The 88,894-nt window shown below is 70.7% G+C and carries 83 protein-coding genes, 5 tRNA genes and 2 pseudogenes; 65 read left to right on the top strand and 25 right to left on the bottom strand.

Translation table 11 applies throughout. From position 1 onward, the window contains the following. A partial coding sequence (locus tag ACFRKB_RS25385) for a sensor histidine kinase (protein ID WP_383108718.1) occupies positions 1-2,521 on the bottom strand: 2,521 nt, incomplete at its 3' end. Positions 2,522-3,097: 576 nt separating this feature from the next. On the opposite strand from ACFRKB_RS25385, the gene ACFRKB_RS25390 reads away from it, so the two are divergent. The 9 genes from ACFRKB_RS25390 to ACFRKB_RS25430 all read left to right on the top strand — a co-directional run bounded on the left by ACFRKB_RS25390 (position 3,098) and on the right by ACFRKB_RS25430 (position 7,007). Next, a complete protein-coding gene (locus ACFRKB_RS25390) occupies positions 3,098-3,274 on the top strand; it encodes a hypothetical protein (RefSeq protein ID WP_365976292.1) in 177 nt (58 codons plus the stop codon). 107 nt (positions 3,275-3,381) lie between these two features. Beyond that, positions 3,382-4,167, top strand: a complete 786-nt coding sequence (locus ACFRKB_RS25395; RefSeq protein WP_383108719.1) for a fumarylacetoacetate hydrolase family protein — start codon at positions 3,382-3,384, stop codon at positions 4,165-4,167. Then, positions 4,160-5,632: a glutamate--tRNA ligase gene (gltX, locus tag ACFRKB_RS25400; protein ID WP_383108721.1), complete on the top strand. Its 1,473-nt coding sequence runs from the start codon at positions 4,160-4,162 to the stop codon at positions 5,630-5,632. Before ACFRKB_RS25395 ends, gltX begins: the two co-directional genes overlap by 8 nt. Positions 5,633-5,724: 92 nt before the next feature. Beyond that, positions 5,725-6,444: an HAD family hydrolase gene (locus tag ACFRKB_RS25405; RefSeq protein WP_383108722.1), complete on the top strand. Its 720-nt coding sequence runs from the start codon at positions 5,725-5,727 to the stop codon at positions 6,442-6,444. Positions 6,445-6,531: 87 nt separating this feature from the next. Beyond that, positions 6,532-6,603: transfer RNA gene (locus ACFRKB_RS25410), tRNA-Gln, on the top strand. A 19-nt stretch (positions 6,604-6,622) separates the two neighbouring features. After that, a tRNA-Glu gene (locus ACFRKB_RS25415) sits at positions 6,623-6,695 on the top strand. A gap of 61 nt (positions 6,696-6,756) precedes the next feature. Continuing rightward, positions 6,757-6,829, top strand: a tRNA-Glu gene (locus ACFRKB_RS25420). A 17-nt stretch (positions 6,830-6,846) separates the two neighbouring features. Next, positions 6,847-6,918, top strand: a tRNA-Gln gene (locus ACFRKB_RS25425). A gap of 16 nt (positions 6,919-6,934) precedes the next feature. Then, positions 6,935-7,007: transfer RNA gene (locus ACFRKB_RS25430), tRNA-Glu, on the top strand. Between the two features lie 230 nt (positions 7,008-7,237). Here the strand turns inward: ACFRKB_RS25430 and ndgR are convergent. Further along, the gene (gene ndgR, locus ACFRKB_RS25435) at positions 7,238-7,954 is read right to left on the bottom strand and encodes an IclR family transcriptional regulator NdgR (RefSeq protein ID WP_030351789.1); all 717 of its coding nucleotides are present in this window, start codon (positions 7,952-7,954) and stop codon (positions 7,238-7,240) included. Positions 7,955-8,135: 181 nt separating this feature from the next. Here ndgR and leuC point away from each other — a divergent pair, with 181 nt between their 5' ends. The 4 genes from leuC to ACFRKB_RS25455 all read left to right on the top strand — a co-directional run bounded on the left by leuC (position 8,136) and on the right by ACFRKB_RS25455 (position 11,309). Continuing rightward, on the top strand, positions 8,136-9,575 hold the full coding sequence (leuC, locus tag ACFRKB_RS25440) for a 3-isopropylmalate dehydratase large subunit (RefSeq protein WP_383108723.1): 1,440 nt from the start codon (positions 8,136-8,138) through the stop codon (positions 9,573-9,575). A 2-nt stretch (positions 9,576-9,577) separates the two neighbouring features. Continuing rightward, the gene (gene leuD, locus ACFRKB_RS25445) at positions 9,578-10,186 is read left to right on the top strand and encodes a 3-isopropylmalate dehydratase small subunit (protein WP_383108724.1); all 609 of its coding nucleotides are present in this window, start codon (positions 9,578-9,580) and stop codon (positions 10,184-10,186) included. Between the two features lie 104 nt (positions 10,187-10,290). Next, positions 10,291-10,518, top strand: a complete 228-nt coding sequence (locus ACFRKB_RS25450; RefSeq protein WP_383108726.1) for an SCO5555 family protein — start codon at positions 10,291-10,293, stop codon at positions 10,516-10,518. Positions 10,519-10,661: 143 nt separating this feature from the next. Next, positions 10,662-11,309: an HU family DNA-binding protein gene (locus ACFRKB_RS25455; protein ID WP_365976286.1), complete on the top strand. Its 648-nt coding sequence runs from the start codon at positions 10,662-10,664 to the stop codon at positions 11,307-11,309. A 99-nt stretch (positions 11,310-11,408) separates the two neighbouring features. Here the strand turns inward: ACFRKB_RS25455 and ACFRKB_RS25460 are convergent, their stop codons facing one another. Together ACFRKB_RS25460 and cofC are read right to left on the bottom strand one after the other, a co-directional pair. Beyond that, entirely contained in the window at positions 11,409-11,612 is a 204-nt protein-coding gene (locus ACFRKB_RS25460; RefSeq protein ID WP_249953755.1) for a hypothetical protein, read from the bottom strand. A 43-nt stretch (positions 11,613-11,655) separates the two neighbouring features. Continuing rightward, complete coding sequence (gene cofC, locus ACFRKB_RS25465; protein WP_383108727.1) at positions 11,656-12,345, bottom strand: 2-phospho-L-lactate guanylyltransferase; 690 nt, start codon at positions 12,343-12,345, stop codon at positions 11,656-11,658. Positions 12,346-12,517: 172 nt separating this feature from the next. Between cofC and ACFRKB_RS25470 the strand changes: the two genes are divergently transcribed. From ACFRKB_RS25470 to ACFRKB_RS25480, 3 genes are all read left to right on the top strand, one after another. Further along, positions 12,518-13,264, top strand: coding sequence for a lysophospholipid acyltransferase family protein (locus ACFRKB_RS25470; protein ID WP_383108728.1), 747 nt, complete (start codon positions 12,518-12,520; stop codon positions 13,262-13,264). After that, positions 13,261-14,262 (top strand): NAD(P)H-dependent glycerol-3-phosphate dehydrogenase, encoded by a 1,002-nt coding sequence (locus tag ACFRKB_RS25475; protein ID WP_383108730.1) that lies wholly within the window; start codon positions 13,261-13,263, stop codon positions 14,260-14,262. Before ACFRKB_RS25470 ends, ACFRKB_RS25475 begins: the two co-directional genes overlap by 4 nt. A gap of 75 nt (positions 14,263-14,337) precedes the next feature. Next, the gene (locus ACFRKB_RS25480) at positions 14,338-15,510 is read left to right on the top strand and encodes a D-alanine--D-alanine ligase family protein (protein WP_383108731.1); all 1,173 of its coding nucleotides are present in this window, start codon (positions 14,338-14,340) and stop codon (positions 15,508-15,510) included. Positions 15,511-15,555: 45 nt separating this feature from the next. On the opposite strand, the gene ACFRKB_RS25485 is transcribed toward ACFRKB_RS25480, so the two are convergent. Beyond that, positions 15,556-16,050, bottom strand: coding sequence for a DUF3515 domain-containing protein (locus ACFRKB_RS25485; protein ID WP_383108797.1), 495 nt, complete (start codon positions 16,048-16,050; stop codon positions 15,556-15,558). Positions 16,051-16,076: 26 nt separating this feature from the next. Further along, complete coding sequence (locus ACFRKB_RS25490) at positions 16,077-16,310, bottom strand: Lrp/AsnC family transcriptional regulator (protein ID WP_030351778.1); 234 nt, start codon at positions 16,308-16,310, stop codon at positions 16,077-16,079. 215 nt (positions 16,311-16,525) lie between these two features. Between ACFRKB_RS25490 and ACFRKB_RS25495 the strand changes: the two genes are divergently transcribed. Beyond that, positions 16,526-17,497 carry a thiamine-phosphate kinase gene (locus tag ACFRKB_RS25495; RefSeq protein ID WP_383108732.1) on the top strand — a complete coding sequence of 324 codons (972 nt, stop codon included), beginning with the start codon at positions 16,526-16,528 and terminating at the stop codon, positions 17,495-17,497. A gap of 10 nt (positions 17,498-17,507) precedes the next feature. After that, positions 17,508-18,332, top strand: coding sequence for a bifunctional hydroxymethylpyrimidine kinase/phosphomethylpyrimidine kinase (thiD, locus tag ACFRKB_RS25500; protein ID WP_383108733.1), 825 nt, complete (start codon positions 17,508-17,510; stop codon positions 18,330-18,332). Between the two features lie 119 nt (positions 18,333-18,451). On the opposite strand, the gene rpmB is transcribed toward thiD, so the two are convergent. Continuing rightward, positions 18,452-18,637 carry a 50S ribosomal protein L28 gene (gene rpmB / locus ACFRKB_RS25505; protein WP_003957616.1) on the bottom strand — a complete coding sequence of 62 codons (186 nt, stop codon included), beginning with the start codon at positions 18,635-18,637 and terminating at the stop codon, positions 18,452-18,454. A gap of 255 nt (positions 18,638-18,892) precedes the next feature. Here rpmB and ACFRKB_RS25510 point away from each other — a divergent pair, with 255 nt between their 5' ends. The 9 genes from ACFRKB_RS25510 to mutM all read left to right on the top strand — a co-directional run bounded on the left by ACFRKB_RS25510 (position 18,893) and on the right by mutM (position 28,247). Then, on the top strand, positions 18,893-20,593 hold the full coding sequence (locus ACFRKB_RS25510) for a DAK2 domain-containing protein (RefSeq protein ID WP_383108734.1): 1,701 nt from the start codon (positions 18,893-18,895) through the stop codon (positions 20,591-20,593). Positions 20,594-20,618: 25 nt separating this feature from the next. Further along, entirely contained in the window at positions 20,619-22,841 is a 2,223-nt protein-coding gene (gene recG / locus ACFRKB_RS25515) for an ATP-dependent DNA helicase RecG (protein ID WP_383108735.1), read from the top strand. A 183-nt stretch (positions 22,842-23,024) separates the two neighbouring features. Then, positions 23,025-23,609, top strand: a complete 585-nt coding sequence (rsmD, locus tag ACFRKB_RS25520; RefSeq protein WP_383108736.1) for a 16S rRNA (guanine(966)-N(2))-methyltransferase RsmD — start codon at positions 23,025-23,027, stop codon at positions 23,607-23,609. 26 nt (positions 23,610-23,635) lie between these two features. After that, positions 23,636-24,115, top strand: coding sequence for a pantetheine-phosphate adenylyltransferase (coaD, locus tag ACFRKB_RS25525; RefSeq protein ID WP_383108798.1), 480 nt, complete (start codon positions 23,636-23,638; stop codon positions 24,113-24,115). 98 nt (positions 24,116-24,213) lie between these two features. Beyond that, the gene (locus ACFRKB_RS25530) at positions 24,214-25,371 is read left to right on the top strand and encodes an ATP synthase F0 subunit B (RefSeq protein WP_383108737.1); all 1,158 of its coding nucleotides are present in this window, start codon (positions 24,214-24,216) and stop codon (positions 25,369-25,371) included. 129 nt (positions 25,372-25,500) lie between these two features. Next, on the top strand, positions 25,501-26,208 hold the full coding sequence (locus ACFRKB_RS25535; RefSeq protein ID WP_383108738.1) for a YceD family protein: 708 nt from the start codon (positions 25,501-25,503) through the stop codon (positions 26,206-26,208). A 2-nt stretch (positions 26,209-26,210) separates the two neighbouring features. Next, positions 26,211-26,384 carry a 50S ribosomal protein L32 gene (gene rpmF, locus ACFRKB_RS25540; RefSeq protein ID WP_003965982.1) on the top strand — a complete coding sequence of 58 codons (174 nt, stop codon included), beginning with the start codon at positions 26,211-26,213 and terminating at the stop codon, positions 26,382-26,384. Between the two features lie 19 nt (positions 26,385-26,403). Beyond that, the gene (gene rnc / locus ACFRKB_RS25545; protein ID WP_383108739.1) at positions 26,404-27,291 is read left to right on the top strand and encodes a ribonuclease III; all 888 of its coding nucleotides are present in this window, start codon (positions 26,404-26,406) and stop codon (positions 27,289-27,291) included. Between the two features lie 95 nt (positions 27,292-27,386). Beyond that, positions 27,387-28,247: a bifunctional DNA-formamidopyrimidine glycosylase/DNA-(apurinic or apyrimidinic site) lyase gene (gene mutM, locus ACFRKB_RS25550; protein ID WP_383108740.1), complete on the top strand. Its 861-nt coding sequence runs from the start codon at positions 27,387-27,389 to the stop codon at positions 28,245-28,247. Here the strand turns inward: mutM and ACFRKB_RS25555 are convergent. Further along, positions 28,220-28,588: a winged helix-turn-helix transcriptional regulator gene (locus ACFRKB_RS25555; RefSeq protein ID WP_383108742.1), complete on the bottom strand. Its 369-nt coding sequence runs from the start codon at positions 28,586-28,588 to the stop codon at positions 28,220-28,222. The genes mutM and ACFRKB_RS25555 overlap by 28 nt on opposite strands. Positions 28,589-28,671: 83 nt before the next feature. Further along, positions 28,672-29,580 carry a CAP domain-containing protein gene (locus ACFRKB_RS25560; protein ID WP_383108743.1) on the bottom strand — a complete coding sequence of 303 codons (909 nt, stop codon included), beginning with the start codon at positions 29,578-29,580 and terminating at the stop codon, positions 28,672-28,674. A gap of 134 nt (positions 29,581-29,714) precedes the next feature. On the opposite strand from ACFRKB_RS25560, the gene ACFRKB_RS25565 reads away from it, so the two are divergent. The 4 genes from ACFRKB_RS25565 (at position 29,715) to ACFRKB_RS25580 (ending at position 35,992) form a co-directional block, all read left to right on the top strand. Beyond that, positions 29,715-29,996, top strand: coding sequence for an acylphosphatase (locus ACFRKB_RS25565; protein WP_365976271.1), 282 nt, complete (start codon positions 29,715-29,717; stop codon positions 29,994-29,996). Between the two features lie 381 nt (positions 29,997-30,377). Further along, on the top strand, positions 30,378-30,596 hold the full coding sequence (locus tag ACFRKB_RS25570) for a hypothetical protein (protein ID WP_030351764.1): 219 nt from the start codon (positions 30,378-30,380) through the stop codon (positions 30,594-30,596). Positions 30,597-30,795: 199 nt separating this feature from the next. Further along, on the top strand, positions 30,796-34,446 hold the full coding sequence (locus ACFRKB_RS25575) for an AAA family ATPase (RefSeq protein ID WP_383108744.1): 3,651 nt from the start codon (positions 30,796-30,798) through the stop codon (positions 34,444-34,446). Between the two features lie 127 nt (positions 34,447-34,573). Then, entirely contained in the window at positions 34,574-35,992 is a 1,419-nt protein-coding gene (locus ACFRKB_RS25580; RefSeq protein WP_383108745.1) for a sugar porter family MFS transporter, read from the top strand. A 14-nt stretch (positions 35,993-36,006) separates the two neighbouring features. Here ACFRKB_RS25580 and ACFRKB_RS25585 read toward each other — a convergent pair whose 3' ends face one another. Continuing rightward, positions 36,007-37,440, bottom strand: coding sequence for a cytosine permease (locus ACFRKB_RS25585; RefSeq protein ID WP_383108747.1), 1,434 nt, complete (start codon positions 37,438-37,440; stop codon positions 36,007-36,009). Between the two features lie 169 nt (positions 37,441-37,609). Here ACFRKB_RS25585 and ftsY point away from each other — a divergent pair, with 169 nt between their 5' ends. Continuing rightward, positions 37,610-38,812 carry a signal recognition particle-docking protein FtsY gene (gene ftsY, locus ACFRKB_RS25590; protein WP_383108748.1) on the top strand — a complete coding sequence of 401 codons (1,203 nt, stop codon included), beginning with the start codon at positions 37,610-37,612 and terminating at the stop codon, positions 38,810-38,812. Positions 38,813-39,303: 491 nt separating this feature from the next. Here ftsY and ACFRKB_RS25595 read toward each other — a convergent pair whose 3' ends face one another. Then, entirely contained in the window at positions 39,304-39,990 is a 687-nt protein-coding gene (locus ACFRKB_RS25595) for a bifunctional DNA primase/polymerase (RefSeq protein ID WP_383108749.1), read from the bottom strand. A gap of 428 nt (positions 39,991-40,418) precedes the next feature. On the opposite strand from ACFRKB_RS25595, the gene nsdA reads away from it, so the two are divergent. The 5 genes from nsdA to ffh all read left to right on the top strand — a co-directional run bounded on the left by nsdA (position 40,419) and on the right by ffh (position 48,034). Beyond that, complete coding sequence (nsdA, locus tag ACFRKB_RS25600; RefSeq protein ID WP_383108750.1) at positions 40,419-41,900, top strand: transcriptional repressor NsdA; 1,482 nt, start codon at positions 40,419-40,421, stop codon at positions 41,898-41,900. Positions 41,901-42,237: 337 nt separating this feature from the next. Continuing rightward, positions 42,238-43,530, top strand: a complete 1,293-nt coding sequence (locus ACFRKB_RS25605) for an ammonium transporter (RefSeq protein ID WP_383108752.1) — start codon at positions 42,238-42,240, stop codon at positions 43,528-43,530. Further along, positions 43,527-43,865, top strand: a complete 339-nt coding sequence (locus ACFRKB_RS25610) for a P-II family nitrogen regulator (RefSeq protein ID WP_030351756.1) — start codon at positions 43,527-43,529, stop codon at positions 43,863-43,865. The genes ACFRKB_RS25605 and ACFRKB_RS25610 overlap by 4 nt, the downstream gene beginning before the upstream one ends. 16 nt (positions 43,866-43,881) lie before the next feature. After that, a complete protein-coding gene (locus tag ACFRKB_RS25615) occupies positions 43,882-46,350 on the top strand; it encodes a [protein-PII] uridylyltransferase (RefSeq protein WP_383108753.1) in 2,469 nt (822 codons plus the stop codon). A 157-nt stretch (positions 46,351-46,507) separates the two neighbouring features. Continuing rightward, positions 46,508-48,034: a signal recognition particle protein gene (gene ffh / locus ACFRKB_RS25620; protein WP_383108754.1), complete on the top strand. Its 1,527-nt coding sequence runs from the start codon at positions 46,508-46,510 to the stop codon at positions 48,032-48,034. A 33-nt stretch (positions 48,035-48,067) separates the two neighbouring features. Here ffh and ACFRKB_RS25625 read toward each other — a convergent pair whose 3' ends face one another. The 9 genes from ACFRKB_RS25625 to ACFRKB_RS25665 all read right to left on the bottom strand — a co-directional run bounded on the left by ACFRKB_RS25625 (position 48,068) and on the right by ACFRKB_RS25665 (position 56,788). Continuing rightward, entirely contained in the window at positions 48,068-49,264 is a 1,197-nt protein-coding gene (locus ACFRKB_RS25625; RefSeq protein WP_383108755.1) for a phosphopentomutase, read from the bottom strand. 12 nt (positions 49,265-49,276) lie between these two features. Continuing rightward, positions 49,277-50,437: an alanine racemase gene (locus ACFRKB_RS25630; protein ID WP_383108757.1), complete on the bottom strand. Its 1,161-nt coding sequence runs from the start codon at positions 50,435-50,437 to the stop codon at positions 49,277-49,279. A gap of 2 nt (positions 50,438-50,439) precedes the next feature. Beyond that, positions 50,440-51,540 carry an aminotransferase class V-fold PLP-dependent enzyme gene (locus tag ACFRKB_RS25635; RefSeq protein WP_383108758.1) on the bottom strand — a complete coding sequence of 367 codons (1,101 nt, stop codon included), beginning with the start codon at positions 51,538-51,540 and terminating at the stop codon, positions 50,440-50,442. 1 nt (position 51,541) lies between these two features. Further along, complete coding sequence (locus tag ACFRKB_RS25640) at positions 51,542-52,549, bottom strand: phosphotriesterase family protein (protein WP_383108759.1); 1,008 nt, start codon at positions 52,547-52,549, stop codon at positions 51,542-51,544. A gap of 35 nt (positions 52,550-52,584) precedes the next feature. Further along, positions 52,585-53,952: a YhfT family protein gene (locus tag ACFRKB_RS25645; protein ID WP_383108760.1), complete on the bottom strand. Its 1,368-nt coding sequence runs from the start codon at positions 53,950-53,952 to the stop codon at positions 52,585-52,587. A 34-nt stretch (positions 53,953-53,986) separates the two neighbouring features. Next, entirely contained in the window at positions 53,987-54,343 is a 357-nt protein-coding gene (locus tag ACFRKB_RS25650; protein ID WP_383108762.1) for a DUF2620 domain-containing protein, read from the bottom strand. A 52-nt stretch (positions 54,344-54,395) separates the two neighbouring features. Next, positions 54,396-54,782: a transcriptional antiterminator gene (locus ACFRKB_RS25655; RefSeq protein WP_383108763.1), complete on the bottom strand. Its 387-nt coding sequence runs from the start codon at positions 54,780-54,782 to the stop codon at positions 54,396-54,398. A 92-nt stretch (positions 54,783-54,874) separates the two neighbouring features. Continuing rightward, positions 54,875-55,813, bottom strand: a complete 939-nt coding sequence (gene yhfZ / locus ACFRKB_RS25660) for a GntR family transcriptional regulator YhfZ (RefSeq protein ID WP_383108765.1) — start codon at positions 55,811-55,813, stop codon at positions 54,875-54,877. 93 nt (positions 55,814-55,906) lie between these two features. After that, positions 55,907-56,788 carry a class I SAM-dependent methyltransferase gene (locus ACFRKB_RS25665; RefSeq protein ID WP_383108766.1) on the bottom strand — a complete coding sequence of 294 codons (882 nt, stop codon included), beginning with the start codon at positions 56,786-56,788 and terminating at the stop codon, positions 55,907-55,909. Between the two features lie 204 nt (positions 56,789-56,992). On the opposite strand from ACFRKB_RS25665, the gene proS reads away from it, so the two are divergent. The 18 genes and pseudogenes from proS to ACFRKB_RS25755 all read left to right on the top strand — a co-directional run bounded on the left by proS (position 56,993) and on the right by ACFRKB_RS25755 (position 71,891). Continuing rightward, positions 56,993-58,408 (top strand): proline--tRNA ligase, encoded by a 1,416-nt coding sequence (gene proS / locus ACFRKB_RS25670; RefSeq protein WP_383108767.1) that lies wholly within the window; start codon positions 56,993-56,995, stop codon positions 58,406-58,408. A 300-nt stretch (positions 58,409-58,708) separates the two neighbouring features. Further along, on the top strand, positions 58,709-59,302 hold the full coding sequence (locus ACFRKB_RS25675) for a hypothetical protein (protein ID WP_030351743.1): 594 nt from the start codon (positions 58,709-58,711) through the stop codon (positions 59,300-59,302). A 209-nt stretch (positions 59,303-59,511) separates the two neighbouring features. After that, positions 59,512-59,958, top strand: coding sequence for a 30S ribosomal protein S16 (gene rpsP, locus ACFRKB_RS25680; protein ID WP_129772198.1), 447 nt, complete (start codon positions 59,512-59,514; stop codon positions 59,956-59,958). Positions 59,959-59,960: 2 nt separating this feature from the next. After that, positions 59,961-60,200, top strand: coding sequence for an RNA-binding protein (locus ACFRKB_RS25685; RefSeq protein ID WP_030351741.1), 240 nt, complete (start codon positions 59,961-59,963; stop codon positions 60,198-60,200). A 110-nt stretch (positions 60,201-60,310) separates the two neighbouring features. After that, on the top strand, positions 60,311-60,940 hold the full coding sequence (gene rimM / locus ACFRKB_RS25690; protein ID WP_383108800.1) for a ribosome maturation factor RimM: 630 nt from the start codon (positions 60,311-60,313) through the stop codon (positions 60,938-60,940). Beyond that, positions 60,940-61,761, top strand: coding sequence for a tRNA (guanosine(37)-N1)-methyltransferase TrmD (gene trmD / locus ACFRKB_RS25695; RefSeq protein ID WP_383108768.1), 822 nt, complete (start codon positions 60,940-60,942; stop codon positions 61,759-61,761). The genes rimM and trmD overlap by 1 nt, the downstream gene beginning before the upstream one ends. Positions 61,762-61,891: 130 nt before the next feature. Continuing rightward, positions 61,892-62,242, top strand: a complete 351-nt coding sequence (rplS, locus tag ACFRKB_RS25700) for a 50S ribosomal protein L19 (RefSeq protein WP_383108770.1) — start codon at positions 61,892-61,894, stop codon at positions 62,240-62,242. A gap of 72 nt (positions 62,243-62,314) precedes the next feature. After that, a complete protein-coding gene (lepB, locus tag ACFRKB_RS25705) occupies positions 62,315-63,127 on the top strand; it encodes a signal peptidase I (RefSeq protein WP_383108771.1) in 813 nt (270 codons plus the stop codon). Then, positions 63,120-64,236, top strand: a pseudogene (gene lepB / locus ACFRKB_RS25710) (signal peptidase I). Before lepB (ACFRKB_RS25705) ends, lepB (ACFRKB_RS25710) begins: the two are co-directional and overlap by 8 nt. Then, complete coding sequence (lepB, locus tag ACFRKB_RS25715; protein ID WP_383108801.1) at positions 64,229-65,053, top strand: signal peptidase I; 825 nt, start codon at positions 64,229-64,231, stop codon at positions 65,051-65,053. The pseudogene lepB (ACFRKB_RS25710) and the gene lepB (ACFRKB_RS25715) overlap by 8 nt, the downstream one beginning before the upstream one ends. 84 nt (positions 65,054-65,137) lie before the next feature. Next, on the top strand, positions 65,138-65,908 hold the full coding sequence (gene lepB / locus ACFRKB_RS25720) for a signal peptidase I (RefSeq protein WP_383108772.1): 771 nt from the start codon (positions 65,138-65,140) through the stop codon (positions 65,906-65,908). Between the two features lie 115 nt (positions 65,909-66,023). Continuing rightward, entirely contained in the window at positions 66,024-66,500 is a 477-nt protein-coding gene (locus ACFRKB_RS25725; protein ID WP_030351734.1) for an NUDIX hydrolase, read from the top strand. Between the two features lie 54 nt (positions 66,501-66,554). Then, positions 66,555-66,863 (top strand): DUF2469 domain-containing protein, encoded by a 309-nt coding sequence (locus ACFRKB_RS25730; RefSeq protein WP_014675276.1) that lies wholly within the window; start codon positions 66,555-66,557, stop codon positions 66,861-66,863. 184 nt (positions 66,864-67,047) lie between these two features. After that, positions 67,048-67,425, top strand: a complete 378-nt coding sequence (locus ACFRKB_RS25735; RefSeq protein WP_383108773.1) for a YraN family protein — start codon at positions 67,048-67,050, stop codon at positions 67,423-67,425. Then, a complete protein-coding gene (locus tag ACFRKB_RS25740; RefSeq protein ID WP_383108774.1) occupies positions 67,425-69,050 on the top strand; it encodes a YifB family Mg chelatase-like AAA ATPase in 1,626 nt (541 codons plus the stop codon). Before ACFRKB_RS25735 ends, ACFRKB_RS25740 begins: the two co-directional genes overlap by 1 nt. Continuing rightward, complete coding sequence (gene dprA, locus ACFRKB_RS25745) at positions 69,047-70,189, top strand: DNA-processing protein DprA (protein WP_383108776.1); 1,143 nt, start codon at positions 69,047-69,049, stop codon at positions 70,187-70,189. Before ACFRKB_RS25740 ends, dprA begins: the two co-directional genes overlap by 4 nt. Positions 70,190-70,434: 245 nt before the next feature. Beyond that, a complete protein-coding gene (gene whiG, locus ACFRKB_RS25750; RefSeq protein WP_383108777.1) occupies positions 70,435-71,271 on the top strand; it encodes an RNA polymerase sigma factor WhiG in 837 nt (278 codons plus the stop codon). A gap of 80 nt (positions 71,272-71,351) precedes the next feature. Next, positions 71,352-71,891 (top strand): TetR/AcrR family transcriptional regulator, encoded by a 540-nt coding sequence (locus ACFRKB_RS25755; protein ID WP_078490686.1) that lies wholly within the window; start codon positions 71,352-71,354, stop codon positions 71,889-71,891. A gap of 207 nt (positions 71,892-72,098) precedes the next feature. On the opposite strand, the pseudogene ACFRKB_RS25760 reads toward ACFRKB_RS25755, so the two are convergent. Then, positions 72,099-72,638: pseudogene (locus tag ACFRKB_RS25760) on the bottom strand (peptidoglycan DD-metalloendopeptidase family protein); the annotation flags it as partial. 242 nt (positions 72,639-72,880) lie between these two features. Here ACFRKB_RS25760 and rpsB point away from each other — a divergent pair. From rpsB to ACFRKB_RS25805, 9 genes are all read left to right on the top strand, one after another. Continuing rightward, positions 72,881-73,786 (top strand): 30S ribosomal protein S2, encoded by a 906-nt coding sequence (rpsB, locus tag ACFRKB_RS25765; protein ID WP_383108778.1) that lies wholly within the window; start codon positions 72,881-72,883, stop codon positions 73,784-73,786. Positions 73,787-73,879: 93 nt separating this feature from the next. After that, positions 73,880-74,716: a translation elongation factor Ts gene (gene tsf / locus ACFRKB_RS25770; protein WP_365976751.1), complete on the top strand. Its 837-nt coding sequence runs from the start codon at positions 73,880-73,882 to the stop codon at positions 74,714-74,716. A gap of 156 nt (positions 74,717-74,872) precedes the next feature. Next, positions 74,873-75,652: a UMP kinase gene (pyrH, locus tag ACFRKB_RS25775; RefSeq protein WP_365976750.1), complete on the top strand. Its 780-nt coding sequence runs from the start codon at positions 74,873-74,875 to the stop codon at positions 75,650-75,652. 127 nt (positions 75,653-75,779) lie between these two features. Next, a complete protein-coding gene (gene frr, locus ACFRKB_RS25780) occupies positions 75,780-76,337 on the top strand; it encodes a ribosome recycling factor (RefSeq protein ID WP_030351725.1) in 558 nt (185 codons plus the stop codon). Beyond that, complete coding sequence (locus ACFRKB_RS25785; protein ID WP_383108780.1) at positions 76,337-77,407, top strand: phosphatidate cytidylyltransferase; 1,071 nt, start codon at positions 76,337-76,339, stop codon at positions 77,405-77,407. Before frr ends, ACFRKB_RS25785 begins: the two co-directional genes overlap by 1 nt. Before the next feature lie 165 nt (positions 77,408-77,572). Next, the gene (gene rlmN, locus ACFRKB_RS25790; RefSeq protein WP_383108781.1) at positions 77,573-78,685 is read left to right on the top strand and encodes a dual-specificity RNA methyltransferase RlmN; all 1,113 of its coding nucleotides are present in this window, start codon (positions 77,573-77,575) and stop codon (positions 78,683-78,685) included. Between the two features lie 256 nt (positions 78,686-78,941). Continuing rightward, the gene (locus tag ACFRKB_RS25795; RefSeq protein WP_383108782.1) at positions 78,942-80,060 is read left to right on the top strand and encodes a thiamine ABC transporter substrate-binding protein; all 1,119 of its coding nucleotides are present in this window, start codon (positions 78,942-78,944) and stop codon (positions 80,058-80,060) included. Between the two features lie 77 nt (positions 80,061-80,137). After that, complete coding sequence (locus ACFRKB_RS25800; protein ID WP_383108783.1) at positions 80,138-81,751, top strand: ABC transporter permease; 1,614 nt, start codon at positions 80,138-80,140, stop codon at positions 81,749-81,751. After that, positions 81,751-82,830 carry an ABC transporter ATP-binding protein gene (locus ACFRKB_RS25805; RefSeq protein ID WP_383108785.1) on the top strand — a complete coding sequence of 360 codons (1,080 nt, stop codon included), beginning with the start codon at positions 81,751-81,753 and terminating at the stop codon, positions 82,828-82,830. The genes ACFRKB_RS25800 and ACFRKB_RS25805 overlap by 1 nt, the downstream gene beginning before the upstream one ends. 208 nt (positions 82,831-83,038) lie before the next feature. On the opposite strand, the gene ACFRKB_RS25810 is transcribed toward ACFRKB_RS25805, so the two are convergent. From ACFRKB_RS25810 to ACFRKB_RS25825, 4 genes are all read right to left on the bottom strand, one after another. Further along, on the bottom strand, positions 83,039-84,394 hold the full coding sequence (locus ACFRKB_RS25810) for a hypothetical protein (protein WP_383108786.1): 1,356 nt from the start codon (positions 84,392-84,394) through the stop codon (positions 83,039-83,041). Next, positions 84,376-85,104, bottom strand: a complete 729-nt coding sequence (locus tag ACFRKB_RS25815; protein ID WP_383108787.1) for an ABC transporter ATP-binding protein — start codon at positions 85,102-85,104, stop codon at positions 84,376-84,378. Before ACFRKB_RS25815 ends, ACFRKB_RS25810 begins: the two co-directional genes overlap by 19 nt. Before the next feature lie 213 nt (positions 85,105-85,317). Beyond that, on the bottom strand, positions 85,318-86,697 hold the full coding sequence (locus ACFRKB_RS25820; RefSeq protein ID WP_383108788.1) for an aspartate aminotransferase family protein: 1,380 nt from the start codon (positions 86,695-86,697) through the stop codon (positions 85,318-85,320). After that, a complete protein-coding gene (locus ACFRKB_RS25825) occupies positions 86,682-87,185 on the bottom strand; it encodes an Lrp/AsnC family transcriptional regulator (protein ID WP_383108790.1) in 504 nt (167 codons plus the stop codon). The genes ACFRKB_RS25820 and ACFRKB_RS25825 overlap by 16 nt, the downstream gene beginning before the upstream one ends. 193 nt (positions 87,186-87,378) lie before the next feature. Here ACFRKB_RS25825 and ACFRKB_RS25830 point away from each other — a divergent pair, with 193 nt between their 5' ends. Next, positions 87,379-88,818 (top strand): gamma-aminobutyraldehyde dehydrogenase, encoded by a 1,440-nt coding sequence (locus tag ACFRKB_RS25830; protein WP_383108791.1) that lies wholly within the window; start codon positions 87,379-87,381, stop codon positions 88,816-88,818. Positions 88,819-88,894: the final 76 nt, after the last annotated feature.

Raw genomic sequence — 88,894 nt, forward strand, 5'->3', positions numbered from 1 at the left:
GGGGCGGTGCGCCCTGGGGTGGGTGCTTCTCGCCCGGGGGCGCCCCGCACCCCTGCCGGGGCGGTCCCCGCCTCCCCCCGCCCTGGGAGCCGCCCTGCGCTCCGCCCGGTGAGCCGTCGCGGGACGGCAGCGCGGCGCGCGGGCCCGTACCGGCGCCCACCTGGCCGCGTGGCGCACCCGCGCCGAGCAGACCGCCGCCCGATCCGGCGCTTCCGGAGCCTCCGGCGCTGACCCCGGGGCGACCGCCACCGGCCGTACCGGGACCACCGGTCAGCTGGCCGCCCGTACCGGCGGGAGCCTGGCCCGCGCCGTTCTGGCCGCCGGGACCGACGCCCGCGCCCGGCCGGCCCATCGGGCCCTTCTTGCCGCCGTGGGCGACATCGACCGGCAGCATGACGAGCGCGGTCGTACCGCCCGAGTCGGAGGGGCGCAGCTGGATCCGGATGCCGTGCCGCAGCGAGAGCCGGCCGACCACGAACAGACCCATGCGGCGCGAGACCGAGACATCCACGGTGGGCGGCGAGGCGAGCCGCTCGTTGATCGCCGCCAGGTCCTCGGGCGAGAGGCCGATACCGGTGTCGTGGATCTCGACGAGCACCCGCCCGTCGGGCAGCGCGTGACCGGTGACCCGGACCTTCGTCTGCGGGCTGGAGAACGACGTGGCGTTCTCCAGCAGCTCGGCGAGGAGGTGTACGAGGTCGTTGACGACCCGGCCCGCGACCTCGGTCGTGGGGACCGAGGCCAGTTCGATGCGCTCGTACTGCTCCACCTCGGAGGCGGCGGCACGGAGCACGTCGACCAGCGGGACGGGGCGGGTCCAGCGGCGGCCCGGCTCCTCGCCCGCGAGGACGAGGAGGTTCTCGCCGTTACGGCGCATACGGGTCGCGAGGTGGTCGAGCTTGAAGAGCGAGGAGAGCTGGTCCGGGTCGGCCTCGCGGGACTCCAGCTCGGAGATGAGGGACAGCTGGCGCTGGATGAGGCCCTGGCTGCGGCGCGAGAGGTTGGTGAACATCGCGTTGACGTTGCCCCGCAGGAGGGCCTGCTCGGCGGCGAGCCTGACCGCCTCGCGGTGCACGTCGTCGAAGGCCGCGGCGACCTTTCCGATCTCGTCCTTGGAGTGCACACCGACCGACTCGACCGAGGTGTCGACGTCCTGCGGGTCCGAGTCGGAGAGCTGCTTGACCAGCTCGGGCAGCCGCTCCTGGGCGACCCGCGTCGCGGTGTCCTGGAGCCGGCGCAGCGAGCGGATCATGGAGCGGGCCACCACGAAGGCGCCGACCAGCGAGACCCCGAGCACGAGCAGGATCACGGCTGCGTTGATGATCGCGTCCTGCTGCGAACTGGTGCGCAGCTCGCGGGCCTTGCCCTCCATCTCGCCCAGCAGCGTGGCCTCGATGGTCTTCATCGCGTCGATCCGCGTAGAAGCCTGGTCGGTCCAGTCCAGATACGAGCGGTTGGGCTGCGTCTGGAGCCCGTCGGTGGTGCCGAGGACGCGGTCCGCGTACTTCTCGGACGCCTGGATCTCCGGGTTGCCCTGGCCGTTGAGCGGAGCCATCAGCTCCTCGGCGTTGCCGCCCATCGACTCGTACAGCCGGCTGAAGGAGGTGAGGGCGTTCTTCTCCTTGGTGGCCGCGGCCAGACCGTAGAGGCGGTCGTTCTCGGTGAGCTTGCCCTTGGTCTTCGGGTCGGCCGGCAGCGCGGCGGCGATGATCGCCCGCTGGATCGACGCGTACTCCTTGGCGGACGAGAACGCGGCCAGCGCGCGGGTCCGCTTGATCATGTCCGGGTTGCTGGTCGCCTGCGCCATGTCCTGCGAGAGGCTCAGCAGCGAGTCGATCAGCCCGCTGTACGCGTCGACCGTCAGCGAGTGCGCGTCCGACGTGTAGGCGCCCTTGCGGATCTCGCTGATCTTGTTGACCTGGGTGGCGATCTGGTTGACGTTGGAGCGGATGCTCTCCAGCGCCTGGTCGCCGTCGGTGTTGCCGATGTCGACCGTGGCGTCGAGGAACGCCCTCTTGGCGCGGTCGGTCGCCGTACGGCGGTCCTGGACCTTGAAGTCCTTGGGATTGACGCCGTTGTTGAGCGGACCCGCCGACTCGTCACGCTCCAGCTGGAGCGCGGCGGCCAGGCTGGTCGCCTCCTTGGTCATCTTGGTGAGCAGCTGCATGTGCTCCAGCTGCTGCATGTCGTTCATCGACTCGTTGATCCGGAGTCCACCCAGAGTGGTGGCCGCGACCACGGGGAGGGTGAGCAGCGCCACCAGGCGCGTGCTGATGCGCCAGTTGCGCAGCGCTATTCGTGACCCCGCGTCAGTGGGCGCCGCTGCCTTGGGCGCTGACTGGGGCGCGGCCGGGGACCCGCTGCCAGGGGCCGCCCCGGGGCGTCCCGCACGGCCGCCGGTCTCGCCCGACGGTGCCGGGCCCGGGTTCTGGGTGTGCTGGGGCGAGGAGCCGCGGTCGGTTCCGCCACGGGACTCCTGCTCCGCCGCAGCGCTGCTATCCCTCTTGAAACGTCCCTGCACTAGCGTCGCAACCTCTGGACCAGGCGTCCCCCCGCGAACGGCGGGACGGTGTCGGCGTCTTGGGGCGCTGAGCGCTCCCCATGGTGGTCGTGAGTGACCGGCGCTTGCTCCCCTTCCCCACCGCCACTCGGCGCTGCGTTGCGCCCTTGCGCGCCGGTACTTGAAACCCGCGGCGGTGGGGGGAATTCCAGCACAGTGCAGGATCTCCAACAAGGGCAGACGGCTCCCCTGTGACCTGAATGACACGGTGTGAGCGGCGCATCACAAGCCGTAGAAAGGGTTCGCGGAGGAAAGGGACTTTTATTGACGAGCCACTTACGGGTGGGGGGTGTCCCAGTCCTCATGATCAGGAGCGGAATGTTACGTTCAGTAGTGCATTGTCCGTTTCCTTGACCGTCGACACCTGTCCGTAATGCGAGAAATGCCCGGCGATTCGTGAGCAAACTCACACGGTGATCGTCGATGGATGCCCGCACCGCCGGGGAATTGGGTGTTTAGCCTGACGCTTTACAGGGATGGCATATCCGACAAGCGGCGCCCCGGCGCCCGTACTACCGACAGGGTCTGACAGCAGAGATGAAGACGACGATGATCTTCCGCACCACCGCCAACCCCCGGCGCACCACGCTGGCGCATCTGAAGGACGCCGAGGAACTGGTCCCCGTGGAGCAGCCGGAGCACCCTGTGGAACTGCCGAACCGCACCGCCAACCCCCGCCGTACGACCCTCATGGACGCGCCCGCGGCCCCGTAGGTTCCCGCCGGGCCCGGATCCGGGTGAGCCGCCTCCGTCCTTCCCTCGTCTAGCCTGGAGTGTCAGTCTCCAGACCAGCCAGCAAGAGTGAGGGGCGACAGCATCCCGTGCGCATCGCCAGATTCTCCATCGACGGCAATGTCGCCTTCGGCGCGGTCGAGGGCGACGGCAGCGGCGACCCCGCCGGCCTCGTCCTCGACATCATCAAGGGCATTCCGTACGCCGACTTCGAGCTCTCCGGCACCAAGGTCCCGCTGAGCAAGGTCCGCCTCCTGCCGCCCGTGATCGGCAACAAGATCCTCGGCATCGGCCGCAACTACGCCGATCACGCGGCCGAACTGGGCAACGCCGTACCGGAAGTCCCCGTCGTCTTCCTCAAGCCGACCACCGCGCTGATCGGCACCGGCGACGCCATCGAGTACCCCTCCTTCTCGCAGGAGGTGCACTACGAGGCCGAACTCGCCGTCGTCATCGGCCGGATGTGCCGCGAGGTCCCGCGCGAGCGCGTGAAGGACGTCATCTTCGGCTACACCTGCGCCAACGACATCACGGCCCGGGACGCCCAGCGCAGCGAGAACCAGTGGTCCCGCGCCAAGGGCTTCGACACCTCGTGCCCGCTCGGCCCCTGGGTGGAGACCGACCTCGACCCCTCCGACCTCACCCTCCAGTGCACGGTCAACGGCGAGCAACGCCAACTGGGCCGGACGAGCGAGATGATCCGCTCCATCGAGGACGTGATCGTCCACATCACCGAGGCCATGACGCTGCTCCCGGGCGATGTCATCCTCACGGGCACCCCCGCCGGGGTCGGCCCCCTCAGCGTCGGCGACGAGGTCGCCGTCACCATCGAAGGCATCGGCACTCTCACCAACAAGGTGATCAAGCGTGGCTAACGGACCCGTCCGTGTACGTTTCTGTCCCTCGCCGACCGGCAACCCCCATGTGGGACTGGTCCGCACCGCCCTGTTCAACTGGGCGTTCGCCCGCCACAGCGGCGGCACCATGGTCTTCCGCATCGAGGACACCGACGCGGCGCGCGACTCCGAGGAGTCGTACGCGCAGCTGCTCGACTCGATGCGCTGGCTGGGGCTCGACTGGGACGAGGGTCCCGAGATCGGCGGGCCGCACGCGCCGTACCGCCAGTCGCAGCGGATGGACCTCTACCGCGACGCCGCGGAGAAGCTGCTCGCCGCGGGCCACGCGTACCACTGCTACTGCACCACCGAGGAGCTGGAAGCGCGCCGCGAGGCGGCCCGCGCGGCCGGCCGGCCCTCGGGGTACGACGGCCAGTGCCGCGATCTGACCGCGGAGCGCAAGGCGGCGTACGAGGCCGAGGGCCGGACCTCCATCGTCCGCTTCCGGATGCCCGACGAGCCGATCACCTTCACGGACCTGGTCCGCGGTGAGCTGACCTTCACCCCGGAGAACGTCCCGGACTACGGCATCGTGCGCGCCAACGGCGCCCCGCTCTACACGCTCGTCAACCCGGTCGACGACGCGCTGATGGAGATCACCCACGTCCTGCGCGGCGAGGACCTGCTCTCCTCCACCCCGCGCCAGATCGCGCTCTACAAGGCGCTGATCGAGCTGGGCATCGCGAAGGAGATCCCGGCGTTCGGGCACCTCCCGTACGTCATGGGCGAGGGCAACAAGAAGCTCTCCAAGCGTGACCCGCAGGCGTCCCTCAACCTCTACCGCGAGCGCGGCTTCCTGCCCGAGGGACTGCTCAACTACCTCTCGCTGCTGGGCTGGTCGCTCGCCGCGGACCGGGACATCTTCTCGATGGAGGAGATGGTCGCCGCGTTCGACATCGCGGACGTCAACGCCAATCCGGCCCGCTTCGACCTGAAGAAGGCCGAGGCGATCAACGCCGACCACATCCGGCAGCTGGACGTGAAGACGTTCATCGAGGCGTGCGGCCCCTGGCTGAAGGCCCCGCACGCGCCCTGGGCGCCGGAGTCCTTCGACGCCACGGCCTTCGAGGCGCTGGCCCCGCTGGCCCAGACCAGGGTCACGGTGCTCTCGGACATCACGGCCAATGTCGACTTCCTCTTCCTCGACGCCCCGGCGGAGGACGAGGTGTCCTGGACGAAGGCGATGAAGCCGGGCGCGGACGCGCTGCTGGCCACGGCCCGTACGAAGATCGCCGAGGCGGAGTGGAACGCCGAAGCGCTCAAGAACGCGGTGCTCGCGGCCGGCGAGGAGCACGGCCTCAAACTGGGCAAGGCCCAGGCCCCGGTCCGCGTCGCGGTCACGGGCCGCACGGTGGGCCTGCCGCTCTTCGAGTCCCTGGAGATCCTGGGCCGTGAGCGCACCCTGTCCCGGATCGACGCGGCACTGGCGAAGCTGACGTCCTGAGGACCGCCGCGGGGTGGCGTCGTTGCCGCGTACACCGGGGGATGACCCCCGAACCCCGAGCCGTGGGGCCGTCGCGGGGTACCGTCGGTGTCATGCCGATACGTGCCGTCCTCTGGGACATCGACGACACCCTCTTCGACTACACCAGCGCGGACCGCGCCGGCATGCGGGATCATCTCGCCGCCGAGGGCCTGGCCGACCGATTTCCCACGGTCGACCGGGCCCTCGGGCGTTGGCGGGAGATCACCGATCTGAACTGGGACCGGTTCGCCGCCGGGGAGACCGACTTCCAGGGGCAGCGACGCGACCGCGTGCGGATGTTCCTCGGGTCCGAACTGAGCGACGCGGAGGCGGACGCCTGGTTCGAGCGGTACATCGTTCACTTCGAGTCCGCCTGGTCGCTGTTTCCCGACAGCCTCGCCGTGCTGGACGGGCTGGCCGCCGACTACCGGCAGGCCGTTCTGTCGAACTCCAGCATCCGCAACCAGGACCGCAAGCTGCGCGTCCTGGGGGTACGGGACCACTTCGAGGCGGTGCTGTGCGCGGCCGAGCTGGGCGTCTCCAAGCCCCACGCCGCCGCCTTCCACGCCGCCTGTGACGCGCTGGCGCTGGACCCCCGGGAGGTGGCGTACGTGGGCAACGAGCCGGACATCGACGCCGGCGGGGCGGTGGCCGCGGGGCTCGCCGGGGTCTGGCTGGACCGGGGCGGGATCGGCGGGCGCCCCGAGCTGGTGCGGATCACCGATCTCGGCCAGCTTCCCGGCCTGCTGCGCGGCGATACCCGTTTTGGAGCGCCGTCCGCGATCGGGTAATGTTCTTCCTGCGCCGCCCAAGAAGACCGAAAGGTCCGGCCGGGAGACGCAAGCCAGACAAACCCCCGCATGGGGGTTCAGTTTTGGTGGGCTATGGTGTAATTGGCAGCACGACGGTTTCTGGTTCCGTTAGTCTAGGTTCGAGTCCTGGTAGCCCAGCGCAGATGTTCTCTGCAACGCCCCCGTTGTGTAGCGGCCTAGCACGCTGCCCTCTCACGGCAGTAGCGCCGGTTCGAATCCGGTCGGGGGTACAGATCCTTCTCTCCGACGTCTTCGGGTCGCACCTGGATACGTCGATGCAGGATCGCTAGGGCCCCCGTTGTGTAGCGGCCTAGCACGCTGCCCTCTCACGGCAGTAGCGCCGGTTCGAATCCGGTCGGGGGTACTGGTCTAAACCACCTATGGGCTATGGTGTAATTGGCAACACGACGGTTTCTGGTTCCGTTGTTCTAGGTTCGAGTCCTGGTAGCCCAGCTGGACTTCGGTCCATGCCCCCGTTGTGTAGCGGCCTAGCACGCTGCCCTCTCACGGCAGTAGCGCCGGTTCGAATCCGGTCGGGGGTACATCGAGCAGTACGAGAAGGCCCTTCCGTTCGCGGGAGGGCCTTTCCGCTGTCCCGGTCCACGGCTACGACGCCAACCACCGCTGTCGAAGGGCCTGTTGGACTCCTCCGCCGATAGCCGATACCGGCCCGGCCGCTGCGGCGCTGGAGCGGCCTGCCGGTGGCAGTGAACGTGACAACGGGGAGCGCGGAGCGTGCGAAGAAAAGCCCCGAGGGCCTGGCGGCGGCGGATCAGCCGCTGCGGCGCAGGGCCTCGCTCAGCCGGCCCGCCGCGTCGATGACGGCCTGCGCGTGCATCCGGCCCGGGTGCCGGGTGAGCCGCTCGATCGGTCCGGATACCGAGACCGCCGCGACCACGCGGTTGGAGGGCCCCCGTACCGGCGCGGAGACCGAGGCCACGCCCGGCTCGCGCTCGCCGATCGACTGGGCCCAGCCCCGGCGCCGTACGCCCGAGAGCGCCGTCGCCGTGAATCTGGCCCCCTGGAGACCGCGGTGCAGCCGCTCGGGCTCCTCCCAGGCCATCAGGATCTGGGCCGAGGAACCCGCCTTCATCGTGAGCGTGGAGCCGACCGGGACCGTGTCCCGCAGTCCGGAGAGCCGCTCCGCCGCCGCCACGCATATCCGCATGTCGCCCTGGCGTCGGTAGAGCTGCGCGCTCTCGCCGGTCATGTCCCGCAGATGTGTGAGTACGGGTCCGGCCGTGGCCAGCAGACGGTCCTCGCCGGCCGCGGCGGCCAGCTCGGCCAGCCGCGGGCCGAGAATGAACCGGCCCTGCATGTCCCTCGCCACCAGCCGGTGATGTTCCAGTGCCACGGCCAGTCTGTGTGCCGTGGGCCGTGCGAGCCCGGTCGCCGCGACCAGTCCGGCGAGGGTGGCCGGACCGGACTCCAGGGCGCTCAATACCAGAGCAGCCTTGTCGAGAACGCCGACGCCGCTAGAGTTGTCCATGAAACGATACTCGCGTCTCACTCTGTGAAACGCAAGTTCAATTTCCCAGGGAACTTGCCAACCTGTATGTACGGGCCCGCGGACCGACGGGTCTCCAGGCGACGTCCCGTACGTGGGGAACGGGCGTGGGCCCACATATCTCTAGGAGCGCCGGCTGTGAGAGCCGGTCGGAGGGAAAGCGATGGGTAGGACACTCGCGGAGAAGGTCTGGGACGATCATGTCGTCCGGCGCGCAGAGGGCGAGCCCGACCTCCTCTTCATCGATCTGCACCTGCTGCACGAGGTGACCAGCCCCCAGGCCTTCGACGGCCTGCGGATGAGCGACCGGAAGGTCCGGCGGCTCGACCTCACCCTCGCGACCGAGGACCACAACACCCCCACCCTCGACATCGACAAGCCCATCGCGGACCCCGTCTCCCGTGTTCAGTTGGAGACGCTCCGTAAGAACTGCGCCGACTTCGGCGTACGGCTGCACCCGCTCGGCGATGTCGAGCAGGGCGTCGTCCATGTCGTGGGCCCGCAGCTGGGGCTGACCCAGCCCGGCACCACCGTGGTCTGCGGTGACAGCCACACCTCCACCCACGGCGCCTTCGGCGCGCTGGCGTTCGGCATCGGCACCAGCCAGGTCGAGCATGTCCTGGCCACTCAGACACTGCCGCTGGCCCGCCCCAGGACCATGGCGATCACGGTCGAGGGCGAACTGCCCGCCGAGGTCACCGCCAAGGACCTGATCCTCGCGATCATCGCCAGGATCGGCACCGGCGGCGGCCAGGGCTACATCCTCGAGTACCGGGGCTCCGCCATCGAGAAGCTCTCGATGGAAGCGCGGATGACCGTCTGCAACATGTCCATCGAGGCCGGGGCCAGGGCGGGCATGATCGCCCCCGACGAGACCACCTTCGCCTATCTCAAGGGCCGTGACCACGCCCCCGAGGGCGCGGACTGGGACGCGGCGGTCGCCTACTGGCAGACCCTGCGCACCGACGACGACGCGGTCTTCGACGCCGAGGTCTTCATCGACGCCGCGGAACTGGCCCCGTTCGTCACCTGGGGCACCAACCCCGGTCAGGGAGCGCCGCTCTCCGCGAACGTCCCCGACCCGGCTTCGTACGAGGACGCCTCGGAGCGCCACGCCGCCGAAAAGGCCCTGGAATACATGGGGTTGACCGCCGGGCAGGCGCTGCGCGACATCAGGGTCGACACCGTCTTCGTAGGCTCCTGCACCAACGGCCGTATCGAGGACCTGCGCTCGGCGGCCTCGCTGCTCGCCGGCCGTAAAGTCGCCGACGGCGTACGGATGCTGGTGGTCCCCGGTTCGGTACGGGTCGCCCTCCAGGCCGTCGAAGAGGGCCTGGACAAGGTCTTCACCGCCGCGGGGGCGGAGTGGCGGCACGCCGGCTGCTCGATGTGTCTGGGTATGAACCCCGACCAACTCGCGCCCGGCGAGCGCTCCGCGTCCACCTCCAACCGCAACTTCGAGGGCCGGCAGGGCAAGGGCGGCCGTACCCACCTGGTCTCTCCCCAGGTCGCCGCCGCCACCGCCGTGCTGGGTCATCTGGCCTCGCCCGCCGATCTGTCCGACACCGATGCCGGCGCCCGTACGCCCGCTGGAGCGCGATAACCATGGAAGCCTTCACCACCCACACCGGCCGGGCCGTACCGCTGCGCCGCAGCAACGTGGACACCGACCAGATCATCCCGGCGCACTGGCTCAAGAAGGTCACCCGCGACGGCTTCGAGGACGGGCTCTTCGAGGCCTGGCGCAAGGACCCCGGGTTCGTCCTCAACCGCCCCGAGTACGCGGGGGCCACCGTGCTGGTCGCGGGACCGGACTTCGGTACCGGATCGTCCCGTGAACACGCCGTCTGGGCCCTGCAGAACTTCGGTTTCAAGGCCGTCATCTCCTCCCGGTTCGCCGATATCTTCCGCGGCAACTCGCTCAAGAACGGTCTGCTGACCGTGGTTCTGGAGCAGCCGGTCGTGGACGCCCTCTGGGCGATCGCGGAGAGCGACCCCACGGCGGAGATCGCCGTGGACCTGGAGCAGCGCCAGGTGCGGGCGACCTCCCCCGACGGAGCAACGCTGACGGCTGATTTCGAGCTTGACGAGAACGCCCGCTGGAGGTTGCTGAACGGGCTCGACGACATCAGTCTCACCCTTCAGAACGAAGCGGAGATCGCCGCGTACGAGGCCGCCAGGCCGTCCTTCAAACCGCGCACAATTACCGCCTGAGCAGCGCTTTTCCCCTGCCGCACCCCCTGCCTCCTGGCAGGGGGTGCAGTTGCTTGTTGAGCCCCTGTCGGGCGACAACTCGCCCCAGATGGCACAATCGGTGCATGGAACGCGACAACCAACTCAAGCTCTACGGGTTAGTCGCCGAACAACTCAAAGAAGCGCACGCGAAGGTGCGTGCACTGCAAGTCCCGGATGGCGTACGGATGGCGCTCTCCCGGAAGCTGCTGGTCATCACGGCCGCGGCGAAACACGATCTCCCGGATGCGGCGCGACGTCTGGACCGCTTGATGAAGGACCTGGACGAGGGTCGATTTCCGGAAGGCGACTGACCTCCGCGGATCTCCGCCAGGTCGACTTCGTTGCGGCACTAGGGTGATTAGCCCGTTTCGTGTTTGATTTGCGGTATATATCTGCCTAACGTGCGAAAAAGCTTGAACACTTTCGTTCTGGCAATGTCTCCGAAGGGGAAGACGTGAACAAGGCGCAGCTCGTAGAAGCGATTGCGGACAAGGTCGGCGGCCGTCAGCAGGCCGCGGACGCGGTCGACGCGGTACTCGACGCGATCGTCCGCGCGGTGGTCGCCGGTGACCGGGTCTCGGTCACCGGATTCGGCTCGTTCGAGAAGGTCGACCGCCCGGCCCGCTACGCCCGTAACCCGCAGACCGGTGAGCGCGTCCGGGTCAAGAAGACCTCGGTGCCGCGATTCCGCGCGGGACAGGGCTTCAAGGACCTGGTCAGCGGCTCGAAGAAGCTCCCCAGGGGCGGCGAGGTGGCCGTCAAGAAGGCCCCCAAGGGCAGCCTCTCGGGCGGCGTTTCCGCCCGTACGACCGTGAAGGCCGCGGCGAAGAAGGCCACCGCCAAGACCGCGGCGGCCCGCAAGACCGCGGTCAAGAAGGCCACGGCCGCCAAGAAGACCGCGGTCAAGAAGACGGCCGCTGCCAAGAAGGCCGCCGCGAAGAAGGCCACGCCGGCGAAGAAGACCGCCAAGACGGCCGCGGCGAAGAAGGCCACCGCGAAGAAGACCGCGCCGGCCAAGAAGGCGACGGCCAAGAAGGCTCCCGCGCGAAAGGCCACCGCGCGCACCACCACCGCGAAGAAGACCGCCGCCAGGAAGAAGTAGGCAGGAAGCGGCACAGGGCCACACGCGCCGGGCCGGGCTCCCCTCGGGGAGCCCGGCCCGCGGCGTTGTACGGGGTACCGGGGGCCCGGACGGGACGCGTCAGAGCGTCTGGAGCGTCACCAGCGTGATCCGGAGGGACGCGCCCTCGCCCTCGGTCTCGATCCGTACGCGCTGCCCGGGCCGGAGCAGCCGCAGCCCGCCCGCGTCGAAGGCGGCCGCGTCGAACTCCACCGGGGTGCCGTCGTCCAGCAGCACACTCCCGGCGCGGGTCTCGGAATCGTATGTGTACGAGGTCGCCTGCATCACCGCAGCGTAGCGGTCCCGTGCCGGCCCGTGGGAGCCGTGCTCAGCTCCCCGGCCGCGGCGCGGGCAGCGGGCCGCCCGGCGCGTACCTGCGGGCCGTGTACGGGCCAAGACCCAGCGCCGCCGCCGCCCGCAGATCATCGCCCGTGTCCACGTCCTGTCGTACGGAATCGACCCCGGTCAGCACAATTTCCACCGCGCCCGAGGACAAATGCCGATGCCGGGAGGGACCGCCGAAAGCCGGATTCAATTCGGCACCGGGCGCGGCCGTCAGCAATGTCGTACCGATTTCGGCGGCATCCGCGAGAAAGGCGCGCGGAAATGCGTCCGCGGCGGAGAGCACCCGGGCCAGTTCGGCGGGCCGCAGCGCCGGCAGATCCGCGTTGAGCGCGGCCACGGCCGCCCGTGGCCTGACCGCCCTGACGGCCCGCGCGCCATGCGCCAGCGCCGCGTTGAGACCGTTCGCCGGGGAGTCGGGCACGATACGCGCCCCCAGTTCCGCCAGTTCCGCGCCCGCCGTCGGGTCGTCCGTGACGACCACCACATCCCGGACGAGCGGGCTGGCCAGCGCGGCTGCCACGGTGTCCTGCGCGAACGCGAGGGCGAGCCGCGGGCGCAGGGCGTCGCCCGCCGTTCCGGCGAGCCTGCTCTTGGCCAGCCGGAGCGGTTTGAGGGGGACGACCAGAGACCAGCGGGCGGTCGGGTCGGTGTTCGTGGCGGACTCTCCGTCCATGCTGTGGCGGCCCAGGTGTATCCGCCCTCTATTGTGGCCCGGCACCGTCCCGGCCCACAGAGGTGGTCCCGGGGGCGGGGCGTACGGTGTTCTCGACAGAGCAGGGGCCCGGGGCCACACTTGACCCCCGGCAGCCGGGCAGTGAGCCGGGCGAGAAGAGGAAGGTGTCCGAGTGTCCCGCCGCAGAATCGGCTTCTGGTACCGCCTTGCGGCGGCCATCGCGAAACCGCCGCTGATCGTGCTGCTCAAGCGGGACTGGAAGGGTGCGGAGCACATTCCGGCCGACGGCGGATTCATCACCGCGGTGAACCACAATTCGCATCTCGACCCGTTCGCCTACGCGCACTTCCAGTACAACACAGGCCGTGTTCCGCGCTTCCTCGCCAAGCACGGCCTATTCACCAAGGGATTCATCGGGGCCGTGATGCGCGGCACCGGCCAGATTCCCGTCTACCGCGAGACCAGCGACGCGCTGAGCGCTTTCCGCGCCGCCATCGAAGCCGTCGAGCGCGGCGAGTGCGTGGCCTTCTACCCCGAGGGCACCCTCACTCGCGACCCCGGCCTGTGGCCCATGACCGCCAAGACGGGCGTCGCCAGGGTCGCCCTGCAGACCAAGTGCCCGGTCATCCCCATCGCGCAGTGGGGCGCCAACCTGCTGCTGCCGCCGTACGCGAAGAAGCCCAACCTCTTCCCGCGCAAGACGCACCATGTGCTCGTCGGACCGCCCGTGGACCTGGCGCGCTACTACGGCCAGGACATCACCCCCGAATTGCTGCGCGAGGTCACCGAGGTCATCATGGCCGCGATCACGGAGCTGCTCTCCGAACTGCGCGGGGAGCCGGTGCCCACAGCCGCGTACGATCACCGCAAGGCCAGGGCGGAACAGCGGCGCAAGGCCGCGGAAGAGGGGTCGAAGTGACGCGGGTCGCCGTCTTCGGAGCGGGTTCGTGGGGTACGGCGTTCGCCATGGTCCTCGCCGACGCGGGGTGCGACGTGACGGTCTGGGGCCGCCGCCCGGAGGTCGTCGAGGCGATCAACACCTCGCGCGCCAACCCGGAGTATCTGCCCGGCTTCGAACTGCCCGCGGGCGTACGGGCCACCACCGACCCCGCGGAGGCCGCACGCGGCGCGGAGTTCACGGTGCTCACCGTGCCCTCGCAGACACTGCGCGGCAATCTCGCCGAGTGGGCGCCCGTACTGCCCGCCGACACCGTGCTCGTCTCGCTGATGAAAGGCGTCGAACTCGGCACGGCCAAGCGGATGAGCGAGGTGATCGAGGAGGTCGCCAAGGCACCGGCCGAGCGCGTCGCCGTGATCACCGGACCCAACCTCGCCAAGGAGATCGCCGGACGGATGCCGGCCGCCGCCGTCGTCGCGTGCCGGGACGAGGCCGTCGCGCGCCGCCTCCAGTCCGCCTGCCACACACCGTACTTCCGCCCGTACACCAACACCGACGTCGTCGGCTGCGAACTCGGCGGCGCGGTCAAGAACGTCATCGGTCTCGCCGTCGGTATCGCCGACGGCATGGGCCTCGGCGACAACACCAAAGCCTCCCTGATGACCCGCGGTCTGGCGGAGACCACCCGGCTCGGCCTCGCCATGGGCGCCGACCCGCACACCTTCTCCGGCCTCGCCGGCATGGGCGATCTGATCGCCACCTGCTCCTCGCCGCTCTCCCGCAACCACACCTTCGGCATCAACCTCGGCCGCGGGATGACCCTCCAGGAGACCATCGCGGTCACCAAGCAGACCGCCGAGGGCGTCAAATCCTGTGAGTCCGTGCTCGATCTCGCCCGCCGCCACGGCGTCGACATGCCGCTCACGGAGACGGTCGTGGACATCGTGCACAACGGCAAGCCGCCGCTCGTCGCGCTCAAGGAACTGATGTCGCGCAGCGCCAAGCCCGAGCGCAGCTGACTCCGCGCGACCGGCGCCGACCCGGCCGCGACCAACGCTGACTCGGGCGCTACCAACAGGTACGCTCATCGCGATATGAGCAGCGAGAACTCCCCCCAGAGCCCTGAGCAGCAGCTCCGCAAGCCGCGCGTGGCCGTCGTCTTCGGCGGCCGGAGCTCCGAGCACGCCATTTCCGTGGTCACGGCCGGGGCCGTACTGCGGTCCATCGACCGGACGAAGTACGACGTCCTGCCCATCGGCATCACCACCGACGGCCGCTGGGCGCTCACCGCCGACGATCCCGAGCGGATGGCCATCGCCGACCGCGCGCTGCCGAGCGTCGACCAGATCGCCGAGTCCACCGACGGCGGCGTCGTACTCTCCATCGACCCGGGCAACCGCGAGGTCGTCTACAGCGAGCCGGGTTCCGTACCCAAGGCGCTGGGCGAGGTCGATGTCGTCTTCCCCGTCCTGCACGGCCCGTACGGAGAGGACGGCACGCTCCAGGGGCTGCTGGAGCTCTCCGGAGTCCCGTACGTCGGCGCGGGCGTCCTCGCCTCCGCCGTCGGGCAGGACAAGGAGTACATGAAGCGGGTGTTCACCTCGTTCGGGCTGCCGGTGGGCCCGTATCTGGTGATCCGCCCCCGCGAATGGGAGCAGGGTCCCGAAGGCGCCAAAGGCGCCGCCGCCCGCGAGAAGATCACCGACTTCGCCGCCGAGCACGGCTGGCCGCTCTTCGTGAAGCCCGCCCGCGCGGGATCCTCCATGGGGATCACCAAGGTCGAGGACGCCTCGGGGCTCGACGAGGCGATCGCCGAGGCCCAGCGCCACGACCCCAAGATCCTTGTGGAGTCGCTGCTGCGGGGCCGCGAGATCGAGTGCGGAGTGCTGGAGTTCGAGGACGGTCCCCGCGCGAGCGTGCCCGCCGAGATCCCGCCGGTCACCTCGCACGACTTCTACGACTTCGAGGCGAAGTACATCGACTCGGCCACCGGTCTGGTGCCCGCGCCCCTCACCGAGGAGCAGACCGCCGAGGTACAGCGGCTCGCCGTCGAGGCGTTCGAGGCCGTCTCCTGCGAGGGTCTGGTCCGCGCGGACTTCTTCCTCACCGAGGACGGCGAGTTCGTCATCAACGAGATCAATACGCTGCCGGGCTTCACGCCCATCTCGATGTTCCCGCGGATGTGGCAGGAGAGCGGCGTCGGTTACCCGGAGCTGATCGACCGGCTGATCCAGGCGGCGCTGCGCCGGCCGACCGGGCTGCGCTGACCCCCGTACCGGGCCCCCGGCACGGGCCGCGCCGTCCGCGTCCGGCTACAGGCTGGACGGGATCGTCTTCTTGACCGGCGCGGCCAGCTCGGCGAGCGGGGTGGAGTCATGGGTGAACCGCTTGTCCATGGTGACCTCCACATAGGTCTCGCGGTACGTGGTGGTGAAGCGGGGCCCCGAGTCCCGTTCCTCCAGCATCCAGTTGACGCCGTTCGCCTCCACCGCGTCCGACCCGGCGTCGTTCATCCCCTCGGGCCGGGGGACACCGCAGCGCAGTACGATCGCGGCGTCCCCCCACCCGGCGGTCAGTTCGGAAGACGGCTCGGGATCAGCCCGGCCGAGGTCGGAGACGGTCTTCGGCAGCTCCTTGTGGAGAGCCCGGCACAGCGCGGCCTCGTCCGCGGGCGGACGGGGAACCGCGACCGTCGCGGACGCGTCGCTGGAGGAGCAGCCCGCCACCGCCGCCAGCAGAACGACGGCGGGCAGGCGGACGAGCGGACGGCCGGATAGCCTGCGGCGGAACGGCGGGCGACGGGAAATGGTCACCGGCCAAGGGTAGACGGGGGCTACAAGTGCACGACCGGGCAGGTCAGGGTGCGGGTGATGCCCTCCACTTGCTGGATCTTCGCGACGACCATGCGACCCAGCTCATCGACGGTGTCCGCCTGAGCCCGCACGATCACGTCATAGGGACCGGTGACGTCCTCGGCCTGGATAACTCCCGGAATCTTGGCGATGGTCTCGGCGACGGTCGTCGCCTTGCCCACCTCGGTCTGGATAAGGATGTACGCCTGTACCACGGAACCTCCAGGGCGGCCACGAGGATCATGTGGGGGAAAGAGACGCCACGGTATCGCGTCGCCGAGTTCCGCGGGGAGACCCGGGTCCCGGTGGCGCCCGCGGGGTGGCGTACGGAAGACGATGTTGACGCGACCGCGACGCACGACGGTACCGACAGCAGTGCAGGACCGCGACCGCGCGTGCGGCCCGGTAAGTGACAGAGAGGGGAGACTCGGTGAAGGGAACCGTGGGCGAGTTGGGGGAGTTCGGTCTCATCAGAGAACTCACCTCCCGGCTCACCACCACCCCGGCGGTCCGGCTCGGGCCGGGCGACGACGCCGCGGTCGTGGCCGCGCCCGACCGCAGGGTCGTGGCGAGTACGGACCTGCTGCTGGAGGGGCGGCACTTCCGCCGTGACTGGTCGACGGCGTACGACGTCGGCCGGAAGGCGGCCGCGCAGAACCTCGCCGATATCGCGGCGATGGGCGCGGTCCCCACCGCGCTGCTCCTCGGGCTCGTCGTTCCGGCCGAACTCCCGGTCACCTGGCCCACCGAGCTGATGGACGGCATCCGCGACGAGTGCCAGGTCGCGGGCGCGGCCGTGGTCGGCGGCGATGTCGTACGCGGCGACACCATCACCATCGCCATCACGGCGCTCGGCGATCTCCGTAACCACGAGCCGGTCACCCGGTCCGGTGCCCGGCCGGGCGATGTCATCGCCTACACCGGCTGGTTGGGCTGGTCGGCGGCCGGGCACGCGGTGCTCTCGCGCGGCTTCCGCTCGCCCCGCGCCTTCGTGGAGGCGCACCGCAGACCGGAGCCGCCGTACCACGCGGGCCCCGCCGCGGCCGGGCTCGGCGCCACCGCCATGACCGACGTCAGCGACGGACTCGTCGCGGATCTCGGCCATCTCGCGGAGGCCAGCAAGGTCCGTATCGATCTGCGCTCCGGTCTGATCGACATCCCCTCGCAGATGAACGACATCGGCCAGGCGGTCGGGATCGATCCGCTCCAGTGGGTGCTGACCGGCGGCGAGGACCACGCGATCGTCGCCACGTTCCCGCAGGACGTGAAGCTGCCGGCCCGCTGGAAGGTGATCGGTGAGGTGCTCAACCCGTCCGCGCTGCCGCAGGTGACGGTCGACGGGGCGCCATGGGCGAGCAAGGGCGGCTGGGACCACTTCGGGGACATCGAGGACGCCCAGTAGATTCGGCACCATGCCGATATCCGAGCGTGTCACGCCACCGCCGCCACCGTCCGTGCCGCCGCGCGTGCTCACCGTCGCCGGATCGGACTCCGGCGGCGGTGCGGGCATCCAGGCGGATCTGAAGACCATGCTGGCGTTCGGTGTGCACGGCATGAGCGTGCTGACGGCGGTCACGGCACAGAACTCCCTGGGCGTGCACGGCGCGTGGGAACTGCCGGTGGAGGCGGTACGGGCCCAGTACCGCGCCGTCGTCGACGACATCGGCGTCCAGGCGGTGAAGACCGGCATGCTCTCCTCCGCCGAACTGGTCGCGGCCGTAGCGGAACTGCTCACCGGGACCGACGCCCCCGTGGTCGTCGACCCCGTCGGGGTCTCCAAGCACGGTGATCCGCTGCTGGCCGCCTCGGCGCTGGACGGCGTACGGACGCGACTGCTGCCGGCCGCGACCGTCGCCACCCCCAATCTGGACGAGGTGGCCCAGCTCACCGGCGTACGGGTGGAGGACGAGACGGGGCTGCGGCGCGCGGCCGGCGCCGTACTCGAATTCGGGCCCCGCTGGGCGCTGATCAAGGGCGGGCATCTGCCGGGGGACGCGGTGGATCTGCTGACCGACGGCGCCGAGGAGCACTGGCTGCGGGCACCGCGCCACGACAACCGGCATACGCACGGGACGGGCTGCACCTACGCGTCGGCGATCGCCTCGGGCCTGGCCCGGGGGCAGGGCGTCGTGGAGGCCGTCCGGGCGGCCAAGGAGTATGTGACGGGCGCGATCGCGCGCGGCTTCGCGCTGGGAGCGGGGATCGGGCCGGTGGATCACGGCTGGCGCTTCCGCTGACGGCGCCCGACGGCGGACGGTGCCGCTTCGACGGCCCGCCCCGGTACGGCAAAAAGCCGGCCCACCGAGGTGGACCGGCTCTTCAAGGCAACCGCAGGGGCTGCGCTACGACGCAGGCGTCAGCGCGAGACCTTGCCGGCCTTGATGCACGATGTGCAGACGTTGAGCCGCTTCGGCGTCCGACCGACCACGGCACGCACGCGCTGGATGTTCGGGTTCCAGCGACGGGACGTACGGCGGTGCGAGTGCGAAATGTTGTTGCCGAAGCCCGGCCCCTTGCCGCAGACGTCGCAGTTGGCAGCCACGGGTCACTCCAAAGACTTCAGATGCTCGTACAGAGAAATCCGGCGTGCCGGAATCAGTGACTGATGTGGCGTTGCCGGGGGATTGGCCCGACTCTCATCGGGCAACCGCAGCAGCATACAACGCCTGCCTCGGTACAAGAAAACTACCATGACGCGCAGTGGCCCCGTTCCGCCAGGTTGGCCCGCTGTTCGCCTCCCGTCCCCGGGCTACCCTGCGTGCAGCCCGCAACCAGGCCGCTCAAGGAGGACCCCCAGGTGCCGCAGACCCTCGACGCAGCAGCGGTACGGAGCTGGTGCTCGCTGGCGCTGGAGGCCCTCGGCCGGGAGCGCGAGGAGATCGACGCGATCAATGTCTATCCGGTCGCGGACGGTGACACGGGCACCAATCTCTATCTGACCGTGGAGTCCGCGGCGCAGGCGGTCGAGGCCGTCTTCGCGGCTCATGAGACCGGCGCTTCCGTGCCCGCGCCCGGCGACGCCGTACGGGCCATGGCGCATGGCGCGCTGATCGGTGCCCGGGGGAATTCCGGGACGATCCTGGCGCAGCTGCTGCGCGGGATGGCGGAGGTACTGGCAAACGCGGCGCCGGCGGATTCCACGGGGGACGGCGGGTCCGAGGGGGACGGCGGGGCGGGGGACTGCGGGGACCGGCTCGCACCGGCGCTGCGGCGGGCCGCCGCGCTGGCCCGCGAGGCCGTCGCGCACCCCGTCGAGGGCACGATCCTCAGCGTGGCCTCCGCCGCGGCGGACGCGGCGGAACGGAGCACGGCGGGGCGGAGCGGGGCGGAGCGGGGCGGAGCCGTGGACGCGGGCGCCACCGTACGCGCGGCGTACGCGGGCGCACGCGCCGCGCTCGCCGCCACCCCCGACCAGCTGCCCGTGCTCGGACGCGCGGGTGTCGTCGACGCCGGCGGGCGTGGGCTGCTCGCCGTCCTCGGCGCTCTGGTGCGCTCCCTCACGGGCGAGACACCGGCCGCCTTCCCGATGCGCCAGCGCCGGTACGAGGACCCGGCCGCGGTCGCGTCGGCCATCGGGTCCTGCGCCCCCGCGGGCGGACCCGCCTTCGAGGTGATCTATCTCCTGGAGGCGGACGACCGCGCCGTGGCCCGGCTCCGGACCCGGCTCGACGGGCTGGGGGACTCGCTGGTCGTCGTCGGCGGCGACGGGCTGTGGAACGTACACATCCATGTCGACGACGCCGGCGCCGCCGTGGAGGCCGGGGTCGAGGCCGGACGCCCGTACCGCATCCGCATCACCCACTTCGGCGCCGCCGCCGAGGAGCCGCCCGAGCGGGTCCAGCGGGCCGTTGTCGCCGTGGTCCCCGGCGAAGGGCTCGCGGGGCTGTGCGCCGAGGCCGGCGCGACGACCGTGCTCGCGCGCCCCGGGGAACCGCCCGCCAGCGGGGAGCTGGTCGAGGCGATCCGGCGGGCCCACGCGCGCGAAGTCGTGCTCCTGCCGAACGACGCGGCGCTGCGGCACACCGCCGCGGCCGCCGCCGAACAGGCCCGCACCGAGGGCGTACGGGTCGCCCTCATCCCGACCAGGGCCGCCGTCCAGGGCATCGCCGCGCTCGCCGTCCACCAGCCGGACCGCCGCTTCGACGAGGACGTGGTCGCCATGACCACCGCGGCCGGCGCCACCCGCTACGCCGAACTGGCCGTCGCCGAACGGCAGTCCTGGACCATGGCGGGCATCTGCCAGGCCGGGGACGTCCTCGGGCTCATCGACGGCGATGTGGCGGTGATCGGCGCCGATCTCGCCGCCACCGCGGAGGCGGTGCTCTCCCGGATGCTGGCGGCCGGCGGCGAACTGGTGACGCTGGTGCTCGGCGACGAGGTGCCCGACGCGCTGGCCGACCGCCTGGAGACCTACGTACGAGACGGCCATCTGGCCGTCGACACCGTGGTCTACCGGGGCGGCAGGCAGTCCGTTCCGCTGCTCATCGGCGTGGAGTAGCAGCCTGTCAGTGGCGTGGTGTGCAATGGATCGCGTGTCCGCGCTGGATGAATCCCTCAAGAAGACGCTCGGCCCCGCCACCGCGAAGGTGATGGCCGAACACCTCGGCCTGCACACGGTCGGCGATCTGCTGCACCACTACCCGAGGCGGTACGAGGAGCGCGGCCAGCTCACGAAACTGGCCGATCTGCCGCTGGACGAGGACGTCACGGTGGTCGCGCAGGTCGCCGACTCCCGGATCCTGACGTTCAACCACGGCCGGGGCCAGCGTCTGGAGATCACGCTCACCGACGGCAGCGGCCGGCTCCAACTGGTCTTCTTCGGCAGGGGAATCCACAAGCCGCACAAGGAGCTGCCGCCGGGCAGCCGCGGGATGTTCGCGGGCAAGGTGTCCGTCTTCAACCGCAAGCTCCAGCTCGCGCACCCCACCTATGTGCCGCTGGGCAGGGCCACCGGCGACGAGGAGTCCACGGAGGACACCGCGCAGGCCGTGGACGCCTTCGCGGGCAAGCTGATCCCGATCTATCCGGCCTGCAAGGGGCTGGAGTCCTGGAAGATCACCAAAGCGGTCGACGCGGTCCTGCCCCGAGCCGCCGAAGCCGTCGACCCGCTGCCGCCCGCGCTGCGCGAGGGCCGTGGGTTCTCCTCCCTGCCCGAGGCGCTCCTCAAGGTCCACCGGCCCGAGAGCCGGGCCGACATCGAGTCGGCCAGGCAGCGGCTGAAGTGGGACGAGGCGTTCGTCCTCCAGGTCGCGCTGGCCCGGCGGCGGCACGCGGACGCCCAGCTGCCCGCCGTGGCCCGCAGGCCCGTGCCGGACGGGCTGCTGGACGCCTTCGACGCCGACCTGCCCTTCACCCTCACCGACGGCCAGCAGAAGGTCACCGGCGAGATCTTCGCGGACCTCGCCACCGAACACCCCATGCACCGGCTGCTCCAGGGCGAGGTCGGCTCCGGCAAGACGCTGGTCGCGCTCCGGGCGATGCTCGCGGTCGTCGACGCCGGCGGTCAGGCCGCCCTGCTGGCGCCCACGGAAGTGCTCGCCCAGCAGCACCACCGTTCGATCACGGACATGATGGGCGAGCTGGCCCAGGGAGGGATGCTCGGCGGCGCCGAGCAGGGCACCAAGGTCGTGCTGCTCACCGGCTCCATGGGGGTGGCCGCGCGGCGTCAGGCGCTGCTCGATCTGGTCACCGGCGAGGCCGGGATCGTGATCGGTACGCACGCGCTGATCGAGGACAAGGTGCGGTTCCACGACCTCGGACTGGTCGTGGTGGACGAGCAGCACCGCTTCGGCGTGGAGCAGCGCGACGCGCTCCGCTCCAAGGGCAAGCAGCCCCCGCATCTGCTGGTCATGACGGCCACGCCCATTCCCCGTACGGTCGCGATGACCGTCTTCGGCGATCTGGAGACCTCCGTCCTGGACCAGCTCCCGGCGGGCCGCTCGCCGATCGCCAGCCATGTCGTCCCGGCCCAGGACAAGCCGCACTTCCTGGCCCGCGCCTGGGAACGGGTGCGGGAGGAGGTCGGGAAGGGACATCAGGCGTATGTCGTCTGCCCCCGGATCGGCGACGACGAGGACGACGAGAAGGCGAAGGGGAAATCCAAGCCGTCCAAGGAGGACGAGGCCGAGAAGCGGCCCCCGCTCGCGGTCGTGGAGGTCGCCGGGCAGCTCACCGCGGGACCGCTCCAGGGGCTGCGCGTCGAGATCCTGCACGGACGGATGCAGCCGGACGACAAGGACGCGGTGATGCGCCGCTTCGCCGCGGGCGAGGTGGACGTGCTCGTCGCGACCACGGTCATCGAGGTCGGTGTGAACGTCCCCAACGCCACCGCCATGGTGATCATGGACGCGGACCGGTTCGGCGTCTCGCAACTGCACCAGCTGCGCGGACGCGTCGGCCGCGGCTCGGCCCCCGGCCTCTGTCTGCTGGTCACGGACATGCCCGAGGCGAGTCCGGCCAGGGCCCGGCTCGGCGCGGTCGCCGCCACGCTCGACGGCTTCGAGCTGTCCCGTATCGACCTCGAACAGCGCCGCGAGGGCGATGTCCTCGGCCAGGCCCAGTCCGGGGTGCGCTCCTCGCTGCGGATGCTCGCGGTCATCGAGGACGAGGAGATCATCGCCGCCGCCCGCGAGGAGGCCGCCGCGGTGGTCGCCGAGGACCCGGAGCTGACGTGCTCCCCGGAGCTGCGTACGGCGCTGGACGCCCTGCTGGACACGGAACGCGAGCAATACCTCGACAAGGGCTGATCCGCAAGGGCTGATCCGCACAGGGCCCGGACAGGGCCCGGGGACACCGGCCCGGGTCCGCTCGGGGCGTGCGCCATCGGGACGTACGGCACCGGGGCGTACGCCATATCGTGGGGTCAGAGCCATTCCGCGAGCCGCACGGCCCCGCGCCCACGACCGAACCGAACCGAGGACCCGACTCCCATGACCCGCGTGATCGCCGGTGCCGCCGGCGGACGCCGTCTCGCCGTACCGCCCGGCACCGGCACCCGCCCCACCTCCGACCGGGCGCGTGAGGGCCTCTTCTCCAGCTGGGAGTCGCTCCTCGGCACCCTCGACGGCATTCGGATCGCCGATCTGTACGCGGGATCCGGCGCCGTGGGCCTGGAAGCGCTCTCCCGCGGCGCCGCGCACGCGCTGCTCGTCGAGGCCGACAGCCGCGCCGCCCGTACCGTCCGCGCGAACGTCACGACGCTTGGTCTTCCCGGCGCGGAGGTCCGTACCGGCAAAGCGGAGCAGATCATCACGGGACCGGCCCCGGACACCCCCTACGACCTGGTCTTCCTCGATCCTCCGTACGCCGTCACCGACGACGATCTTCGGGAGATACTCCTCACACTCCGCACAAGGGGGTGGCTCAGCGGCGATGCCGTCGCCACCGTGGAACGCAGCACCAGGGGCGGGGAATTCGGCTGGCCCGAGGGTTTCGAGCCCTTGCGGTCCCGTCGTTACGGCGAAGGGACGCTTTGGTACGGTCGCGCCGCCTCTATGAGTGAAGACGCACCATGACCGGACCGGAGAGCGAGGGAATCAAGTTGCGCCGCGCCGTCTGTCCGGGGTCCTTCGACCCCATCACCAATGGACATCTCGACATCATCGCCCGCGCCTCCAAGCTGTACGACGTCGTACATGTCGCGGTGATGATCAACCAGTCCAAAAAGGGGCTGTTCACCATCGAGGAGCGGATCGCCCTGATCCGCGAGGTCACCGCCGAGTTCGGCAATGTGGAGGTCGAGGCGTTCCACGGGCTGCTCGTCGACTTCTGCAAGCAGCGCGACATCCCTGCCATCGTCAAGGGCCTGCGCGCCGTCAGCGACTTCGACTACGAGCTGCAGATGGCCCAGATGAACAACGGGCTCTCCGGGGTCGAGACCCTGTTCGTCCCCACCAACCCCACCTACAGCTTCCTCTCCTCCTCCCTGGTCAAAGAGGTCGCGACCTGGGGCGGAGACGTCTCCCACCTGCTGCCCGAGGCCGTTCACGCGGCCCTGATGGCACGCCTCGGCGAGCGCTGAGGAACTGACGGCCCGTCACCCGGTGTCGGACGGGCTCGAACTGGCCGTACAGTCGTTGCGTCCGTCTCCAAACCAGCTGAGAGAGTGGCGAGCACACGGTGGACGTACAGAAGAAGCTCGACGAGATCGTCGACGCGGTGGGCAGCGCCCGCTCCATGCCCATGTCGGCGTCCTGCGTGGTGAACCGCGCCGAGCTGCTCGCGATGCTGGAAGAGGTACGGGAAGCGCTCCCGGGCTCGCTGGCCCAGGCCCAGGAGCTGATCGGCGGCCGGGAGCAGCTGGCCGAGCAGGCGCGCCAGGAGGCCGAGCGCATCATCGAGGCGGCGCACGCCCAGCGCTCCGGGCTGATCTCCGACACCGCCGTCGCCCGGCAGTCCCAGGAGGAGGCCGACCGTATCCTCGCGGAGGCCCGCAGGGACGCCGAGGAGATCCGCGCCGAGGCCGACGACTACGTCGACTCCAAGCTCGCCAACTTCGAGGTCGTCCTCACCAAGACCATCGGCTCCGTCGACCGGGGCCGCGAGAAGCTGCTCGGCCGCGCCCCCGGCGGGGACGACGATGACGCCCCCGAGTACAGCGACGACCCCGGCACGACGATCCGGCGGGCCGACGAGTACATCGACGCCAAGTTCGGAGCCTTCGAGGCCGTCCTGTCCAAGACGCTCGAAGCGGTCGGCCGCGGCAGGCAGAAACTCATCGGCCGCACCGCCTCGGACGATCTCGGCGCGCACATGGCCGCCCAGGACGCGGCGGGCCCGCAGGGGCGCACCAGCGACGCGGACTATCTGGCGGACCTCGCGGGAAGCCCCCGGGAAGGTGCCCAGGAGCCCGTGGCGGCGCAGCCGCCGCCGGTGCCGGTCCAGCCGCCCTACACCGAGCCCGCGTACCCGCAGACGCCGCCCCAGGCCCAGCCGCAGTCCCAGCCCCAGCCCCAGTACGCCGAGGCCGGCTACCAGGACCCGGCGTACGCCACGGAGGCCGGCTACGGCGGCTACCAGCAGCAGGACGCGTACGGCTACCAGCAGGACCCGTACGCGTACCAGCAGCAGGGATACGGCCAGGACCAGAGCCACGGCCAGGGCCAGGCGCAGGCGTACGACCCGAACTACGGCTGGCAGCAGCAGCCCGAGGTCCAGCCCCAGCAGCACGCGCTGCCCCCGGCCCACCAGCCGCAGAGCGCCCTCGACGAGACCAGCCTCTTCGACACCAGCATGATCGACATCGAGCAGCTGCGCCGCTACGAGCAAGGACGCTGAGACCGCGCGGCCGGGGCGCCGGGACCGCGTGCCCGGTCCGGTACCCCCGATACCCCCGAGGGGCCGGATTGGGCCTACGGCGGCCGGTCCAGTACCCTGGCTCTTCGGCCGCGTGTATGTCCGCGACCCATGCCGCCCGCTCGCTTCCGCGACGGTGGCGGCCCCTCTCACGATCCGAAAGCGGGAAGAACCCTGAACGCGCGCCTCGACCACCGCAACCCCCTCGTGTTCGACACACACGAGCTGGGGCGGCGTCCTGGTGCGCTCCAGAAGGTGACCCGCTCGGTGCCCGCCCCCAAGGACTTCGGTATCGCGGGGGTGATCGGGACGCCCGAGGGCGCGCCCGTGGAGCTGGACCTCCGCCTCGAATCCGTCATGGAGGGCGTGCTCGTGACGGGCACCGCCCGTGCGACGGCCGAGGGGGAGTGCGTAAGGTGTCTGGAGCCGCTGGGCCAGGAAGTGGCGGCGGACTTCCAGGAGATGTTCTCGTACCACGACGCCGATGACCGGGGCCGCACCCGTGCGGAGCCGGCCGCTGACGCCGAGTACAGCGAGGACGACGACAGACTCTTCATCGAAGATGGCCTGTTCGACCTCGAACCGGTGCTGCGTGATGCGGTGGTGCTCGCACTGCCGATGCAGCCGGTGTGCCGGGAGACCTGTGCCGGTCTGTGTTCCACATGTGGGATCAGGCTGGACGAGAACCCGGACCACCACCACGACGCCGTCGACATCCGTTGGGCGGCACTGCAGGGACTCGCCGAGACCGTCAAGGACGGCGAGAAGGACAACATGGGCGGCGCCGAAGCGGGCGTCGACGAGAAGCAGGAGAAGTAGCCGTGGCTGTTCCGAAGCGGAAGATGTCGCGCAGCAACACGCGCCACCGCCGGTCGCAGTGGAAGGCTGCGGTCCCCACCCTGGTTTCGTGCGAGCGTTGCCAGGAGCCGAAGCTGCAGCACATCGCGTGCCCGAGCTGCGGCACCTATAACAAGCGCCAGGTCCTCGAGGTCTGAGCGGCTGGTGAGAGGCTCAATGTCTGAACTGTCCCATGCCAAGAAGCAGACAGACAATGTCAGCACAGCCTCGTCCCACACGCTTCTGGAAGGGCGGCTCGGGTATCAGCTCGAGACCGCCCTTCTGGTGCGTGCGCTGACCCATCGTTCGTACGCGTACGAGAACGGCGGTCTGCCCACCAACGAGCGGCTCGAATTCCTCGGGGATTCGGTGCTCGGTCTGGTGGTCACGGACACGCTGTACCGCACCCACCCCGACCTGCCTGAAGGCCAGCTGGCCAAATTGCGGGCCGCGGTGGTCAACTCGCGTGCGCTTGCGGAGGTGGGCCGCGGCCTCGAACTCGGCTCCTTCATCCGGCTCGGCCGGGGCGAAGAGGGCACGGGCGGCCGGGACAAGGCGTCGATTCTCGCCGACACCCTGGAAGCGGTGATCGGCGCTGTCTATCTCGACAAGGGCCTCGACGCGGCGTCCGAGCTGGTGCACCGGCTCTTCGACCCGCTGATCGAGAAGTCCTCGAATCTCGGGGCCGGCCTGGACTGGAAGACCAGTCTCCAGGAGCTCACCGCGGCGGAGAGTCTCGGGGTGCCCGAGTATCTCGTCACGGAAACGGGCCCGGACCACGAGAAGACCTTCACTGCTGCCGCCCGCGTCGGTGGTGTCTCGTACGGCACCGGCACCGGCCGCAGCAAGAAGGAAGCGGAGCAGCAGGCGGCGGAGTCCGCCTGGCGGTCCATCCGGACCGCGGCGGACGAACGGGAGGCGGCGGGGAAGACCGACGCCCACGGCGACGTTGACCGTGACGTGAACGCGGATGTCGAAAAGAACGCCGACACCACGGCTGAAGAGGCCGCCGACACCTCTTCCGCCCCGTCGGAGCCGACCCCCGCGGACACCGCCAACGCCTGAGCGTCCGTGCTCTCTCCTTCCGGGTGTGCCCCTCGCGTCGTCGTACGGCGTGAGGGGCACACCCGTTCCGGCCCCCTCACCCACAGGAGCGTCCCGTGCCCGAGCTGCCCGAGGTCGAAGTCGTCCGGCGTGGACTCGAACGCTGGGTCAGCGGCCGGACCGTCGCCGAGACCGAGGTGCTGCACCCGCGCGCGGTACGGCGGCACACCGCCGGCGCCGAGGACTTCGCAGCCCAGCTCAAGGGGCACACCATCGGTACGGCACGCCGGCGCGGCAAGTACCTCTGGCTGCCCCTGGCCGACACGGACGCCTCGATCCTCGGCCACCTCGGGATGAGCGGCCAGCTGCTGGTCCAGCCGGAGAGCGCCCCGGACGAGAAGCATCTGCGTATCCGGATCCGGTTCGCCGACACCTTCGCGACCGAGCTGCGCTTCGTCGACCAGCGCACTTTCGGCGGGCTCTCGCTCCACGAGAACACCCCCGACGGAGTGCCCGATGTCATCGCGCACATCGCCAGGGACCCGCTGGACCCGGCCTTCGACGACGACGCCTTCCTCACCGCGCTGAGGCTGCGCCGTACGACGGTCAAGCGCGCCCTGCTCGACCAGTCGCTGATCAGCGGCGTCGGCAATATCTACGCGGACGAGGCGCTCTGGCGCAGCCGCCTCCACTACGAACGCCCCACGGCCACCCTGCCCCGGCCACGCGCCAGGGAACTGCTCGGTCATGTACGGGACGTGATGAACGCGGCCCTCGACGCCGGCGGCACCAGCTTCGACAGCCTGTACGTCAATGTGAACGGCGAATCGGGGTACTTCGACCGGTCGCTGGACGCGTACGGACGTGAGGACGAGCCGTGCCGGCGCTGCGGGACACCGATACGCCGACGGCCCTGGATGAACCGCTCCAGCTATTTCTGCCCGCGCTGTCAGCGGGCTCCGCGCGTCGTGTCGTAGCGCTCGCGTGCCGACATCACCTCGGGCATCCGCGCCTCGACCAGCTGGATCAGCCCGAGCAGCCGCTCGGTGACCTCCCGGCCCAGCGGGGTCAGCTCGTAATCGACCCACGGCGGATTGACCGGCCGCGCCTCGCGCAGCACCAGTCCGTCACGCTCCAGCGCGTGCAGGGTCTGGGAGAGCATTTTCTCGCTCACGCCGTCGACGCGCCGCCGCAGTTCGTTGAAGCGGAGGCGGCTCTCGTACAGGGCGCCGAGCGTCAGACCACCCCAGCGGCCCGTCACATGTTCCAGCGTGGTGCGCGAGGGGCACTGCCGGGAGAAGACATCGAAGGCGTCCATAGCGGTGACTTTACAACCGAAAGCGCCACGCGACAGGTGGCGCTTTCGTCTGGTGAGTGCGCTTCGGTGCGTCGGCGCTGGGCTCAGAAGCCGAAGTCCTGAGTCCACCACGGGCCGCCGGAGCCGGTGTGCACACCGACACCCAGCCGCGTGTAGTCGCAGTTCAGTATGTTCGCGCGATGGCCCTCGCTGCTCATCCACGAGTCCATCACGGACTGGGCAGTGGCCTGCCCCCTGGCTATGTTCTCGCCGCCCAGATCCTTGACGCCCGCCTTGCCGGCGCGGTCCCAGGGCGACTTGCCGTCCGGGTCCGTGTGGTCGAAGAACCCGCGCTCCGCCATGTCGTCACTGAAGTTCTGCGCCAGCCTGCCGAGCGAGGCATCGGCCCGCAGCGGGCTGCACCCCACCTTCGCGCGCTCCTTGTTGACCAGCGAGAGCACGGCCGACTCGGAGGCGCTGGAGCCGGGAGCCGCGGGCGCCTCCGCGGCACGCTCGGTGGTCTGCTGGGGCGCCGGGGCCTGGCTGGTGCGGGTCGGTATGTCGGCCTTCGGCTTCGGCGGGGCCGCGGCGGGCTTGGTCGTCTTCTTCTCCGGCTGCGCGGACGGCGAATCCGGCGTGTCCTTCGAAGGAGTGACGGACGGCTTGTGCGGAGTGGGCGAGGCGGACGCCGACGGCGGCTGGGTCCGGTCGGCGGAACGGCTCGGCGAGGCCGAGGCATCCCGCGTCGGCTCGGCGGACGAGCCGCCCTGCTGCTGGAGCTCCGGAGCGCCCTCGGTACGTATCTGCCCGCTGCTGGCGCTGCCGCCGACCGTGAGGTGGTCACCGCCGCCGGGCAGCAGGCCCGAGGCGACGGCTACGGCTCCGACCGCCATGGCGGCGGAGGCGCCCAGCAGGCCGGTACGAACAGGGGTGGCGATCCGCCTCTTCCGGCGCGCACCGTCCACGTGTTCCTCGACGGGCGGGGCGGCGGCTGAGCGGCGGTGGCGTCCCATATGCCTTCCTCATGCTCTCGACGGCAACGTGTCCAGATCTCACCCGTACGAGTGAGGCTATTGCGACGGGACTGTACGGCATGACGTGTGGGGGCGCCGGGTGCGGGAAGCAATTGGCCGGTTAGCTTGCGTGCATGAAAGAAGACGTTCGACTTACGGCCTGGGTACGCGGCAGAGTGCAGGGAGTGGGCTTCCGCTGGTTCACCAGGGCAAACGCCCTGGAGATCGGCGGCCTCACCGGATTCGCCCTCAATCTGGACGACGGCAGGGTGCAGGTCGTCGCCGAGGGTCCACGTGAGAATTGCCACCGTCTGCTGGAATGGCTGCGCTCCGCCGACACACCCGGGCATGTGGACGGAGTCACTGAGATCTGGGACACCCCGCGCGGGGGTTACGAGACCTTCGCCATCCGCTGAGATCGCGTCGTCCGGGGCGGCGCCGGAGGGCTCGGGAATGCCGATGGCACATGCGTAAGTCGGCGATGACCTGGTGGTTGCCAAGAACGGCCAGTCGTGCCAGGCTGCCGGAATAAGGATGATCTCCACGCCCCCGGGGGCCCGTGGAAGAGCCGGCGCCGCACCCCTCGCGGGCGCCCGCCGCCGGGCTGCCCGCCGGTACGGGCTGTGATCGTGTTGACCGTCAAACTTTTTGGTGAGACGCTGGAATCCCCGCGCACCTTAGCTGTTTGGCAGTAAGAACCGCAGTGATGAACAAGCACTGCCAAGCACCGCGGGTGCGATTTCCCTCACGACCCACACCGCATCCGGTCGGTCACTCAGTGTGGAGGACCATTCATCATGGCAAAGGCGCTTCTCGGTTATGTCGGCGGTTCCGACCCGCGACTCCTCGCCGAGATGCGACGGCTCCAGCAGCGCGTCCAGGACCTCGAATCCGAACTCGTACGGATCCAGTCCGAGAACGACGTGCTGAACGCCGCCGTCGCACAGCACCCCGGAGAGTCGCTGCTCAATGGCATCGACATTGATGTACCCCAGGCGGAGCCCGCGCTCACCTGACAACAGCCCCCCTCGGGGTCGGGTGAGAAACACTCTCGCAAGATATGCAAGGGACGCCTCGGCGTCCCTTCTTTCTTTCCATCTTCCGCTGTACGAAGCATTGTTGGCGCTGCCACGCCTTTCTTAACGTCTGATGTGCCCTGCACGTTCGGCGGTGAAACCGGCGAGGGACGATCGGAGCCGGGTAGAGTCCGGCGGCGTGCATCTCAAGGCCATGACCCTGCGCGGGTTCAAATCCTTCGCCTCCGCCACGACGCTGCGCTTCGAGCCGGGTATCACCTGTGTCGTGGGCCCGAACGGCTCGGGTAAGTCCAATGTCGTGGACGCGCTCTCCTGGGTCATGGGGGAGCAGGGGGCGAAGTCACTGCGCGGCGGCAAGATGGAGGACGTGATCTTCGCCGGGACGACCGGGCGCCCGCCGCTCGGCCGCGCGGAGGTCTCCCTGACCATCGACAACTCCGACGGTGCGCTGCCCATCGACTACGCGGAAGTCACCATTACGCGGATCATGTTCCGCAACGGCGGCAGCGAATACCAGCTCAATGGCGACACCTGCCGCCTTCTCGATATCCAGGAGCTGCTGTCCGACAGCGGTATCGGCCGCGAGATGCATGTCATCGTCGGCCAGGGCCAGCTCGACTCCGTGCTGCACGCCGACCCGATGGGGCGCCGGGCGTTCATCGAGGAGGCCGCCGGTGTGCTCAAGCACCGCAAGCGCAAGGAGAAGGCGCTGCGGAAGCTGGACTCGATGCAGGCAAACCTGGCCCGCGTCCAGGACCTCACCGACGAGCTGCGCCGCCAGCTCAAACCCCTCGGACGGCAGGCCGCGGTCGCCCGGCGGGCCGCCGTCATACAGGCCGATCTGCGCGACGCTCGGCTGCGGCTGCTCGCCGACGACCTGGTCAGGCTGCGCGACGCGCTCCGTACGGAGATCGCGGACGAGGCCGAACTGAAGCGGCGCAAGGAGGACGCCGAGACCCGGCTCAAGGCCGCGCTGACCCGGGAAGCGGAGCTGGAGGACGAGGTACGGCGGCTCGCGCCGCGCCTCCAGCGGGCCCAGCAGACCTGGTACGAGCTGTCCCAGCTCGCCGAGCGGGTACGGGGCACGGTCTCGCTCGCCGACGCGCGGGTGAAGAGCGCGACCGCCGCGCCCACGGACGAACGGCGCGGCCGGGACCCCGAGGACATGGAGCGCGAGGCCGCCCGGATCCGGGAGCAGGAGGCGGAGCTGGAGGCCGCGCTGGAGGCGGCCGAACACGCCCGCGAGGACACCGTCGCGCACCGCGCCGAGCTGGAACGGCAACTGGCCGCCGAGGAACGCCGGCTCAAGGACGCCGCCCGCGCGATCGCCGACCGCCGCGAGGGCCTCGCCCGGCTGCACGGCCAGGTCAACGCGGCCCGCGGCCGGGCGGCGTCGGCCCAGGCGGAGATCGGCCGCCTCGCCGCGTCCCGTGACGAGGCGCGCGAGCGCGCGGTCGCCGCCCAGGAGGAGTACGAACAGCTCAAGGCCGAGGTGGACGGCCTGGACGCCGAGGACCATGAACGGGGCGAGCGGTACGAGAACGCCCGCTCCGCCCTGTCCGCCGCGGAGGCCGCGCTGACGGCGGCGCGCGAGGCCGCCACCACGGCCGAACGCGAACGCGCCGCCCTCGCGGCCCGCCATGACGCGCTCGCCCTCGGTCTGCGCCGCAAGGACGGCACCGGCGCGCTGCTCGCCGCCCGCGACAGCCTCTCGGGCCTGCTCGGTCCGGCCGCCGAACTGCTCACCGTCACCCCCGGATACGAGATCCCGGTGGCCGCGGCGCTCGGTGCCGCCGCGGACGCGATCGCCGTCGCCGACCCGACGGCGGCGGCCGAGGCCATCCGGCTGCTGCGCAAACAGGACGCGGGCCGCGCGGCCCTGCTGCCGGCCGGCTCTCCCGGGGAGGACGAGCCCGGCCCGCAGGACCGCCCAGGGACGGCCCCCGGCGTGCCCGGCCAGGCGGCGGCGGAAGGACGCGGTACGGACGCGGCCGGCCGTTCCGTACGTACCGCGACCGCCGTCGGCGCCGCGCCGCACGTCATCGATCTGGTGAGCGGACCCGCCGAATTGCTGGGCGCCGTACGGCGGCTCGTCCGGGACACGGTGGTCGTCGGGACGCTGGAGGACGCCGAGGACCTGGTCGCCGCGCGGCCCGCGATCACCGCCGTGACCGCCGAGGGCGATGTGCTCGGGGCGCACTTCGCGCACGGCGGCTCGGCGGGCGCGCCGAGCCTGCTGGAGGTACAGGCCTCCGTCGACGAGGCCGCCGCCGACCTCGCCGAGCTGGCCGTCCGGTGTGAGGAACTGGCCGGGGCACAGCGCCTGGCCACCGAGCGGCGGGCCGAGTGCGCCGCGCTGGTGGAGGAGCTGGGGGAGCGGCGCCGGGCCGCCGACCGGGAGAAGTCCGCGGTGTCCGGGCGTCTGGGACGGCTCTCCGGGCAGGCGCGCGCGGCCGCCGGCGAGGCCGAGCGTACGACCGCGGCCGCCGCCAAGGCGCAGGAGGCGCTGGAGCGCGCCACCGCCGAGGCGGAGGAACTCGCGGAACGGCTGCTGGTCGCGGAGGAGGCCCCGGTCCAGGAGGAGCCGGACACCTCCGTACGGGACCGGCTCGCGGCCGACGGCGCCAACGCCCGGCAGACCGAGATGGAGGCCCGGCTCCAGGTCCGTACCCACGAGGAGCGGGTGAAGGGGCTGGCCGGCCGGGCCGACGCGCTCGACCGGGGGGCGCGCGCCGAGCGCGAGGCGCGGGCGCGCGCGGAACAGCGTCGCGCGCGGCTGCGCCACGAGGCCCACGTCGCCGGCGCCGTGGCGGCCGGCGCCCGGCAGCTGCTGGCGCATGTGGAGGTGTCGGTCGTACGGGCCGAGGCCGAACGCGTCGCCGCCGAGGCGGCCAAGGCCGAGCGCGAACGGGAGCTGGCCGCCGAGCGCAACCAGGGCCGGGACCTCAAGGCCGAGCTGGACAAGCTCACCGACTCCGTGCACCGAGGCGAGGTGCTCGGCGCCGAGAAGCGGATGCGGATCGAGCAACTGGAGGCCAAGGCCCTGGAGGAGCTGGGGGTGGAGCCGGCCGGGCTGATCGCCGAGTACGGCCCCGGTCAGCTCGTACCGCCGTCCCCGCCCGCGGAGGGCGAGACGCTGCCCGAGGACCCGGCGGATCCGCGCAACCAGCCGAAGCCCTACGTGCGGGCAGAGCAGGAGAAGCGGCTCAAGGCGGCCGAACGGGCGCATCAGCAGCTCGGAAAGGTGAATCCGCTCGCCCTGGAGGAGTTCGCGGCCCTGGAGGAACGCCACAAGTTCCTCTCCGAGCAGCTCGAAGACCTGAAGAAGACCCGGGCGGATCTGCTGCTCGTGGTGAAGGAGGTCGACGAACGCGTCGAGCAGGTCTTCACCGAGGCGTACCGGGACACGGCGGAACAGTTCGAGGGGGTCTTCTCGCGGCTCTTCCCGGGCGGCGAGGGACGGCTCATCCTCACCGATCCCGAGAACATGCTCACCACGGGGGTGGACGTGGAGGCCAGGCCGCCGGGCAAGAAGGTCAAGCGGCTGTCACTGCTCTCCGGCGGCGAACGGTCCCTGACGGCAGTGGCGTTGCTGGTGTCGATCTTCAAGGCGCGGCCGAGCCCGTTCTATGTGATGGACGAGGTCGAGGCGGCGCTCGACGACACCAACCTCCAGCGGCTGATCCGCATCATGCAGGAGCTCCAGGAGAGCTCCCAGCTGATCGTGATCACGCATCAGAAGCGGACGATGGAGGTCGCGGACGCGCTGTACGGGGTCTCCATGCAGGGCGACGGGGTCTCCAAGGTCATCAGCCAGCGGCTGCGCTGACCCCGTATCACCTGGGGATCGCACAGGACACGCGTACAAGTGGTGGCCGGGGGCAAGTTGTGACCCACTGGAAAGGCTCGCCCACCCCACGTCCGGCAACGGCAGCCGGGCGGCACCAGGAGCACACGTGACCGACACAGCGCAGGTACCGCCGTCCGGAGGCCGCGCGGCCCCGCCGGAACACCTCCGCCATGTCATCTTCATCACGGCCGCGGCCGCGATGGGCGGCTTCCTCTTCGGCTACGACAGCTCGGTGATCAACGGGGCCGTCGAAGCCATCAGGAGCAGATACGACATCGGCTCGGCGGCCCTCGCGCAGGTCATCGCCATCGCCCTGATCGGCTGTGCGATCGGTGCCGCCACCGCGGGCCGGATCGCCGACCGGATCGGCCGTATCCGCTGTATGCGGATCTCCGCGGCCCTCTTCACCGTCAGCGCCGTCGGCTCCGCGCTGCCGTTCGACATCTACGACCTGGCGGCCTGGCGGATCATCGGCGGCTTCGCCATCGGCATGGCGTCGGTGATCGGCCCCGCGTACATCGCCGAGGTGTCCCCGGCCGCCTACCGGGGCCGGCTCGGCTCCTTCCAGCAGGCCGCGATCGTCATCGGCATCGCCGTCTCCCAGCTGGTGAACTTCGGCATCCTTCAGCTCGCCAACGGCGACCAGCGCGGCACGCTGCTGGGCCTGGAGGCGTGGCAGTGGATGCTCGGCGTGATGGTCGTACCGGCGCTCCTGTACGGACTGCTCTCCTTCGCGATCCCCGAGTCGCCGCGCTATCTGCTCTCCGTGGGCCGGGTGGAGCGCGCCAGGCAGGTGCTCGCCGAGGTCGAGAGCGAGGACGTCGATCTGGACGCCCGGGTCGCCGAGATCGAACACGCCATGCGCCGCGAGCACAAGTCGACCTTCAAGGACCTGAAAGGCAGCCGCTTCTACTTCCTGCCCATCGTGTGGGTCGGCATCGGGCTGTCGATGTTCCAGCAGCTCGTCGGCATCAATGTCGCCTTCTACTACTCGGCGACGCTCTGGCAGTCGGTCGGCATCAACCCGTCCAGCTCGTTCTTCTACTCGTTCACCACATCGATCGTGAACATCATCGGCACCGTGATCGCGATGGTCCTGGTGGACAAGGTCGGCCGCAAACCCCTCGCGCTCGTCGGCTCGTCGGGCATGGCCATCGCGCTCGCCTTCGAGGCCTGGGCGTTCTCCGCGCCCCTGGTGAACGGCAGACTGCCGGGCACGGAGGGGACCGTCGCCCTGGTCGCGGCCCATGTGTTCGTGCTCTTCTTCGCGCTGTCCTGGGGCGTCATCGTCTGGGTCTTCCTCGGCGAGATGTTCCCGAACAAGATCCGCGCCGCCGCGCTCGGTGTGGCGGCCTCGGCGCAGTGGATCGCGAACTGGGTCATCACCGCGAGCTTCCCGAGCCTGGCCGAGTGGAACCTCTCCGGCACGTACGTCATCTACACCTGCTTCGCCGTGCTCTCCATCCCGTTCGTGCTGCTGTTCGTGAAGGAGACGAAGGGCAAGACGCTCGAAGAGATGGGTTAGCGCCGGACAGGCCCTTAGACGGACAGCGTCTCCTTCTCGGCCCGCGCGGCGGCCGGGGCCGTGACCCGCTCGCGCGGCAGGACCGCGTAGAGAGCCGCCGCCACGACGGTCGTGATGACCCAGCCCAGACCGTTCTCACCGGCCCAGGTCCCGGCGAAGGGTCCCGAGAACCAGTCCACGCGCGTGAACAGCAGCCCCACCACCAGCGCCGTAGCCCAGGCGGCCATCGCCGACCACGCGAAGCCGCCCCGGTACCAGTAGGCGCTGGTCCGTGTGGTGTCCATCAGCGCCGCGCCGTCGTACGTACGCCGCCGCAGCATGTCCACCCCGAAGACACCGATCCAGGCCGAGAACGCCACCGCGAGCAGCGTCAGGAACGAGATGAACGAGCCGATGAAGCTGGTGGCCACCACCATCAGCAGGAAGCCGAGGACGAGACTGATCACCGCGTTCACGCTCACCGCCCAGGCGCGCGGCACCTTGATGCCCAGGGTCTGCGCGGTGAAGCCCGCCGAGTACATCGACATCGAGTTGATCAGCACCATGCCGACCAGCGCGATCAGCAGATACGGCACCGAGATCCAGGCGGGCAGCAGCTCACCGATGAACGACACCGGGTCCTGCGCCGTGGCGAGATCCGGGGTGCCGACCGCCATCACCGCGCCCATCAGCACCATCGGCAGCACCACGATCCCCGCGCCGCCGACGGTCGAGCCGACCATCGCCCGGCCGGAGGCGGACCGGGGCAGATAGCGTGTGAAGTCCGGGGCCGAGGGCACCCAGCTGATCCCGCCCGCCGCGACGGTCCCGATCCCCGCGACCATCATCGCCGTCGACCCCGCGGGCCGGCCGAAGACCGCCGACCAGTCCGTATGGGCCACCAGATACACCAGCACCAGCACGCTGAAGGCGCCGAAGAGATAGGTCGACCAGGTACTGCACACCCGCAGCGCGCCGATGCCGAGGCCCGAGACCAGGAAGGTGCAGGCCACGAAGAGCAGCAGCGTGATCACGATCAGCGGAGTGTTGCGCTTGACGCCGAAGACCAAGTCGAGAACCGTCAGCACGGCATAGGCGCCGGTGACCGCGTTGATCGTCTCCCAGCCCCAGCGGGCGACCCAGATCAGCGTGCCGGGGAAGAGGTTCCCCCGCTGGCCGAAGACAGCCCGGGAGAGCGCCATACCCGGGGAGCCGCCGCGCTTTCCGGCGAGGGAGACCAGCCCCACGATGCCGTACGACACGACGGGCGCCGCGACGGCGACGGTCAGCACCTGCCAGAAGTTCAGACCGTTGAAGACGATCAGACCGGCGCCCATCGTGAGCAGCAGCACGCTGATGTTCGCGGCCACCCAGGTGGGGAAGAGTTGGCGGACATGGCCGGTGCGTTCGTCCTCGGGGACGGGTTCCAGACCGCGGGTCTCTATCGCGCCTTCGGAGGCGTGGGGCATGAAGAGGCTCCGTACAGAGGTGGGGGGCTCCAGAGAGAGGGGAGTCCGGGCGAACCCAGAACCCCCAGCATCGTACGTTCAGCGCAAAAGGTCCAAATCGTAACGAGGATCTCCGTGTGATCCTCTGAAGCCAGGGCCGGTCCCGGCCGTGGCCGATACTGGGAGCGTTATGGAAATCGTCATCCTTGTTGTAGTCATCGCCCTGGTCGCGGTCGGCCTGATCAGCGGGCTCGTGGTCGGCAGCCGCAAGAAGAAGAAGCTGCCGCCCGAGGCGCCGTCGAGCACGCCGACCCTCACAGCTCCCCCTGCCGAGCCACATGTCGGCGACGAGGCGGAGGCACCGCGCGACGAGCCGCGCCGCACGATCGAGGAGGTCGGCCTCCCGGACGGCACGGAGGCGCCGGTCGCCGTCGAGGAGGCCCCGGCCGCACCCGCGATCGAGATCCCCGAGCCGTCCGCGGGCCGGCTGATCCGGCTGCGCGCCAGGCTCGCCCGCTCGCAGAACTCCCTCGGCAAGGGACTGCTCACGCTGCTCTCGCGCGAGCACCTCGACGAGGAGACCTGGGAGGAGATCGAGGAGACCCTCCTCATCGCGGACGTCGGTGTCGCCCCGACCCAGGAACTGGTCGAGCGGCTGCGCGAGCGGGTACGGGTGCTCGGCACGCGGACGCCGGAGGAACTGCGCGCGCTGCTCAAGGAGGAGCTGGTCCACCTCCTCGGCACGGACTTCGACCGCGCGGTGCAGACCGAGAGCGGCCTCGACACCCCGGCCGTGGTGATGGTCGTCGGCGTCAACGGCACCGGCAAGACCACGACCACCGGCAAGCTGGCACGCGTACTGATCGCGGACGGCCGCTCGGTCGTCCTGGGCGCGGCCGACACGTTCCGCGCCGCCGCCGCGGATCAGCTCCAGACCTGGGGCGAGCGGGTCGGCGCCCGTACGGTGCGCGGCCCGGAGGGCGGCGACCCGGCGTCGATCGCGTTCGACGCGGTCAAGGAGGGCATCGCGGAGGGCGCGGACGTCGTCCTCATCGACACGGCGGGCCGGCTGCACACCAAGACCGGGCTGATGGACGAGCTGGGCAAGGTCAAGAGGGTCGTGGAGAAGCACGGTCCGCTGGACGAGGTGCTGCTGGTCCTGGACGCCACGACCGGGCAGAACGGGCTGGTGCAGGCGCGGGTGTTCGCGGAGGTCGTGGACATCACGGGCATCGTCCTCACGAAGCTGGACGGCACGGCCAAGGGGGGCATCGTGATCGCGGTGCAGCGGGAGCTGGGGGTGCCGGTGAAGCTGGTGGGCCTGGGCGAGGGAGCGGATGATCTGGCCCCGTTCGAACCCGAGGCGTTCGTGAGCGCGCTGATCGGCGACTAGGGGTTTGCGCGGCTCCGTGCCGGGGCCCGGGCCCGGTTTCCGGTCCGGTCCGGTGCGGTTGCGGTCTCGCGGCTCCGTGCCGGGGGCCGGGGGCTCCGGAGGTACATGTCCGGACGGCATGATTTACGGCGCATCTGGCCACAGTCGGGATGTGGGCGTCCGCGCGCCACAAATCACGCTTTAGTGTCCGGACACGCACCTCCTCCGCCCCCGACCCCCTTCCCCCGGTGGTCGCCACCAGCCGCCGCCTCGGCTCAGCGTCTGGGGCCGCGCACGGCCGCGTGGGGCGTGGCGGGAGGGGGTCGGGGTCGGAGGAGGTGCGTGTCCGGACGTAAAGCGTCGCAGCTCGCGCGAAGCGCGGTGAGGAAAGCAGTCCGGACACGTACCTCCGGAGGCCCCGGTCCCCGGAACCAGCGACGGCCCGCACCACGACCCCCCGCCGGGAGGCGCACCGCACTCCGGACAACGGCCCCCCGCCGGACGGCGACCCGTCAGGCCAGGCGATGGCAGATGTACGCCAGCGTGCCCAGCAGCAGCCTCGCCGGCGGCGGCTCCGCCGCCGTGTCCAGGGACGGCGGGCGCAGCCACCGCACCGGACCCAGCCCCGCCACCTCCGACGGCGGCGCCAGTACATACGCTCCCGGCCCCAGGCCGTGCAGGTCCAGGTCCGCGTCGTCCCAGCCCATCCGGTACAGCAGCTCCGGCAGCTCCGCCGCCGCGCCCGGCGCCACGAAGAAGTGGGCGCGGCCGGTCGGTGTCGCCAGGACCGGGCCCAGCGGGAGCCCCATCCGTTCGAGCCGTACCAGGGCCCGGCTCCCCGCCGGTTCCGCCACGTCGATGATGTCGAAGCCGCGGCCCACGGGCAGCAGCACCGCCGCGCCCGGCACCTCCGACCACGCCTTGGCGACGTCGTCGAGGGTGGCGCCCGCCGGCACCTCGGGGCTGAATGCCAGCGGATGGGCGCCCGGCGACACGCAGTCGCGTTCGCCGCAGGGGCACCGCCCGCCCGAGGCCCGCGCCGCGGGAACGGCCGCGGGAACCGCCGCCGGAATCGCGCCGGGAACCACGTCCCAGCCCCACAGGCCCGTGTACTCCGCCACCGCGGTGCACTCAGTGGTGCGGCCGCGGCGGCGCGAGCCGGACCGCATTTCCCGGATGCCGCCGATCGTGAAGCCCATGCCCCCTCCAACGGGTCGAACTCACCGGTGGTTACGTCTCGCAGTCTGCCCGTGACACTCCGTCGCCATTGGGGCGGTTAAGGCGGCGCGAAGTGGCATTGGGGGTAGCCGGGCCGGATTCGCGCGCCCCGGCGTGCGGCGCTTCGGCCCGCTCCGATCGAAGTGCGTCAAGTCAATCGCGCCTGGCCGTGGGCGAGTTCATTCGAAGGGGTGGCGAATGGTGGCGTTTGCGGAATCGCCCTCGCTGGGACAGTGATCGTAGGATTACTTTCAGTGCACGAACCCGGGGTAAGGCACTCCCGTGGGTATGCCAAGGGCAACTCGGTTTCCTGTTCGAAGCGGCGCAACCGGCGGACAGGCGCCCCGTGCTCACGGCATTCTGATGGCGATTCGCGCGACAAGTGGCTTCAGCGGATGGGGGCGTTCCAGTGGGCGGCAGTGGCGCAGGCGGTACGAATACCGGCAAGCGCCCGAATGGGCAACTCGGCTCGTGGTTCCTGCGCAGCGGCTGGTCGAAGGGCGAACTGGCGCGGCAGGTCAACCGCCGGGCGCGCCAGATGGGCGCGCACCACATCAGCACGGACACCTCGCGGGTGCGCCGCTGGCTCGACGGTGAGCAGCCGCGCGAGCCGATCCCGCGCATCCTCGCCGAGCTGTTCTCCGAGCGCTTCGGCGCCGTCGTGGCCGTCGAGGAGCTCGGGCTGCGCTCCGCGCATCAGTCGCCCTCGGTGTCCGGGGTCGATCTGCCCTGGGCGGGCCCCCAGACCGTGGCGCTGATCAGCGAGTTCTCCCGCAGCGATCTGATGCTGGCGCGGCGCGGATTCCTCGGAACCTCGCTGGCGCTGGCCGCGGGGCCGGCCCTGGTGGAGCCCATGCAGCGCTGGCTGGTGCCCACCTCGGCGGGCGGCCCGGAGCAGCCCGTCGACGAGCCGGCCGCCACTCCGTCCCGGGCCTCCCGGCTCTCCGGGCCCGAGCTGGATCTGCTGGAGTCGACCACCGCGATGTTCCGGCTCTGGGACGCGCAGTGCGGCGGCGGCCTGCGGCGCAAGGCGGTCGTCGGCCAACTCCACGAGGTCACCGACCTGCTCCAGGAGCCTCAGCCCGGGGCCACCTCGCGGCGGCTCTTCCGGTGCGCGGCCGAACTGGCCGAGCTGGCCGGCTGGATGAGTTACGACGTCGGACTCCAGCCCAACGCCCAGAAGTACTTCGTCCTCGCCCTGCACGCCGCGAAGGAGGCCGGGGACAAGCCGCTCGGCTCGTACATCCTCTCGTCCATGAGCCGTCAGATGATCCATCTCGGCCGGCCCGACGACGCGCTGGAGCTGATCCATCTCGCGCAGTACGGCAGCCGGGACTGCGCCACCGCCCGGACCCAGGCCATGCTGTATGCGATGGAGGCGCGCGCGTACGCCAACATGGGCCAGCCGAGCAAGACGAAGCGGGCCGTCAGGATGGCCGAGGACACCTTCTCCGACGCCGGGGCCGACGGCGAGGCGGAGCCCGACTGGATCCGCTTCTTCTCCGAGGCGGAGCTCAACGGCGAGAACGCCCACTCATACCGCGACCTCGCCTATGTCTCCGGCCGCAGCCCCATCTACGCCTCCCTCGCCGAACCGGTGATGCGGCGCGCCGTCGAGCTGTTCGCCGAGGACCCCGACCACCAGCGGTCGTACGCGCTGAACCTGATCGGCCTGGCCACCGTCCATCTCCTCAAGCGGGAGCCCGAGCAGTCCACGGCCCTTGCGGAGAAGGCCCTGAAGGTGGCGGAGAGCGTGCGTTCCGAGCGGGTCAACACCCGGCTCCGCAAGACGCTCGACACCGCCGCCAGGGAATTCGGCGATGTCTCCGGCGTGGTCGATCTCACCGAGCGGCTCACCGCCCAGCTGCCCGAGTCCGCGGAGGCCGTCTGAGCGGCGGACGCACCCGGCCGCGGGCCGGACCCGTACACCGCCCGCCGAAAGCTCCGGCCGCGGCAGTCACCCCGTACAGCCCGACACGGCTCCCCCGCCGCCAGGACACAGGGTGACCGCCGCGGCCGGTTTCCGATGTCCGCAGAGGGTATCCACGGCCGGCCCCCGAGATCCGCCGGTTCATCGGCACGTAACACACCGGACGTCTTCGTCACTGCGGTGAAACATCGAGCTGCATTGGCCGAAACCGCGCTGCGCCAATCTCCTCAGCACAGTCGGCCCACACCTAGCTTGAGCATCCGCACGGGCCGTTCCGACCCACGAGGAGACGCTGGCCTTGAATGGCGCAGATACCGCATTCGTATTGATCAGTGCCGCGCTCGTCATGCTGATGACGCCCGGCCTGGCCTTCTTCTACGGCGGCATGGTGCGGGTGAAGAGCGCCCTCAACATGCTCATGATGTCCCTGATCTCGCTCGGGATCGTCAGCGTGCTGTGGGTGCTCTACGGGTACTCGCTGACCTTCGGTGACGACATCGGCGCCGGTCTGCTGGGCAACTTCGACCACATCGGCCTCAAGGGCATCACGGTCGACACCCTGACCGGAGGCACGGAAGGCATTCCGGTCTTCGCCTTCGCCCTCTTCCAGCTGATGTTCGCCGTCCTTACCCCCGCCCTGATGAGCGGGGCGCTCGCGGACCGTGTGAAGTTCAGCGCCTGGGCGCTGTTCATCGGGCTCTGGGTCTCCGTCGTGTACTTCCCGATCGCGCACTGGGTCTGGCAGTCCGACGGCTGGCTCTTCAAGCTCGGGGTGATCGACTTCGCCGGTGGTACGGCGGTCCACATCAACGCGGGTGTCGGAGCGCTCGCCGCGGTCCTTGTCGTCGGCAAGCGGATCGGATTCAAGAAGGACCCGATGCGGCCGCACAGCCTGCCGCTCGTCGTCCTCGGCGCCGCGCTGCTGTGGTTCGGCTGGTTCGGGTTCAACGCCGGATCGGCGCTGGCCGCCAACGGCACCGCCGCCCTCATGGCCTTCAACACGCAGATCGCCACCGGCGCCGCGATGCTCGGCTGGCTGATCTACGAGCGCATCCGGCACGGCGCGTTCACCACGCTGGGCGCCGCCTCCGGCGCCGTCGCGGGCCTGGTCGCGATCACCCCGTCCGGCGCGGCCGTCAACCCCTTCGGCGCCCTGCTCATCGGTGTCGTCGCCGGTGCGGTCTGCTCCTGGGCCGTCAGCCTCAAGTTCAAGCTGGGCTACGACGACTCCCTCGACGTGGTCGGCGTCCACCTCGTCGGCGGTGTCATCGGCACGCTCCTCGTGGGTGTCCTCGCCACCGGTGGCGTCGGCGGACTCTCGCAGCTGGGCAAGCAGGCCGTCGGAGCCTTCGCGGTGATGGCCTACTCCTTCGTGGTCTCCTGGATCCTCGCCAAGATCGTCGATGCCACGATCGGCTTCCGGGCCTCCGAGGACGACGAGACGAGCGGCGTCGACATGGCGTACCACGCCGAGTCCGCCTACGACTACAGCGCGGTCGGGGGTTCGCCGTCGGGCCGTAGTAGCGTCGCCGCCGCCAGCCAGGACGAGACCGTCGCCGTCGCGGCGAAGACCAAGAAGGTGGACGCATGAAGCTCATCACCGCAGTCGTGAAGCCGCACCGGCTGGACGAGATCAAGGAGGCCCTCCAGGCCTTCGGCGTCCAGGGGCTCACGGTCACGGAGGCCAGTGGCTACGGCCGTCAGCGCGGCCACACCGAGGTCTACCGCGGTGCGGAGTACACCGTCGACCTCGTACCGAAGATCCGTATCGAGGTACTGGTCGAGGACGGCGACGCCGAACAGCTCATCGATGTGGTGGTCAAAGCCGCCCGTACCGGCAAGATCGGTGACGGGAAGGTATGGAGCGTGCCGGTCGACACGGCGGTCCGGGTACGGACCGGCGAGCGCGGGCCGGACGCACTCTAGAGACGGGAACGACTGGGTGACGAGCCTCGAAGAGACGACCGAACAGGCAGACTCGGGACCCAGCGGCTACGCGGCGGCCCGGCTGCGCCTCCTCCAGGAGAAGGCGCGGTACGGGCCGCCGCGCCGTGCCGCGCTGGCGGGGCTGACCGACGACTGGCTGAACGCGCTGTTCACCACCGCCGCGCTGGAGGCCGGGGTACGCGGCGCCGCGCTCGTCGCCGTTGGCGGCTACGGCCGCGGTGAACTGTCACCGCGCAGCGACCTCGATCTGCTGCTCCTGCACGACGGGAAGTCCGGTCCCGCCGCGATCGCGGCCCTCGCCGACCGCGTCTGGTACCCGGTGTGGGACCTCGGGCTCGCCCTCGACCACTCCGTACGCACCCCCGCCGAGGCGCGCAAGACCGCCGCCGAGGACCTCAAGGCGCAGCTCGGACTCCTCGACGCCCGGCATGTCGCCGGGGATCTCGGCCTGGTCAGCGGCGTACGGACCGCGATCCTGGCCGACTGGCGCAACAACGCCCCCAAACGCCTCCCCGAACTGGACGAACTCTGCCGGGAGCGCGCCGAGCGCCAGGGCGAGCTCCAGTTCCTGCTGGAACCCGACCTCAAGGAGGCCAGGGGCGGGCTGCGCGACGCCACCGCGCTGCGCGCCGTCGCCGCCTCCTGGCTCGCCGACGCACCCCGCGAAGGGCTCTACGAGGCGCGGCGCCGGCTGCTCGACGCCCGCGACGCCCTGCATCTGACCACCGGCCGCGCCACCGACCGGCTCGCCCTCCAGGAACAGGACCCGGTCGCCGCGGAACTCGGCCTGCTCGACGCGGACGCGCTGCTGCGCCAGGTGTACGAGGCGGCGCGCACCGTCTCGTACGCCTCCGACGTCACCTGGCGCGAGGTCAACCGCGTCCTGCGCTCCCGGGCCGTACGCCCCCGGCTGCGGGCCATGCTCGGCGCCAAGCCCGCCACGGACCGCAGCCCGCTCGCCGAAGGCGTGGTCGAGCAGGACGGCGAGGTCGTCCTCGCCCGTACCGCCCGCCCGGAGCGCGACCTCGTCCTGCCCCTGCGGGCCGCCGCTGCCGCCGCCCAGGCCGGTCTGCCGATCTCGCTGCACGCCGTACGCCGGCTGGCCGCCGCCTCGAAGCCGCTGCCGGTGCCCTGGCCCGCCGAGGCCCGCCAGGAACTGATCACCCTGCTCGGCGCCGGCGAGTCGACCGTCCCCGTCTGGGAGGCGCTGGAGGCCGAGGGCCTGATCAGCCGGTTCCTGCCCGACTGGGAGCGGGTCCGCTGCCGGCCCCAGCGCAACCCCGTACACACCTGGACCGTCGACCGCCACCTCGTGGAGACCGCCGTCCAGGCATCCTCGCTGACCCGCCGCGTGGGCCGGCCCGACCTGCTGCTGATCTGCGCCCTGCTGCACGACATCGGCAAGGGCTGGCCCGGCGACCACTCCGTGGCCGGTGAGGTCATCGCCCGCGATGTCGCCTCCCGGATCGGCTTCGACCGCGAGGACATGGCCGTCGTCGCCACGGTCGTACGCCACCATCTGCTGCTCATCGACACCGCGACCCGGCGGGACCTGGACGACCCCGCGACCGTCAGCGCGGTCGCCACCCGGGTCGGCTCGCTCGCCACCCTGGAGCTGCTGCACGCGCTCACCGAGGCCGACGCGCTCGCCACCGGACCGGCGGCCTGGTCGTCCTGGCGGGCCTCGCTCGTCAACGAACTCGTCGCGCGTGTGGCCGCCGTCCTCGCGGGCGACGCCGTCGCCGAACCGGAACCGGCCGCGCCGAGCGCCGAACAGGAACGGCTCGCCGTCGAGGCGCTGCGCACCGGAAGTCCCGTACTGGCCCTGCACGCCCAGACCGAGCCCCCGCAGGACGACGGCGAACCGGAACCCGTCGGCGTCGAACTGCTCATCGCCCTGCCCGACCAGCCGGGTGTGCTGCCGGCCGCGGCCGGGGTCCTCGCCCTGCACCGGCTGACCGTACGCGCGGCCGACCTGCGCGCCGTCGAGCTGCCCGCGGAGCTCGGCGAGGACACCGGACAGGGGAAGAGGACCACCGAGGTCCTGCTGCTCAGCTGGCGGGTGGCAGCGGAGTACGGCTCCCTGCCGCAGGCCGCCCGGCTGCGCGCCGATCTCGTACGGGCCCTCGACGGCTCGCTCGACATCCCGTCCAGGCTCGCCGAGCGGGAGGCCGCGTATCCGCGCCGCCGGGGGGTCACGGCCCCGCCGCCCCGCGTGACCGTCGCGCCGACCGCCTCCCAGCTCGCGACGGTCATCGAGGTACGCGCCCAGGACGCACCGGGGCTGCTGCACCGCATCGGCCGCGCCCTGGAGGAGGCGAAGGTACGGGTGCGCAGCGCGCATGTGTCCACGCTGGGCGCGAACGCGGTCGACGCGTTCTATGTGACGAACGAGCGGGGCCGGCCGCTGCCCGGGAAGGCCGCCGCCGAGCTGGCCCGCGCGGTGGAGGAGGCGCTGCGCTGACGGTCCGCCCCGTCCGCGCTTCGTACGCTCCGGTTATCCACAGGGCAGACCGCACCGGGCGCGGCCGGATACCCTGGGGGACGGTCTGTCCTACGCAGCGCGCAGCTGTAGGGGCCAGCCCCCTCATCCGCTCCCGACCTGAGGATCCGCGACCACCGTGTTCGACACTCTCTCCGACCGCCTCGCAGCCACATTCAAGAGCCTCCGGGGCAAAGGGCGCCTCAGCCCGGAGGACATCGACGCCACGGCCCGTGAGATCCGTATCGCCCTGCTCGAAGCCGACGTCGCGCTGCCCGTCGTCCGCGCCTTCATCGCCAAGGTCAAGGAGCGCGCGGCGGGCGCCGAGGTCTCCCAGGCGCTGAACCCGGCGCAGCAGGTCATCAAGATCGTCAACGAGGAGCTCATCGGCATCCTCGGCGGCGAGACCCGCGTCCTGCGCTTCGCCAAGCAGCCGCCCACCGTGATCATGCTCGCGGGTCTCCAGGGCGCCGGTAAGACCACCCTCGCCGGAAAGCTCGGCCTCTGGCTCAAGGGCCAGGGCCACACCCCCCTGCTCGTCGCCTGTGACCTCCAGCGCCCGAACGCGGTGACCCAGCTCTCCGTGGTCGCCGACCGCGCGGGCGTCTCGGTGTACGCGCCCGAGCCGGGCAACGGGGTCGGCGACCCGGTCAAGGTCGCCAAGGACTCCATCGAGTACGCGAAGACCAAGCAGCACGACGTGGTCATCGTCGATACCGCGGGCCGCCTCGGTATCGACGAGGAGCTGATGAAGCAGGCCGCGGACATCCGCGACGCCGTCAGCCCGGACGAGGTCCTCTTCGTCGTCGACGCGATGATCGGCCAGGACGCGGTCAACACCGCGGAGGCCTTCCGCGACGGTGTCGGCTTCGACGGCGTGGTCCTCTCCAAGCTCGACGGCGACGCCCGCGGCGGCGCGGCGCTCTCCATCGCGCATGTCACCGGCAAGCAGATCATGTTCGCCTCGAACGGCGAGAAGCTGGACGAGTTCGACGCGTTCCACCCGGACCGCATGGCGTCCCGCATTCTCGACATGGGTGACCTGCTCACCCTCATCGAGCAGGCGGAGAAGACGTTCAGCCAGGCCGAGGCCGAGAAGATGGCCTCCAAGCTGGCGAGCAGCAAGGGCAAGGACTTCACGCTCGACGACTTCCTGGCGCAGATGGAGCAGGTCAGGAAGATGGGCAGCATCAGCAAGCTGCTCGGCATGCTCCCGGGCATGGGGCAGATCAAGGACCAGATCAACAACATCGACGAGAAGGACGTGGACCGCACCGCCGCGATCATCAAGTCGATGACCCCGGGGGAGCGTCAGGACCCGGTCATCATCAACGGCTCACGCCGGGCCCGGATCGCGCGGGGCTCCGGCGTCGAGGTCAGCGCGGTGAAGAACCTGGTGGAGCGGTTCTTCGAGGCCCGCAAGATGATGTCGAAGATGGCGCAGGGCGGCGGGATGCCGGGTATGCCGGGCATCCCGGGGATGGGCGGCGGACCCGGCCGTACGAAGAAGAAGACGAAGCAGGCGAAGGGCAAGCAGCGGTCGGGCAACCCGATGAAGCGCAAGGCGGAGGAGCAGGCGGCGCTGGCGCGCCGGGAGGGGGCGCCGGCCGGGGGGCAGAACGAGCCGTTCGAACTCCCGGACGAGTTCAAGAAGTTCATGGGCTAGTCCCTGGGGCGGTCTCCCGGCGGGGGCGGTGCGTCAGCGACAGACCACCCGGCCCCCGCACAGGCGAAGCCACTCCTCCGCGCCCACCTCCGCCAGCGTCCCCGCCTCCCCCCGTACCTCGGGCCCCGCGCCGTCCGGCGCGTACGTCAGAACCGGGACGTATTCGCGCGTGTGGTACGCGTGGCCGATCGTCGGGTCGTTGCCGTGGTCGCCCGTCACCGTCAGCCTGTCGCCCGCGCCGGACAGCAGCCCGAGCAGCGCCGAGAGCCCCGCGTCGGTCTGCTCCAGGATCCGCCCGTAGCGGTCGGTGTCCTGCTGGTGTCCGGCGAGGTCCGTCTCCTGGACGTTGGTGACGATGAGCCCGTCGCCGGGGGCGCGTACCGCCTCCAGCGTGTGGGCGAGGACCTCCGCCGTGCCGACGGCCGGCCGCCGCACGGCGGCATCGCACGCGAGGATGTCCGCCGCCTTGCCGACGAGCGTGACCGGGATGCCCGCGCGGGCCGCCAGGTCCGGGAGTTGGCGGGTGTGGTCGATGTCCGCGCCCAGGTGCTGGACTTGAAGTCCGCCGTTGCGGTAGAAGCCGCTCGCCGGGGTGTCCAGGCCGACCGTGCCGCCGTCCCCGCCGCGTACGTACGCGCCGAGGGGTCCGTCCGCGTGGCCGCCGACCGCGATGACGCGGGCGACGGGCGCCACGGTCCGTACCGTACGGGCGATCGCGAGGATCCGGTCGAAGGGCAGGTCGTCCAGCCGGCCCGAGACGTTCCAGTTGATGCCCGGGTCGGCCTCCAGGTTGTCGTGGACGAGTACCGCGCCGTCGACGAGGAGCAGCGGCCGGCCGTCGAACGGTTCGGCGCGGTGGCCGGCCGAGGAGAGGGCGGCGACCACCTCGGGGAGGTGGTCGGCGAGCCGGGCCACCGTGACGCGGCTGAAGTCCGCGCCCATCATGGTCTGGTGGCCCGCGTAGGTGTCCGCGCCCGGGTAGCCGAGCGCCGCGCGGCCCGCCGTGACCGGCAGCCGGGTGGACCGGGCCAGGTCGGGGTGCGGATGGACCAGACCGAGGCCCAGGTGTCCCAGCGTGGGCAGCCGCAGCGGTCGGCCCAGGGACGCGCGGCAGTGGTCCAGTACGTGCCCGCAGGTGTCGGCGGCGGTGTCGCCCGGCCGCAGCGCCCCCGCGTCCGGCATCGCGCCGATCCCGAATCCGTCGATGACGAGGATGACCGTCTTGCTCATGGCGGTGGCTCCTTACAGGGCCCGGCCCCGCGCGTCGTACAGCCCGGTCAGCCGGGGTTTCCCGGTGGAGAGGCCGGTGACGACCGCGACGGTCGAGCGGGTGACGAAGATCTGCGTACGGAAGGCGAGTACGGCGGTGTCGCCGGCCCGCACCCGGCCGGAGGGGGGCGCGTCCAGCAGGCGGTAGTAGTCGATGTTCTCGGCGGGGGCGCCCTGGACCGGAAGCCGCAGACCCGTGTCCGGCAGCAGGGCGGTGCCGATGCCGGCGCGGCCGTAGAACCCGCCGCCGTACAGCGCGGGCCGGCCGTCCGCCAGGGTGTGGGCGACCTCGCTGACGTAGACGTAGGCGGGCCGCTCCGGCTGGTGCGGATCGATCGCGTGGAGCGGGGTGGTGCCGGTGAGGGAGTGGCCGGGCTCGCCGTGCGTGGCGCCCAGTCCGGCCAGCAGCGCCAGCGTCGCCATGGAGGTGGCGCTCGGGGCGCTGAGCGCGACCGGCTGGTGGCCGCGGGCGGTGAGCAGTTCCCTTGCCTTGAGGGCGAGTTCGACGTTGGGGGTGGGGGCGGGCAGACCGGTCACCGGGTCGCACAGGACGCAGGGGAACGCGGTGACCCCCGCGATACGGATCGACGGCAGCTGTTCGGCGGCGGACGCGAACGCGTCGAGCGCGTCCAGGGGTACGCCCCCTTCCTGGCCCGGGTAGACGGAGCCGGGGACGCCTTCGAGGCGTACGAACACGTCCTGGACGAAGCCCAGTTCAGCGGCGGCCTCCGAGACGGCCCGCGCGTTGGCGAGATCGAAGACGGTCACCGCCTCGGGCCGCCAGGCGAGCATCTCGGGGAGGTCGCGGCGGGGGATCTGTACGAGATGGCCGAGGTTGCCGGCCCGCGCCCCGGCGGTGTGCAGGGTGCGGGCCTCGGAGGGGTCGATCGCGGCGAACCGGGGGATGTGCCGGGCGACCGCCCGGATCAGCGCGGGGTTGCGGCCGAACTGTTTGACCACGAACCACAGCGAGAGCCCGAGCCGCTCGGCCTCGGCCGCCAGCAGCGCGGCATTGCCCTCGACGGCGTCCGCGTCCATGACGTATGTGTCGGGCGGGATGGCACCGGAGCGGTGCAGCGCGGTCGCCGTGTCGACGAGCGCGGGGTTGCGGGTGAGGACGGTGTCCAGGAACACGATCAGCCCTTCAGGTCGTGCAGCGAACGGCGGAGGATCTCGATCACGAGATCGGCTCCGGCCCGCATGGGGTTGATCCGTACGGTCCAGTCGGCGAGTCCGGGGGCGTCGTCGAGCGACGAGCCGGACAGCCGGTAGACGAGCGGGGCGATCTCGTAGCGGGAGTTGGAGCCCACGGGATAGGGCGCGGCGCCGTGCCGCGCGGCGACGGCGGGCAGTTCACGGGCGACCGGGCGGTCGAGCCGTACCAGCAGACAGCGGTCCTGGGCGTTGGCGATCCGTACCTCGGCGACGCCCGGCACCTCACCGGCGGCCAGCCGCTCGGCGATCTCCGCGCCCACTCGGGACTGGAGCGCCCACAGGACGGGGACGTGGGTGAGGGCGCGCAGCGCGTCGAGCGCCTGGTGGCCCTGGACCTGGCCGCCGCCCGAGTAGTTGTCGGCGCGGACGCGCTCGATGAGATCGCGGGCGCCGACGGCCACGCCGACGCCTTCGGGGCCGTGCAGTTTGAAGAGGGAGAAGCAGGAGGCGTCCGCGCCCAGTTCCACCCCGGAGGCGGGGACGCGCATCACCGCGTAGTTGTCGTCGACGACCGTACGGACCCCGGCGGCCCGGCAGGCCGCGAGGACCTCGCCCGGATCGTAGGAGTCGGCGAGCCGCTGCCGGCTGTGCTGGACGTACGCCCACGAGAAGGCGCCGGACTCCAGGGCCCGCCGGAGCGCCGTACGGTCGTTGAAGTCGGCCTCGGTGGTGCGGACCCCGAGGCCGCGCAGGGTGACGGCGGTCGTCCGGTAGACCGGGGCCCGGTGGATCAGCAGCGGGTCGCCGGGGGAGAGGGCCGCCGCGAGCGCGGCGCGGATCGCGCCCGTACCCGCGCCCTGGACGAGCGCCGCGTCCTCGGCGCCGAAGTAGTCGGCGAGTACGGCCTCGACGCGCGCGGTCGTACGGGGGCGGCCGAGACCCGGTACGACACCGGCGTCCGCCTCGAAGAGCCGCGGTCCCTCGAAGTGCGCGGCGGTGCACTCCAGGAGCCGGAACTGCCGCTGGGCCGCGTCCTCCAGGGTGACGGTCGCCAGTGGGAAGGTCCGCGGGAGCACGGGCATCTCAGATCTCCTCGGTGCCGGGGTCGGCGTCCGGGTCGGGGTCGCCGTCGATGTGGGTGTCGGTGTCGGCGGCGGTGTCCGTCTCGGCGCCGGTCAGGAAGCGCAGCGGATTGCGCCGGGTCATCAGGTCGATCAGCTCGTCGTCCACGCCCGCCGCGCGCGCCATGGGCAGGAAGGACCGGAAGAGATGCCCGTACCCCTGGCCGCCCTCCGACTCCAGATAGGCGTGGCGCGAGATGTCGCAGCTGAGCAGGACACGGTCCGCGTGACCGGCGTCCAGCAGGGCGAGCAGCAGCCGGAGCCGGGTGCCGTCGCTCTGGTAGGACTCCTTGCCGACGGTGTCGAAGGCGACATACGCGCCGCTCGCGGCCAGTTCGCGGTGGACGGCGGGATCGTCCAGCAGGTCCTGGTGGCCGAGGCAGATCCGGTGCGGCGCCAGGCCCGTACCGGTGAGCAGTCCGAGCTGGGCGAGTCCGCCGCGGCCGAGTTGGGCATGGGTGGCGACCGACAGACCGGTGGCGACGGCGGCGTGCGCGGCGGCGAGCAGCGCGCGGCTCTCCGGCTCGCTGGGCCGCTCGCCGTGGCTGCCGATCTCGCCGAGGACGCCGGGGCGGATCCCGGTGGAGTCGAGCCCGTCGGTGATCTCCTGGACGAGGGTCGCGGTGAGCTGTCCGACGGGCGTGCCGCCGATCTCGTCCGGGTGGAACGGCTCGTAGTACCAGCCGGTCGACGCGACCACCGCGACCCCGGACTCCTCGGCGATCCGGGCCAGGGCGCGCGGATCGCGGCCCATGCCCCGGCAGGTCAGGTCGATGACCAGGGAGAGCCCGAACCCGGCGCGCAGGGCGGCCAGTTCGGATGTGACGGCGCTCAGATGGCGCTTGGGGTCGAGGACGGCGGCGCCGTCGCCCGTACGGTCGAGATCGAGGACGAGATGTTCATGGGAGAGCGCCGGGCCGCGGACGGCGGAGACGGGCAGCGGCCCGGCGACGGTGGTGAGATGAGGCATGGGTGGGGGTGCCTTCCTGGCGGGCCCGGCCCGGGTCAGCCCTTGACCGGGGTGAACAGGTCCAGCCAGTAGAGGATGTTGAGGAGAACGCCGCCGACGATGACCGCCGCGGGCGCCGCCGCCATCCGCACCACGGGCCGGCCCATCGCCTCGTTGAGGAGATAGAGCCCGCCGACGATGAGGATCGCGAGTCCGCCGCCCATGACATGGGCCGCCAGCAGTGAGCCGAAGAGGATGGCCAGTTGCAGGGTCTCGCCGATGGCGCCGCGCAGATGCTCGGAGGAGTCACGCACGCTCGGCAGCTTGCCCAGGACCCTGCCGATGGAGGACAGGGCCAGCACTTCGAGGGCGAAGACCACGGCGCCGACGACGGCCGCCAGGACCGGGTTCGGCATGAGATAGCCGATGGGGTAGACGAGCGTGAAACCGGCGATGCCGTACGCGCCCGAGGCGAGCGCGGTCGTCGCGATCAGCGGGACGAAGCCGAAGACCCGGTAGAAGTCGACCTGGGCCGCCTCGCTGTACTGGCCCTTGGCGATCAGGAAGCTGGTCGCCTCGCCGCCGCCGAAGACATGCATCTGCGCCAGTACGCAGACTCCGGCGCCCAGCACCATGAACAGCGGCAGATACCGGCGCAGCCGCAGCGCGCTGGCGCTGAAGAGCGAGACCATCGGATCGTCCCCGGCCGTCGCCCGCTGCCCGGTGCCCGAGGTCTCCTCGCCGGCCGCGAGCGCGGCGGCCCGGTCCGCCGTGCGCCGGCGGAGGTCCTTCCGTACGGCGAAGCCGATGAGCAGCAGCACACCGGCCGCCATCGCCAGGGAGCCGGCGAAGACATTCGGCCAGAGCTTCATCGTCATGATCACGAGCGCCAGTTCCAGTACGGCGGCCAGGCCGCCGCGCAGCCGGCCGAACTGCTTGGTGATGGCGAGCACCGGGAAGAGCGTGAAGAGGAAGAGGATCGGCGTCGACATCTGCTGCATGGCCGTCAGGAAGTCGACGGGCAGATCGTGCGCCACGTCATTGGCCCCGCTGAGGCCGAAGACGACCACCGCGCCCCAGGCGCCGCCGAGCAGCGGCGCGAGCCACTTCCTCGGCGCGAGGATGCCCAGGATGTCGGTGGGGAGGAAGAGCAGCCAGGGGTTGAGCACCCCGCTGGACAGCGCCATCGGGGCGCCCAGGCCGAAGATGAATCCCGCCGAGAGGCCGAAGGAGACCGCGCTGGTGGCGGTCCGCTTCGCGCGTCCCTGGATGAAGTCGAGCATGAAGGGGCGTACGCCGTCGTTGAACACGGCCAGCGCCATGTGGGAGACGAAGGCGGTCAGCGCACACAGGGCTATGACAAAAAGCTTCTGCGTCAGCGAGAAGTCCAGACTGGTACTCGCTGCGAGGACGGTGCTGCTCACGAGGTCTCTCCTCCGGTCCCTGGCGGGTCTTCGGTCAGCCGCGCGCGGCGATCGCGCGGGCCATGAGCGGGGCGATCACATCGATCTGGTCGATGGCGAAGCCGAAGACCTTCTTGCCGTCCGCCAGCAGGGCCGCGACCTCGTGCTCGGCGGGGACATGGCGGCCGAAGGTGTGGCAGAGCGGCCGGCCCAGAAGCCCGACCAGGATGCCGAGGGAAGCGCCGGCGCCGGTGTGACAGGTGCCGAGGTAGTAGTCGGCCTGCCCGGCGCGGAGCTTCATCGCGGCGTCCATGTCGTTGGAGACCGTGATCTCCACGCCGTCGAGGGAGAGTCCGGAGACGGTGTCCGCGACCTCGGTCTTGCCGACGCCGCCGGTGAGGATCTTCGTCATGGCTGGGTCCTTCGCGCTACGAGTGGGGTGAGACCTATGAGTGGTGGGGGACCTACGAGTGGTGTGAGGAGGGGGAGTTCTGGGCCAGCACGGCGAGATGCAGGCCCAGGAAGTTGATCTCGGAGCCGGGGAGCGCGGCGCCCAACTCCCGTTCGGCGCGCAGGGAGACCGCGCGGGCCCGCGCCACGGCCCCGGGATGTCCGGCGAGTTCGGCCGCCACCAGCTCGTCGGTCCTGAACTCCTCGATCGGCGCGCCGTCGAGCAGCCGGTCGAGGGCCATCATCAGATGGCTGGTGAGCAGGCCGGCCGTGGCTTCGGTGACGGTGTGGCCCTCGGCGGCCAGGGAGTCCAGCTCCTCGGTCACGAACGCGGCGACCTCCGGCCGGACCTGACCGCTCTCGCGGAACAACTGGACGCGCAGGGCGAGCTGGTCGTCCACGGTTCTCCTTCCGACAGTAACCAGGATTTTGTATTTTGAGCCGACATGCCGGCTACGGGGGTGTCCTTTCGCGCGGGCCGGCGGGGCGGCGGTCAGTACGAGGGCGTGCGCTCACCGCGCAACACCTCGGCCTGGAGGGTGGTGACGACCGACAGATCGAGCGAGTCCCGTACGGCCCCGAGCGCCTTCGCCCCCTCCGTCCTGCCGATGATCGCGGCGCTGGAGTTGCGCAGCGACAGCTCGCGGGTGACCTCGTCGCCCAGCGGCAGGACGTCCACGCTCGTCCCGAGCAGTCCCTGCACCTCATCGAGGTTCCAGACGGTGGCGTCGGCCAGGTCGTGCTCGAACAGGTCGCGCAGCTGCATGTACGACGCCTCGATCCACTCGATGTCCGGGCGCCCGGCGAACGCGCGCTCGGCGAGGATCCGCTGGTCCTCGGAGGCATGGTCGACGGCGACGCGCAGCCCCGGGGTCTCCGGGTCCGCGCCGCGTCGCAGCAGCAGACCGTGCGCCCCGACATAGGTCGCCGGGCCCAGATCCGCGACCAGCTCGACCGGATGGTCCTCGATCAGCCGGTCGGCGGCGAAGCGCGAGAGGACGACGAGATCGACCTTGCCTTCGAGGAGCGCGGTCGTACGGGCGCCGGCGCCCCGCATGAAGGTGATCGCGAACGGCGCGCCGGCCTCCTCGAAGGCGGCGCGCAGCCCCGTCGCCAGCCCCTCGTACCGGCGGGAGTACGGCAGCGGCATCGCGGCGAGGAGCGTGCCGAGCCCGGAGAGCCGCCACAGTATGGAGCGGTCCGAGCGGACGAGGAAGGTGCCGAGATGGCCCCGGGCCGTCGTCTCGATCGCCTCGGCGTTCTCCAGCAGCTGGAGCGCGGCCTGGACGGTGCCGTTCCCGACGCCCAGCTCCACGGCGAAGTCCCGGACGCGCGGCAGCCGGGTCTCCGGCTCGTGGTTCAGCAGGAGGACCGCCAGCTGCCGGGCCGCGAGGCCGTTGCGGGTCAGGAAACGTTCGTCGAAGCCAGTCACGGACGAGACAGTAAACAGAATTCCGGATACTGTCCAGGGTTCCGTAACGGTCCGTTTCCGCCGCGGGGCTCAGGGCGTACGGGCGACGAGATATCAGGGCGTACGGGCGATCAGATACCGGAAGACGTTCGGCATCCAGACCGTGCCGTCACGGCGCAGATGCGGATGCAGCGCCTCGCCGATCTCCTTCTCCACCAGCCGGCGGTTCGTCGTCCGTATCGCGCCGTCGAACACCCCCGTCGACAACAGGCCGCGGACCGCGCTCTCCTGGTCCGCGTATCCGAACGGGCAGGCCACCCGCCCCGAGCCGTCCGGTTCCAGACCGGCCCGCGCCGCGACCTCCTCCAGATCGTCGCGGTGCCCCGGCCGCCGGGCGCCCTCGCGCGGACGGTCGCTCAGCCGGCCCGCGACCCGCAGCACCCCGTCGGTGGCGCAGCGCTCAGGCGGACCCCAGCCCGCGAGCACCACGGGCGTGCCGCGCCCGGCCAGCGGTATCGCCTCGTCGAGCGCCGGTCCGAGCCCCTTCGCGTCGCCCGCCACGCAGCCGATCGGCTCGAAGGCGGTGATCAGGTCGTACGGTGAACGCCCCGGCCCCGGCGCCGCGTCGGCCATCCGGTCCACCTGCAGCAGCGTGCCCGTATCGGCCGCCAGGCCCGCCCCGCCGCTGCGCGCGGGATCGGCGCGCAGCCGCTCGCGGGCCAGCGCCAGCCGCGCACGGTCGGAGTCGACGCCGGTCACGCGCGCACCCCGCGCCGCCGCGAGCAGCAGGGCCAGCCCCGAGCCGCAGCCGAGGCCGAGCACCCGGGTCCCGCCGCGTACCTCCAGGCGTTCGTACACCGCTTCGTAGAGCGGCACCAGCATCCGTTCCTGGATCTCGGCCCAGTCGCGGGCGCGTGCCCCCGCGTCGGCGGAATCCGCCGCCGCCGTGCCCGCGTGCGCGAGCCGCTGGTGGTGCCCGCCGAGCGTACGTGTCATGGAATGCGCCCCAATCCGCCGAGAGGTCGGTCGTGCCCTGAAGGACAGCCCCCCGTGTACGTGCGCGCGTTCTTCCCCCTTGAGCCAGAGAACTCCGCATCCGTGCCCGCGTCCAGTGGGCGGCGGGCAAAGCGTCCATGCCCCGGGCGTGCGCCCCCGCGCGCATGGCCGGTTCCTTTTGTCCGAGCCCGTACGATGCCCGCCATGGCGAAGGCACCTGTACTCACGCCCCGGGCCGACGACTTCCCCCGTTGGTACCAGGATCTGATCAACAAGGCCGAACTGGCCGACAACGGGCCGGTGCGCGGCACGATGGTGATGAGGCCATATGGGTACGGTCTGTGGGAGCGGATGCAGCAGGAGCTGGACACCCGCATCAAGGCCGCCGGCGCCTCGAACGCGTACTTCCCGCTCTTCATCCCCCAGTCGTATCTGACCCGGGAGGCGGCGCACGTCGAGGGTTTCGCGCCCGAACTGGCGGTCGTCACGCACGGCGGCGGCAAGGACCTGGAGGAGCCGGTCGTCGTACGGCCCACCTCCGAGACGATCGTCAACGAGTACTTCGCCAAGTGGGTGCGCAGCTACCGCGATCTTCCGCTGCTGATCAACCAGTGGGCCAATGTCGTCCGCTGGGAGATGCGCCCCCGTGTCTTCCTGCGCACCACCGAATTCCTCTGGCAGGAGGGCCACACCGCCCATGCCACCTACGAGGACGCCAGGGACTACGCCGCGCACATCCACCGGAACGTCTACGCGGACTTCATGACCGAGGTCCTCGGGATCGATGTCGTCCTCGGCCGCAAAACCGCGCGCGAGCGCTTCGCCGGGGCCGTCAACACCCTCACGCTCGAAGGGATGATGGGCGACGGCAAGGCCCTCCAGCTGGGCACGAGCCATGAGCTGGGGCAGAACTTCGCGAGGGCCTTCCACACCCGGTATCTGTCGAAGGAGGGCACCGAGGAACTGGTCTGGCAGACCTCCTGGGGTGCCTCGACCCGGATGGTCGGCGGACTGATCATGTCGCACGGCGACGACGACGGGCTGCGCGTCCCGCCGCGCCTCGCCGCCGTCCAGGCCGTCGTGCTGGCCATCAAGGACGACGAGCCGGTCCTGGCCGCCGTCCGCGAGACCGCCGACCGGCTCCGGCTCGCGGGCGTCCGCGTCCAGATCGACGACCGCACCGACATCCCCTTCGGCCGCCGGGCCGTCGACTGGGAGCTGAAGGGCGTGCCCGTACGGATCGAGATCGGCCCGCGCGACCTGGAGAACGGCACCGCGATGCTCGTACGCCGGATCCCGGGCGGCAAGGAGCCGGTGGCCGTCGGGGCCCTCGCCGGACTGCTGCCCACGGTCCTGGAGGACGACCAGGCGCTGCTGCTGACGGAGTCCAGGGCGCGCCGCGAGGCCCGTACCGCCGATGTCTCCACCGTCGAGGAGGCCGCCGAAGCCGCCGGCGCGGGCGGCTGGGCACGCATCCCCTGGGCGACGCTGGGTACCCGGGGGGAGGCGGCTCTCGCCGAGCGCGGGGTCTCCGTACGGTGTCTGGTCGCCGAGGACGGGGCGGTGCCGGAAACGGATGATGAGGCGGGTAGTGTCGCCATTGTGGCCCGCGCGTATTGAGCGGATCCGTCACCAGGAGTCCATCGAGTCCCCTGCCGGAGCCACCGCGCCGGAGCCCCCCTCGAAGCGGAGCGCCTCTTGAGGAGCCCCCTCAAGAGGAAGCGCCGGTGTACGTAGATCGTCTACGCGTCGAAGCGTACGTGGCGCTACGTACCACCTTGGTAGGAGCTGTGAGACTTCTCCGCAGATCAGCGCACCCGCCCTCGTCCGGACACATCAACGGCAACTGACGGGTACGTGCAAATTATTTGGGATGCCCCGTAATGGAACCCGGGAGGGCTCCGGCTCGTTGTTCACGACGTGAGCACGACACCACCTGTCCTCGCCGCAGAGCTGGCGCAGGCGTGGGCCGATATTCAGCGGTCCCACCCCGAGCTGCCGGATCTTGCCGCGCCAGAGTCCCTGATCGGAGAGTCGTCGTCCGCCTGTGGCGCCGAGCTCTCTTTCGAACGACTGCTTCACGAAGCGGTCCACGGCATCGCCGCGGCCAGAGGTGTCCGTGACACCTCGCGGGCGGGCCGCTATCACAACCGCCGATTCCTCGCGATCGCCGAGGAGATGGGCCTCGACCATCCCGAGGAGCCGCATCCCAGCAGCGGCTTCTCCCTGGTCTCGCTCAGCCCCGAGGCGAAGCGGCGGTACCGGCCCACCATCGAGCGATTGCAGCGCGCTCTCAAGGCGCACACGGTCGCGACGGCCGCCGACACCAAGCGCAGCTTCCGCGGTCCGGCCGCCAGACACGGCTCGTCCGGCGGCGGGGTGCGCGTCAAGGCGGTCTGCGACTGCGGGCGGAACGTCCGGGTCGTACCGTCGGTCCTCGCCCAGGCCCCGATCGTCTGCGGCGGCTGCGGCAAGCCCTTCCGTATCCCCGAAGTGGTCGGCGCCGCGGGCTGAGTGGCCGGCCGCCCGGCCGCCGCCTGCCGCTGCCCGCCGCCGGGTCATGCCCGGTCGCGGTCGTATGGCAGAATGACCAGCTGTACTCGACAGTCGCACAGGACCCCTCTCTCCTCCGGCTGACGCGTCCATCGGGCGGATCGGGTACCGCAACCCCACGCGGCATCCCGTTGTGCCCAACCACGTCAAGACCAGGAGACACCACTCCAGTGGCAGTCAAGATCAAGCTGAAGCGTCTGGGCAAGATCCGTTCGCCTCACTACCGCATCATCGTCGCCGACTCCCGTACCCGCCGTGACGGCCGGGCCATCGAGGAGATCGGTCTGTACCACCCGGTGCAGAACCCCTCGCGCATCGAGGTCGACTCGGAGCGCGCGCGTTACTGGCTGTCCGTCGGCGCCCAGCCGACCGAGCCGGTTCTCGCGATCCTCAAGCTCACCGGTGACTGGCAGGCGCACAAGGGCCTGCCGGCCCCCGCGCCGCTGCTCCAGCCGGAGCCGAAGGCCGACAAGCGCGCCCTCTTCGAGGCCGCCGCGAAGGACGCCGGCGACGAGCCCAAGGGTGAGGCGATCACTCAGAAGGCCAAGAAGTCCGACAAGAAGGCCGACGAAGCCGGGACCGAGTCCTCGGCCGCCGCCGAGTCGACCGAGGCCTGAGCATGCTCGAGGAGGCTCTCGAGCACCTCGTGAAGGGCATCGTCGACAACCCGGACGAAGTGCAGGTGGCCTCGCGCAACCTGCGCCGCGGCCGTGTGCTGGAGGTCCGGGTGCACCCGGACGACCTCGGCAAGGTGATCGGCCGCAACGGCCGCACCGCACGTGCTCTGCGGACCGTCGTGGGCGCCATCGGCGGCCGTGGCATCCGCGTCGATCTCATCGACGTGGACCAGGTTCGCTGAGACAGCAGAACACCGGCAGGGGCCGGGAGGGCCACGGCCTTCCCGGCCTTCGCTGTTTCCGGTGCGTGATCGTTTCCGGTGCGTGATCGTGACAAGAAGGTGGAGTGTCAGTGCAGTTGGTGGTCGGGCGGGTGGGCCGCGCCCATGGGATCAAGGGTGAGGTCACCGTCGAGGTACGTACGGACGAGCCCGAACTGCGGCTCGGCCCCGGTGCCGTACTCGCCACGGAACCGGCCCAGGCCGGACCGCTGAGGATCGAGACGGGCCGGGTGCACAGCGGCAGGCTGCTGCTGCGCTTCGAGGGCGTACGCGACCGTACGGGCGCCGAGGCGCTGCGCAATGTCCTGCTGATCGCGGAGGTCGACCCCGAGGAACTCCCGGAGGATCCCGAGGAGTTCTACGACCATCAGCTGATGGACCTGGATGTGGTGCTGGCCGACGGCACGGAGGTCGGGCGGATCACCGAGATCTCCCATCTGCCGTCGCAGGACCTGTTCATCGTGGAGCGGCCGGACGGCAGCGAGGTGATGATCCCCTTCGTGGCGGAGATCGTCACCGAGATCGACCTGGAGGAGCAGCGGGCCGTCATCGACCCGCCGCCGGGTCTGATCGACGACAGGGCGGAGATCGCCTCCAGCCGCGACGATTCCGCCGGCGAGGACGCGTCCGGTGGCGAAGGCGCGTCCGGTGACGGAGGCACGTCCGGTGGGGACCACGCGTCCGGTAAGGACGGCGGCTGATGCGGCTCGATGTGGTCACGATCTTCCCGGAGTATCTGGAGCCGCTGAACGTCTCGCTCGTCGGCAAGGCCCGCGCGCGCGGACGGCTCGACGTCCACGTACACGACCTCCGGCGCTGGACGTACGACCGGCACAACACGGTGGACGACACCCCGTACGGCGGCGGTCCCGGCATGGTCATGAAGACCGAGCCCTGGGGCGACGCGCTGGACGACGTCCTGGCGAGCGGCTACGAGTCGGGCGCCCATGGCCCGGTCCTGGTCGTCCCCACGCCCAGTGGGCGCCCCTTCACCCAGGAACTGGCAGTCGAACTGTCCGAGCGGCCCTGGCTGGTCTTCACCCCCGCGCGCTACGAGGGCATCGACCGCCGGGTCATCGACGAGTACGCGACCCGGATACCGGTGGTCGAGGTCTCCATCGGTGACTATGTGCTCGCCGGCGGCGAGGCCGCCGTACTGGTGATCACCGAGGCCGTGGCCCGGCTGCTGCCCGGTGTCCTCGGCAACGCGGAGTCGCACCGCGACGACTCCTTCGCCCCCGGCGCGATGGCGAATCTGCTGGAGGGCCCCGTCTATACGAAGCCGCCGGAGTGGCGCGGGCGCGGGATCCCGGATGTGCTGCTCAGCGGCCACCACGGCAGGATCGCGCGCTGGCGGCGGGACGAGGCGTTCCGGCGTACGGCCCTCAACCGGCCCGATCTGATCGAGCGTTGCGACCCCGCGTCCTTCGACAAGAAGGACCGCGAGATGCTCTCCATCCTGGGCTGGGCGCCTGAGCCCGGTGGCCGATTTTGGCGCAGGCCCGAGGCCATGGAAGAATAGGCCGCTGCCGTACGTCCGATGTGCGCCCCTGCCACAGGGGGAACGACGCCCGCCCGACGCGAACGGCACCTCGGAACTCCCTCTCGATATCCGCTGATGACCTGTGGCATCAGCGAGGAAGCAGACCTTCATGGCCAGCCTGCTCGACGTCGTCGACGCATCGTCGCTCCGCAGCGACCTCCCCGCTTTCCGTCCCGGCGACACCGTGAACGTTCACGTGCGTGTCATCGAGGGCAACCGCTCCCGTATCCAGCAGTTCAAGGGCGTGGTCATCCGCCGCCAGGGCTCCGGTGTCCGTGAGACCTTCACGGTCCGCAAGGTCTCCTTCTCCGTCGGCGTCGAGCGCACCTTCCCGGTGCACAGCCCGATCTTCGAGAAGATCGAGCTCGTCAGCCGCGGTGACGTCCGTCGCGCCAAGCTGTACTACCTCCGTGAGCTGCGCGGCAAGGCCGCGAAGATCAAGGAGAAGCGCGACAAGTAGGCCCCGCGTCGTCCGGGGCCCCCTCGGACGCGCACCCGGGTCCACAGGGCCGCCGGATAGGATCTGGCCCCGATGGACACCGAAGCAGTGCAGACGGAGCGCGATCGCTCTTCCGTATCCCAGGAGGGGACGGAGGAGGGGTCGCGCTCCGCGCGTTCCTCCCGGCGGCTCCGGGGGCCGCGCGAGGTCTCCTGGGGCAGGACGGGGGCGCTCGGGCTCGTCTGCGCCGTCTTCGCGCTGCTCCTCAGCAGCTTCGTGGTACAGCCGTTCCTGATCCCCAGCGGCTCGATGGAGCCCACGCTCCAGGTCGGGGACCGCGTGCTCGTCAACAAGTTGGCGTACCGTTTCGGTACCGCGCCGGAGCGCGGTGATGTGGTGGTCTTCGACGGCACCGGATCCTTCGTCCAGGAGCCGCCGGAGGAGAACCCCGTCACCGGGCTGCTGCACGGGGCGGCCGCGGCCCTGGGTCTCGCCGAGCCCGCCGAGACCGACTTCGTCAAGCGCGTGGTCGGGGTGGGGGGTGACCGTGTGGTCTGCTGCGACAAGGGGGGCAGGGTCGAGGTGAACGGCCGGGCTGTGGACGAGCGGTATCTGTACGCCGGTGATGTGGCCTCCAGCGTCCCCTTCGACATCGTCGTACCCCAGGGCACCCTCTGGGTGATGGGCGACCACCGCAGCAATTCGCGTGATTCCCGCGACCATCTCGGCGACCCCGGCGGCGGCATGGTGCCCGTGGACAAGGTCATCGGACGGGCGGACTGGATCGGCTGGCCGCTGGACCGCTGGGCCGTTCTGGAGCCGACAACGGCCTTCCACGACGTACGGACGCCGGGTGACGGCCGGACCTCGGACGGCATAGCGACCCCGGGCGGCGCGCATGGGTAAGCGGGGGCGCCCCCGCGGCCCCGGCCATGGGGCCGACACCCGGCTGCCGACCGGATCACGGCCCACCACCGGCCGGACGCTGCCGGGGCGCGCGGAGCGCCGTAAGCTCGCGCGCCGGGTCAAACGGCGCCGTCGCAGGGCCGCGGCGAAGGAGATACCGGTGCTCATCGCCGTGGCGGTGCTGATCGCGCTGGTCCTCAAGACGTTTCTGGTGCAGGCCTTCGTGATCCCCTCGGGATCGATGGAGCAGACGATCAAGGTCAGTGACCGGGTGCTGGTGGACAAGCTGACGCCGTGGTTCGGCTCGAAGCCGGAGCGCGGCGATGTCGTGGTCTTCAAGGACCCCGGCGGCTGGCTCCGGGACGAGAAGCCGCCGCCGGACACCTCGCCCGTCGTGATCAAGCAGGTCAAGCAGGCGCTCACCTTCATCGGACTGCTGCCGTCCGCCGACGAGCAGGATCTGATCAAGCGGGTCGTCGCGACCGGCGGGGACACCGTCAAGTGCTGCGACCGGGACGGCAAGGTCACCGTCAACGGCACCCCGCTCAACGAGCCGTATCTGAACCCCGGGAACGCGCCCTCCACGATCCCCTTCGAGGTGAAGGTGCCGGCCGGACGTATCTTCGTGATGGGGGACCACCGGTCCAATTCGGCCGACTCCCGCTTCCACCTCCAGGAGGCGGACAAGGGAACCGTCTCGGAGGACGAGGTCGTGGGCCGCGCGGTCGTCATCGCGTGGCCGGTCGGTCACTGGCGGCGACTGGAGGAGCGGGAGACCTACGCATCGGTCCCGGACCCGCGCGCCGCGCCGCCGACGGCACTGGGGCCGTCCCATAGTGTGTCTTCCCAGGATCTGAACGGATTGATCCGGCTCCCGAGCCCTGCGGAACTCCCGCTCGTTATGGGAGTGGTGGGTCTGTCCCGTCTCCGGGGCAGACGATCGCACGGAGTAATCGCACGGAGTGAGGAGTGGATGTGGGGGATGTGGCGGTCGGCGCACGATCCGGACACGATGATCCCGAGGAGGGACGCGAGCAGCTCGCCGAGTCGCCCGAAAACGTGACGGACCGGCCGGCGGAACGCGGGAGCGGGGCCGACGGGATCCATGACGGCGACAAGGACGGCGAGAGCGACAGAGAGGGATCGGGCGAGAGGAAGCCGCGCTCCTTCTGGAAGGAGCTGCCCCTTCTCATCGGGATCGCGCTTCTGCTGGCGCTTCTGATCAAGACTTTCCTGGTACAGGCGTTCTCGATCCCCTCGGACTCGATGCAGGACACCCTGCAACGGGGCGACCGGGTGCTGGTGGACAAGCTCACCCCCTGGTTCGGCTCCGAGCCCGAGCGCGGTGAGGTCGTCGTCTTCCACGACCCGGGCGGCTGGCTGGACGACACCCAGGCACCCGAGCCGAATGTGGCACAGCGGTTCCTGAGCTTCATCGGGCTGATGCCGTCCTCCGAGGAGAAGGATCTGATCAAGCGGGTCATCGCGGTCGGCGGCGACACGGTGGAGTGCAAGAAGGGTGAAAAGGTCCAGGTCAACGGGGTTCCGTTGAACGAGACGGACTACATCTTCCCGGGCAACACTCCCTGTGACGACAAGCCTTTCGGGCCGATCGATGTGCCCAAGGGCAGCATCTGGGTGATGGGTGACCACCGGCAGAACTCGCTGGACTCCCGCTACCACCAGGAGCTGACCGGAAACGGCACGGTCTCCAACGACGAGGTCGTCGGGCGCGCGTTCGTGGTGGCCTGGCCGGTCAACCGCTGGTCGGTGCTTCCGGTGCCCGGCACGTTCGATCAGTCCGGGCTGAGCGCGGCGGCGTCGGTGGCCTCGGCCGCGGCTCCGGGGGCGCTGGGCCTCGCCGGAGCGGTGCCGCTCGTACTGTGGCGCCGAAGGAGGCTGACCCGGGGGCGTACCGCCGGGTAGGGTGCCGTCCCGGATCGTCGATCTCCGAGGATCATTCTCCGGAACGGTGGAGTGATCGTTCTCCGGAACGGGGGGAGTGCTGGGATGAGCGGAACAGGACGGGCGGAACGTTCAAACGGCGGCCACGGCCGCCTCGGCAGTGTGCTGTCGGGGCTGGCCGTGGCCGTCGGCTGTGTGCTCTTCCTCGGCGGGTTCGTCTGGGGGGCCGTCGAGTACCGGCCGTACACCGTCCCGACCAACTCGATGGACCCGACCGTGAAGGCGGGTGACCGGGTGCTGGCGCAGCGGATATCCGGCGACGAGGTACGCCGGGGCGATGTGGTGGTCTTCAAGGACGCGGACTGGGCCAATATGCCGATGCTGAAGCGGGTGGTCGCGGTCGGTGGCGACACGATCGCCTGCTGTGACGCGGAGGGCCGGCTCACCGTCAATGGCACGGCGGTCGAGGAGCCGTATGTACGGGGAATGACCGGCGGGCGGGCGTCCACGACCGACTTCGACGCGACCGTGCCCGAGGGGAAGCTGTTCCTGCTCGGTGATGAACGCAGCGGTTCGCTGGACTCCCGGGTCCATCTGGAGGACGCGGGACAGGGATCGGTGCCGCGCTCGGCGGTCGACGCGCGCGTGGACGCCGTGGCCTGGCCGCTGGGCGGGGTGATCGAGCGGCCGGCGGGCTTCGCGGCGCTGCCGGGCGGGGTGTCCGGGCCGGGGCCGGTGCGGCTGATCGTGGTGGCGGTGGTGGCCGGGGCGCTGCTGATCTTCGGCGGCGCGGCGTACGGGCCGGTCGCCCGGCGGTTCTCGAAGCCGCGGGGTGGCGGCAGGAGTGGTGAAGGGGTGTCCGCGGGTGTCCGCTGAATCCGCTGGGGCTGGTGGGCCTGGTGGGCCTGGTGGGGCTGGTGGGTCTGGTGGGGCCGGCGGTCCGGGCGGACCGGGCGGGTCTGCCGGGACTGACCAGGCGGGCGGACGGGCGCTGCGGAAGGTGGCGCGGGTGGTGCTGCTGGATCCGGAGGACCGGATTCTGCTGCTGCACGGATACGAGCCCGGTGACCCGGACGACGACTGGTGGTTCACGCCCGGCGGGGGCCTGGAGGGCGACGAGACCCGGGAGGAGGCCGCGCTGCGCGAGCTGGCGGAGGAGACCGGGATCACACAGGTGGAGCTGGGGCCCGTGCTGTGGCGCCGGACCTGCTCGTTCCCGTTCGACGGCCGCCGCTGGGACCAGGACGAGTGGTACTTCCTGGCGCGCACGACACAGACCGAGACGTCGGCCGAGGGGCTGACCGAGCTGGAGCTGCGGAGTGTCGCGGGGCTGAGGTGGTGGACCTCCGCCGAACTGTCGGCGGCGCGTGAGACGGTGTATCCGACCAGGCTCGCCGAGCTGCTGCGCACGCTGCTCGACGAGGGTCCTCCAGGTGAGCCGGTGGACCTCGCCCCCGAAAGCGTCTAGGGGCGCGGGTGCCGGAGCACAATAGGGGGACGTACGGCTGAAGGGGAACATGCCATGAGCGCCGAGGACCTCGAGAAGTACGAGACCGAGATGGAGCTGAAGCTCTACCGGGAGTACCGAGATGTCGTCGGTCTGTTCAAATACGTGATCGAGACCGAGCGTCGCTTTTATCTCACCAATGACTACGAGATGCAGGTGCACTCGGTGCAGGGTGAGGTTTTTTTCGAGGTCACGATGGCGGATGCCTGGGTGTGGGACATGTACAGGCCGGCCAGGTTCGTCAAGCAGGTACGGGTGCTCACATTCAAGGATGTGAATATCGAGGAGCTGAACAAGAGCGACCTCGAACTCCCCGGCGGCTGAAGAACATGATCGAACGTGATCGGGCAGGGGCGCTGAGGCCGGGGCGCTAAGGCCGGGGCGCTAAGGCCGGGGCGCTGGGGCGCCACGGACGAGTGAGCGAGTTTTCCACAACCGCCGGGTTGTCCACCAAGATCCACGAGCTTCGGGCGGTCGCGTCAGAGTCGGTACCGGAGGTGGTGCCGAAATGAACGCGACGGGGGCACTGGGGCGGTACGGCGAGGATCTGGCGGCGCGGCGGCTGGCCGACGCGGGGATGACCGTACTGGCGCGCAACTGGCGGTGCGGCAGGGTCGGCGAGATCGACATCGTGGCCCGCGACAAGGACGGCGGCGGGCGGGACGTCCTGGTCGTCTGCGAGGTGAAGACCCGCAGATCCGGCTGGTTCGAACATCCGATGGCCGCGGTCACGCCGGTGAAGGCGGAGCGGCTGAGACGGCTCGCGGACTGCTGGCTGGAGCGGTACGGCGGTCCGCCGCCCGGCGGGGTGCGTATCGATCTGATCGGGGTGCTGCTGCCGGGCCGGGGCGCGCCGGTGGTCGAGCACGCCCAGGGGGTGGCCTGATGGGGTTCGCGCGTGCGTGCTCGGTGGCGCTGGTGGGTGTCGAGGGGGTGGTGGTCGAGGTCCAGGCGGACCTGGAGCCGGGAGTGGCCGCCTTCACCCTGGTGGGGCTGCCCGACAAGAGTCTGGTGGAGAGCCGCGACCGGGTGCGGGCGGCCGTGGTGAACTCCGGGGGCGAGTGGCCGCAGAAGAAACTCACGGTGGGGCTGAGCCCCGCCTCCGTCCCGAAGGGCGGCAGCGGGTTCGATCTCGCCGTGGCGGCGGCGGTGCTCGGGGCCGCCGAACGGGTCGATCCCAAGGCCATCGCCGATCTGGTGCTGATCGGTGAGCTGGGCCTGGACGGACGGGTCAGACCGGTGCGCGGGGTGCTGCCGGCCGTGCTCGCGGCGGCCGAGGCGGGATATCGCCAGGTCGTCGTCCCCGAGCAGACCGCGGGCGAGGCTTCCCTGGTGCCGGGGGTGTCGGTCCTCGGGGTACGGACCCTGCGCCAGCTCATCGCCGTTCTGACCGACGAACCGGTGCCCGAGGAGGCGCCGGAGACCGCGCGAGGACGTCCCGACGCGATGCTCGCGGGGCTGATGGTGCCCGGCGCCGGGGTGGGCACCGGTCTGGCCACGGGCGCCGGGGCGGGCGAAGGACACCGGCCGGATCTCGCGGATGTGGCCGGTCAGGAAGCGGCCCGTACGGCGCTGGAGGTGGCCGCCGCGGGCGGGCACCACCTGCTGCTCCACGGACCGCCGGGGGCCGGCAAGACGATGCTGGCGGAGCGGCTGCCCGGTGTCCTGCCGCCGCTGACCAGACAGGAATCCCTGGAGGTCACCGCCGTGCACTCGGTGGCGGGCATACTGCCGCCCGGCGAGCCGCTCGTCCACATGCCGCCGTACTGCGCACCCCACCACTCGGCGACGATGCAGTCCCTGGTCGGCGGGGGCAACGGGCTTCCCCGGCCCGGCGCGGTGTCGCTGGCCCACCGGGGCGTGCTCTTCCTCGACGAGGCGCCGGAGTTCTCGGGCCGGGCGCTGGACGCTCTGCGGCAGCCGCTGGAGTCCGGCCATGTGGTGGTGGCCCGCAGCGCCGGGGTGGTACGGCTGCCCGCGAGGTTCTTGATGATCCTGGCGGCGAATCCCTGTCCATGCGGGCGGCACACCCTGGTGGGGGCGGCGTGCGACTGTCCGCCCTCGGCGATCCGCCGCTACCAGGCCCGGCTGTCCGGGCCGCTGCTCGACCGGGTCGATCTCCGGGTCGGCGTGCAGCCGGTCCACCGCGCGGATCTGCTGGGCCAGGGCGGCAGGGGCGAGTCCACGGCAGCGGTGGCCGCGCGGGTACGAGGCGCCCGGCAGCGGTCGGCGGCCCGGCTGGACGGCACGCCGTGGACGGTCAACAGCGAGGTGCCCGGCCATGAGCTGCGTACGCGCTGGCCCGTCGCCCCCGGAGCGCTCGCGGCGGCCGAACGCGATCTGGAACGCGGCCTGCTCACCGCGCGCGGCCTGGACCGGGTGCTGCGGGTGGCGTGGACGGTCGCGGACCTCGCCGGGCGCGCCCGGCCCGAATCGCGCGATGTGGCCCTGGCGCTGGAGCTGCGTACCGGCGTCGCCCGGGGCGCGGCGGTGGCCGGAGCGGCGTCATGACCTCCGCCGGCCCGGGGGAGCGGCTGGCGCGCGCCGCGCTCACGCGGATTCTGGAACCGGGCGACGAGTACGGCGGACGGTGGCTGCGCAGGTTCGGGGCGGCGGGGCTGCTGGAGCTGCTCACCTCGCGGGGCGCGGGACCGGAGCCGTTCACCGAGGTCGGTGAACGGCGGCTCGGCGGCTATCGGATACGGGCGGCGGCGGCCGACCCCGAGCGCGATCTGGCGGCGGTGAGCGCGCTCGGCGGCCGGTTCCTCTGCCCCGGCGACCGGGAGTGGCCCAGCCAGCTCGACGATCTGAAGGAGGCCGCGCCCATCGGGCTGTGGGTACGGGGCGCCGCGGATCTCCGGCTCTGGTCACTGCGCTCCGTCGCCGTGGTCGGCGCCAGGGCGTGTACTCCGTACGGGGCACATATGGCGGCGAGTCTGGGCTCGGGTCTGGCCGAGCGCGGCTGGGTGGTGACCTCCGGTGCGGCGTTCGGTGTCGACGGCGCGGCCCACCGCGGCGCGCTGGCGGCCGACGGCGCCACCGTGGCCGTCCTCGCCTGCGGAGTCGATGTGGTCTATCCGCGCGGTCATACGGAGTTGATCGGACGCATCGCCGAACAAGGGCTGGTCATCGGTGAATTACCGCCGGGCGACCATCCCACCCGTAGCAGGTTCGTGCTCCGTAACCGCGTGATCGCCGCGCTCACCAGGGGGACCGTCGTGGTGGAGGCGGAGTACCGCAGCGGATCGCTGGTCACCGCGCGCGCCGCGCAACGTCTCGGCCGCTTCACGATGGGCGTGCCCGGCCCCGCCACCAGCGGCCTCTCGGCGGGTGTGCACGAACTGCTGCGAGGTGAGGGAGTGCTGGTCACGGACGCCGCGGAAGTGGTCGAGCTGGTGGGCGACATGGGCGAACTGGCACCGCTCCGGCGCGGCCCCGTACTCCCCAGGGATCTGCTGGACCCGGTCAGCGCACGGGTTCTGGAGGCGCTGCCCGCCCGGGGTGCCTCGCGGGGGCCGGAGATCGCGCGCGGCGCGGGCACGACCACGGACGAGGCGCTGGGCAGATTGTACGAACTGCACTCGTTGGGGTTTGTCGAACGGCATGGCGACGGCTGGCAGTTGGCCGTCGCGCGGCGAGGCGGTACTTGACCTGGGGCATTCGGGTGAAAAGGTGATGAGGATGACCCCTGGCTCACGATCGGTGACACTCCGGGGGCCGGCGCGGGCGGCGTCGGCCCCGGATCGAGGGTGTGGCCGGCGGCGTCCATCGAGGCGGGTGCGGGCGCCCGTTCCTCGCTCAGCGCGACGCTTCAGTCACGCTACGCTCACCTGCATTCCGGCCACCCCGACAGATGTCCCCCCGCTCGTCACAGCAGAACGGCTCAAGGCAACGCATGCCCCAGCACACCTCCGGGTCTGACCGCGCGGCGGCGCCCCCTGCCGCCCGGAGCGGCGTGCGGCCCCCCGCGCCCGCGTCGCTCGACGAGTTGTGGCGGTCGTACAAGACCACGGGCGACGAGCGGCTGCGGGAGCAGTTGATCCTGCACTACTCGCCGCTGGTGAAGTACGTGGCGGGCCGGGTGAGTGTGGGGCTGCCGTCCAATGTCGAGCAGGCCGACTTCGTCTCCTCCGGGGTCTTCGGTCTGATCGACGCGATCGAGAAGTTCGACATCGAGCGCTCCATCAAGTTCGAGACCTACGCGATCACCCGTATCCGCGGCGCCATGATCGACGAGCTCCGCGCCCTGGACTGGATCCCGCGCTCCGTACGGCAGAAGGCCAGAGCCGTCGAGCGCGCCTACGCCACGCTGGAGGCCCAGCTGCGGCGTACCCCCACGGAGTCCGAGGTCGCCGCCGAGATGGGGATCGCGCTGGAGGAACTGCACGCGGTTTTCAGCCAGTTGTCCCTGGCGAACGTCGTGGCGCTGGAGGAGCTGCTGCATGTCGGCGGCGAGGGCGGCGACCGGCTCAGCCTCATGGACACCCTGGAGGACACCGCCGCCGACGATCCGGTGGAGGTCGCCGAGGACCGTGAGCTGAGACGGTTGCTCGCACGGGCCATCAACACCCTCCCCGACCGGGAGAAGACCGTCGTCACGCTCTACTACTACGAGGGCCTCACACTCGCCGAGATCGGCCATGTCCTCGGGGTGACCGAGAGCCGGGTCAGCCAGATCCACACAAAGTCCGTGCTGCAACTACGGGCGAAGCTGGCCGACGTCGGACGCTGACGCTGTGTCGCCGCCCCCCTCATCCGTAGAGTGGAGGCGTGCCCAGGATTCGAGCGGCCTCCGTGGCCGAGCACCGGACCATGCAGCGAGGCGCCCTGCTGGACGCCGCGCGCTCCCTTCTGTCCGAAGGCGGTACGGACGCGCTGACCTTCCCCGCACTCGCCGAGCGCACCGGCCTCGCCAGGTCCTCCGTCTATGAGTACTTCCGCTCGCGCGCCGCCGTCGTCGAGGAACTGTGCGCCGTCGACTTCCCGGTCTGGGCGGCCGAGGTCGAGGCGGCCATGGCCGGGGCGGAGACGCCCGAGGCCAAGATCGAGGCGTATGTGCGCCGTCAGCTCGCGCTGGTCGGGGACCGGCGGCACCGCGCGGTCGTCGCCATCTCCGCGAGCGAGCTGGACGCGGGCGCCCGGGAGAAGATCCGGGCCGCGCACGGCGGTCTGATCGCCATGATCGTGGAGGCTCTTGGCGAACTGGGCCACGAACAGCCCCGGCTCGCCGCCATGCTGCTCCAGGGCGTGGTGGACGCGGCGGTCAGACGCATCGAACTCGGCGCGGCCGAGGCGCCCCCGGAGATCGCCGAGGCGGCCGTCTCCATGGCACTGCGCGGCGTACGGGGCTGAGCGCCGGAGCGCGTACGCCGGGGAACGCGCCGCCGCCACCCACGAAGCGCCCTGCTCGACCCCGCCGGGCTCCGGCTCGGGAACGCCGAAGACCGGCAGGAGCCGTGAAGGGCCCCGGCGCAGCAGCTCGCGGGGCAGCAGGGACAGCGGGTTGAGATAGACCGCGCCCCGCAGCAGACCCCAGTGCAGACAGCCGCCCGCGCAGTGGGACGTCGTGCCTGTTCTCGTGCCTGTCAGTGTGGCGACCCGCTGGCCCGCCGTCACGTCGTCCCCTTCGGCGACGAGCGGTGACACCGGTTCGTAGGTGATCCGCAGCGGCGGATCGCCCGTACCGGACAGCGTGATCGAGAGCACCCCGCGCCCCGCCACCTGTCCCGCGAAGGAGACCCGGCCGGCGGCCGCCGCCCGTACCGGCTCCCCGGCCGCCGCGGCCAGATCCACCCCGCGATGACCTGGACCGTACGCCGAAGCGGGTGGCTCCCAGCCCCGCAGCACCGCGGGGCGAGAGCCCACCGGCCAGGCCCGGTCGGTCCGGAAGCCGCCCCCGGGCGCTTCCGCGGCCACCGCCTCCGGTGCCCCGAACCCGAGCGGCGCCGCCCCGAACCCGATCGGTGCCGGAACGACGGCGAGGAGAACGACGGCGAAGAGTGCGAGGAGCGCGGGAAATGGGTCGAGCGTGCCGAAGCGGCTACGGAGAGTGGTCATGTGGTCCACGGTCGCGCACGAGAACCCCATCGCGCTGATCATGAACGGGATCTGTGGAGTACCGACCGGTTGTGGACAGCGCCGTCACCCAGGGGTGCGAAGGTCCCGTACACTTCTTGTGGCGATCCGGGTCACCGGGTCGACTTCGCACGCCCCGCCATCGGCCCCTTCGCGCCGATGTCAGCGCTTCTCGGTCTCGGACTTCCGTGGCACAGCGCACCGGGGCGTCAGGCGCGACTGCCGTCCGGCGGACGCGACAACCGAGTATCTCAAGGAGTACGGCCATGGCCGTCGTCACGATGCGGGAGCTGCTGGAAAGCGGCGTCCACTTCGGTCACCAGACCCGTCGCTGGAACCCGAAGATGAAGCGCTTCATCTTCACCGAGCGCAACGGCATCTACATCATCGACCTGCTCCAGTCGCTGTCGTACATCGACCGCGCCTACGAGTTCGTCAAGGAGACCGTCGCGCACGGCGGCTCCATCATGTTCGTCGGTACGAAGAAGCAGGCCCAGGAGGCCATCGCCGAGCAGGCGACGCGCGTCGGCATGCCCTACGTCAACCAGCGCTGGCTGGGCGGCATGCTCACCAACTTCTCCACCGTCTACAAGCGCCTTCAGCGTCTGAAGGAGCTTGAGCAGATCGACTTCGAGGACGTGGCCGCCTCCGGTCTCACCAAGAAGGAGCTGCTGGTCCTCTCCCGCGAGAAGGCCAAGCTGGAGAAGACCCTCGGTGGTATCCGCGAGATGCAGAAGGTGCCCAGCGCCGTCTGGATCGTCGACACCAAGAAGGAGCACATCGCCGTCGGTGAGGCGCGCAAGCTCCACATCCCGGTCGTCGCGATCCTCGACACCAACTGCGACCCCGACGAGGTCGACTACAAGATCCCGGGCAACGACGACGCGATCCGCTCCGTCACCCTGCTCACCCGCGTGATCGCCGACGCCGTCGCCGAGGGCCTCATCGCCCGTTCCGGCGTCGCCACCGGTGACTCGAAGCCGGGCGAGAAGGCCGCCGGCGAGCCGCTCGCCGAGTGGGAGCGCGACCTGCTCGAGGGCGAGAAGAAGGACGACGCCGAGAAGCCGGCCGAGGCCAAGGCCGAGGGCGACGTCCAGACCTCCGCCGAGACGGAGAAGGTCGCCGACGCGGAGCAGGCCGAGGCTCCGGCCGCGGACACCGAGCAGGCCTGACCTTTCCCAGGTTCGGTAGTTGACGGCGGGGGCCCACCGGCCCCCGCCGTTCACCCGTAGATCCTTCAGACCTTCGAGAGAGAATTACAGATCATGGCGAACTACACCGCCGCTGACGTCAAGAAGCTCCGTGAGCTCACCGGCGCCGGCATGATGGACTGCAAGAAGGCGCTCGACGAGGCCGACGGCAACGTCGACAAGGCCGTCGAGCTGCTCCGCGTCAAGGGCCAGAAGGGCGTCGCCAAGCGCGAGGGCCGTTCGGCCGAGAACGGCGCCGTCGTCTCCCTCATCTCCGAGGACAAGACGTCCGGCGTTCTGCTGGAGCTGAAGTGCGAGACGGACTTCGTCGCCAAGGGTGACAAGTTCCAGACCGTCGCCAACACGCTCGCCGCGCACGTCGCCGCGACGTCCCCGGCCGACCTCCCGGCGCTGCTCGCCTCCGAGATCGAGGCCGGCAAGACCGTCCAGGCGTATGTCGACGAGGCGAACGCCAACCTCGGCGAGAAGATCGTCCTGGACCGCTTCGCGCAGTTCACCGGCGGTTACGTGGCCGCCTACATGCACCGCACCATGCCCGACCTCCCGCCGCAGGTCGGCGTCCTCGTCCAGCTGGACAAGGAGAATGCCGAGGTTGCCAAGGACGTCGCGCAGCACATCGCCGCCTTCGCCCCGAAGTACCTCAGCCGCGACGAGGTCCCGGCCGAGACGGTCGAGAACGAGCGCCGCGTGGCCGAGGCCACCTCGCGCGAGGAGGGCAAGCCCGAGGCCGCCCTGCCGAAGATCGTCGAGGGTCGTGTCAACGGCTTCTTCAAGGAGGTCGTCGTCACGGAGCAGGCGTTCGCCAAGGACAACAAGAAGTCCGTCCAGAAGGTCCTGGACGAGGCCGGCGTCGCCCTGACGCGCTTCGTGCGCATCAAGGTCGGCGTCTGAGTCTGTACGCGATCAACCGAAGACCCCGATAGGGTCTGACGCAGTCGTCCGGGTACCTGTCGGGCGGCCGCAGATCTGACGAGGAGGCCATTGCCGCACAGGGAACCGCAAGGACCCCGGCAATGGCCTTCTTCGTATGCGCACGAGGAGATCTCCATGGAACAGGCCGACACAAGCGACGACGGCAAGAAGAGCGACGACGGCAGGAACCACGGCCACGGCCGCTTCATGCTGAAGCTGTCCGGTGAGGCGTTCGCCGGCCGGGGAGCGCTCGGCGTCGACCCCGATGTCGTCCACGCCATCGCCCGCGAGATCGCCGCCGTCGTCCGGGACGGCGCCCAGATCGCGGTCGTCATCGGCGGGGGCAACTTCTTCCGGGGCGCCGAACTCCAGCAGCGCGGCATGGACCGGGCGCGCTCCGACTACATGGGCATGCTCGGCACGGTCATGAACTGCCTCGCCCTCCAGGACTTCCTGGAGAAGGAGGGCATCGACTCCCGGGTCCAGACCGCCATCACCATGGGCCAGGTCGCGGAGCCGTACATCCCCCTCCGCGCCGTGCGCCACCTGGAGAAGGGCCGCGTCGTGATCTTCGGCGCCGGTATGGGCATGCCGTACTTCTCCACCGACACCACGGCAGCCCAGCGTGCGCTGGAGATCGACGCCGAGGCATTGTTGATGGGGAAGAACGGGGTCGACGGGGTGTACGACTCCGACCCCAAGACCAACCCCGCCGCGGTCAAGTTCGACGCCCTGGAGTACGGCGAGGTGATCGCCGGTGATCTGCGCGTCGCCGACATGACCGCCATCACGCTGTGCCAGGACAACAAATTGCCGATCCTCGTCTTCGAATTGCTGAAGGAAGGCAATATCGCGCGTGCGGTCAAGGGTGAGAAGATCGGCACGCTCGTGAGCGACCAGGGCACCCGGAGCTGATCCGGGGCTGCCCCGCACGGGGATGGACAAAGCCCTGCCGGTCGGACACCGTGCAGGAGAAGACGCGACGCAGGATCCGCCGGCCGATTCGCACGCCGGGCCCACTCAAGACACGCAGGAGCAAGTGGTGATCGAAGAGACCCTCCTCGAGGCCGAGGAGAAGATGGAGAAGGCCGTCCTGGTCGCGAAAGACGACTTCGCCGCGATCCGCACAGGGCGGGCGCACCCGGCGATGTTCAACAAGATCGTGGCGGACTACTACGGTGCCCTGACCCCGATCAACCAGCTCGCCTCGTTCGCCGTGCCCGAGGCGCGGATGGCCGTGGTGACCCCGTTCGACAAGAGCGCGCTGCGCAATATCGAGCAGGCGATCCGCGACTCCGACCTCGGCGTCAATCCGAGCAACGACGGCAACATCATCCGGGTGGTGTTCCCCGAGCTGACGCAGGACCGCCGCAAGGAGTTCATCAAGGTCGCCAAGACCAAGGCCGAGGACTCGAAGATCTCGATCCGCGCGGTCCGCCGCAAGGCCAAGGAGACCATCGACAAGCTGATCAAGGACGGCGAGGTCGGCGAGGACGAGGGCCGCCGCGCCGAGAAGGAGCTCGACGACACCACCGCGAAGTATGTCGCGCAGGTGGACGAGCTGCTCAAGCACAAGGAAGCCGAGCTGCTAGAGGTCTGATGAACGACTCTTCCCGGGGAGCCTCGTCGACAGCCGGATACTGGGGACCGACCGACCCGGGGGCTGTCCCGGCGGGTCCCGCATACGATGAGCATCCCGCACAGCAGACTCGGCCCATGCCCATCGTGCCCGACGGACCCCCCGACAGCGGGGACCAGAACGACGGCCGGGGGGCCGCTCGGCCGGGCGGCCCCCTGTTCCGTGACGAGACTCCGCAGGAGCCCATGGCAGCCCCTCCGCCACCCCCGCCGAAGAAGCGGGCCGGACGTGATCTGCGTGCGGCCATAGGGGTCGGTCTCGGACTCGGCGCGGTGGTCGCGGCCTCGCTCTTCATCGTCAAGGCCGTCTTCATCGGTGTCATAGCGATCGCGGTGGTGATCGGGCTGTGGGAGCTGACCTCACGGCTCGATGAGAAGAAGGGCATCAAGGCGCCGCTCGTCCCGCTGGCCGTCGGCGGCGCCGCGATGGTCATCGCCGGATACGCGCGGGGCGCGGAGGGCGCCTGGGTCGCGATGGCCCTCACCGCGCTCGCGGTGCTGATCTGGCGGATGACGGAACCGCCCGAGGGCTATCTCAGGGATGTGACGGCGGGGGTTTTCGCCGCGTTCTACGTACCGTTCCTGGCCACTTTCGTCGCGATGATGCTCACCGCGCACGACGGTCCCTGGCGGGTGCTGATGTTCCTGGTGCTGACGGTTGTCAGCGACACGGGCGCGTACGCGGTCGGCTGGCGCTTCGGTACGCACAAGCTGGCGCCCCGTATCAGCCCCGGCAAGACCTGGGAGGGGCTGGCCGGAGCCGTCGTCTTCGCGATGGTCGCCGGTGCGCTCTGCATGGAGTTCATGATCGACAACGGGGTCTGGTGGCAGGGACTGCTGCTGGGGCTCGCGGTCGCGGCCAGTGCCACCCTCGGTGATCTCGGCGAGTCCATGATCAAGCGGGATCTCGGCATCAAGGACATGGGCACCCTGCTGCCGGGCCACGGCGGGATCATGGACCGGCTGGACTCCCTGCTGCCCACGGCGCCGGTGGTCTGGCTGCTGCTGGTGCTCTTCGTCGGCTCGGGCTGACCCGTTACCCTGAAAGGGCTCGCCACTCACGGGTGGCGGGCCCTTTTGAGCCCCGCGGCTGTGAAGCCGTTCCCGTGAGGTCTCCCGGCACCGGCACAGTCCTGCCGTACTCCCCGCCGCGGCGGGGGCGCCCGGCCTCGCCGCACCGAGGAGATTTGGTTTTTCATGGCCCCGCCGACACCCGGAGAACTCACTTTCGTCGCGCCCCGCGGAGCCAAGAAGCCCCCGCGGCATCTCGCCGACCTCACCCCCGCCGAGCGCCGTGAGGCCGTCGCCGCGATCGGTGAGAAGCCGTTCCGCGCCCAGCAGCTCTCGCAGCACTACTTCGCGCGGTACGCGCACGACCCCGAGCAGTGGACCGACATCCCGGCCGCCGCGCGCCAGAAGCTCGCCACGGAACTGCTGCCCGAGCTGATGTCGGTGGTACGGCACATCTCGTGCGACGACGACACCACCCGTAAGACGCTCTGGCGGCTGCATGACGGCACCCTCGTCGAGTCGGTGCTGATGCGCTATCCGGACCGGGTCACCATGTGCATCTCCTCGCAGGCGGGCTGCGGGATGAACTGCCCGTTCTGCGCCACCGGCCAGGCGGGGCTGGACCGTAACCTCTCCACCGCCGAGATCGTGCACCAGATCGTCGACGGGATGCGGGCGCTGCGTGACGGCGAGGTCCCCGGCGGCCCCTCGCGGCTGTCCAACATCGTCTTCATGGGCATGGGCGAGCCGCTCGCCAACTACAACCGGGTGGTCGGGGCGATCCGCCGGCTGACCGACCCCGAGCCGGACGGTGTGGGCCTCTCACAGCGCGGGATCACCGTCTCGACGGTCGGTCTGGTGCCCGCGATGCTGCGCTTCGCCGACGAGGGTTTCAAGTGCCGGCTCGCGGTCTCCCTGCACGCGCCGGACGACGAGCTGCGCGACACCCTCGTCCCGGTCAACACGCGGTGGAAGGTACGGGAAGTACTGGACGCCGCCTGGGAGTACGCGGAGAAGTCGGGCCGCCGGGTCTCCATCGAGTACGCGCTGATCCGTGACATCAACGACCAGGCGTGGCGCGGCGACCGGCTGGGCCGGCTGCTCAAGGGCAAGCGGGTGCACGTCAATCTGATCCCGCTCAACCCGACGCCCGGCTCGAAGTGGACGGCGTCGCGCCCCGAGGACGAGAAGGCGTTCGTCGAGGCGATCGCGGCCCATGGGGTGCCGGTGACCGTACGGGACACCAGGGGCCAGGAGATCGACGGAGCGTGCGGGCAGTTGGCCGCCTCGGAGCGGTAGGAGCGGCTCGGTCGCCACGGGGTAACCTTGGCCTGAACGCATTGCATATTTTCCGACAGGGGAGCGCCACAGCGCTGAGAGTGCGGCATGTGTCCGTGGGAGCGGACAGCGGTCGCAGACCCTCTGAACCTTGCCCAGGTCATTCTGGGTAGGAAGTTCGGACACCACTCAAGCTGTAGCGCCCTGCCCGGAGTCCGGTCGGTACGGACTCCGGGCAGGGCCGCGTCTTCTCCTGGACATCCCAGGAGGAAAGTCAGTGAGCAGTACCCGTATCAGTACGAAGAGAGCGGCCGCCGCGGCGCTCGCCGCCGCGCTCGGTGTCTCGGCGCTCGCCGCCTGCGGCGGGTCCGGCGGTTCCGCGTCGTCCGGAGACGGAGAAGGCGGCGGCTCGGGGTCGAAGACCGTCACCCTGGTCAGCCATGACTCTTTCAACGCCTCGCCCGCCGTGCTCAAGGAGTTCACCAAGGAGACCGGCTACACAGTCAAGGTGCTGAAGAGCGGCGACGCCGGTGAGGCCCTGAACAAGGAGATCCTGACGAAGGGTTCGCCCCAGGGCGACGTCTTCTTCGGCGTCGACAACACCCTGCTCTCCCGCGCCCTCGACAACGGCCTGTTCACGCCGTACGAGGCGAAGGGCCTGGACCGCGTCGAGGAGAGCACACGGCTCGACAAGGACAAGAACCGCGTCACCCCGGTCGACACCGGCGATATCTGCGTCAACTATGACAAGAAGTACTTCGCGGACAAGAAGCTGACGCCGCCGCGGTCCTTCGACGATCTGATCAAGCCCCAGTACAAGAACCTGCTCGTCACCGAGAACGCCGCGACCTCCTCACCCGGCCTCGGCTTCCTGCTCGGCACGGTCGCGCGGTACGGCGACGACGGCTGGCAGGACTACTGGAAGAAGCTGAAGGACAACGGCGTACAGGTCGTGGACAGCTGGGAGCAGGCGTACAACGACTCCTTCTCCGGCTCCGCGGGCGGCAAGAAGGCCAAGGCCGACCGGCCGCTCGTCGTCTCGTACGCCTCCAGCCCGCCCGTCGAGGTGCTGTACGCCGAGCCGCGGCCGAAGGAAGCGCCGACCGGGGTCTCCACCGGCACCTGCTTCCGGCAGACCGAGTTCGCCGGTCTGCTGAACGGCGCGAAGAACGAGGCGGGCGGCAAGGCGCTGCTGGACTTCCTGATCAGCGAGAAGTTCCAGGCGGACATGCCGCTCAACATGTTCGTCAACCCCGTGGTCAAGGACGTCGCGCTGCCGGAGCTGTTCACGAAGTTCGGCGCGACCGTCGACACGCCCGAGACCGTGGCGCCCGGTACGATCGCCGCCCACCGTGAGCAGTGGATCCAGTCGTGGTCCTCACTCGTCGTGAAGTAACACCCAGGACGCCGGGGGACGGGCAGGCCGGGCGGGGCCGGTCCGGAGGGCGTGGGAACGCCGTCCGGCTCGCCCTCATGGCCCTGCCCGTCGCCTTCTTCGCCGTCTTCTTCGCCTACCCGGTGGCCGCGATCGTCGGCCGGGGACTGAAGGCGGACGGCGGCTGGCAGCTCGGCCGGGTCGGGGACGTGCTGACCCGCCCGGACATCCTCGGCGTTCTGTGGTTCACCACCTGGCAGGCGTTCGCCTCCACCGCGCTCACCCTGCTGCTCGCGCTCCCGGGCGCGTATGTCTTCGCGCGCTTCGACTTCCCCGGCAAACAGCTGCTGCGCGCGGTCGTCACCGTCCCGTTCGTGCTGCCGACCGTTGTCGTCGGCACCGCCTTCCTGGCGCTGCTCGGGCGTGGTGGACTCCTCGACGGCCTGTGGGGCGTACGGCTCGACACCTCCGTCTGGGCGATCCTCCTCGCTCATGTCTTCTTCAACTACGCGGTGGTCGTCAGAACGGTGGGCGGCCTGTGGTCGCAGCTCGACCCGCGCCAGGAGGAGGCCGCGCGGGTGCTCGGCGCGGGACGGCTCGCGGCCTGGTGGCGGGTGACCCTGCCGGCCCTCGGCCCCGCCGTCGCGGCCGCCGCGCTGATGGTCTTCCTCTTCACCTTCACCTCCTTCGGGGTCGTCCAGATCCTGGGCGGCCCCGGCTTCTCCACCCTGGAGGTGGAGATCTACCGGCAGACCGCGCAGCTCCTGGATCTGCCCACCGCCGCCGTGCTCACGCTGACGCAGTTCGCGGCGGTCGGCGCGATCCTGGCGGTGCACGCGTGGACCGTACGGAAGCGGGAGACCGCGCTCCGGCTGGTCGACCCCGCGCTGACCGCCCGCCGGCCGCGCGGCGCCGGGCAGTGGGCGCTCCTCGGCGCGGTGCTCGGCACCGTACTGCTGCTGATCCTGGTGCCGTTGGGGGTGCTCGTCGAACGCTCCCTGGGCGGACCCGGCGGATACGGATTCGACTTCTACCAGGCCCTCGGATCAGTGGAGTCCAGCGGCGGTACCTTCCTCGTACCACCGCTCGAAGCGGTCTGGAACTCCCTGCGGTACGCGCTCGTCGCGACCGTCATCGCGCTGGTGGTGGGCGGACTGGCCGCCGCCGCGCTCACCCGGCGCGCGGGCCGCCTCGTACGGGGCTTCGACGCGCTGCTGATGCTGCCGCTCGGCGTCTCGGCCGTGACCGTCGGGTTCGGTTTCCTGATCACGCTGGACAAGCCGCCGCTGGATCTGCGTGCCTCCTGGATCCTGGTGCCGCTCGCCCAGGCGCTGGTGGGGGTCCCCTTCGTCGTACGGACGATGCTGCCGGTGCTGCGGGCGGTGGACGGACGGCTGCGCGAGGCGGCGGCCGTCCTCGGGGCGTCGCCGCTGCGGGCCTGGCGGGAGGTGGATCTGCCGCTGGTACGGCGGGCGTCGCTGGTCGCCGCCGGGTTCGCGTTCGCCGTCTCGCTCGGCGAGTTCGGCGCGACGGTCTTCATCGCGCGCCCGGACCGGCCGACGCTGCCGGTGGCCGTGGCGCGGCTGCTGGGGCGGCCCGGCGAGCTGAACTACGGGCAGGCGATGGCCCTTTCCACGGTCCTGATGGTGGTGTGCGCGGTGTCGCTGCTGGCGCTGGAACGTATCCGTACCGACCGCTCGGGAGAGTTCTGATGGCCTTGCTGACCCTGTCGGACGTGACCGTACGGTTCGGCGCCCGCACCGCGCTCGACGCGGTGGATCTGGAGATCGCCGAGCACGAGATCGTCTGTGTGCTGGGGCCGAGCGGCAGCGGTAAGTCGACGCTGCTGCGGGTGGTCGCCGGGCTCCAGGAGCCGGCCGGCGGACGGATGGCGCTCGACGGTTCCGACCAGTCGGGGGTACCGGCGCACCGGCGCGGCGTCGGCCTGATGTTCCAGGACCACCAGCTCTTCCCGCAGCGTGACGTGCGCGGCAATGTCGCCTTCGGCCTGCGGATGCGCGGCGTCGGCCGGGACGAACAGGCCCGTCGCGTCGAGGAGTTGCTCGACCTCGTCGGACTGCCGGGGGCCGGCCGCCGGTCCGTCGCCGAGCTGTCCGGCGGCGAACAGCAGCGGGTCGCGCTGGCACGGGCGCTCGCGCCGCGACCGCGGCTGCTGATGCTGGACGAACCGCTCGGCCAGCTGGACCGGAGCCTGCGCGAACGGCTCGTCGTCGAACTGCGCGGTCTGTTCGGGCGGTTGGGTACGACCGTGCTCGCCGTCACCCATGACCAGGGCGAGGCCTTCGCGCTCGCCGACCGGGTGGTGGTGATGCGCGACGGCCGCATCGCCCAGACCGGCACCCCGCTGGAGGTCTGGCAGCGCCCGGCCTCCGCCTTCGTCGCGCGGTTCCTCGGCTTCGACAATGTCGTGGACGCGACGGTGACCGGCGCGCTCGCCGACACGGTCTGGGGAAGGATCCCGCTCCCCGACGGATCTGCCCAGGGCGAGCGGACGGTGCTGGTACGGCCCGCCGGCGTACGTCTCGTGGCCCCCGGTGAAGGACTGCGCTGCACGGTCGGGGCGCGTACGTTCACGGGCAGCCGGGTCTCCGTACTGCTACGACCCGACGGACCCGCGGGCGCGCCGGACATCGAGGCCGAGTGCGGGCTGCGCGAGGCGCCCGAGGAGGGCGCGGAGGTGGGCGTCGCCTTCGCCGCCGAGGAGGTGGTGGTGCTGCCGGGGGAGGGGCGGAGCGCCGCTCAGGGGGTGCGGGCGGCGGCGATGACGTAGCCGGGTCAGCCCGTGCTCCCGGTCCTGGAAACGCGGAACCGGCCGTGCTCCCGGTCCTGGAACGCGGAACCGGCCCGGGCCCCCCCCCGGGCGGGGGGCCGCCCGGGATTGTTCATCCGAAGGCTACTGCGTTCGCCGGACCCCGAGTGGGAACGTTCCACACATGATTGGGAACGTTCCACTCCACCGCGGCGCAGGGGAGCGTCGGTCAGCGGTTCAGCGGGACCGCCGCCAGGGCCGCCACCGCCCAGGTCAGCGGCGCGAACACCAGGAGGACCGTGGCCGTCCGTACCGCCGCCGCCGTGCGCAGCAGCGTGGCGGGGGCGCCGAGCCGGTACATCGACTCGGTGGTGGAGATACGGACCTGTCTGGCCTCCAGGGCCGCCGTCAGGACCGTGGCCACCGCGCAGCCGATGACCAGCGTGGCGCCGAGGCCGGTGAGCGGGCCGAAGGGCCGTTCGTCACCGGGCCCGTACAGGGACGCCGCCGCGAACGCGCCCGAGACCACCGCGCACAGCACACCCAGCGGGCGGCCGATACGGCGTGCCTCGGCCATCAGCGTGCGGCCCGCGAGCAGCCGGACCACGCCGGGGCGCACGGCCTGGAGCAGCCAGCCGCAGAGATGAGTGATGCCCGGCCCGGCCAGCGCCAGCCCGACCGCCGTCAGCGCCCAGCCCGCGAGCACTCCGGCCGAGCCGCCGTCGAAGTGGCTCGGCATCGGCAGCGGGTTGCCGCCCCGGCCCCGGCTCGCGTACGTCTCGACCGCGAGCCCCGCCGCCGTGAACGCGACACCCCACGGCAGACCGGACGGCGCCGATGCCGGGTCGGGGACGTGCACGGGTGTCAGGGCCCTGGCCTCGCGGACGGCCGTGTCCGTGGCCTTCGCCGAATCCTCGGGATCGATCGTTCCCGAGGCCGCTCCCGAGGCCGTGTCCGCGGCCATGTCCGGAGTCGAGTCCGACGCCCTGTCCGTCACCGCGTCCGTGGCCGGATCCGCGGTCGCCGCCATCGCGTAGGCGGGCCGGGCCGACGCCCTGACGGGAACGGGCCTGAGGTCCGCCGCGGTGCGCGTCCGCAGCGCCAGCCAGGTCGCCGCCGTCGCCAGCACCGGCACCGCCGCCAGCAGCGTCAGTACCGCGCCCAGCGGCAGCGGCCGGCCCGCGGCGAGCAGTTTCGCGGCCTCTCCGTCGAACGGCATGCCGGTCAGATCGCCCCGCAGGTGCAGGAAGAACAGCAGCGCCAGCGCGCTGCCCAGCGTGCAGGACACGGCGGTCGACGAGGCGGCCAGCGCGGCGAGCCTGGCCGGGCCGAGGCCCACCGCCGACAGCCCGGAGCGTGGCAGGGTGCTCTGATCGGTACGGGCCGTGGCGACCGCGAACTGCACCGTCGCGGCCAGCGGGATCAGACACCAGAGCAGCCGCGCCTGGGCCCCGGCCGGATGGCCCAGCGCCCAGCCCAGCGTGCACAACAGAAGGAAACCGACCCCGGCGGAGGCGGCGGCGACCAGCAGCCGGCGCAGCAGGACCAGGGGGTGCGTGCCGAGGCCTAGACGGAGAGCGAGCACGCCGCCCGGCCTTCCGCCTCGAACGGCCGGAGCGAGTTGACCCGGCGTCCGTCCACCAGTGAGACCGTACGGTCGGCGAGCGCCGTGAGCTCCTCGTCCAGGGTGGCCAGGACGACGGTGATCCGGTGCGAGCGGGCCGCGCTGGTCAGCGTGCGCAGCACCTGCGCCCCGTCCGTGAGATGCAGCGCCGCCGCCGGCTCGTCGGCGAAGAGCACCGCGGGCGTGGTGACCAGCGCGCGGGCGACGGCGACGCGCTGCCGCTCGGCCTGGTACAGGGCGTACGGACGCTTCCGGGCGCAGCCGCTGATGTCGAGGCGCTCCAGCCACTCCATCGCCGCCGTCTTGGCGGCGCGATGGGACGAGCCGTTCATCAGCAGCGGCAGGGCCGCGTTCTCCCAGGCGTTGAGCTCGGGGACGAGGGACGGCTCGGGGCCGATCCAGCTGAAGCGGTCGCGGCGCAGCTGTTCGCGGAGCGGTGCGCTCATGGTGTGGACCGGCGAGCTGTCGAACCAGACCTCGCCCTCCTGCGGCACCAGCTGGCCCGACAGACACCGCAGCAGAGTCGTTTTGCCGCTGCCGCGCGGGCCGTTCACGGCGAGGATCTCACCCTCGCGCACCCCGAGCGAGACGCTGTCGAGTGCGGGGGAGCCGTTGTGGGAGTAGTTCAGAGAACGCGCCCAGAGCACGTCGTTGTCCGGTGGGGCCACCATTGGCGTACACCTCGGTTCGGATTTACCTCCCCCGTCCGGGGGAACGAAGGCGGCGACGATCGGTCACTGGGCACGGTAGGGATTCGGAGCCGGGAGTGCGGACAGCACACGGCCCGGGTGCCGCCCTTCTCACTCGAAAGGCGGCACCCGGGCCGTCATGCGGGGTGGGTTCCGTACGGTCGGTACGGAACCGGCCGGAGGACACCGTCACCGTCAGAGCTCGCTCCACGCCTCCGTGAGCACGGACCGCAGGATTCCCTCGATCTCGTTGAACGTCGACTGGTCGGAGATCAGCGGCGGCGCCAGCTGCACGACCGGGTCGCCGCGGTCGTCGGCCCGGCAGTACAGACCGTTCTCGTACAGCTTCTTGGAGAGGAAGCCGTACAGGACGCGCTCGGTCTCCTCGCTCGTGAACGTCTCCTTCGTCGCCTTGTCCTTCACCAGCTCGATGCCGTAGAAGAAGCCGTTGCCGCGCACGTCCCCGACGATCGGCAGGTCGTGCAGCTTGCTCAGCGTGTCGAAGAAGGCGGACTCGTTGTTCAGCACGTGCTGGTTGAGGCCCTCGCGCTCGAAGATGTCGAGGTTGGCGAGGCCGACCGCCGCCGAGACCGGGTGGCCGCCGAAGGTGTAGCCGTGCAGGAAGGTGTTGTCACCCCGGTAGAACGGCTCGGCGAGCCGGTCGGAGACGATGCACGCGCCGATCGGGGAGTAGCCCGAGGTCATGCCCTTGGCGCAGGTGATCATGTCCGGTACGTAGTCGAACTTGTCGCACGCGAACATCGTGCCGAGCCGGCCGAAGGCGCAGATGACCTCGTCGGAGACGAGCAGGACGTCGTACTGGTCGCAGATCTCGCGGACCCGCTGGAAGTAGCCGGGCGGCGGCGGGAAGCAGCCGCCCGCGTTCTGCACCGGCTCCAGGAAGACCGCCGCGACCGTCTCCGGGCCCTCGAAGAGGATCTGCTGCTCGATCTGGTCGGCGGCCCAGCGGCCGAAGGCCTCGGGGTCGTCGCCGTGCAGCGGGGCGCGGTAGATATTGGTGTTCGGGACCTTGTGCGCGCCCGGGACCAGCGGCTCGAACGGCGCCTTCAGGGCCGGCAGACCGGTGATGGACAGGGCTCCCTGCGGGGTGCCGTGGTAGGCGACGGCGCGCGAGATGACCTTGTGCTTGGTCGGCTTGCCGGTCAGCTTGAAGTACTGCTTGGCGAGCTTCCAGGCGGTCTCGACCGCCTCACCGCCGCCCGTGGTGAAGAAGACCTTGTTGAGGTCGCCCGGCGCGTAGTGGGCGAGCCGCTCGGCCAGCTCGACGGCCTTGGGGTGCGCGTACGACCAGACCGGGAAGAAGGCCAGGTCCTGCGCCTGCTTGTACGCGGTCTCGGCCAGCTCGTGGCGGCCGTGCCCGGCGTTCACCACGAACAGTCCCGACAGGCCGTCCAGGTAGCGCTTGCCCTGGTCGTCGTAGATGTAGGTGCCCTCACCACGCACGATGGTGGGCACGGGTGCGTTCTCGTACGACGACATGCGGGTGAAGTGCATCCACAGGTGGTCGTACGCGGTCTTGGAGAGGTCCTTGCTCACGGCTATCGGGTTCCCCACATGTAGGTCTGCTTCTTCAGCTTGAGGTAGACGAAGCTCTCGGTGGAGCGCACGCCGGGGAGCGCGCGGATCCGCTTGTTGATCACATTCAGCAGGTGGTCGTCGTCCTCGCAGACGATCTCCACCATCAGGTCGAACGAGCCCGCGGTCATCACCACGTACTCGCACTCATCCATGGCCGACAGCGCGTCCGCGACCGGATCCAGATCGCCTTCGACATTGATGCCGACCATCGCCTGGCGCCGGAAACCCACGGTGAGCGGGTCGGTGACGGCGACGATCTGCATCACGCCCTGGTCGAGCAGCTTCTGGACGCGCTGGCGCACGGCCGCCTCGGAGAGGCCGACGGCCTTGCCGATCGCGGCGTACGGGCGCCGCCCGTCCTCCTGGAGCTGTTCGATGATCGCGAGGGACACGGCATCGATGGACGGTGATGATCCGTTCCCGGTCCTGGAGTCTGTCCTGGAGTCTGCGCTACGACTGGCCACGCGCTTCACTGTGCACTGCGACTCGTCTGTCCCGCAACCCTGTATCGATGAAATTCGTTGTTGAAGCGATCGAATCTCACCGAATCCGAAGTTGTGGGGGGTCCGGCCTGTTGAAAGCGTCGGCCGACCGATTAGGGTGGGTGTCTCACCCATCGGACATTCCGATACGTAACTTCCGACAGGAGGGGTGGCAGTGACCACCGAGCTGCGCCGGCTGCGTAACTACATCAACGGAGAGTTCCGGGACGCCGCGGACGGGCGGACCATCGAGGTGGTCAACCCGGCCACCGGCGAGGCGTACGCCACCTCGCCGCTCTCGGGGCAGGCCGACGTCGACGCCGCCATGGAGGCAGCCGCGGCGGCCTTCCCGGGCTGGCGCGACACCACCCCGGCCGAACGCCAGAAGGTACTGCTCAAGATCGCGGACGCCTTCGAGGAGCGGGCGGAGGATCTGATCGCCGCCGAGTCCGAGAACACCGGCAAGCCGCTGGAGCTGACCCGTACCGAAGAGCTCCCGCCGATGGTGGACCAGATCCGCTTCTTCGCGGGCGCCGCCCGGATGCTCGAAGGCCGCTCGGCCGGGGAGTACATGGAGGGGCTCACCTCCATCGTCCGCCGCGAGCCGGTCGGCGTCTGCGCGCAGGTCGCGCCGTGGAACTACCCGATGATGATGGCCGTGTGGAAGTTCGCGCCGGCCCTCGCCGCGGGCAACACCGTGGTGCTCAAGCCGTCGGACACCACCCCGGCCTCGACCGCGCTGATGGCCGAGATCATCGGGGCGATCGTCCCCAAGGGCGTCTTCAACGTCATCTGCGGCGACCGCGACACCGGCCGGGCGATGGTCGAGCACGCGATCCCGGCGATGGCCTCGATCACCGGTTCCGTACGGGCCGGCATGCAGGTCGCCGAGTCGGCGGCCAAGGACGTCAAGCGCGTCCATCTGGAGCTGGGCGGCAAGGCGCCGGTCGTCGTCTTCGAGGACGTCGACATCGCCAAGGCCGTCGAGGACATCGCGGTGGCGGGGTACTTCAACGCCGGGCAGGACTGTACGGCCGCCACCCGCGTCCTCGTCCACGAGTCGATCCACGACGAGTTCGTGACGGCGCTCGCGAAGGCGGCCGCCGACACGAAGACCGGCGCGGCGGACGACGAGGACGTGCTCTACGGTCCGCTCAACAACGCCAACCAGCTGAAGCAGGTCTCCGGCTTCATCGAGCGGCTGCCGGCCCACGCCAAGGTCGAGGCGGGCGGCCACCGGGTCGGCGACAAGGGGTACTTCTACGCCCCGACCGTCGTCTCCGGCCTCAAGCAGGACGACGAGATCATCCAGAACGAGGTCTTCGGCCCGGTCATCACCGTCCAGTCCTTCACGGACGAGGCACAGGCCCTGGAGTACGCCAACGGCGTCGAGTACGCGCTCGCCTCCTCGGTGTGGACCAAGGACCACGGGCGGGCGATGCGGATGTCGAAGTCGCTGGACTTCGGCTGCGTGTGGATCAACACCCACATTCCGCTGGTCGCGGAGATGCCGCACGGCGGCTTCAAGAAGTCCGGCTACGGCAAGGACCTCTCGGCGTACGGCTTCGACGACTACACGCGTATCAAGCACGTGATGACGTCGCTCGACGGCTGATACGGCCTCCGGGGCGCTGTCCCGGACCGAAGCGTCATCCCCGTGAAAGGGGCGGGCGGTGGACTTCTTGTCCACC

Source organism: Streptomyces scopuliridis, assembly GCF_042790125.1.
In the GTDB taxonomy this organism is placed as follows: Bacteria; Actinomycetota; Actinomycetes; order Streptomycetales; family Streptomycetaceae; genus Streptomyces; species Streptomyces scopuliridis_A.

Excerpts from the sequence above, each read along its gene's own strand:
- ACFRKB_RS25635 (WP_383108758.1), bottom strand. The coding sequence starts at position 51,540 with ATGCCCGTGCTCCCGCGGACCTTCCCACTGGCGACCGTCACCCTGGAG.
- lepB (WP_383108771.1), top strand. The coding sequence starts at position 62,315 with ATGGACACCGAAGCAGTGCAGACGGAGCGCGATCGCTCTTCCGTATCC.
- ACFRKB_RS25555 (WP_383108742.1), bottom strand. The coding sequence starts at position 28,588 with ATGGACGCCTTCGATGTCTTCTCCCGGCAGTGCCCCTCGCGCACCACG.
- rnc (WP_383108739.1), top strand. The coding sequence starts at position 26,404 with ATGTCTGAACTGTCCCATGCCAAGAAGCAGACAGACAATGTCAGCACA.
- leuD (WP_383108724.1), top strand. The coding sequence starts at position 9,578 with ATGGAAGCCTTCACCACCCACACCGGCCGGGCCGTACCGCTGCGCCGC.
- thiD (WP_383108733.1), top strand. The coding sequence starts at position 17,508 with ATGCCGATATCCGAGCGTGTCACGCCACCGCCGCCACCGTCCGTGCCG.
- lepB (WP_383108772.1), top strand. The coding sequence starts at position 65,138 with ATGAGCGGAACAGGACGGGCGGAACGTTCAAACGGCGGCCACGGCCGC.
- rlmN (WP_383108781.1), top strand. The coding sequence starts at position 77,573 with ATGGCCCCGCCGACACCCGGAGAACTCACTTTCGTCGCGCCCCGCGGA.
- ACFRKB_RS25755 (WP_078490686.1), top strand. The coding sequence starts at position 71,352 with ATGCAGCGAGGCGCCCTGCTGGACGCCGCGCGCTCCCTTCTGTCCGAA.
- rplS (WP_383108770.1), top strand. The coding sequence starts at position 61,892 with ATGGCCAGCCTGCTCGACGTCGTCGACGCATCGTCGCTCCGCAGCGAC.
- ACFRKB_RS25685 (WP_030351741.1), top strand. The coding sequence starts at position 59,961 with ATGCTCGAGGAGGCTCTCGAGCACCTCGTGAAGGGCATCGTCGACAAC.
- pyrH (WP_365976750.1), top strand. The coding sequence starts at position 74,873 with ATGGAACAGGCCGACACAAGCGACGACGGCAAGAAGAGCGACGACGGC.
- ACFRKB_RS25535 (WP_383108738.1), top strand. The coding sequence starts at position 25,501 with ATGCCGCCCGCTCGCTTCCGCGACGGTGGCGGCCCCTCTCACGATCCG.
- ACFRKB_RS25740 (WP_383108774.1), top strand. The coding sequence starts at position 67,425 with ATGGGGTTCGCGCGTGCGTGCTCGGTGGCGCTGGTGGGTGTCGAGGGG.
- ftsY (WP_383108748.1), top strand. The coding sequence starts at position 37,610 with ATGGAAATCGTCATCCTTGTTGTAGTCATCGCCCTGGTCGCGGTCGGC.
- ACFRKB_RS25735 (WP_383108773.1), top strand. The coding sequence starts at position 67,048 with ATGAACGCGACGGGGGCACTGGGGCGGTACGGCGAGGATCTGGCGGCG.
- trmD (WP_383108768.1), top strand. The coding sequence starts at position 60,940 with ATGCGGCTCGATGTGGTCACGATCTTCCCGGAGTATCTGGAGCCGCTG.
- tsf (WP_365976751.1), top strand. The coding sequence starts at position 73,880 with ATGGCGAACTACACCGCCGCTGACGTCAAGAAGCTCCGTGAGCTCACC.
- ACFRKB_RS25800 (WP_383108783.1), top strand. The coding sequence starts at position 80,138 with ATGGCCCTGCCCGTCGCCTTCTTCGCCGTCTTCTTCGCCTACCCGGTG.
- ACFRKB_RS25610 (WP_030351756.1), top strand. The coding sequence starts at position 43,527 with ATGAAGCTCATCACCGCAGTCGTGAAGCCGCACCGGCTGGACGAGATC.
- ACFRKB_RS25730 (WP_014675276.1), top strand. The coding sequence starts at position 66,555 with ATGAGCGCCGAGGACCTCGAGAAGTACGAGACCGAGATGGAGCTGAAG.
- whiG (WP_383108777.1), top strand. The coding sequence starts at position 70,435 with ATGCCCCAGCACACCTCCGGGTCTGACCGCGCGGCGGCGCCCCCTGCC.
- proS (WP_383108767.1), top strand. The coding sequence starts at position 56,993 with ATGGCGAAGGCACCTGTACTCACGCCCCGGGCCGACGACTTCCCCCGT.
- dprA (WP_383108776.1), top strand. The coding sequence starts at position 69,047 with ATGACCTCCGCCGGCCCGGGGGAGCGGCTGGCGCGCGCCGCGCTCACG.
- ACFRKB_RS25480 (WP_383108731.1), top strand. The coding sequence starts at position 14,338 with ATGAGCAGCGAGAACTCCCCCCAGAGCCCTGAGCAGCAGCTCCGCAAG.
- recG (WP_383108735.1), top strand. The coding sequence starts at position 20,619 with ATGGATCGCGTGTCCGCGCTGGATGAATCCCTCAAGAAGACGCTCGGC.
- ACFRKB_RS25565 (WP_365976271.1), top strand. The coding sequence starts at position 29,715 with ATGAAAGAAGACGTTCGACTTACGGCCTGGGTACGCGGCAGAGTGCAG.
- ndgR (WP_030351789.1), bottom strand. The coding sequence starts at position 7,954 with ATGGACAACTCTAGCGGCGTCGGCGTTCTCGACAAGGCTGCTCTGGTA.
- ACFRKB_RS25560 (WP_383108743.1), bottom strand. The coding sequence starts at position 29,580 with ATGGGACGCCACCGCCGCTCAGCCGCCGCCCCGCCCGTCGAGGAACAC.
- ACFRKB_RS25650 (WP_383108762.1), bottom strand. The coding sequence starts at position 54,343 with ATGACGAAGATCCTCACCGGCGGCGTCGGCAAGACCGAGGTCGCGGAC.
- rpsB (WP_383108778.1), top strand. The coding sequence starts at position 72,881 with ATGGCCGTCGTCACGATGCGGGAGCTGCTGGAAAGCGGCGTCCACTTC.
- rsmD (WP_383108736.1), top strand. The coding sequence starts at position 23,025 with ATGACCCGCGTGATCGCCGGTGCCGCCGGCGGACGCCGTCTCGCCGTA.
- leuC (WP_383108723.1), top strand. The coding sequence starts at position 8,136 with ATGGGTAGGACACTCGCGGAGAAGGTCTGGGACGATCATGTCGTCCGG.
- ACFRKB_RS25450 (WP_383108726.1), top strand. The coding sequence starts at position 10,291 with ATGGAACGCGACAACCAACTCAAGCTCTACGGGTTAGTCGCCGAACAA.
- ACFRKB_RS25785 (WP_383108780.1), top strand. The coding sequence starts at position 76,337 with ATGAACGACTCTTCCCGGGGAGCCTCGTCGACAGCCGGATACTGGGGA.
- ACFRKB_RS25390 (WP_365976292.1), top strand. The coding sequence starts at position 3,098 with ATGAAGACGACGATGATCTTCCGCACCACCGCCAACCCCCGGCGCACC.
- ACFRKB_RS25460 (WP_249953755.1), bottom strand. The coding sequence starts at position 11,612 with ATGCAGGCGACCTCGTACACATACGATTCCGAGACCCGCGCCGGGAGT.
- ACFRKB_RS25585 (WP_383108747.1), bottom strand. The coding sequence starts at position 37,440 with ATGCCCCACGCCTCCGAAGGCGCGATAGAGACCCGCGGTCTGGAACCC.
- ACFRKB_RS25570 (WP_030351764.1), top strand. The coding sequence starts at position 30,378 with ATGGCAAAGGCGCTTCTCGGTTATGTCGGCGGTTCCGACCCGCGACTC.
- ACFRKB_RS25405 (WP_383108722.1), top strand. The coding sequence starts at position 5,725 with ATGCCGATACGTGCCGTCCTCTGGGACATCGACGACACCCTCTTCGAC.
- ACFRKB_RS25805 (WP_383108785.1), top strand. The coding sequence starts at position 81,751 with ATGGCCTTGCTGACCCTGTCGGACGTGACCGTACGGTTCGGCGCCCGC.
- ACFRKB_RS25640 (WP_383108759.1), bottom strand. The coding sequence starts at position 52,549 with ATGCCTCATCTCACCACCGTCGCCGGGCCGCTGCCCGTCTCCGCCGTC.
- ACFRKB_RS25665 (WP_383108766.1), bottom strand. The coding sequence starts at position 56,788 with ATGACACGTACGCTCGGCGGGCACCACCAGCGGCTCGCGCACGCGGGC.
- ACFRKB_RS25595 (WP_383108749.1), bottom strand. The coding sequence starts at position 39,990 with ATGGGCTTCACGATCGGCGGCATCCGGGAAATGCGGTCCGGCTCGCGC.
- ACFRKB_RS25815 (WP_383108787.1), bottom strand. The coding sequence starts at position 85,104 with ATGGTGGCCCCACCGGACAACGACGTGCTCTGGGCGCGTTCTCTGAAC.
- ACFRKB_RS25625 (WP_383108755.1), bottom strand. The coding sequence starts at position 49,264 with ATGAGCAAGACGGTCATCCTCGTCATCGACGGATTCGGGATCGGCGCG.
- cofC (WP_383108727.1), bottom strand. The coding sequence starts at position 12,345 with ATGGACGGAGAGTCCGCCACGAACACCGACCCGACCGCCCGCTGGTCT.